The sequence below is a fragment of the Hymenobacter sp. FMD4 genome (assembly GCF_058932745.1).
In genome coordinates, this window is the sequence record NZ_JBZYWH010000001.1 from 288,358 (window position 1) to 402,496 (window position 114,139).

Here is a 114,139-nt window from a genome sequence, read left to right on the forward strand (position 1 = left end):
CCTTATGTCGCAGGCCCTGCGTAAGCTCACCGGCACCATCAACAAGACTGGCTGCTTGTGCATCTTCATCAACCAGCTGCGCGAAAAGATCGGTGTAATGTTCGGCTCGCCCGAAACCACTACCGGTGGTAACGCCCTGAAGTTCTACGCTTCCGTCCGCCTCGATATCCGCCGTATTGGCCAGATCAAGGAGGACAAAGACAACGTGACCGGTAACCGCACCAAGGTGAAGGTGGTGAAGAACAAAGTAGCGCCGCCCTTCAAGGTGGTTGAGTTCGACATCATCTACGGTGAAGGCATCTCCAAAGTGGGCGAAATCCTCGACCTCGCTACCGACATGGGCATCATCGCCAAATCGGGCTCGTGGTTCTCGTACAACGGCAACCGTCTCGGTCAGGGTCGCGAGGGTGTAAAAACCATCCTGCACGACAACCCCGAGCTGGCTGACGAAATCGAAGCCAAGGTACGGGCCATGGCTAAGGGTGAGCCTGAGGCTTTGGAAGCTGTTATTCCGGTGGACCTGAGCGGCCCTGAAGACGGCGAAGACACGCTCTAATTTCAGCTGTTGAAAAAGCCTGCCGCGGATGCGGCAGGCTTTTTTGTTGAATCAATTTTCTACTTCTTGCCTCGGTCTTCACTTGCTTCCCGGAACAATACCATAAATCGTTATCCACTGATATTCTTTACGTTGTAGCGGAACGACAACTTGAATTTCAGTCGTTACGCTACATACCTTCTCATTTGTAACCGTTCTTTTCTTCCGCTAAGAGGCTTTGTATATTTGCTTGGCACCCACTTTGCAAAGCCTCCTTCGTCCACCCTATGCACACCGCTTACTAGCTCCATGATACGTCGCCGCTGGCTTTTGCTTTCCTTGCCTGCATTGCTACTAAGCATTGGGCTTACGGCTTTTACCACTGTCGAGGCGCCGCGCACCGTGCGTAACGAAAGTTTCGGCCGCGGTGAAGTCATGCGTTACAAGGTTCACTACGGCATGATCAACGCGGCGGAAGCCGCCATCGAAGTAGACGAAGGCATTCACCGCATCAACGATCGGCCTTGTTACCGGGCCACGGTGACGGGGCGCACTACCGGCTCGTTCGACTTTTTCCTGAAGGTGCGTGACACCTGGCGCTCCTACATCGACACGACTAGTATTCTGCCGCAGCGCTTTTTCCGCAACATCGAGGAGAATAACTACCGCAAAAAGGAAACTATCGACTTCGACCATTACCGCAACATGGCCGAGGTAGAAACCCGCAGGAAGGAGAAGGACCAGCCCCGCCGCGGCAGCTACAAGGTGCCCGACAACGTGCAGGACCTCGTTAGTGGCTTCTACTTTCTGCGTACCATTGACTTCTCCAACCGTAAAATCGGGGAGCAGATAAAGGTGCAAGGCTTCTTCGACGACGAAGTTTTCGACATGACGGTAACCTTCAAAGGCCGGCAGAACGTGGAAACCAAAGCGGGCGTTATTCGGGCCCTTCGCCTCACGCCCAAAATGCCTAAAAACAAGCTTTTCACCGGTGAAGATGCTATTTCGGTGTACTTCTCCGATGATCAGAACAAGATTCCGGTCATGTTTGAGGCCGAGATGTTTGTGGGCTCGGTAAAGATTGACATGTACAAATACAGCGGCCTCAAGCACAAGCTGGCACTTGTGGTTAAGAAATAGCGGCGCTGGAAAGAGCTTCGGCGCCCAGAGCAAGCGCCCCGCTGCGGCTTTAAGCTGCAGCGGGGCGCTTCTGGTTTAGGTCAGGGCTTGTTAGGCGGTGAGTTTGGTCATAAGCTCAGACTTCTGGTCACAAAATGGTAACACGCTTGCTGCCGTGGGTGTTGGTATTTTTGTGGACGTATTGCGTTCATTGTTCACTTAGCTTTTTCTTCCGTGCAACAGCCCGCCGCCCCTGCCGCTACCATTCTGTACAAGATCTTGGTAGTGGACGATGACCCCGATATCGTGGAGCTGCTTGAGTACAACCTGCGTAAGGAAGGCTACGAAGTGGCCACGGCGCCCGATGGCCGCAAGGCCCTGGAAGTAGCTCAGCAATTCAGCCCCGACATTGTGTTGCTCGACGTGATGATGCCCCATCTTGATGGCATTGCCACCTGCCGGGAGTTGCGGGCGATGCCCAAGTTCAAGGACACTTACATTCTGTTCCTGACGGCTCGCTCCGAGGAGTTTTCGGAAATAGCTGCCTTCGACGCCGGCGCCGACGATTACCTGAGCAAGCCCATCAAGCCGCGCGCATTGATGAGCCGCTTGGCCGCTGTGGTACGCCGCGACCTGGAGCCCACTACCCCGCAGTCGGACGTTATCGACATCAACGGCCTGCGCATCGACCGCACGGGCTTTGCCGTGTACCAGGAAGGCCGTAAAATTTCGCTGCCGAAAAAAGAATTTGAACTGCTTGCCTTCTTAGCTGCCTCGCCCCACAAAGTATTTGGCCGCGACGAACTGCTACAGAACATCTGGGGCAACGATGTATTCGTGCTGGCCCGCACCGTGGATGTGCACGTGCGCAAAGTGCGCGAGAAAGTGGGAGAGCACCACATCCAAACCATCAAGGGTGTGGGCTATAAATTCAACGCCGATAACTAAGCTTATTGACTAGGGAGGTCCTGCCCAGCGCTGGTGTAGCTCCCGATGATCAATTCTAAAGACGGAATTGCGATACTTGTGGTGAAGAACAATGCTCGCGCTGCTGGTGCAGCGGTTATTGACGTGGTTGAACCATGCCCAGCGGAAGCGTTGTTTTCTGCCCGAGAATCACCTTTCCCGTTTGTGTTTCAGCTCAAGCTTTCTTCCCGGGCCATTGCTATCCTGCTGGCGTTGCTGGTGGGCAGTGTGCTGACGGGCTTTGCCTGGGTGGTACCCACGTTGCCCTTCCAACAAGCGGTGTTGGCCGGCGGCATTACCATTGCAGGTTGTTTTCTGCTGGTATACCTGTCGTTTGAGGCGCTGATGTTCCGCGAAATCAATAAGATTTACGCCGGCCTTGAACACATCAAGCGGAAGGAGTTCCGGCAGATGTCGAACAAGTTCCTGTTTCGGCCGGAACCACTGAAGCGCATGCGCGAGGAGATTTTGGACATGGCCACGCGCAAGCAGCACGAAATCGACGAGTTGCGGCGCCTGCAGCAATTGCGCTCCGACTTTCTGGCCGACGTGTCACACGAGCTTAAAACGCCCATTTTCGCGGCCCAGGGCTTTGTGCACACGGTGCTCGACGCGGGCGAGGACGAAGAGTTTATCCGTGAGAAGTTTCTGCTGAAGGCTGCTGCCTCGCTCGATGCGCTCGATGCGCTGGTGCAGGATCTGGTAACCATCTCGCAGCTTGAAAAAGGCGTGGTGCGCATGCGCAAGCAGAACTTTGATCTGGCCATGCTGGTGCGCGACATCTTCGATCAGCTGGAGATGAAAGCCAACAAACGGCAAATGACCCTGCACCTACAGCCCAATGATTTGCCCTTCGAAGGCGTTGCGGTGCAGGCCGACCGCAACCGCATCCGGCAGGTGCTCATCAACCTCGTGGACAACGCCATCAAGTACGGCCGTGAGCAGGGGCATATCACAGTAGCGCTGCAGGAAAGCGGCAAATCTGTACGCATTGCCGTGCACGACGACGGAGAGGGTATTCCGGAAGAGCACCAGCGGCGCATTTTTGAACGCTTTTACCGCATCGACAAAAGTCGCTCGCGCGATTGGGGAGGTTCTGGGCTGGGCTTGGCCATCAGCAAGCACATTGTGGAGGCGCACAAGTCCACCATTCGGGTGCGCAGCGCCGCGGGACAGGGCACTACATTGGAGTTCAAACTCCCGAAAGCCAAAAGCCCGGTCCGAAACGAACAAGCTTAAACGAAAAAGGCCACCGCGGTACCGGTGGCCTTTTGTTTGGTTTAGTTTGGAAGTGTAAAGAGGACTATTTGCTTGACTTGCGGCCCGAACCGCCGGGCTTTTTGCCGCCGCCGTCCTGCTTATTGACGGTAGCCCAGGCACGCCGCTCGGCTTCTTCCTCGGATAGTCCCTGCTGCTCGTAGCTCTGCTCGATGTGCTCGGCTTGGCGCTTCTGCTTGTCCGTGTACTTGGACTTATCTCCTTGTGGCATCGTGATGACAGGTTAAAGGTGATAGAAATGCGGCTCAGATTGTACGCACGCCCTTATTGGAGGTTATAAGCGGAATCCTTCATTTCGCCGTGGCAGTGGTATCTTCGTCCACCAATCCTCCGCTGCTATGCGCCACGTTGCCGATATTCCTCACCCTGAAATGAAGCTCACGCTGCTGGCGTGGAACGGCAAGTACCTGCTCAAGTGCGAGCAGGGCTCTTTCGAACAGACTTACAAGGTCGCTGAGCTGGACTTGCTCGGTAGCGACGCTGATTTGCCTAAGCTGCTGGACGAAGAATTTCTGGCTGGCGTCGCCAGCCGTTTTGCCGCCATGCGTTCCGATTTCGGCGCGACCTTGGAGCGCCACGACTTGGTATAGGGGTCATCGTTTCACTTTTCCATCCGCTTTTGCCATGACTTCTCCTCTCTCCCGCTGGCTGCTGGTGGTGCTAGCGGTTTTGCTTCCCACGGCCGCCGTTACGGCCCAGGTTTACGACGTACGCACCAGTACCGTCAATATCGATAAACGCGAACGGCCGGCACTCAAAGTGCAGGTGGAGGGCAGCGCTAAAGAAGCGCGTGACTTCTGGCAGCAGTTTTTGAAAGACAGCTACAATATCAAAATCAAATCGGGCGGCGTGCTAGGCCTCGGTGGCAACAAGGATGTGATGCTGGCCAAGCAGACGCCGGTATCAAGCGTTTCGGGCAAGCTGCTCGACCTCTATACCAACGTGGTAGCGCCGTCTGACTCCACCGCCGAAGTGCAAGTGTTTGCGGCCTTCGACAACGGCACCACCTGGCTCGACCCCGACCGTACGCCTTCGGAGTTTGCCGCTTTGCGCACCATCCTTAGCAGTTACGCTAAAGAGCACCGCACCCGCCACTATAAGCTGGCCGTGGAGGAAGCTGAAAAGCAGTTGCAGGAGGCCGAAAAGGAAAAGGTACGCCTGGAGAAAGAAATCAAGTCGTTGGCTGCTGACACGGTTAGCAATCTGGCGCGCATCAAACAGCTGCAGCAGCAAAACGAACAGCATACCACCCGCATCAAGGAAGATCAACAGAAGCTGGTGCAAAACGCTACGGAAGCCGAACGTCGCAAGATTATGGTGCAGCGTCGCCGCGACCGGCTTTCTGCGCTTGATCGTAGTAAGTAGCATTAATTTGTCGGCTACTGCTGTACCTGAATGGAACCCAAAGACTCTTCCCCCCTCGATACCCTGCGTCAGCTAAAAGAATGGCTTGATGCGGGCACCATCACGCCTCAGGAATTCGAGACGCTTAAGCGGAAGCTGCTGTTTACCGAAACCCCGCCAGCCGCGACAAACCTGACGCCGCCGACGACACCCGTGCCCGCTCCCCCGCTTGCACCTCCTACGCCAGACCCGCCCATAAGCTCGCCGCCGGTGGAGGATCCGCTGTTGCCGCCCATCGTGAATGCGCCGGCGGAGCTGCCCTTGGAGCCTGTAGTGTTTAAACCGGGTACCCTTCGACCTACCGAGGGGCCTATAGATACTCCTGACGATAATTTCGTGAGCAACGAGCCACCGCGTAAACAGCCGTTGGCAACTGTGCTTATCATTGGTGGTGCCTTGCTACTGCTGGCCTTAGTGGCTTATTTGCTGCTCGGCAACCGCGAGTCAGAGCGCCTTACCAGCAGTTCCCTTTCCGGTGCCGATACCACCGCCGTGCGGTATGAGGAAGGCCCACAGGCCGAGCAACTTGACTTACCGCCACCCGCAGCGCCCGAAACCATACGCGTGCAGCCTACGGTGCCAGTAGCCTCGGCGCCAGTTGATACAGCTCGTGCCACCTCCCCCACCACCGCTACGGCGCCTCCGGTTGCTGATCGGGCTATTACCGAAGCTGGAGTCCGCAGCCAGGTACAGCGCACCCTCACGGCGCTATACTCCGACATGACGGCGGCTCCCTTCAATGCCAGCCAGCACTTTGCCCCGCAGGTGGAACGGTTTTACACGCTGCAGAACACCACACCGGCGGCCATCGAAGAAGAACTGAACCGGAGTCACTTCCCCGAATTCACCGAAAGCGAAATCAGCTTCGACCCGGCTACGTTGCAGGTTAGCCCCGTCACCGAGGATGGCTCGGTAACCGTGACCTACCAAGAGCGCGGCCGCTCGTTCCGTAAATCGCGCAACCAGTACCAACAGACCGTAGCCCAGGTGCGGGCCCGCATCGACCGTACGGGCAAGGTTTCCTATTTCCGGCAGGAACGCCTACTGGAGAATACATTTACCGATCCGAAACCGGCCGCTACCCCCGCAGAAACTACGCCCCAGCAGAATTAGAGTCATGCCGCTTACACGGTTTCAGCTATGCCTTGTCGCGCTTTGGGTGCTGACTCTGGTTGCCGCTTCGGGCTGCATCAAAGTCATCAAGCCAACTGGCACTTACGAACGGCGCCCCCCGGCTGCCGTACCCGATTATAGCCGCGCTGAGAATTGGGCTGCCCTGCCTACCCGCCGCGACTCAGCCGATACCGTCCCCCGTGGCTCCGGCCTGCGCGATGAGCAAGCATCCGCTCCGGCCGACGTTTTCTTTATTCACCTCACTACGCTGATTCGGCCCAAAGCCTGGAACGCCAACTTAGCCGATGCCGAGCTAAACCGCTTCACTGAGCAATTCAGCATCCGTAAGCAGGCGTCGGTGTTCAACGCGGCCGGACGCATCTATGCGCCCCGTTACCGGCAAGCGGCGCTTTACGCCTTTTTTGATAGCACCAGCAACGGCAAGCAGGCTTTGGCCCTTGCTTATACCGATGTCAAAGCGGCTTTTGAGTACTACCTCGAGCACTACAACCAAGGCCGCCCGATCATTCTTGCCGGGCACAGCCAAGGTACTTACCACGCCCAACGACTGCTGCGTGAGTATTTCGACCGTGACCCGCAGTTGCGCAAGCGTTTGGTGGCCGCGTATCTAGTAGGGTTGAAGGTTGATCCGCAAGGGTACGAAGTAATGAAACCCTGCCAGGATTCTCTTCAAACGGGCTGCTACGTAAGCTGGAATACTGCTGAATGGGGCAATGACTATGCTCCTTATGCCGGCGCCGCCGTAGTTAATCCGCTCACCTGGACCAACGACACCGCAACCATAGCAGCGAGCCTCAACCGCGGCAGCGTCCCCTACAGCTTCGACCGCATCGACCCGCAGGCTGCCGACGCCAAGGTGCGCGACGGCCTTTTGTGGGTACATCCGCCCAAGCCATCGGGCTATGTTCGCTTTTACCTGCCGGGCCGGCCGGAGTTGCGGCATTCCTTTCACATCGTGGATTATGGCTTGTATTACCTGAGCGTCCGGCGCAATGCAGTAGCCCGGGTGGAGGCGTGGCAGCGCCAGCAGTTACACGATTAAGGTTGCCACCGCTGGTTGGCCGGAAACAGGCAAGCCCGCAACCATGTTACTCTAAATAACAAAAAGCCCGCTGGCGCAGCGCCAGCGGGCTTTTTGTTGCTACAAGCTAGCAGTGCTTAGGCACCGATAGCCACACGCTTGAAGTCCGATACGGTCAGGCCTTTCGACGTCTTATCGAGGAGCTGAGCGATGGTCAGTGAGCTGTCCTTCACGAACTCTTGGTTCAGCAGGGTGTTCTCTTTGTAGAACTTGTTCAGCTTGCCCTGAGCGATTTTCTCCAGCATAGCTTCTGGCTTGCCTTCGGCGCGAGCCTGCTCCTTGCCGATTTCGATTTCGCGCTCGATGGTAGCAGCGTCAACGCCGTCCTTGTCGAGGGCTACGGGGCGCATTGCTACGATTTGCATCGCTACGTCGCGGCCTACGGAAGCTACATCGGTGTCGCCTACGTTCTTCAGGCCTACCAGTACACCTTTCTTGCCATCCGAGTGGATGTATGAAGCCACGCGCTCAGCCTTCATGTTTTCGTAGGCTACTACGTCGATTTTCTCGCCGATTTTGCCCATCAGGTCGGTGATGTGCTCCTGCAGCGAGCGGCCATCTTCTTGGGGAGCAGCCAGCAGGTCTTCCTTGGTGCCAGCGTTGGTTTTTACCGCTGCGTTCAGCACCAGCTGAGCGAGGTTTTTGAAGTCGGCTACTTTGGCTACGGGCTCGGTTTCGCAAGCCAGGGCCACCAGGATGCCAGTGCTGCCGTCTTCGCTTACGTTAGCCAGCACAGCACCTTCCGAGGTGGCGTTGTCCGAACGCTTGTCAGCAATCTTCTGGCCCTGCTTGCGCAGGATATCCTTGGCTTGCTCGAAGTCGCCATTGGCTTCGGTCAGGGCCTTTTTGCAATCCATCATGCCAGCGCCAGTCATAGCGCGCAGCTTGTTCACGTCTTGGGCGGTAATAGCCATTGTCAGAGCTTAGAACTTAGAAATGAGAGGTTACGATGTAAGAGGAACGCACGTGCGGTGCAGAAGCAAGAAGAAGTCAGAAGCAAAACCCGATAAGTTGATACAACCCGCCGGATTCTAGCTTCTGACTTCTCACTCTAGCTTCTCAACAGACTATTCGTCGGCGTTCTGCTTTTCTTGGATGGCTTCTTCGTCAGCCTGCTTGCGGTCGGCGTCCTCTTTGTCCACCTTGCGCTCCGACAGACCTTCTTCGATAGCCTTGCCGATCGTGTTGATGATCAGCTGTACCGACTTCGAAGCGTCGTCGTTGGCCGGGATGGCGAAGTCAACGAGTTCGGGGTTAGAGTTCGTATCGCAGATAGCAAACACCGGGATGCCTAGCTTCTGAGCTTCTTTCACGGCGATGTGCTCGCGCTTCACGTCCACGATGAACAGAGCAGCGGGCAGACGGCTCAGGTCGGCGATGCCGCCCAGTACGCGCTCCAGCTTCTCCCGCTCACGCGACAGCATCAGACGCTCGCGCTTAGCAATAGCAGCATAAGCGGTGTTCTCCTTTACCATCTTGTCGATGGTGCTCATCTTCTTCAGCGACTTACGAACGGTCGCGAAGTTGGTGAGCATACCGCCGAGCCAACGGTCGGTCACGTAGGGCATTTTCAGGCGCTTCGCTTCGTCCGAAACGATTTCCTGAGCCTGCTTCTTCGTGGCTACGAACATGATTTTACGGCCCGACTTGGCGATGTTGCGGATGGCGTTTGAAGCCTGGTCCAGCGAAGCCAGCGTCTTGTTCAGGTCGATGATGTGGATGCCGTTCTTCTCCATGAAGATGTACGGCGCCATTTTGGGGTCCCACTTGCGGGTGAGGTGACCAAAGTGGGCACCAGCATCCAGCAGATCTTTATAGGTAGGCAATGCCATGACTTGAGTTCTTCTGGTAGATTAACGTTTCGAGAACTGGAACGAGCGACGAGCTTTGCGCTTGCCGTACTTCTTGCGCTCCACCATGCGGGGGTCGCGCGTCAGGAAGCCTTCCTTTTTCAGAGCAGGACGAACTTCGGCGTTTTCGGCAACCAAGGCCTTCGAAATGGCCAGGCGAATTGCTTCGGCCTGGGCGCTGATGCCTCCGCCGCGCACGTTTACGCGCACGTCGTACTTACCCACGGCATCAAGCGTGGTGAAGGGCTGGTTGACAATGGCTTCCAGGAGTTCGTTGCTGAAGTAAGACTTCGCGTCCCGGTCGTTGATAGTGATAATCCCTTGCCCGGCTTGCACATACACGCGAGCCACCGAGGTTTTTCTTCTACCAGAAGTGTTGGTGATTTCCATGAGTTGAACAATCAATCGATGAAAACGCGGCCCAAGAAAGGCCAGCGTCGTTTCTTACAGGTTGGTGAGCTTGTACTCGGTGGGCTGCTGTGCCTCGTGCGGATGCTCCGTGCCGGGGTACACAAACAGGTTGCGGTACTGCTCACGGCCGAGGCGGTTGCCCTGCAGCATGCCTTTCACGGCGTGCTCGATAACCGAAGCCGAGTTTTTGGCCTTCTTGTCGCGCAGGTTGATGCTACGCTGACCGCCGGGGTAGCCCGTGTGGCGCAGGTAGATCTTGTCCGTCATCTTCTTGCCAGTAACGCGCAGTTTATCGGCGTTGATGACGATGACGTTGTCGCCGCAGTCGGCGTTGGGCGTGAACGAGGGCTTGTGCTTGCCGCGCAGAATGTTGGCAATCTGGCTAGCCACTCGCCCGAGCGGGCCGGCGCTAGCGTCAACAATAACCCAGGCCTTATCGGCCGAGGCTTTGTTCACCGAGCGCGTTTTAAAGCTCAGATGATCCATGGATCAGTTTCTTGTTGGGTTGGGTAAGTATTTGCAAGTCAGTCTCGAATCGGCTACCAACGGCATACGGTCCGGGAAAAACGGACACAAAATTAGTGCTTTTTCCTTGATATGCAATGCGGTACCTAAAGGAAGGTGAGCAAAGCACCTAGAAAGCCGATTAAATCGACTGTGAGGCTAGCGGTACTGACGAAGCGTTTCTACCAGCACACGGAAATCCTTGGGGTATTCGGCCTCTACGCTAATGGGCTCTCCATCCAGGCCGGCAAAAGAGAGCTGCCGGGCGTGCAGGGCGAAACGCTTGATGAAGGGCTGCTCTTCATCGCCTTGCTTCATGTTGAACTTGCGCTTGAGCGAAGAGAGGTAGAAATCTTCGCCACCGTACATTTTGTCGCCAACAATAGGCGCGTCCAAGTACACCAAGTGCAAACGGATCTGGTGCATGCGGCCGGTGACGGGCAAGCATTCAAAAAGGGTGTGCTTGGCGTAGGTTTCGAGGGTACGCACCAGCGTTTCGGCGGGCTTGCCAGTGAAGGCGAGGCGGGCTTTGCCTTTGGTAGTGGTTTCGATGTTGCGCTCGACGCGCAGACCCTCGTACTCGTGCACTCCCCAACTCACGGCGTGGTACACTTTCTTCACCTCGCGGTTTTCGAACTGCATGGAGAGGTGCCGGTAAGCTTCTGGGTTCTTGGCCAGAGCCAGAGCACCGGAAGTTTCTTTGTCAAGGCGGTGGCAAGCCTGGATGTCGTCGTATTGCTCGCGGGCGAGGCGCAGGATGTTGGGCGCCGTGCCGATGCGCTCATCGAGCGTGGCGAGGAACGGCGGCTTGTTGATGACAAGGTAGTCTTCGTCCTCGTAAATAATAAGGTCTTTGAATGCGGGAAGCTTCATGAATTGCTGGTTAAACGAATGGCGCTGATCGGGCTACGCAGGCCGGGGCTATAACTGCTTTGGCAGCGCACACGGTGCCAAAGCAGCAAGCTGATGGCAGCCATCGGCAACTGATACTGCAAAAGTAACAGCGCTGGACGCTTAAGCCGGGCCCCTACCCTTTCGGATGGTTATCGGAACTCACTGAGGAGCTTAAAAGCTCTTACACTGCGGCGAACCAGAGCGCACCAATACCCTTGAAGCGCGAATCAGGCAATCAGCAAACGGACAATCAACCTTTCCCAATCGTTCCGCATCCGGCTACCCTACCGTGTGCAGAATCACCCAGAGCGAAGCCGCAGAAATAACCAGCCAGAGTAATGCGCCTTGCATAAAGGGCTTCGGACCGACGGCTTTCAGCACCTTCGTGGAAAGCCCGGCCCCGATCAGAAACAGCGTTACGGTCAAACCGACTTTGGCCAGGTTTACAATGTAAGGAGCCACCGCGCCGGTCATGGGCACAAAGGTGTAAAGCAGCATAGCTCCGATAAAGCCCAGGATAAAGTAGGGCAGCTTCACTTTGGTGCCGGTGGTTTTGAACAGAGCCGCAGTGCCCAGCGCTACGGGGATAATCCACAGCGCCCGGGCCAGCTTAACAGTGGTGGCAATGCGCAAGGCCTCTTCCCCGTAGTGGCTGGCTGCCCCTACGACGGAGCTGGTATCGTGGATGGCAATGGCAGCCCACAGGCCAAACTGGTTCTGGCTCATATCCAGTGCCTCGCCGACGAGCGGAAACAGGAACAGCGCTACTGCATTGAGCACGAACACTGTGCCCAAGGCTACCGACATCTCCTCATCGGAAGCTTTGACTACTGGGCCGACGGCAGCAATGGCACTGCCTCCACAAATGGCGGTGCCACTGGCAATCAGGTGCGAAGTATTGCGCGCAATGCCCAGCCAACGGCCTACGAAGTAGCCCAGCGTAAGCGTGGTAATGATAGAGGCAATGGTAAACAACAGTCCTTCACTGCTGGCTTGCAAAGCAGAGTGCGCGTTCATTCCAAAGCCCAAACCCACCACCGACCATTGCAGCAGCTTACTGGTGTACTTCTTGGTTTGAATCGGGAATGGGTTACCGACTAACAAAGCTACTCCCAAGCCCAGCGCCAAAGCCAGAGGCGGTGCTCCCCATGGTGACACGCACACGAGCAGCGCGAGGGCAAACAGCAGAATTTGGGGCGTCAGGTGGCCGTGGGTGAACGGCAGCGGCCGATGCCAGAAGGAAACGTGGCTATAACAATCTTCGTCGGCAGTAGCCGATGGGTACGCGGAAGCGGAGCGGGATTTCATGGGTGGGGCGCAATAGGTTAACAAAAGTACGCCCTCCCCTACCTGCAGGGTTATCAAAAATATTTATAGGCAATTACTTATGGTTATGCGCACCTGACTTAAACTGCTGGTGCGCATAAGTCAAAAACTGCTGGGCTGCTCTGATCAGTGGCTGCCCCTGAATGGAAACGGCCTCAAACTGCCGCTCAAGTCGGAAGTCTTCCACCGGCACTACTTCTAGCTGACCAGCAACCAGTTCCTTTTGCAAACCGCGAATAGACACAAAGCCAATGCAATCAGGTGCCGCTTCCAGGTAAGACTTAATACCCTCCGTATTGTCGAGGTAAATAGCCACTTGGCACTGCGAGAGTTTGATGTCATGGGCGCGCAGGGCAAACTCCAGCACTTCCAATGTGCCTGAGCCCCGTTCGCGCAACACCAGCGGGTGCCGCAGCACTTCAGCCAACGCCATGGGTGCGCCGGACGGCCCAGCAACAGCTGCCCGGCGCACGGCTACCAACTCATCATCAAGCAGTAGCTCGTAGTGCAGGTCGCGGTTTTTGACCTGGCCTTCCACAAATCCAAGGTCGATTTGGCCGCCTAGTAAGGCTTCCACGATTTGCTCGGAATTACCGTTGAGCACCGTAAGCTCTACCCGCGGATAACGAGCCTGAAACCCAGGCAAAATACCGGGAATGACGTACTGGGCCAGCGTAGAGCTGGCACCAAGCCGCAGCCGCCCGGCCGTGGTATCATGCAGGGTGTGGAGCTGTTCCGCCAGCTGGTGGTGCAGTTCGTACACCTGATCGGCGTAGCGGAGCAACAGCTGACCAGCTTCGGTGAGGCTGACGCGGTTGCCGCGGCGCTCAAACAAGCGCTGCTCGTAGCTGCGCTCCAGTTCCCGGATGTGCTTGGTGACGGCCGGCTGCGTGATACACAACTCCTGCGCCGCTTTGGTAAAGCTGAGGTGGTGGCCGACGGCCTGGAAGACGCGGAGGCGGAAATCGGTCATGTACGCAAGGTAATAACATGCCTGATGCAGTGCACAGCGGCGCGAAACGGCCCTGCTACCCGACCCTGAATTCAGGTCCTGACGGCCACCCTTTGCTGGGGCAGCGGCTGCCGCTTAACCATGCCGCCTTTTGTTACAAGCGCCTGATGATATATTACAATCATATCCAACGCTGCAAAGTTACCCATTGTGACGGGCCTAGGGGTGGCAATGACGCGCTTCGGTTACTTACCTTGCCAATCCCATTGCCATCTACTATGAAAAAACCGCTGCTGCTGGCCTTGCTGGCTGGTGCATCCCTTTCCGCTGCGGCGCAGTCTACCTACACGCCTGAGTTGCTATGGAAACTTGGCCGCTTGGGCGAAATGCAGGTTTCGCCCGACCGCAAGACCGTGGCCTTCACCGTTACGCGCTACGACCTGCAGGCCAACCGTGGCAACGCCGATATCTACACCGTACCCGTGGCCGGCGGTACCGTGAAGCAGCTTACCGCGACGCCCAACAGCGAAAACACCCTAAACTGGCGCCCCGACGGTAAGCTTACCTTCCTTTCCGACGAAAGCGGCATTCCGCAGCTGTACGCGGTAAATGCCGATGGCTCGGGCAAACAGCTGCTGAGTGAGTTTCAGGAGGAAAGCTTGTCGAACCTGAAATATGCGCCCAAGGGCAACTTCATCCTGTACACCCAGGATGTAAAGGTGCGCAAGAGCCTGCAGGACCTGTACCCCGACCTGCCGAAGGCCGATGCCAAGCTCTACGACGACCTGTTTTATCGCCACTGGACCTCGTGGGAGGACGATAAGGCCTCGCACGTGTTTTTCCAGCCCGTGGGTGCTGATGGCAAACCCACAGGCTACGGCAAGGACGTACTGGCCGGCGAAGCCTTCGATGCGCCCGTACGGCCCTTGGCAGGCTCCGAACAGCTGGCGTTTTCGCCCGATGGCTACCTGCTGGCCTACACCTCGCGCAAGCTGTCGGGCAAGGCCGAAGCCTTAAGTACGAACTCCGACATCTACCTCTACTCCGTCCGCGACAACACTACCAAGAACCTCTCGGAAGGCATGCCGGGCTACGATATCGAGCCGGTGTTTTCGCCTGATGGCGGCCGGGTGGCGTGGCTAAGTATGGCAACGCCGGGCTTCGAGGCCGACCGCAACGCCATTATCGTACACGACTTCAAAACTGGTAAGCACGAGGACATCACCAAGGGCTCGGAGCTAAGCGCCGGCAACGTGCGCTGGTCGGCCGATGGCAAAACCATCTACTTCAACGCTGTGGTGGAAGGCACCGATCAGCTGTTCTCGGTGCCGAGCAAAGGCGGCAGGATTCAGCAGCTGACCAAGGGCCTGCAGAACTACAATGCCTTCGAGCTGGCTGGTCCCGATGTGGCTATTTGCAGCCGCACCACCATGCAGAGCCCAGCCGAGGTAGTGCGCGTGAACTTGAAAAACGGTAAGGAAACACCGCTCACGCAGCTAAACCTGGATCAGCTGGCCGGGGTGAAGCTGGGCAAAGTTGAAAACCGCCGCGTGCAGACCACCGACGGCAAGCAGATGCAGGTGTACGTCATCTACCCGCCCAATTTCGATCCGAGCAAAAAGTACCCTACCCTGCTCTACTGCCAGGGCGGCCCGCAGAGCCCCATCACGCAGAGCTTCAGCTACCGCTGGAATTTCGCGCTGATGGCTGCCCAGGGTTACATTGTGGTGGCACCGAACCGCCGTGGCTTGCCCGGCTTCGGGCGCGAGTGGAACGACCAGATCAGCGGCGACTGGGGCGGCCAGCCCATTCGTGATTACCTCTCGGCCATCGACAAGATTTCGGAAGAGCCCTACGTAGATAAAGAGCGGCGCGGCTGCGTGGGCGCTTCGTACGGGGGCTTCTCGGTATACTACCTAGCCGGTCACCACCAAGGCCGCTTCAAGACGTTCATCGCCCACGCCGGCCTCTACGACCTGTCCAGCTGGTACCCCATGACCGAGGAGCTGTTCTTCGCTCACCACGATATGAAGGGCGCGCCGTGGGACTCTCCGGCCCCCAAAAGCTACCAGGAGTTCGACCCGCAGAAATTTGTGGGCAAGTGGGATACGCCCATTCTGGTTATTCACGGTGGTAAAGACTTCCGCGTACCCGAAAACCAGGGCATGCAGGCCTTTGGAGCGGCTCAGCTGCGAGGCATTCCCAGCCGCTTCCTGTATTTCCCCACCGAAGGCCACTGGATCGGTAAGCCCCAGAACTCCGTGCTTTGGAACCGCGTGTTCTTCGACTGGCTCGGGCGTACGCTCAAGCCGGAGGGGCAGGCAGTGAAGTAGCCTCTTTGCGGATCTAAAACACCAAGGCCGGCCCCAACAACGAAGTCGGGGCCGGCCTTGGTGTTTTAGATCCGCTTATGGAGCAGTGTTCAGCCAATCCAACGTGTCGGCTTACTGCTGGCTGTACTGCGTTATCAGCCGTACCAACAGGTTATTCAGGAATTCTACCTGGTACTGGCCCACGGAGGCTTCCAGGTGCGTATCGCCGATGCCGCTGTGATTGGTGATGAATACATAAGTGCCCGCCGTACCAATGGCCATACTGCGCATCAGGAATTCGGTACTGCGGCTGATGCCACTGGCCGTTACAGGAATGATGCGAATACCGCGCTGAGCAGCTTGTCGGGTAAGCTGTTGTATCCGGGCTTTGTCATGATCGTGCGGCGGCGCATCCAGCACGAGGAACAGCAGTCTACACCGGGCGCTGGCACTCCACTGCTGCTGCAGGGCCTCATGCAGGGCTTCCTCTACAGCTTCGGGAAAGTCGCCTCCACCGTCTGCTCGCTGGCGCTCCACGAAGCTCAGCAGCTGGTTAACGTTGTTGGTGAAAGGCTGCGTACGCGTCAGGTATTCATCGCCGTGGTCACGGTAGAACACGCTGGCCATGCGCAGATCAGCCGACGGCAGTTGAGCATCGGCCCGGTTTATTACGTCGCGCAGCTCTGCTTTGAGGTAATTAATTTCATCGCCCATCGAGCCGGTAGCATCCACCACAAACATGATATCTACCGGGTTGGTAACTGTGCGGAGTACGGGCAGCACCCGTGTAGCCTGATGCTCCAAGCTTGCTACCGGATCGGGCGAATACACCTGCCCCTGATAGCTCACACGCAGGTCAAGCCTGGCCGAATGCTGATTGGAGGAAAATAGAGCCGGAAACAATTCGGCACGCCCAAGGCGGTCGGTAACAGCAGCGGTAACACCGGTAGTAGCCGGCGCTGTACCGCCCACGCTCACTACTGCATCGGCCAGCGGCTGTCCGCCCTGATCCGTAATGGTAATGGTGTAGCGGCTGCCGGTATAATACTGCCAATGCGTCTCGTGGCCAGCCCACTCCTGCTTTTCCCTCAGGGTTTGCCAGAAGCCCCAGTTGTTTAAGTCACTCCACTCACCGGCGGTGAGCACGCCAGCTTGCGGATTAGTGCCGCCAGGAGCCGGTGCGCTACTGAATGAATCGGGGGCGCTGCTATCGTCCATGTGACTACAGCTTTGGAGCGAGGCGGCAGCCATAGCCAGTACCACCGAGGTGCGTAATAGTCTTTTCATAAGTGGCGTATTGATTCCTGTACCCATTGACGATTCCATTCATCAGCATCGGGTTGCAAGCTGCTGGCACCAGCGCAGCAAATAATGCGCGTAAGCCTGCCTGCCAGATTGTGGAGACGCCCGGAAAGTGCGCCACCTACAGTCAACTTAAACTAGGGTCAACTTCACTTAGCCCAAGGAAAGGCCCGGGTACTCTTGATAACAGTCATTACCGCTCCGGTACCTAACTAGGCTACGCCGTCACTACTTCCGTCACCTTTCGAATATCACTGCTCACTTTCTGCACAAATTCCAACTGCTCCAGTAGTAGCCGCTCCTCTCCGGCAGGAATTGGCGGGCGCGGCGTAGAGTCTGCTTCCGGTGAAGGCAGCGGAGCCAGTTCCGGCACTTCTTCCGAGCTGAGCTTTTTCAACGCTTCCGTCAGCAGGGCCAAAGACTGACGCACGGGTCGTAATATGTCGGCCGGCGGCGCAGGCAACTGGCCAGCGCGAGCAGCAGCGGCAATGGTGGCGATGTTGGAGGCCAGCAGGTAGTTCAGCACCACAAACTGGTGCACTTCAGCCTCGTGTCGCTGCTTGCTTTTGGGCTCCGACAGCATTCGTTGAAAGGCTGCCGAGAGATTGGCGGAGCTGACGAACACTTCCTTGCGGGCCAGTTTATACTCGGTGGCATCGGCAGGGCGCTCTACCAAGTAGCTGGCCATGGTGCGCAGGTAGGCCTGGTTGGCACGCAGCACGTCGCGCATGTACGTAGTCAGCTGCTCCGATTCCCAACGCGGTAGCAGCAAGTAGCCAATCGTAAGCGCAATGGCGCAGCCAATGAGCGTATCGACCATGCGTTCTTCGGCCACACTCACGTAACCAATGCCGAGAAAGTGGAATAGAATCAGCAAAAAGGGCGTCAGGAACAGCACGTTTACCACGTAGCTAATGCGGGTGAAACTGAAGGCCAGCACCATAAACACCAGCATCAGGGCAAACTGAGCGGTGGCGTTGGGAATAAAATACAGTACCGCTACGCCGATGATGGCGCCGACCAGTGTGCCCGTTATGCGCTGGATGTTGCGTTCCTTGGTAAGGCTGAAGCCCGGCTTGAGCATGTACATGGCCGTCATCACTATCCAGTAGCCGTGGTGGCCGAAGGTGAACAGCCGCGCCACCAGCAGGCCTACCAGCGCCGCCACGCTCACGCGCAATGCGTGTCGAAACGTCACCGAGTTGAAAGTCAGGTTGTCGCGCAGCACGGAGGGGCTCACCGATTGCTCCGATACGAAGCGCCGGTAGTCGGACTCGTGCTTGCCGGGCGCGGGCGCCCGAAACTCGGGGTCGGTGTAGCGGCTCATGTCGGCGAGACGCTGGTGCAGGTGGCGCAGACTCACCAATAGCTTGCGCAACACCAGATTGCTGCCCGGCTCACTTTCCCCAATACGGTCGATGCGAGCTTTAAGCATTTCCAGCTCAGGCACCAGGTCGAAGCGAGTGGGGTGCGGCCGGTTGGCCTGCACAGCCAGCCCGATATGGTCTAGCTCGGTAGACATGCGCCGGATCAGGCGGGCAATGTCGGCCAGCACTCCGGTGTGGTTGAAGCGCTGACGCAGGGCGGCGTAGTCGTAGTAAGCAGCCATGATCTGCTCGAACAAATCCACTGCATCGACAAACGTCAGCACCAGTCGGCGGCCGGTGCCGGTGCTTTCACGCACGATTATGCGGGTTTTAAAGAGCAGCTCGCGGGCGGCCACCTGCTTCTCGCTCACGGCCACTTGCTGGGCCACCAGCTGCCGGTAATCCTTGTCGAGGCTAGTCTCGGGGTCGTAGAACTCGGCTTTGAGGCGGAAATATTCCGCAATGGCGTGGATGCACTCACCCAAGGCGCGCTGGGCCGGGCGGTAAGGACGAATGCGCGAAAAGCCCAAACAAATGAGCGTGTACCATACCCCACCGGCCAACAGCAGCGCGGCGTACTGCCACAGCTCAGTCCAGTTTTGGTCACGGTCCATGGTCAGGATCATGATCAGCAGCGCCGCCGAGCCAATAGCCCCGGCCCGGGCACCGTACACCGACAGCATGGTAAGCAGAAAGCACAGCCCAAACACCGCCGCGCCCAGCACATAGTCATTAAGCCGGGCCACTCCCGTGAGTAGGGCCACTACCACGATCAGCAGATTACACAGCAGCAGCCCGTTGCGCTTGTGCGTGACGGGCCCCGGAATGTCGGTAAGGCTGGCGGCCACGGCGCCCAGCGAGACGGTGAAGCCCACGTCAGAATGGCCCAACTGGTACAGCGTCAGGCCCGGAATCAGGACGCCCAGCGTGACGCGCAAGCCATCGGCAAAGTCCTGACCAAAGAAAAAGTATTGAAGCGTGCGTTGGTGTCGGCGCATAACATGAGGGGCGGCATCCCCAGCTGGCACGGCTGGCCAGCCCTGTGATAAAGGTCCCGCAAGACCAACGTAGCCATACGGCCGCACAAAATCCCGGTTGAGCTGTTGCCGATACGTTATTTTGTATTGTGCTGCCGCTTTTCTGCCCATGAAACACGCCCCCGTTCCGGTGCTTTGCATCGAGGAATTTCCCGATACGGCTCCGCAAACGCCGTTTCGACTGCAACGGCTGGAGACGCTGCGCGCCAGCTTCAGCCGCGTCAATGCACCGCACGCCCACGACTTTTATGTGTTGCTGTATTTCACGCAGGGCAGCGGCACTCATGCTATTGACTTTATCACGTACGACGTGCGGCCCGGGGCTCTGTTTTTCCTTACCCCAGGTCAAGTGCATAGTTGGTCGCTGACCGATGACACCCAGGGCATCGATATATTCTTCACGCCGGAATTCTACCTGCTGCGCTACCCGGCCGAGCGGCTGTACACCTATCCTTTCTTCAGCCCATTTCGCCAACCGGTGCTTTACTTGCCGCCCGGCGAGGCACTGATCGGCCCGCTGCTAAGCCGTATGGAAACGGAGTACGCCACGGCGCCGGCCAACCACTTGGAAGTGTTGCGGTCTTATTTGCACCTGGTGTTGGAGCTGGCGGCCCGCGCGCACCACCCCGAGCCAGGCCCGGCGCAGCAAACCGGCCTGCACCAGCTGCGAGCTTTTGAACAGCTGCTCAACGAGCATTTTCGCACGCACAAATCGGTTCGTAATTATGCGGAGCGGCTGCACCTCACCCCCAACCACCTCAACGCCTTGTGCCGGCGCTACCTGAGCAAAACGGCCAGCGACCTGATTCATGAGCGCGTGGTAGTAGAGGCTAAGCGCCGACTGCATCACTCGCCCGAAACCGTGGCCGAGGTAGCCTACGCCCTCGGCTTTACTGACGCATCGTACTTTTCACGCTACTTCCGTAAGTACGCCGGGCTCACCCCGAAGCGTTTCGCGGCCGGCGTTGATTTGTCCGGTAAGTACCCGCAAATGGTCCTGTTGCCCCGTATAAGCCAATAGTACCTTTGCCACTGTTTAGTTGCTTTGCTTATGGCTACTTCCCCTGCATCGTCCTCCCTTTCTTTGCTTCAGCTGCGCTGCCCGCGCTGCCACGAGGGGGCGCTATTCAAATACTCCGCACTCAACATTGCCCACTTCGACGATATGCACGACCATTGTCCGGCGTGCGGTCAAGCCTACGAGCCGGAACCAGGCTTTTACTGGGGGGCTATGTACGTTAGCTACGGCTTCTCCGTCGCTATTGTGCTGGTGACGGGTTTATTAGTGTATTTGATCGACCGTGACGCCTCCGTATGGGCATATATCGGCGCATCCACCTCGGCCATGCTTTTGCTTACGCCGCTGTCGTTTCGTTACTCGCGCGCCATCATGCTGTACCTGTTTGGTGGGGTACGCTACCAGCCGGGGTCAGCCAAACAAACTTGATAAGGTTCCTCTCTTCCAAGCATATTTTCAGAAGCCATAGCTGTGCTTTATGCAGTTATGGCTTCTCTTTTTTAGGCCGGCCAGCATACTGTGGTCGAAATTCATCGGATACTTTCTCACCACATAATCATGTGATTGAGAAATACATCCAACACAAATCGATTTTGCGTTATTCCTGGTCAGCTACGCATTAAATCCAATTAATATGGACATCAAATATAATTTTTATAAGCGTCATATTTTCAAAATGGTCTGGCATATATTCAAACCTAGTTTATTTTGTTTCTATACTATTTTCAAAAGGGAAAATCTTTCAATAACGTTGCTGCCGCAAAAAGGTTTTAAAGACTTTTTCCCTTCCCCTCCTTCTTATCTTTTTTATGAAAAAGGCCCTACTCAGCCTTGCTGTGCTGGCTGGCAGCGCTACCATGGCTTCTGCACAAAGCAGCAACGCTGTGAAAGTGAACGTATTTAGCCCCCTCTTCAAAACCGGCTCGTTCTTCTTCGAGCGTAAGGTGAGCGACAATAACTCGGCCCAGCTAGGTTTTTCGTTTACAAGCTGGCAGCCCGGCGACACCAAAATCTCCGGTTTTAGCCTTACCCCCGAATACCGCTTTTATCTTTCTGGCGAGTCGATGAATGGCTTCTATGTAGGCCCATACCTGCGCTACCAGGGTTTCAAGCTGGAGACCGAATACGACAGCTACACCTTCGATAACAACGGCAACATGATTACCACGCGCCGCTCCGACGAAGGCACCCTGAACACTCTCGGTGCTGGTGTGCTGGTAGGTCGTCAGTGGATGTTCAAGGACCGCTTTACGCTGGACATGTTCATCGGTCCGAACTACAGCGGCGGTTCAGTAAAAGCCAAGAGCGGTAGCGAAGACAACTTCGAAGTAAACGGTAGCCTGAAAGGCTTCGGCATCCGTACCGGCCTCACGCTGGGCTTGGCTTTCTAAGCTACTGCCAGCTAATTAAACTATAAAAGCCCCGCCAACCGGCGGGGCTTTTTTGTGTCTGGGGGTTACGATTTCTAGGCTGATTTGCGCCGGCTCCGCAGTTCCTGATGGCAGTATCGCTCGGCATCGAGCAGGGTAGGCACGATTGGGATTGGCAATGCGCTTATGGCCTCCAACTCCACGCGCACGGGGTCGGCAAGGTGGCAGAGCACGAGGCTCATCCCGTGCTTGGACAGCTTGCGGTAATAAAAGGCCAGCAGGTCGGCAGCATCAGGCGGCAAGTGGTGCAGGTGGCTGCAGTCGACCCATACGCTGGACTTGCCGCTGCGGCTGGCCCGGCGCAACGCCCGATCCAAGGCGTCCTCATCCTCTCCGGCCGAGGGAATGTTATCGGCTAGGATAAGCAGGTAGCTTTCAGGTAGTATTTCGCGATAGACCTCCATGGGTGAAAGGAAGAGTAACAGGTGTGCAGGGGCAGTAATCGGGAGCGGAACGGTGGAACTAAGGCGAGGAAGAGCGGAATACTCTAGGCCAATGCAAACAAAAAATATGCTCTTACTGGCCGGGAAAGCATATTTGGGAATGAGTGCTAAAGAAAGTGAGACAAAGCAATGTTAAGGCAATATTATCCTAGTAGTTCTTTGTCCAATACTGTAAATATAAGATGATGGTTTAAGTTATCGATGCTTCTATGCTTGATTGACAGATAATTAAGTATTTGACGCTATAAACATTATATAGTACGTAGAAAGTGTCCTGTCCGGGCATCTTTGCACCGGTATCAAGGCCCATTATTCATCAAATCAGCAATGCAAGAGGCATGCTGATGGACACAAGCAAGGGGCAGGCGCTGCACCTGCTGAGCTACACATGCGCCGCTACTGCTTACGAATTTCGCACGCCAGTTGGGCCAGTAGCCACTCCGATGCCCATCAGTTCCATGAGCTTGCTGGCATTAAACTCGCGGCAAAGCCCCAGGGTGAGGCGGTAGTCAAAGCGTATCTCGTCGCCGATGATGTCGCTGTTGAAACTGAAATTGCTCACGAAGCCGGGCAGCTCTTCCGCCAGGTCGCCTAGCTCCAGGTCGTGGGTGCTGACGAGGCCGCTGGCCGGGCGGTGGTGCAGCTGCCGGATGAGGCCGCGGGCGCCGTCGTGCCGGTCGCGGGAGTTGGTGCCTTTCAGAATTTCATCGAGCAGGAAAAAGGTAGGCCGTCCTGCCTCGGTGAGGTCGAGGAGCTGGCGCAGACGCTTAAGCTCGGCGTAGAAGGACGAGGTGCTTTCGGCCAGATTATCCTGGGTGCGCATGGCGGTGAAAAGCTGCGCCGGGCCGCAGCGCAACGCCTGAGCGCAGACGGGCCCACCTGCCAGGGCAAGCACCATATTCACCCCAATAGTGCGCAGAAACGTGGTCTTGCCGGACATGTTGGAACCCGTGACCAAGGCCGTGCGGCCCGCGCCGACGCTTGCAAAATCATTGGCCACGCGGCCGCGGCTGAAAATCAGCGGGTGCGCCAGGGCAATGGCTTCGAAAGTAAGTGGAGCTTCCACCAGCTCGGGTATGGCCCAGTCGGGATTGGCGTATTGAGTGGCGGCCAAGCTGGTGAGGGCTTCCACTTCGGCCACCACATCCAGCCACGGCTCCAGGGCGCCGCCCAACTGGTGCTTCCAGGCTTCGAGCCGCCACATCCAGAAGAAGTCCCACATCAGCAGATTGTTGGCGAAGAAGCCGGCCAGGGTGCTCCAGCGCAGGGAAAAGTTCTGGGCAATGCGCGCCAGCCGCGCCACGTAGCCCGAAGCCGGCGTGCCGCGCTCCAGCAATTGTGCCCGTAGGCTGGCTAGGTAAGGTGTGGCGCATTGGCGGGCTTCGAGGTGCAGCAGTTGGTCGCGGTAGGCGCGCAGCACGTCGTACATGTCCATGCTGCGCTCAAACACGGCGTCGCGCTCCTGCCGGAAGCGGTAGTTCAGGCCGTACATCAGCAGGATGGGCACCCCAGCCAGCCAGCCCGACCAGCCCGTGAGCCACAGCGCCGAGCCAATGAGAGCCAGAGGCGGCAGCACCAGCAAGCAGGCCAGCAGCCAGCCGCGGCCGGTATAAAAGTCGGGCTGGTGCAGCCACTGCAGAAAAGGCCGCGGGTCGTCGGACTGCTTGGGGAAGTGCCGGGCGCGTGCCTGCCAGTCCTGTCGCCAGGCCACGTCGGGTGTAAGCTCGGCCACGGCCTGCTGCCGCTGCCACAATGCTGCCAATTCGCCCGGGCCCTGCAGCCAGCTGGCCAGCTTATCCTGCCCCAGCCGCGAAGTGGTACGGCTGACGAGCTGAAACAAGGAATGCGGGCCGAACACGTCGAGGTCGGCGGTGTAGGGATGGGCAGGATCAGCGTAGCGCTGACCGGCGTCGAAAGCGGAAAGCTTCCCGGCGAGGCGGTCTAGCTCTTCCTGGTTGATGAGGCGCAGCAGCTGGCGCTGGCGCAACTGGTAACCGATGCGGCTATGCCAGCGCATCACCAGCAGAAATACGATGTAGGAAACGACGAGCCACAGAACGGCCGGCAGATTACGGTCTTGCTCAAACAGCCACCACGCGCCCCCGGCCCCGGCCAGAAACACGCCAATGCGCAGCCAGCCGATGGCGCTGTGGCGGCTGGCGTAATGCCGCTCCTGGGCGGCGTAGGTTGATAGATTATCAGTGAATACCTCGACGGGTGCAATATGCAGCGGGCGGATAGCGGCGGAAACGGGCATGCTGCAAAGAAACCACTACCGGCGCGAAGCTGCAGCGGGCAGGCGCTGCAAAGGGCTGTCGGGCCGGAGGTAGGGCCTCAGCTCGGCAAAGGTGAATTCGGCGAAGAACTGGTGGTTGTAGCTCTTCCAGACGATATGGGACAGACCCTCGTATTCCACATTGTGGTACAGGCGCACCGTATTGCCGTTAATAAGCATGGAGGTGGGCGAAAACTCCTGCGACTTCAGGCCCTCCAGGTCCTGTGCGTACTCCGAATTGGAGGCCAGTTCGGGCCACTCAGTCTTGATGTACTCCTGAATCTGGCGCTGCAGCCGGCGGTTGCCTTCGGCCATGAATGCCTGGCGGCGCGCCGGAGCCAGCTCGTTCCAGATATTGAGCTCGAAGCCGGTAGCGAGGTCGATAGTCACATCCTCATACGCGGCGTTGACATTGGCCCCGATGGACTCGGAGCTGAAGGTCAGGCTAAGGAGGCAGTTTTGCTGGTAGCCGACTTCGTAGCCAAGGACGTGATACCCTTGTGGGTAATCAGAACCCAGGTTGCCGTGCTCTTTTAGCTCCGTCAGGCCCATTTCAGCAACATTTTCGATGGCAAAGCGCTGCTGCAGCCGCCGGGTCACGCCCGCGTCGGCTACGCGCACTACGGGTACCGAGTACTCGTCGTAGTACGTGCGGTCTTTCAGCTGCAGCTGACAATTGCGGGGCTGGCTGCCATCGTGGCGGCGCAGGCTCACGGCAAGCGGGGCGCGACCGGAGGCGTCCTGCCAAGTGCCGGTGAGGGAGCCATCGGCGGTCGAGGACAGCAAAAACTTACCGGTGAGAGGCGGCTTGGCCGAGCCGGTTTCGCGCAGGCTTAACGGCCCATTGCTGGCGCGGCGGCCGTGCAGCGAAATCAGCTTGCCCTGGGAGGTGTAGTAATACTGTCCTTGCCAGGTGGTATCGGAGGCTGACCACAACTCCAGCCGCACAGGGTACTTACCCTTCAGAGTGCCCTCGTACACGCCGTCCGGCTCCGCTTGGGGAGCTGGCGCGGGTGGGGTTGTGCTCGGGGCGGCAGCTTGGGCAGCTTCGGTTTCCTTGGTGCCGGCAGGCCCGCCGCAGCTGCTGAGCAGTGCTCCGGCTATCAGGTTGGCACACAGCAGCTGCTTCACTCCCACCCTGGCGGCTTGTTGGCGAGTAGTTAAAGAATCAGCAGAACGAATGAAGGCGGCTGGCAGCACGGCGGCATGGCTAAATGACCGCTCAAATTACAGTGCCGCACCTAAACAGCAACGGCCCCGAAGCCAGTTGCTCCGGGGCCATTGTCTTAGCCGCCTCTGCTTGCTGAGCACGCGTGCTTAAGTTCTACTATAAAGAGCTTCCAGCCCCTCATGTCGAGCATGTTGCGCCTGGAGCAAGGGCCGAGACATCGCGCGTGCTGACGTCCCCAACAATTGTCATGTCGAGCTTGCCGAGACATCTCGCGTGTTTAGCGGGATAGTAACTTTTAGATTAGAACATTACTCTCAGGAATCAGCACGCGAGATGTCTCGACAAGCTCGACATGACGGCCTGGATTGAATTGGTCTTACTATCACCTTCGCTACTCGACCTTACCCAGATTGGTAGCTGCCGGCCCGTTCAGCAACTCGCCGTACGGATCGAAGCGGGAACCGTGGCAGGGACAGTCCCAGCTTTTCTCCGTGTTGTTCCAATGCACCACGCAGTGCAGGTGCGGACAAATGGCGTTACACTCGTGGGTCCGGCCTTTCTCGTCGCGGTACACCGCCACTTTCAGCGGACCGCGGCCGATTACGGCTCCGGTACCGGGCTGGATTTCGGCTTCTTTCGACACGTCGCCGCCCGTGAGCAGGTCGGTGTACTCAGTCGCTACGTTCAGGTTTTCCTTTACATACTCCTTCAGCGTATCCAGCTTCACCGTTACGCGGCCGGGGTCGTAGAGCTTGGCCCAGGGGTTTTCGCGCCCCTGAATCAGGTCTGTCACGATCATGGCCCCCAGCGTGCTGTGCGTCATGCCGTGGCCCGAGTCGCCGGTGATGATGAACACGTTGTCGGAGTCGAGCGGATTGCGGCCGGCGTAGCCCAGCGCATCCACGGGCTCCATTACCTGGCCCGACCAGCGGTACTCCACCTGCTGGGCTGAAGGGTAGTTTTTCCGCGTCCACTCTTCCAGGCAGCGGAAAGGCTCCTCGTAGTCGTCGTTCTGGCCGGTTTTGTGGTCTTCGCCGCCCACGATGAGCAGGTCGTAATCGGCCCCGTCTACCTCTTGCAGACGGATGTAGTGGTAAGGATCAGCAGTGTCCCAGTACAAGGCTTTGGTGACCGAGCCCTTGGGCACGCGGGCCGTCACTACGTAGGTACGGTACGGGTGCTGCTTGGTGTGCATCACCACCCGGTCGTTGAAGGGCGTGTTGGTAGCCACTACCACGTGCTTGGTCGTTACTTCTATACCATCGGCTGTCACCACGCGGGCGTCGTCACCGCCGTGCACTTCCAGCACGCGGGTACGGGTAAAGATGCGGCTGCCGCGCTGGGTAATGGCTTTGGCCAGCCCGTTTACATACTCCAGAATGTGAAACTGCCCCTGGTTGGGGAAGCGCAGGCACTCGCCGGTTTTGAAGCCCGTTACGCGGGCATCTTTCAGGCGCTTCACGCCCGTAAGCCCGGCACGGTGGGCAGCTTCCAGCTCGTCGTCCAGCTCCTTCACGGTGCCTTCGGCGTGCAGAAACAGGTAGCCATCCAGGCGGCTGAACTGGCAGTCGATTTTCTCTTCCCGCACAATGCTCTCGATGCGGTCGATGGCGCCGCCGTGGCTTTCGGCCGCGAGGCGGGCGCCGTCTTTCCCAAACAGGCTTTCCAGGTGATAATACCGGTCGTCGAGCGCGTTGGAAAGGTGCGCGGTGGTACGGCCGGTTTCGCCGGAGGCAATTTCGCCGTCGTCGAGCACCACCACGGTCTTGCCTTCGCGCGAGAGCAGATAAGCCGTGGTGAGGCCGGCCAGGCCGGCGCCTACCACCACCACATCGGCGGTGGTGTTTTTCTTCAGCGGTTCAAACGACGGCCGCGGGGCCGTGGCCAGCCACGAGGTGGTGTTGGCTCCGGAAGTCTGTTCGGGTTTCAGCATTGGGCAGCGTGATTAGCAGTGATATCTGCTTTGTGCTTACGCCCTTGCTGGCGTCGGGGTTAGGCCCTCAGGCTCCGGGCTTGGGCGAAGTCGTTTTGGACTCGGGGGTGATGGGCAAGACCAGGCTGATGTTGGTCCCCAGCCCCGGCTGCGAGCGGATGTTAAGCTTGCCGCCCAGCAGGCTCACCCGGTTGCGAATGCCCGTCAATCCGATGCCGCTGCGGCGCGCGGCCACTTCCGCCATGTCGAAGCCCACCCCGTCGTCTTCCACGCTCACGTGCGCCATCCGGCCCTGCCGCTCCACGTACACGAACGCCTCGCGGGCCTGGGCGTGCTTGATGATGTTGTTGAGCAGCTCCTGCACGACGCGGTAAATGGCTATTTCGAGCAGGCGCGGCAAGGGCTTGCTCATCTCCCCCACTTCCAGGTGCACGTGCAGGCTACGGGGGGGAATACGCTTGCAAATCTCTTCCAGCGCCGTTTCCAGCCCGAAGTCTTCCAGCACGTTGGGCGTCAGCTCAAAGGAGATGCTGCGCGTGCTCTTGATGGCCTCGTTCAGCAGCCCCAGGGCCGCCTGCCGCTCCGCATCGGTCACGGGCTTGCGGTCCAGGTGCAGCTTGGTGGCGTAGAGCAGCTGCCCCACGCCGTTGTGCAGGGCTTCGGCAATGCGCTTTCGCTCGTCTTCCTGCGTGTGCATAATGGCGCTGAGCACCTCCTTTTCGCGCTGCAGGCGCAGCTGGGTGGCTTCCTCCATCAGGCGGTTGCGCTCGGTCACGTCGCGGATGATGCCCAGGATGTTGATGACGCTGCCGGCCGCGTCGCGCAGGGGCACAAACACGGCATCGAACTGGCCTTCGCGGCGGGTAAAAGCCACATTGTACTGCCGCACCGATTCGCCGGCCAGCACCTGCTCGGCTATCTGGCGGTAGGGCAGCTTATCGAAGGCCGGAATGGCGCCGAAGAACTTCTTGCCCAGCACATCTTCGCTGGCCACCTGCGTCAGCTCCGCGGCCTTGTGGTTCCACTCGGTCACGTACAGGCTGCGGTCGAACACCATCACGGCGTCGCCGCTGTGGTCGAGTACCGTCTGCACGAAGTCGCGCTCGGCCTGCAGCTGCACGTTGGCGCGCTGCGTATCGGTCACGTCGATGCCGATGATGACGCCGAACTTCTGCTCCTCATCGAAGAAGCCGTAGTTCTGAAAATATACCTGCTCCGCCCCTTCGCGGCGGGGCGCTATGCCCAAAAAGTTTATTTCTTCGCCGGCCACCAGCTTGCGCAGCTCGTCGGTCAGCATGGGATAAGTCTCGAACGCGTTGCGCCCGACTATCTGGTTATCCTCCACGCCGAGGCGGCGCAGCCCCGCCCCCACCACCTCCAGCAGGTCGCCGTTGGGCGCTACGCGGGTAAGCACCACGGGCATATTCTGCACGATGCGCTCCAGCAGGCGGTTCTTGAAGCCCAGCTGCTCCTGCGCCACGCGGCGCTCGGTGATGTCGCGCACCATACCCGTAAGCCGCTCGGGCCGGCCTTCGGGGGAGTAGCTCACGTGGGCCAGCGACACCAAGTGGCGCACCGAGCCATCGGGCCACACCACGCGGTGCTCCAGCCGGAATGGCTGGTGCTTGGCTATGGCTTCGTCCAGGGCCTGCTGCATGCGGGCCACATCGGCGCGGTGTACGGCGCGGCGCACCACGTCAAACGAGGTGGGCTGGCCCTCAAACGGGCGCCCGAAAATGCGCTGGGCGCGCTCGTCCCAGTACAGCTCATCGGTATCGAGCGTCCACTCCCACACGCCGCTGCGGCCGGCCCGAATGGCCAGCTGCAGGCGCTCCTCGCTTTCGCGCAGCCGCTCTTCCTGCTGGTAGCGCTCGGTCACGTCGCGCAGCAGCCCGATCAGGCGCATCCGCTGCCCCCGCTCGTCCAGCTGCACGTTGCCGCTGATTTCAAGGTGGCGCAAGGAGCCATCGGGCCAGTACACGCGGTGCTCCTCCCGGAAAGGTACCTGCGTTTCGATGGCGCGCTGCTGGGCAGCGTCCAGCCGCGCCAGGTCGTGAGGATGCACACACGGGCTCAGCTCTTCCCAGGTGGTAAGGCCGGCTTCGGCGGGGCGGCCGTACAGGCGGCTGGCTTGCTCGTCCATGTGCAGCACCCCGGTGGACAGCTCCACGTGGCAGAGGCCGGCCTGCGAGGCGGTAAGGGCCAACTGAAGACGTTCCTGGCTTTCGCGCAGGCGCAGCTCGCCGAGGTAGCGGTCGGTGATGTCGCGGATGACGCCGCTCATGCGCTCGGGCACGCCATCGGAGCTGCGCAGCACTTCCCCTAGGGCCAACACGTAACGCACGGCGCCGCTGGGGTGTACCACGCGCGCTTGGGCATTCAGCTGGCCGCTGAGGGCGGCGGTCTGCAGGGTCTCGGTGACCATGGCTACGTCGTCGGGGTGCACGGTGGTCAGCAGCTCGGCCAGGCTCAGGTCGGCACCTTCGGCGGGCAGCCCAAACACCTCGCGGCTGCGCTCATCCAGGAAAAACAGCTGCGTGCTGAAATCCCAGATGCCGATGCCCATGCGGGCGGCGCGCACGGCCGTTCGCAGGCGCATTTCGCTTTCGCGCAGGCGCTGCTCGTTGCGGCGGCGCTCGGTCACATCACGCCACACGATGTGGATCAGCGGCTCTTCGCCCCCCATGAGTACCGGGGTAAGTACGCCCTCCACCCAGATTTCCTCGCCCGAAAGCCTTGTCATCTGCGCTTCGCAGCGCAGCGAGCCTTCCTGCAAAGCCCGTTGCACGTTGCCGGCAAACCACTCGGCCGTGCGGCAGCCATCGGGCTGGAACTCGGGGGTAAAAACGGCGGCCGGCTGCCCCACGATCTGGTCGCGGTGGGTGGCCCCGATGATGGATAGCGCGGCCGCGTTGCAGTCGATGTAGCGGCTGCCTTGCAGCAGCAGCAGGCCGTCGGAGCTACGCTCGAAGAGCGTGCGGAAGCGGGCCTCGCTGGCGGCCAGGGCTTGCTCGGCGCGTTTGCGGTCGGTGATGTCGCGCCACACCACGTGGGTAAAGGTTTCGCCCTCCACGTCGATGCTGGTGAGCGATTCTTCCAGCCAGAGCTCCTCGCCGGTGAAGCGCTTCCGCAGCCATTCGCCGCGGTACGAGCCCTGCAGCCGCAGCAGCACTTGTGTCTCGTGCTGCACCTCGGCGGAGCGGCGGCCGTTGGGCTGGTACTCGGGCGCGAGCAGCAAAACGGGCTGGCCGATGATCTGGCTTTTTTCGGTGCCGCAAAGCAGCAGCACGGCAGCCGCGTTGCAGTCCACGTAGGTGCCGTCTTTTACCAGGCACACCGCATCCTGCGACTTCTCAAACAGGGTACGAAAGCGGGCTTCGCTGGCGGCCAGGCGCTGCACGGCCTTGTGGCGCTCGGTATCGTCCAGCAGGGCCAGGCGGCACACCATCTGCTGCCCCGGTGCCACTTGGCGCCGCCCTTCCAGGCGGGCGCGAAAGGAGGTTCCGTCGGGCCGGTTCAGCTTTACCTCGGCGTGCTGTGAGCCTTCGGAGGCCAGCACCCGCTGCAGAAAATTATAGAAAAGAGGCTGGTCGTCGGAGCTGATGAACTGCGGAAAGCGCCGGCCCACCAGGTTGGCGCGCTGCTGCTGCAGCAGCAAGCCGGCGCGCAGGTTTATCTGCAGCACTTCGCCGTGGGCGCTAAGGGTGCAGTAGCCTACCGGCGCAAAGTCGTACAGATCGGTGTACTCTTGGCGCAGGCGCTCGGATTCGGCCTGGGCCAGCAGCAGCTCCTCGTACTGCATTTCCAGCTCGATCTGGTGCGTCTGCAGCTCCTGCACCAGCCGTTTCACCTCGCCGGAGGACTCGTCGTGGACTACTGCCGATACCAGGCTGCGGTGCTTTTCGGCCCGGGCACGCAGCTCCTGCTGGCGCTGGTGCATCGCGGCCAGCTGATCTTGATTGTGCTCCATTGCTTACGCGTAGTAATCGGAGAAATCATGGACTGAGTGCGGCCTCGTGCCATGGCTGTATAAGGTAAGAAATTAAGCCTGGGCGGGGGTGTGGCCCGCGGCCGGGTGCAGTTCGCTGATGCCCAGCAGCAGCTGACCGGTGTCGGTGCCGTCGCTGGTGATGCGACGGCCGTAGAGCAGCATGCTCAGGCGGCCCACGCCGGGAAAGTGGCTGTCGAGCGGCAGCTCGTCAAAGCTCTCGCCCGTGGCGAGCAGGTGCGCCAGGGCCTGCTGCAGCTGGGGCAGGCGCCAGGCACCGCTCAGCAGCTCGGTGAGCAGCTGGCCCCGGCAGCGGGCGGCCTCCACGTGGAAGACCTCGGCAAAGCGGTGACTTACCATGTGCACCCGCAGTTCGGCATCGAGCACCAGCAGCGGGTCGCGCAGCGTTTCCACGATGCTGTTGGCGAAGGCGGCGCTGGCCTCCATTCGCTCCTCCAGCTGCTTCACGGGGGTGATGTCGGTGAAGGTGATGACGGCCCCGCTGATGTAGTTATCGAGGGTGCGGTACGGGATGATGCGCATGGCAAACCAGGCCCCGTCGTGGGTTTGGATGGTGGTATCGAGCGGGCTGAGGCGGTTGAGCACCTGCTGCACGTCGTGGGCCAGGGTTTCGCGGCGCAGGTTGTAGGCAAAATGCGTGATGGGGCGGCCCACATCGGAGGGCTGCAGCGGCACGATGCGCGCCACGGAGGGCGTAAAGCGCGTCACCACCAAATCATTGTTGAGGAAGATGGTGGCTATTTCCGTGGATTCGAGCAGGTTCTTCATGTCGTTGGCCGCCTGCGAAAGCTCCTCGGTTTTGCTGAGGTACTGCACGTTCAGCGTCATGAGCTCCTCGTTGAGGCTCTGCATCTCCTCCTTGTTGGTCATGGCCTCCTCGTTGGTGCTTTGCAGCTCCTCGTTGGCCGACTGCAGCTCTTCGTTGGTGCTTTTGAGCTCCTCCAGGGAGGATTCCATTTCCTCGATGGTGGTCCAGAGGCGCTGCTTGGTGTATTGCAGCTCCTTTTCGAGGGCGGCCACCACCGCGTCGCGGCTTAGGTCGTCGGCAGCGGCGGTACGGCGGCGTACGCGGCGGGGCGGGGCTGCCTCCTCAAACACCACCAGCAGCAGCCCGGCCAGGGCCTCGGGCTGCTCCAGGTACTTCACGGTGAGGCGCAGCACCTGGTAGCCGGTATCGGTTTTGAGCTTCACGCCTTCCACTACCACATCTTCCCGCTGGGTGCTGGCCCGGTGCACGGCCCCGCTGATTTCGTAGCTGAGGTCTTCGCGGGCCATCTCGAACACGTTCATGGCGCCCAGGCCGGGGGCGGGCTCCAGGTACTTGCCGGTGCGGCCGTTTACGAACAGGATTTCGCCTTTGGTATTGACCACCACGGCCGGCGGCGCAAACGTGCGGAGCAGCGCTTTTTGTACGAGCGTGGCAAAAGGACCTTCCTTTCGGATAGGAGCATTCATGGTAGCGGGGGTAACAGACGCAGAGGCCTGGCGGGTCAGCGTAAACGGGAAATTCACGATGCGGGCCAGCGAATACGGCACATCGATGCGGCGCGAGATTTTCCACTTCACCTCCAGGGGCGCAAACAGGTCCTGGAAACCCGTGAGGTTTTCCGACGGCCCCAAGAACAGCAGCCCCTGGGGATTGAGGGCGTAGTGGAATACCGGAAGCAGGTTTTTCTGCAGATCGGCCGAGAGGTAAATCAGCAGGTTGCGGCAGCAGAGCAGGTCCAGCTTGATGAAGGGCGCGTCCTTGTTCAGATCGTGCACGGCAAAGATCAGCGTGTCGCGCACCTCCTTGCGGATCTGGTAGCTGCTGTCGATTTTGTTAAAGAAGCGGGCCAGCCGCTCCTCGCTCACGTCGGCCAGGATGTTTTCGGGGTAGATGCCCAGGCGGGCGTACTCCACGGCTTCGGGGTTGATGTCGGTGGCAAATATCTGCAGCTTCAGGTACTTCTCGGGCAGCTCGTCCAGGCATTCCTGCAGCAGCATGGCCAGCGAGTAGGCCTCCTCGCCGGTGGAGCAGCCCGGCGCCCACAGGCGTACGTGGCTATCGGGGGCTTTCTGGCGCAGCAGGGCCATGAGGTGGCGGCGCAGGGCCTGAAAAGCCTCCTGGTCGCGGAAGAACTTGGTGACGCCGATGAGCAGTTCCTTGAACAGCAGGTCTACCTCGTGGGGAGTATCCTGCAGGTAGCGCACGTAGTGCGTAAACTCCCGGATCTGGTGGGCATTCATGCGCCGCTCGATGCGGCGGAAGATGGTGTTGCGCTTGTACTGCGAAAAATCGTGGCCGGTGCGGGCCCGAATCAGCACGAAGATTTTCTGCAGGGCGTGGCCGGGCTGCGTGGCCGTGGGCACGGGCTCGTCGTGGCGCGGGCGTTGCTTCACGGGCTGGCGCAGGTACTGCACCAGCTGCCCGGCCAGCTGGGCGGGCGGCAGCACATAATCCACAAACTCGGTGGCAATGGCCGAGCGCGGCATGGAGTTGTAGGTGGTGCTTTCGGGTGCCTGCACCATCACCACGCCGAAGTTTTCCATCACCATCTTCAGGCCCACGGTACCATCGGAGCCCATGCCGGAGAGAATGATGGCCACGGACCGCTCGCGGGCGTCCTTGGCCAGGCTTTGCAGAAAGTGGTCGATGGGCAGGCGCAGGCCCCGGGGCTGCGTGGGCGTCAGCAACAGTAAGGTGCCGTGCAGCAGGCTCAGGTCGCGGTCGGGCGGAATCACGTACACATGATTGGGCCGGATGCGCATGCCGTCCTCTACCTCTTGCACAGGCATGGAGGTATGGTGCTGCAGAATGCTGGGCAGGTGGCTTTGGGCATCGGGCACCAGGTGCACCACCACCACGTAGGCAGCGCCGGTGGTGGCGGGCAGGTGCTTGAAAAACTCCTCCAGCGCCTCCAGGGAGCCGGCCGAGCCGCCCAGGGCTACCACCGGAAAACGCTCAGCAAGGTTGGCAGACGAACGAATTTCTGTGACCATCGGCGCATCGACCGAATCGAGCATCTCGTCGTTTTCGTCCACCACGGGGGCCGCGGCGTCGGTTACCGGGAAGGCAGAGGAGGCGCCTCCGGCCTGGTAGTTGGTCGCGGGACGCGGGGTATTATCGGAAGAAGGAAGATTCATGGGCGCAGTGACCTAATCCGGCGGCCCTGCAGGCGCCAGCTAATAAAGAAAGAAGAAGCGCGGCGGGGATTCTGCCGGTGGGGGCAGTTGCCAAATGTACCGTTTTTTAGGGCGGCATCGCCTTGTCCTTTTACGGAGCGGTGCGTATACAGAAGTCGTTGCTGCCGCTAAATTTTCCCTTTCCCGCTCTTTCGCTTTGGCCCGGGGTGCTTCGGGCCGCTTTTAAGCTTTTCAGCTCGTGCACGAACAGCCCCGTCTTATTGTCATTGGAACTTCCGCCGGCGGCATGTCGGCGCTCAGCCGCCTGGTATCCCAGCTTCCTGCCGAGCTCGACGCAGCCGTGATGGTGGTACAACACCTGGCCCCTAACTCCATTGGTGAGTTTCTGGTAGAACGCCTTAGCCAAGAAACCGGCCTGGTGTGCCACCTCGGCCAGCACGGCCAGCACATCCATCCCGGCAACCTGTACCTGGCCCCGCCCGACCGCCACATGCTCATCAGAGATGGGCACATCATCATCACCAAAGGCCCGCGCGAAAACCACTACCGCCCGTCGGTGGATGCGCTGTTTCGCTCGGCGGCCGCCGGATACGGCGCCCGCACCATCGGGGTAATTCTCACCGGCATGCTGTACGACGGCACCGCCGGGCTGGAGTTTATCAAGCGCGCCGGCGGCCTCACCGTGGTGCAAGAACCGCGAGAGGCAGAGTTTTCGAGCATGCCCGAAAGCGCCCTCAGCAATGTACAAATCGACCACGTGGTGCCCCTGGACAACATGGGGCCGCTGCTGCAGCAGCTCACCCTTACCCCGCCGCCGCAGCAAATAACCATCCCGCCCGATATTATTCACGAAGCTCAAATAGCCGAACGCGTGGTAGGAACTACGGATGATGTCGATCAACTGGGCCACCAGGTACCCCTGACCTGCCCCGACTGCGGCGGCGGCCTCTGGGAAATGAAGCACGGCGAAGTGCTGCGCTACCGCTGTCATACCGGCCACTCCTTCACGAGCGAGGCCCTGATGCGCGTGACGCAGGAAAGCCTGGAAGAAAGCATGTGGGTGGCCGTGCGCATGCTGGAGGAGCGCAAAAATCTGCTCAGCAGCATGGCCCGCCGCGGCGAAGGCCTGGGCCCGCAGTACCAGGAAGAGCGCATTGACGAGCTCAAAACCCACATCGACCGCCTGCGGCAGTTTCTGCTCAATGGCGGGGCCGGCCGCCCCAGTGGCCGGGGTGATATGCAGGTATCGTCCTGAGCCGCACCTGCCCGCCGGAAAAGCACCACGCCCGCGGTCCTGAGCAGGGCCGCGGGCGTGGTGCGTGCTGTAACTGGACCCGCCACTACTAGGTGAGCAGGCTGTTTTCCATGGCGTACTTGATGAGGGCAGCGGTGTTTTTGGCGCCGGTTTTCTCGATGATGTTTTGGCGGTGCGTTTCGATGGTGCGCTTGCTCGTGAACAGCTTGTCGGCTATTTCGGCGTTGGTCATGCCTTCGGCAATGAGCTTCAGCACCTCGGTTTCGCGGTTGGAGAGGTCGGAGGGCTTTTTGCCGGCCGGCGCCGCTTGCACCGGCCCCGATACCAGCTTGTGCAGGGCGGCCAGGCCGACCTCGGTGCACAGAAACTGCCGGCCGGTAGACACGGTCCGGATGGCGTGCACGATTTCCTCCTTGCCCGCATTCTTGAGTACGTAGCCCATAGCACCGCCTTCCATCACCTGGTATACGTACTTCTCGTGGTCGAGCATCGAGAGGATGAGCACCCGCACCTGCGGAAACCGCTCGCGCAGCAGGGGCAGTGCCTCGAAGCCCGTCAGCACGGGCATGTTTAAGTCCATCAGCACTACATCGGCGGGCATTTCGGGCAGCTGATCAAGCAGCTCTTGCCCGTTGCTGACTTGACCTACCACCTCCAGATCAGGCACATCGGCAAGCAGGGCTTTGATGCCATCACGGATAATGGTGTGGTCGTCGGCAAGGATGAGACGAATCATAATCGGGCAGTAGGTTAACTATGGGAAGGACAGCTAGGACGCAACATTAACGCCATCGGGGCTAAAGTAACCGAGCTGATGTTCAGTTTCAGCACTAGTACGGACCTACGGGCGTCATTACGTAGAAGCTAATTTGGTTGTTTACACGCAGTATTATTGCATTTAGTCCAGATAATTTTGTTATAACCCCTTGCGCGTCCATTTCTTCGCCTGTTGGAGCTCGGGGAGCCTGCAATTGTCCTTGACACTTTATTCACCTGGTATTCACATGCTTGGTTCTTCTTCCCCGACTTACTCCCAGGCCCGAACGCTCGACATCGACTTCAATGCCGTGGATGCAGTGCAGCTGGCCCGCTCCCTGGCCCAGGACCGCGACATTCAGACGCTACCCGTCCGTGTACAGATCGATTGCCAGGACCTGCACTGCCTACGCACGCACGGCGTGGCGCACTTTGTCTCGCACCTGCTGCTCATTCGGCGGGCGGGCGTGGAGGTGCGGCTGCTCCGCGTGAGCCCGCGGCTACGCCACCTGATAGGCTTGCTGCAGCTGGATGCTTTTTTCTGCCCCGAACAGGCGCCGGCCGGGCGCGATTCGCAGCCTTTTTTTCGGCCCGCGGCCTGAAGCTAATGACGTCCCGCTGAGCTCTTAGTCGGGGTTTCTACGCAAAACCGTCCGTAGTAAGTGGTAAAAGCAAGACTGATTTGACTTTTTTTGGGCCCGAAAGTCGACCGTTACTGCTGCTCAGCCGTTTAAACGAACCGTACTTTTTCCTGACCCGCTTTCCTTACCCTTTCAAACCCAATAGCTATGGCAATGAACAACCAAAACATGCGCGGCGGCTCGTCGGATCAACACGCGAAAGCGGGCCGCATGGGCGCCGAAGCCCGCAACTCCCAAGGCAGCAGCAAAAGCAGCATCGGCGGCGCTAAGTCCGGCAGCAGCAACCGCGGCTTTGCCTCCATGGACCCCGAACAGCAGCGCCGCATTGCCTCGGAAGGCGGCAAAGCTTCGCACGCCAGTGGCCGCGGCCACGAGTGGACTTCGGAAGAAGCCCGCGCCGCAGGTCGCAAAGGCGGACAGGCCAGCGGCCTGAACCGTGCCAAAGGTCAGAGCTAACTCCACCTCGTTTCTATTTCAAGCTGCCCTTCTGAGCTATGAAAGCAAAGCGGCCCCCGGAGCTTCTCCGGGGGCCGCTTTGCTATGCCGGGTCTGGTGGGAAATAAGCCGGTGCGGCCGCCTTAGCCGTTGGCCCACTCCCCCATAATTCTATAAGTGCATTTGCTCCAGCACCGGAATGGTGTACTGCTCGCCGCGGGCCAGCAGGTGCAGGTGCAGGTCGCGGATGGAGAATACCTCGCCGGGCTTGATTTGGTGGATGGTATTGCCGCTGCACTGCAGCCCGTCTACCACCACCACCAAGCCGTTTCCGATGACTTCGATATCCTTGCCGTTGGTCACCACGATGGCGGTATCCTCTTCCAGTCCGATACCGATGCAACCCGGATTAGTGGCAATGATCTGGGCCATGCGCACGATGCGGCCGCGGGCCACGAAGTGCGTATCGATGGCCACGTCGTGCAGGAACTGCAAGCCGGTGGTGACGTGGATTTCGTCTTTCTGGTAGCCGGCGTCGTTGCGGCCCTGGTAAATCATGGGCGTCGACATGGCGGCGGCGCCGGCGCTGGTACCCGCAATAACAAAGTGGCTGGTGGTGTAGCGCACCTTCATGCGCTTCAGCAGTTCGGTGCCCCCGAAGATGGCCGTCAGGCGCAGCTGGTCGCCGCCGGTAAACATGATACCGGCCGCCGAATCGATCAGGCGCCGGTTTTCCTCGGTGTCCACCTCATCGCGGGAGCGAATGTCGAGCACCTCCACTTTCGGCATTCCGAGCTCCGTGAAGGCCTTTATGTAGTCGTTTCCCGATTCCACGGGTTCTTCGGAAGCTGTAGGAATGACCACTATGGGCCCATCGCCGCGCAGCTCGTCTACAAAGCGCTTCAAGATGCTGTCGGAAGCAAAGTCTTCCGCGCTGTCGCTGTCGCCTTCCTGCTTGTTAGCTGCTTTTTTTTGCTCGCTTCCGCCTATGGCAATAAGCTTACCCATGGGCGCAGGGCACTGATGAACCTCCGACTGGGGGGATGAATGATTGGATTGGCCGTTTTTCGACGGCGTATCGGCTTTCTTTTTCGTGGGCATACCAGTGTCTTTTGCATTAGGTAATGCGGCACGGGTTTTACGCCATTGAGCCGGCTACAGATGTCGGCAGTAAGCAATAGCTATACCGCACAGCCCGACTGTTGCCGCATCAACTTTATTGCATTCAGGCTTTTATAAGGTCCGTACAATTATTAAGGTGGCTAGTTGCTTTACCCGTCAGTATAAACTTTACGTGTTTTGCCGCCGGCATTTTCCGTATTTGTTCAGCTACTATCCAGGGCCCTGTCGTCGTTATAACACCGAGCCAGCTGCCCAACTGACGGACCGCAACGGGAACATGCACCTATTTCCTTCTGCTGGGCACTCGGCTAACTAACGTGCCATGGACTACCCGTGATTATTCTCCCGTTGCACTGCTTCCGGCGTCTGCTTTTCCTTGGCGTCGAATACGCGTGACGCAGGGCCACTGGATACGTTCCGGCGGCCCTGTTTCGCGCTTTAGCGGGTTGGTTATCGGCTTACCGCTCTCCTACCCACGCAATGCACTTCAGCTCAATGGCAATGGGCGTGGGCAGGCAGTTAATCTCGACGGTGGTGCGGCAGGGCTGGTTGGTGGCAAAGTACTGCGCGTACAGCCGGTTGTAGGTCTGAAAATCGTCTTTCATGTTGGTCAGAAACACGGTCACGTCCACCACGTCTTCCCAGCGGGCCCCGGCTTCCTCCACGATATAGCGCACGTTCTGAAACACGGCGTGGCACTGGCTTTCGAAGTCGTAGCTGAGGATGTTGCCATCTTCGTCCAGCTTCACGCCGGGCACGTGCTTCTGCCCGCGCTGCCGCGGCCCCACGCCCGACAGAAATAGCAGATTGCCCACGCGGCGGGCGTGCGGGTACAGGCCCACCGGCTCGGGGGCACGCGAAGAATTCAGGGCAGAAGGGTCGGCAGGGAGGGTCATGGGCCGAAAATAAAGGCTTTTTCCTAGCTTGGCCTGAACCCGACCAGACGCTGGTGCGGTTGTTGCCCCTGACGCGCCCTTATCTGTCTACCTCCCCAATACGACCTATGTTCCGACCGCTTCGCCTCGCTTTGCTGCTGGCCGCTTTGAGTACCGGCACCGCCACGGCCACCCTGGCACAGCAGAAACTCAAATACCCCAAAGCTTCTTCCGTCGACATTTACGACGCCGTGGAAAAGCCCGCTGAGCCCCTTGGCGGCGTGGAAGCCTACGGCAATTACCTGGGTGATAAGCTCAACTACCCCACCACCGCCTTGCAGAGCGGCACGCAGGGCGTGGTAGAAGTCACCTTCGTGGTAGAAAAAACCGGTTATACCTCTGGCTGGCAGGTAACCAAAAGCCTTTCGCCCGAAACCGATGCCGAAGCACTCCGCCTCATCAAGGCCGGCCCGCGCTGGAAACCGGCCGAACACCGCGGTGGCGTAGTGCGGCAGCGCATCACGGTGCCCATCACCTTCCAGATTCCGGCTGGCGCTGGCGGAGCCCCGGCCACTGCCGGCACACCACCGGCCGGAGCCGCTACGGCCGCCAACGGTTTTGAAACCATCACGCCCGACGAGCCCGCCCGCCCCGAAGGCGGCACCGAGGCTTGGTTTGAGTGGGTACAGAAAGAGCAGAAATACCCTGCTCAGGCCCGACAGCGCAAGATCGAGGGAAAAGTGATGATGGAATTCGTCATCGAAAAGGACGGTTCCCTTACCAACATCAAGCCTATCAAACGTTTAGGTTCGGGCCTTGATGAAGAGGCCATTCGCATTGTGAAGGCCAGCGCCAAGTGGCAGCCGGCCAAGTACAAAGGCCAGCCGATTCGCCAGAAAATGGTGCTGCCGATTCTGTTCCAACTCTAATTTCGCCGGGCCGCCGCGGCCAAAACATTTCGGCCCTTGGCGGGTACTAGTAGCTCCTATCTCCTACCCATGTTCAGTCCCCTTACCGTGGTGTCGCCGTCGGCTATTATTGTACCGCCGGCCCTCGAGTTTACCATCTGGCCGTACCAGCACCGCTTTCAGCAAGCCGCGCAGGTAATGGCCGACGGTATTTTTGACGACCTCGATGAGGACCTGCGGCCCAAGGTGATGCTGCTGGGCATACCAGTCGGGGGCGGTGGTGCCATCTGTCTGGAGCCCGACGACTGCGGTCTGCCCGCCGAAGAATTTGCGGATGTGATAAGCCGTGGGCAGCACCTGCGCCATACCAAAGTGGGTACGCTGCACCTGCGCGAGGATTACACCAACGAAATGATTTCGCGCCGCTACGAGGGCATCGGACTGCGCCTCGCGGTGCAGGAAGTGCTCGACGCGGTGGATGAGCGGAAGGCCCGGGGCCAGCGGCAGTCGTTTGCGGGCTGGCCCGTGCGCATCGATGGTTTCTTTGTGGTAACGGTGCTGCAGATTCAGCGCAAAGCCCTGCACGCTCACCCGGCCCTGCAGCCCCACCGCTTCTACACCGACGGCCGCCCGCTGGCACCTTCGCTCATCGAGGCCGCGGTGCTGCGATTCCACGAGGAATGCGTGAAGTCGCTGACCGAGCCCGAGCCCGGCTCCGGCCTACTTACCCGCCCCCGCGACACCGACGAGGTGGTGCGTGGCGCCGGTAAGCTGCTGATGGATACCCCGGCCCAGGCCTTGGGCATGGACCCCGCCGCCGCGAAGCTTTTCAATACCCTGAACACCATTTCGTCGCTGCGCTACGAGGGTACGGCTGGTATTGGCCAAGTGCTGCTGGCCCGCCGCGGCCACCCCAATGTGCAGGAGATTTTTGCCCTCACCTGCCCTACCCCGCTAACGGATTATCGGGCCGTACGCAAGCTGCTTCAAATGACGAGCAGCGACGTAAGCCTGCTCGCCGATGGGGAGAATGTGTACGCCATGGGCCGGCAAATCGGCCCGTACGACGAAAGCCGCGAAGACTTGTTCGTCATCAGCTTTCTGCACCATTACGTGTGGGAGTTCCGCCACGACTCGCAGGTACTCATGCGCTCCTCCTACGGCCAGCCCAGCCTGCCACAGACGCGCCTGAGCCGCTCCGAATTCCGCCGGGGCTTGCGCCATACGTTTCAGCTTACCGACGCGGCTAAAGTGGAACGCCTCTGGGACGTGCTGGTAGAAGCCAGCCGGCAGCCCAAAGGTACCTTGGTGGTCATCACCACCGAAGCGCTGGCCGAAGCCGACCGCCTGAAGCTGCAGTGTACCCTTATCGAGCCGGTGCCGCTCACGCCGCTCATCACCCGCCTGGTTACCGCCATCGACGGTGCCGTGCTCATCGATCCGGAAGCTTACTGCTACTCCATCGGCGTGATTCTGGACGGCAAGGCCTCGGGGCGGGGCTCCAGCACCCGCGGCGCCCGCTACAATTCGGCCCTGCGCTACGTTGAAAGTAGTCCTTACCCCTGCATGGCCATCGTGGTCAGCGAAGATGGACTAGTGGATATACTCACCAAAGAATAGGCTGCCAAGCAGTTACATTTCATTTTTATTATATAAACAAAAAAGGCCCGCTTTACGTAAAGCGGGCCTTTTTTGTTGGCCCAAAGAGGCTCTTTATTTCTTTTCAACGAAAAAGCATCTATTTAACCGAATACTATTTTGTGCCATTTACAAACTCTGTAATACCACCCCTTTGATAAATAGGGACTTCAGAAGCAGCGAGGGCAGTTTACAAGGCCGCGCCCCGCTTTGCTCTGAACGACCAAGTGATGCGAAACACGGCTACCACGTCGCCGGTAGCATCGCGACCGGTGCTGGTAGCTACCACGGTTCGGCCCTCGCCGGTGGCCCGGCTTTCGGCCACGGCCTGCGCAATAGCCCCGCCATCAGCCGACTCAAACACGATGCGCGTGGTGGCTTTCTTGTGAAATTCCGCCTCCATGCCCACCACCAGCATCGAAACGGGCGAGCCGCTGGTAGCGTGCATCATGGCCAGCACCCCCGAGGCCATTTCGGCGGCCATACTCAGGCAGGCGAAATAAATGCTTCGGAACGGATTTTTGGTCATGTACTTAAAAGGGACCGATACGGCGGCGTTTTCCAGCGTGATGTGCTCTACGCGTACTCCCGCTACTGCCGCCGCGGGCAGCTGCGTCAGCATAAACAGGCGCTGCTTCAGCGGGCTGAGCAGGTTGCGGCGGAAAGCCGCGAGTTGCGGTGTATCGGCGGGGGCATTGGTTGCGGGCAGGCTCATGGCTTCGGCAGAAATGGGTGCAGCCCAAGATACAGGAAGTAGTCGGCATGCCGACTACTTGGCGGCGCATTCGTTCCTGGTGGCACTGGCTGCCGACGCTCTCCGCCCCTTATCTTTCGCCGCCGAAACGCGCCAGTTCCGCAGCCTATGCTCCGTATGTTCCGTTCGCTATTCAAACCTACTCCGCACCCCGAGGCATCGGCGGAGTTAGTGGACCAGCTTATTGCCTTCGTACGCGAAGTGGGTCTGCAAGTGCGCGAGGCGCCCGTACCCGCCACTACTTTTCTGCCTGGCTTGCTGATCGAAGCCGGACAGCTAGTGGTAGACCGCCACCGCCTGCGCTTTCCCGGCGACATTTTGCACGAAGCCGGCCACCTTGCCGTGGTACCCGCGGCCGTACGCGCCGGCTTGGGTAGCAACATCGCCGATTACCGCTCCGCTACCGAAGCGCAGGGCGACGAAATAGCAGCGCAGCTTTGGAGCTACGCCGCTATCTGCGCCATGTCCCTGCCGCCAATAGTGGTTTTCCACGCTGGTGGCTACCACGGCCAAAGTCAATGGTTTACTGATACCTATCAGCGGGGCCAGTACCCTGGGTTGCCGCTGCTGGTTTGGATGGGACTGACTACTACCAAAGCCTTTCCAACCATGACCTGCTGGCTTCGGGAGTAAGCAGCTACCCCACGATTTGAGTACGTCGGCTGGTGCCTACTGCTGCTTTGTACAATTGCTTCTATATGAGCACATAAAACAGCTGCGCTGGGCGCTAACTGTCAAGCAGCCTTCAGCTCAAATTATCGAAATCGAAAACAGGAAGCGCCGTCCTACATCTGACAACAGCAGATCCAGGGCGGCGCTCAAATAGGTGTTGCAGTGCTTATGACTTCTTTTCCAGCACCAGCACTACTTTGTTGAAGTTGGCGGCAGCGTTAACCACTTGGCGGAACACTTCAAAATCCTGCTTGGGCCAGTAGATCTGGTTGTAGCTTTCCTCGATTAGGATGGTCACCGTCTGGCCCTGCTGCTGGTAGCTGGAGTGGAAAAAATAGGCGGGGTTGTCAGCCGGACCGGCATCGGCCTTGATGTTCAGGTCGGCGAGGTTGCGCACCGAGTAGCCGGCCGGAATATCGAAGGCGATGGTGCGGTTGTAGCGGCGGTTGAATTCGTTTTCGATGTCCAGCTTCCGCTCTTCCTGCTGGTACAGTTGGGACTGCGGCCCGATTAGCTCGCCTACTTTAAAGAGGTATTTGGGACCAGCCCGGTCTAGCACCGCTGCCGATTCCACGGTGGCATCCACGGTAAACGGGTGTTGCAGAGCATTGCGGCCCGTTTCGCCGTTGGTTACCTCCAAAGACTTAAACACGGCATCGGGTACAGCGCTTTTTATCAGGCCTTGTAGGGCCTCGGTACGCTTATCGGCCGGGATGAGCGGAAAGTAAGGCTGAATTGGCTGCGCATTGTAGCCCCCCAGAATCTGGCGCAGCGCCACGGTAGCCTTGTCCAGCGTGGGCGCGAAGGTTACTTTGATCTGCATGTCGTGCGGGCTCAGGCTGGCTGGCAGGGCCGGCACGTCGCGCACCGTACCCACCGCCGACTCAGCCTTCCCAAACTTCACCAGCTTCACGTAGAGCGCCTTACAGGCCGTCCATTCGGCCGGAATCATGCCGTAGCGGTAATCAGCCCGGCCGGGGGCGAGGTACTGCTTGGTAGCCGGGAAATACAGCACGTGATGGTCGAGCAGGTTCCAAGAATCGAAATCGGCGTCCAGCGGCGCTTCGCTGCGGTCGGCTACTACTACCAGTTCGTGCTCGATGTTGCGGGCGCGCAGCAGGCCTGCCATCAGGCGCGCCATGCCCAGCTCCGAGGCCGTGCGCGTGGCCAGCACCTGCGTGAGGCGGTAGCCGCCACCCGCCGAGTTGATGTAGGTCTTGATGCCTTGCTCCAGCCCCCGAATCTGCTCTTCCACGGGCAGAGAGGTGGCCACATTCAGTTGCTTGTCCAGCTTCTGTACGGCTTTTTGCTCGTCTTTATCCAACTCCCACACCTGCCCGTAGAATAGCTGGCTGGCATCGTTCCAGGTGAAAAGGCGGGCGCTGCCGCGCTGGGCCGTGTAGGCAATCTTGTACTCCACGCGCATGCGCTGGGCCTGCGTGTGGGCGAAGGCTTCGTCGCGCAGGGCAGGCACATCGGCTAGCTGCACGCGCAGGCGGCGCTTATCGCCGGCCAGCGAATCGGTCAGCAGCGCCGGGCCGTGGTAGTTGCGGGCCTCGAAGGTGATGGCGCGGGGCGAAATCAGCTCGAAGCTCACGTCGTGAGCCGGCACTTCGCTTTGCAGCCATTCGCGGCCGAAGTACTCGGCCGGTGTCACGCGGGCGTAGATGTATTCCACCTCGCTGCCTTTCTCCACGCCTTCCAGCGCGAAGATGCGATAGTTGCGCTGCCCACCGTTGCCGTCGCGCAGCTCCTTCATGTTCTTCTCATCCACTTCCACCACCTGCCCCTTGGGGCTGATGGTGCGGGCCCGCAGCTGCACCACCTGGCCGTTCTCGTTCAGGGGCAAGTAGATCTTGTTGTACCGCTCGATACCGTCGTCGGAATTCACGCGCACGATGCGGTGGTCGATGGAGTACAGCACTGCCTTCTGCTCTCTGTTGTAAGCAAACTCATGGGCCGAAAAGTCGCGCAGCACCACCGCAGGCTGGCTTTCATCGGCCTTGGGCACGGGCAGACGGCTGCGGCGGTCCTGCCACTTGTAATTGGAGTGGGTAAGGCCCATGGGCACGCCCAGCTTTTGCGCGGCCAGCGGCAAGGCGGTCAGCAGTGACGCCGTCAGCAAGGATAGGCGAAAGGAAATACGGGAAATCATGCGTAGCTAAAAAAGAAATCGGTAGTCTGCTGGGGCAGCGTAGTCACGCACTTGGCGCGGCACACCGGACAGTTACAGGGGTTTGCGCTTCAGGATCAGGGCGTCGCGGTAGGCTTCGCTGAGCTGCCCTACCACACGGTTGTAAGCTTCAAATTGCTTGGGCTCAAGCAGCAGGTAATTCACGTACACCTCCTTTTCCTGCACCACTTTGTTGCCTTGGCGGCGGTAGCTGATGCGGAAGCCTGCCACCTCGTCGTCGGCCTGCACATTGGCGGGCAGGTGCGTGAGGTCGTAACCAACGGGAATCTCAAACTCAGTCTGCTGGCGCGAACGGCGACGGTAGTCGTTGGCACGGGGCAAGCGCCGCCGGCTCAGGTCGATCTGGTCGTTCATCAGCTCCTTGTCGAGGTTTAGGTTTACGTACAGCTCGTCGTCGGCGCGCTGTACGTAGTCCTCCAGGTGGAAGCGGTAGTCCACGGCCAGCGGCTTTTCGGCCTCTCCCAAACCATCGACTTTGTAATCATCGACGAAAAACTTATTGCTGCCGCGCTCCAGAATGTGGCGCACGGTGCGCTGCTGAGCCTTCTCATCGGCGCCGCGCAGGGCGGCGGTAGCGCGGTTGCGGCTGTAGCCAGCCAGTTCCAGCCGGCCGCTACCGCGCAGGGCCGTACCGTCCAGCGTCAGCCGCGATACATCAGTGCTGGCGTTTTGCTCGCGCGTAACCACGGGCACCGTAGCCACCCGGCTGCGCTCCGCATCCAGCCCGATGAGCACTTCCTTGCCCTGTATCATCGACGTAGGTAAGCCGAAAGGATTGTAGGAGTCGGTGGCGTCGAGGTACACCAGTTCGCCGTTGGGACGCTCGTACACCGCTATCATGTGGTTGTCGACGCCGGGCGTGGCCAGCTCGGAGTAGCGGTACGGCAGGTCGCGGGTTCCGATCCAGGCCAGGTGGGCGTTCAGGCCGGCCAGCTTGAGCATGCCGCGGGTAAGGCTGGCCATGTCTTTACAGTCGCCGTAGCGGCGGGCGTACACGGCGCTGGCCGGCAGCGGCACAAAGCCGCGCATGCCCTGTTCGAAAGCGATGTAGCGCACGTGGTCCTGCACCCAGTGGTAGATGTTGCGGGCTTTCTCATCGGGCGTAGCGGCCTTGGCCGTGAGCGAATCCACGAGCTGGCGCAAGGCCGGTTCGGGCGCCTGCTTGTCGAGGTCTTTCACAAAGCTGCTGTAGAGCGTGTACAGCTCGGGTACGCCCGAGAGCAGCTTGCGCGCCTTGCCGCCGAGCGGTGCTTCCTCTACATAGTACACCACGTGCGGCAGGTACCAGGCTTCTTCCGGCGCGTCACTTTCGCGGGGCGGAGCAGGTAGGTTGTCGGCTGCCCAGCGGTACACCACGTTGTTGCCCTTCTCTTCGCGGGTAAACTTGATAGCCGTCTGATCGGCCCCAAACAGCTTGTAGCTGAGCCGTACGCTGCGCGGGGCCGTCACTGTAAGCTCGGCGTGGCGCACGGGTACGCCGCTAGCGAAGTAAAACGGCAGCAGAAAGCGCGCATCGGGGTAACGCACGCTGTAGTCGCTCACGGTGCGGGCGCCGGGTCCCACGGCCGGGTACGTGAAGCTCACGGAACGCACATCGTCGAAGAAGATGCCCGGGCGTACCTCAAACTTATCCTGAAAGTGCTGCACTTTCTGGGTGCGGTAGCTGGTACCGGCCGGCACCAGCGTTTTGGCTTCGATTTTCTGCAGGCGCGCAAAATGCGAGCTAAACACGCGGTCGGATGCAAAGGCGGCGGTGCCTTCCGTGACGTGCAGCAGGTCGCGGTGGTGGCGGGCTACCACGGCCAGCGAATCGCCGCGCAGCTCCAGCGTCACGTCCTGCCGGTAATCCATAAATACGGCCGGCTGCCCAGGAAATTGCTGCTGCACCTGCGCCAGCACCTGCGCAGGCTGTTGTTGGGCGTGCAGCGGCGCAGCACTTAGCAGTAGCGCCGCCACGGCCAGTGCCCGCAGCCATTGCTTATTTGGCATCATACACGTTGTTGTTCCAGTACTGTTCGGTGCGTTCGGGCTTGCCTTGGGCAGAGTAGTATACCGTGGGGCCCTGCCGCTCCCCGCAGCGCCAGCTTTCTTCCCGCTCCAGCGCGCCATCGGGGCGGAAATAGCGGCTGCGGCCGTGCTGCTCGTCGTGCAGGTAGTTTTCCTCGATTAGTAGCTTGCCCTCGGCCGAGTAGGTGCGCTGCAGCCCGGTAGTGAGGCCGTCGCGCACTTCGGTTTCGCGGTACAGCTGACCGTTGCTGTGGTAGAGGTGGCTCTTGCCATCGAGCAGACCGTTTTTGTAGGTTTCTTCCGCCGATGGCTTGCCATTGGCAAAGAAGCTGCGCACGGTGCCGTTCTGGCTGCTCAGGTCCTGCCACGGGCCGGGCTGGCCGTTGGGCTGCAAATGGCGCCAAGCCATGATGTCGCCGCTCACGTAATTTTTCTCATAGATGAGCTGACCGTTGTCGTCGAAGCGGCGGCTGGTGCCGTGCTGCCGGCCGTTGCGGTAGGTTTCCACGTGGGTCACCTGCCCGTTGGCGTTGTACCAGGTCCACTCCCCGTCCTGCTCACCCTGCACAAAGCTGCCCTTGCTGCGGAGCTTGCCATCGGCAGAGTAATATTTCCACTCGCCCACGGTCTTGTTGCCTTCGTACTGACCTTCGGTGGCCAGCTTGCCGTTGGCGTAGTAGGTTTTGGAAGCACCTTCCCGGCTACCCAGGCGCATGGCCGCCGTCGCCGAGGCCTTGCCCGAAGGCAGCAACCACTCGCCTCCCGCGTACAGGCCGCAGGTCAGGGCCATGCGCAGCCGGGGCTTGCCGGAGGCGTAGGGCAGCACGTAGCTGGTAGCGTCCGGCTTCAACTGCACATCAGCCAGCTTTTTGCCCACTGAGTCGTACTCCACGATGCGCGTGGGCAGGCTGGCCGCAGTCCACATTTCGCTCCACAGCTTGCCGCTGGTGGTATAGCTGCGCCGCAGGCCGTTCTGCTGCCCCAGGTGGTAGCCGTATTCTTCGTTCAGGTGGCCGTCGGCGTAATAGTCGCGCCAGGCACCGTGCTCCTGGCCGCGGTGGTACCAGCCCTCTTGCCGCAGCACGCCATCGGCTGCGTACTGCTCGTAGCGGCCGTGCTTTTCGCCGTTCTCGTAAGTAGTGCGGGTTTTGAGCTTGCCGTTCGGGTGAAATTCCTCCTGCACACCGTCGAGCTTGTCATCGCGCCAGCGCCGCTTCTCCGATACGGTGCCATGCCGGTACACGTAAGTCCATTCGCCGTGCGTCAGGCCGTTGCGGTAGCTGCCGGTGTACAGCGGCGAGCCGTCGGGGCGCAGGCCGCGCACTTCGGAAGTTTTGCTACCGACGCTATTCTGCTGCAACGGCTTGCCGGCCTTGTCCAGGTACACCGATTTGCGCAGCTGGTCGCGGTCGTAGGTCATTTCATTGTATACCACCCCGTCGAGGTCGTAGTCGCGGTAACTGCCGTGCAGACGACCTTCGTTGTCGAAGTTGCGCTCCTCAGAGAGCTTGCCATCGGCGTAATAAGTACGCCAGAGGCCCGTGCGCTTGCCACGGGTAAAGGTGCCCGTGGTGCGCACCTGCCCGTTGGGGAAGTAGTTCGTGTAAGTGCCGTGCACCAGCCCCTGCTCCGTGGTGCCACGGGTTTCTACGCGCTTGCCCGGTCCGGCCCAATACGAGGTGAACGGGCCGTGCTCCTTGCCGGCCACCATGACCAACTCGGTTTCTACCGTGCCATCGGCGTAGAAATTGGTAACGGGGCCATCCATCTCATCGCGGCGGTAAGTACCGCGCGCTTCCACTTGCCCGTTGGCGTAGTACTTGGTGAAAGCGCCCTCTGCGCTGCCGGTGTTGTCGTACGTGCGCTCTTCCTTGAGCGCCCCGCACGAATGGTAGATTTTGGCCACCCCCACGGGCTTATCGTCGCGGTACATGCCCTCGATGTAGCGTTGGCCATTCTCATGGTACTCGCGGTAGGCTCCGTTACGCTTGCCTTGGTCGTCGTAAGTGGTTTCGCGCAGCAGCGTGCCGTCGTCGTAGTAATAGCGCCAGGAACCGGCCGGCTCGTTGTTTTTGTAGCTGCCTTCGGCCGACAGATTGCCTTCGGCATCAAAATGCTCCCACGGGCCTTCGTAAAATATCTTGCCGGCGGCATCCCGCCGAGCGTCGCCGAGGCCGTTGATACCGCCCGAGTTGTTAAACCAGGCTTCCACGCGCGTCGGCTTGCCGTTGCGCACCACCGTCTGAAAGTCGCGCAAGGTCATCATCCTCGGGCTCAGCGCCTCCATCAGCTTTTTTACCTTGGCGGAGTTGCCATTCACCCACTTCAGCGCCGATTTATCATTGGCCGAGCTGAGGATGAAGTACGTGAACGTAGTCAGGTTGTCGCCCTGGCGCAGTACTTCCACCATGGGGCCGTAGGCGCGCTGCCAAAAGTCAGCCTGGGCGGCATCGGTGGCCAAGGGAAATTTCTCCACCAGCAGTTGCGTCTGCTTTACCACGGCGGCCTGAAACTTCACGGCACTGCGGTAGTCTTTGCGTAGAGCCACACGAGCATTGAGGAGTTGGTCTAGTTCCGCAAAGGCATCATTTGGCGACGTAGGCTTCCGCTTTTCCTTTTCTTCCACCGCGAGGCTGCCCACCGATAACTGCTCGGCCATCAGCAGTATTTCGTTGCTGTTGGGGCCATCTGGCTCGTACAGCAAATAACCCAACAAGCCGAGCAGGCCGTGCGTGGTATGTCCCTGCTGAATTTCGGTGCGCGCCAACTGCAGGTGGCTGCCGGGGTGCATGGGCTTCAGCTCCAGGCTGCGCTGGTACGAGGCCACAGCGGCGGCCGTCTGGTTGGGCTGGTTGGCCTGCGTTACGGCTTGATTGTACCACAGCATGCTATGCAGCGGGTAACGCTTCAGGCCGGTTCGAAAGGTTTCGAGCGACTTATCGATCTGCCCCAGGTCCTCTAGTGCATTGGCCAGCGACACATAGGGCATTGGGCTGTTCATGCCTAGGTCGATGGCGCGCTGCGCGGCTGCTGCCGCTTCGTCGTACTGCTTATTGGCCCAGTAGGAAAGCGACAGTTCACCCTGCGCAGTGGCGTACGACGAGTCGCTGGCGGGTACGCGCAGGTAGGTGGCAATGGCAGCGGCATAATCCTGCTTATCGTGCAGCTCAATGCCGGCTCTGATGGCCTCGCGCCCCAACAGTGGCGCGGCGGCAGGCGTGGTAGCGGGAATAGAAGAAGTCGGAGCAACAGGGGCCGACGGCTGAGCCTCCGCAGAGGCAGCCAATAAGCTCAGTGCCAGAGCGGCACCAGCGTAGCGGTGGGTCATAAAACGCGTAAAATAAAACTACATCATACCCGGCAGTAACAGGTTCTGCCGACCGGATATTGCTACAAGTATACAGAATTGCGAGGGGCAAACCGCGGCCCAAACGGCTATCTGCCGGCTAATTTTTCGGCTGCTTACGCCCACGGGTGGACGGTACCGGTTTGGCTGGCGCAGCCGGATACACCGTCAGTTCCTTGTAACCGAAGGTTGGATCTGCTTCGCGCCGAAACTCTACATCCTCTAACACGCCCAGCACTATTTCGGCAGTAGTGTATACCAGGTTGCCATCGAGTAGATGCCCGCCAATGGTACGCCCGGTGGAATCCGAAACCGATAGGTGGAGGTGGCTGCCGCTTTCGGCCAGTGTGCCCACCAAGGACACAATCTCAAAATGGCCGCGGTACACGCTTGGCCCTTCCTGATTAGCCAGCCGCAGCGTAACGTGCGTAAGGCTGCCCACGCACGTTACCACGGCCGCGGCACGCAGCTGCTGCGCTTGCACCACGGCCAGCAGTTGCTGCCGCAGATCCTGCCCCGGTCGCAGCCGTAACGTGAGCGTAGACATGCGCGACGGCACGGCAGAGACAGCGGCTGAGGAAGACATAAGGGTGGTGGTTTGGGCTTGGCTGCCAAAGCCGATCAAATTCAGCCCCAGCACGAGTAGCAGCTTGCGCATGCGTCAAAGGTAGGGCCCGCTACGGCCTTTCCTCAAAACAGAAAAAGCCGGTTGCAGCCGGCTTTTTCCTTCACTCCGTCCCCTCGGGCCTTCACATAATGGTAACTAAGCAGTTCAAGCGCCGCGGCGCCGAAGCCGTTTAGCGGTTAAAGCTCACGCTGCTATAGCGGGTTTTGATGTTGACGCTGCCACCGTTTCGGGCCTGGGCAGTTCCGTAGCGCCCCTGCATTTCCGTCGACGAGGCGCTGTTATCTTCGGCACGCACTTTCACCAAGCGCTTATCTATCAATACTTTCCCATTCTCAGCGTTTACATCGAACACGAAGCCAGCGTCGTCGGGAAAGTTTAGCAGAATGGTGCTGTACCCGCCGTCTACATTGATGCTCTTAAAGTTACGCCCGGTGGTACGCACTTCGAAGGAGGGGCAGTATTGCACCTTCATATCCAGCTGATCCGATACCTTATCGATGCTGAAGCGCGAGTAGCCAGTAGATCCTTGCAGCGAGCGAACGGTGCCCAGGTTCACGTCGCCGTAGCGGCTGTGCACCACCAGATCCTGCACCGTGCCGATATCGATATCGGAACCGTTGTTACGCAGGTCCACGGTCTGGCCTTCTACCAAGCGCAGGCGCGAGTGCGTAGCATCGACGGAGGCCTGCCGGGCATACTGCACCACTGCGGCGCCATTGCTTACCCGTATGCTGTTTTGGGGGCCTTCCAAGCGGCCAGTGCGCAGGCTGCCGTAGCACACTTTCAGATCGGCCGCGGCGGTCAGGTCGCCGGTGATGCTCACATCGCCAAAGCTGTTTTTGACCTTCAGCGGCGTGTTTTTGGGCATCCAAATGGTGAAATTGATTTCGTAGAGGCGCTGACGGCTGTAACATTCACGCGGCATTTCGCCGAGGCGTGTTTGCAGCGTAATACCACCCTCTGCACCAGAGTGCTCCTGTATCAGCACCTGGATCATATCCAGCAGCTGCTGCGCTTTCTCGTCTTCCTCGGCGCGGGCCACGATGTCGACTTCCGTCTTGATTTCGGCGCGGCTCCAGGTGTTGATCTGCACGCGGCCGTAGCGGGTGTCCAGCGTAAGCGAGCGGCCCGCAGGGGCTTTAAACGTGCGGCTGATCTTGCGGCTTTTTTCCACCGCCGGCACGGGCGCCGTGGGGTCGGGTTGTGGGCCGGTCTGCTGCACCTGCTGCCCGTCTTGGGAGGGCTGCTCCCAGTAGCGGTCGGCAAGGCCGGGCTGCTCAAAGCCACCCACTGGCACCGCCATGCGCCCTTGCGCGGCGGCTGGGCCAACTGCGGCAGCCAGCACGGCTGCCAGCGGCAGCATCCAGCGAAAGGAAAAACGGAACGAGGAATGCATGGTGTGTTGTGGGGAGGAAGCTTACTTGGCGGCCGAAGCGGAGTACGACTCGTCGTGGTACTGCCGGATCTGCTCGCGGGTGCGCAACTGCTGGTTCAGAATGTCTAACCGGATTTGCAGGTTGCGGTTCATGGCTTCGAGCACGGCATCCGGATCGGGGTTCTGGTACAGTTCGGTGCGCAGTTGGCGGTAGGTCGAGTCGAGCGCCGTCAGCTCCTGCTTCCAATCGGCCACTTTGGGCATGGTGCCAGAAGCTGCATCGGCATCAAACTGCTGCAACTCGTGCTGCTTTTCCAGGATTTGGGAGGCGTAATAAGCTTCCATGCGCCGTACAGCAGCATTTACCCGGCGGGCCGGGGCACTGGCCGATACGGTAATGGGCTCAGGGTTACCTACAGCTTCGGTTACTGCTGTGGGCTGGTCCTGCATAGAGGGCAGCGCGGCCGCAACGTCAGCCACCGGGGCAGCGGTCATTTCATCGGCGCGGCGCAGGCCGTAGCCACCGGCCATCAGCATGATGGCAACCGCAGCGGCGGCGGCGTAGCGCTGCCAGGCAAAGGCAGGCGCAGTAGAAGTTTTATTTGTATTGGCCGACGGCATGCTTGGGTTCAGCGGCAAGACGTGGGTGGGCGTCTCATCGGTGCCGGCCGGCTCATCCAGGCGCGCTTCGATGGCGTCCCACAGGTCGGGGCGCGGCTCGAACGCGTCGAGGTCGGCGCGGTGCCGCTCGACGAAGCCTTCTAATCCGGAGTTGGGTTTCATGACAGTCATAGTCTTTCGCACGTGGCTCCCCGCGGCCGGGGCGCTGTTTGGGTGGGGCGCTCTGGGTGGCCGCTGTTCTGTGAAACGATTATTACAATCCTTGTTGCCGTGCCAGTTCCAGCAATTTCTTGCGGGCCCGGCTGTATTGCGACTTGGAGGTGGATTCGGTGATGTCGAGGATGGTGGCTATTTCGCCGTGGTCGTAGCCTTCCAGCAGATACAGCGTCAGCACCAGGCGGTAGCCATCGGGCAGGTCCTGAATGCAGCGGCGCAGGATGTCGGCCCGCCACTGTACGTCATCCACCTCGCCCGGGGTTGCCGGCTCCTCAGCGCCGGCACCATCGTGCTGCTCAGCCAGCGACACCAGCTGCAGGCGGCGGTTGCGCAGGCAGTTGATGCTTTTGTTGATGACGATGCGCTTCAGCCAAGAGCCGAAAGACGAATCGCCTTTGTAAGTGTGTAGCTCGCGAAAAGCGCTCAGAAACGACTCCTGCAGCACATCTTCAGCCTCGGCGTAGTCGCCGGTGATGCGCAACGAGGCGTTGAACATGGCTTTGGCGTAGCGCTTGTAAATCTCCGCTTGGGCGCGCCGGTCGCCAAGACGGCAGCGTTCTACTAGCGGAGCATTGATATCAACGTAAGCAACAGCTTCCATAGGCGCAGCAGTTGGGGGCGTGGTTTCGCTAACAGCAGGGGGTGGAGGATAAAGTTCGGACATCGGCGGCATATTTTCCACTCTCTTGACCATCAGCACTCCAAAGACCACCGCGCAGGCACGAGGTTGCACCAGTTACAAAAACAGACGAAGCCGCCGCTTTTCACGAACTTTAAGCCCGATTCCTTTTGCTCCTGCCGTTCGGCCATGAAAGAAGTGCTCAAATCCATTCTGAAGCGGTTGCCCATCGCCTTTACCAAAAACCAGCAGTACGACGAGCAAAGCCTCGCCGTGATTCGCCGCGTGTGCCAGCCAGCTTCTACCTGTATCGACATCGGCTGCCACAAGGGCGAGGTGCTGGACCTGATGCTGGCCGCCGCGCCGCAGGGCAAGCACTTCGGTTTCGAGCCCCTCCCCGACCTCTACGCCGAGCTGAAGCGCCGCTACCACGATACCGGCCGGGCCACCATTTCCAACGTGGCGCTGAGCAACCAGCGCGGTACCGCCACTTTCAATTACGTTATCAGCAACCCCGCCTACAGCGGCCTGCAGAAGCGCAACTACGATAAGGCCGACGAGCAGGACACCACCATCGACGTGCAGACGGATTTGATGGACCACATCATCGCCGCCGATCAGCGCGTCGACCTGATCAAAATCGATGTGGAAGGTGCCGAGCTGCAGGTACTGCAGGGTGCCGTGCAGACGCTGCGCCGCACCCGGCCGGTCATCATCTTTGAGCACGGCCTTGGCGCCGCCGACTGCTACGGTACCCGCCCCGAGCAGGTGTACGACCTGCTCACGCAGGAAGCCGGTCTGCAAGTGTCGCTCATGAAGCGCTGGCTGAGCGGCGCCGCACCGCTTACGCGGGTGGAATTTGTGCAGCAGTTTGAGCAGAGCAAGAACTACTATTTCATTGCGTATCCGGCGTAAGCCGATGTTTCACGCCTTGCATTTCACACCCAGCTGTAGCACACGGCTGGGTGTTGTTTTTTGTGCAGCAGTTGACTTGCTGTGGGTGCCCGGGCATGTGGTAGACTGAGGTTCATATAGGATATTAGAAAACCCGTATGCAACGTAGCGGCGGTTGAAGGACTCTTCAGTATAGCTTCTCACTCACGCACTATTGAGCCCGCCAATGCGTCAATTATACCTCACTCTCGCCCTGTTATTGGGTTTAGCCCAAGCTTACGCCCAGACGGCGGCCCCGTTTACTTTCTCCAGCGCCCGGCAGCAGCCGTACGTGACGCTGCCTTCCATGCAAGTCGTAAACAACAACCAGACATGGAACCGTAGCGCATCCTTTCCGCTTGCCTTGGGGTTTACCTTCATGTTTCGCAATCAACCCGTCTCCACCATTAATGTGCTTGCCAGGGGCGTGCAGTTCGGCGGAGCGGGCTACCTGTTTGTTTACAACACTCCCTTCGGCGGCGGCCTGATTCAGGATGCAAACTTTAACGGCGGTGGCTCCAGCGCTTCGCCCATCTACTACCAACTAACAGGTCCCGTAGGCGACCGGATCGGCAAGATTGAGTGGAAAGACGCCGGCATTGCTCAAACTACTCCTACCCTACCCGACCCTTCGCACTACGTGCGGTTTCAGGTGTGGCTGTATGAGCGGACCGGGCAAATGGAGATTCGCTTTGGGCCCAACAATACCACGGCCACTACTTTCAACAACAATCACATCTTTATCAAAGCTGTGACCGACAACAACGTCGCGGTGACTCCAACCGGCTCGGCTGACAATCCCGGTTTGCAGGTGGAAAACTGCAGCTCGCCGTGCTACGGAGCCATTACGGGGGTTCCGTCATTGGGAGTGGTATACACATTTACTCCCGCCTTGGTAGCCACTGCTGCAGCGAAGCCTGCGCAGAACGAGTTCAGCGTTTACCCCAATCCGGCTTCCGAGCAGCTGTATCTACGCTTGCACCACCCGTCCGCCGAGCCGCTGACGGGGCGTCTGTTCGATGGCCATGGTCGGGTGGTACACCAATTCCCGCTTGAGCGCAGCCCTACATCAGAGCCCCAGCTCCTCTCCACGAAGCTACCAAAGCTACCGGGTGGGTTGTATCGTCTGCAGGTGCGCGGCACAAATGGAACAGCCTACACCCAGACACTGATGATTCAATAGGCGAGCAGCATGCACTTACAAAAAAGCCCGGCCAATTCATTGGCCGGGCTTTTTTAATGGTATTGGTTTAGATATCAAATTTGATACCCTGGGCCAGCGGTAGTTGCGTGCTGTAATTAATCGTGTTGGTCTGCCGGCGCATGTAGATTTTCCAGGCATCCGAGCCCGATTCGCGGCCGCCGCCGGTTTCCTTCTCGCCACCGAAGGCACCACCGATTTCGGCGCCCGAAGTACCGATGTTCACGTTGGCAATGCCGCAGTCGGAGCCGGTAGCGGCCAGGAAGGCTTCGGTTTCGCGCATGTTCAGCGAGAAAATCGAGGACGACAAACCTTGGCGCACGCCGTTCTGCAGCGCAATGGCGTTTTCTACGTCACCAGAGTACTTGATCAGGTACAGAATCGGGGCGAAGGTTTCTTCTTGCACGGTGTGGTACTCATTCTGAGCTTCCACCAGCGCAGGCTGCACGTAGGTACCGGTTTCGTAACCCGAGCCGCTGAGCACTTCGCCGCCGGTGAGCAGTTTGCCGCCTTCCTGCTGCACCGCCTCCAAGGCTTTGGTGAAGCCCTGCACGGCGTCGGTATCGATCAGCGGGCCGACGAGGTTGCCGTCCTGTAGCGGGTGGCCAATGGGCAGCTTCGGGTACGCGTTGAGCAGGCGCTGCTTCACGTCCTCGTAAATGCTGTCGTGGATGATGAGGCGGCGCGTGGTGGTGCAGCGCTGTCCCGCCGTGCCCACAGCCCCGAACAGTACCGCGCGAATGGCAATGTCGAGGTCGGCGTTAGCCGTGAGGATAATGGCATTGTTGCCGCCGAGTTCCAGCAGGGCCTTGCCGAGGCGGGCACCTACTACAGCACCTACCTTCTTGCCCATACGCGTCGAGCCTGTAGCCGACACCAGCGGTACGCGCTCATCGGCCGACATCAGCCCCCCGATTTCAGCATCCCCAATGATGACGTTGAAGATACCCTCCGGCAATTCGTTTTCGCGCAGTACATCTTTAATGATGTGCTGCACGGCCACGGCCACCAGCGGCGTCTTTTCCGAAGGCTTCCAGATATTCACATCGCCGCACACGGCGGCCAGCATGGCATTCCAGCTCCACACAGCCACCGGGAAGTTGAAGGCCGAAATAATGCCTACCACGCCCAACGGGTGGTACTGCTCGTACATGCGGTGCGCGGGGCGCTCCGAGTGCATGGTGAGGCCATGCAACTGACGCGACAGACCCACCGCAAAGTCGCAGATATCAATCATCTCCTGCACTTCGCCGAGGCCTTCCTGCAGGATCTTGCCCATTTCGTAGCTTACCAGCTTACCCAGCGGCTCCTTGTACTCGCGCAGCTTGTTGCCGATTTGCCGCACGATTTCACCACGCTTGGGCGCGGGCACCTGCCGCCAGCTTTTGAAAGCTTCCTGTGCCGTCTGTACCACTTGCTCATAATCGGCAGCGGTAGCCATGCGCACTTTGGCAATCAGCTTGCCATCGGTGGGCGAGCTGATGCTGCGCACCTGCTCGTTGGCTTCGCCGCCCCACTGCAGACCGGTGCTGAAGGCCGCGTTGGTTTCCTGAATGCCCAGCTCGCGCAGCACTTGGCGAATGCCGTGATGGTCGTGTTCCTGAACGTCGGCGCCGGTGGCGGTGGCTTCTTCAATGGCTAGTTTCATGGGTGGGTATGTAGGGTTTGTGTCGGTAAGATGGATTTGTCATCCGGATTAAGAAAGGGCTTTTTAACGCCTGAACGGAAGGACTCAACAAGCCACCGTCCAGCTTGAAAAGGCCCCTCCTTAATCCGGATGACGGACGCTTTCGTGTAGAAACAAAGCTAACAAAAAAGCCCCCGCCCGGAAGGCGGAGGCTCTTGTCAGGTTATTAACGCAGCAAGTGCAGTATTTATTCTGCCTGCCCGATGGGGTAATACGCTTTGCGGCCGTCGGGGTACACACCCTCTACCAAGGCGCCTTGGTTGTCCTTGGCGGCTTCCAGGAAGCGTTTCACGTCCTGAGGCTTGGTCACCTTGTTCTTGTCGATGCGGGTGATGATGAACCCGTCGCCGATACCCGTTTCGCGGAAGTTGGAGCCGCGCACGCCGCTGATCTTGGCACCGCCTTCAATGTCCAGCTTGTTCTGCTCTTGCCGGGTGAGGGGCGAGAACTTAGCGCCTTCATACTCAATGGCCGCCGTGGTTTCCTCGCGCACGATGTCGGTAGTACCCGAAGAGTTGCGCAGGGTGGCGGTGGCCGTCTTCCGGTCGTCGCCGCGCAGGTAAGTTACCTTAATCTTGTCGCCGGGGCGGAAGCGGGCCACCTGCTCCTGCAGCTGCGAAGAGGTATTCACCTTCACGCCGTTAATTTCGGTGATGATGTCGCCTTCTTTCAGGCCGGCATCGGCGGCAGCACTGCTCTTGCTCATGCCCACCACATACACCCCGTCCAGGGACTTCAGCTTTTTCTCCGAAGCCAGCGTAGCATCTACCTCACGGATGTTCACGCCCAGCAGCGCGCGTTGCACCACTTTGTATTTCAGCAGGTCGTCAATCACCTTGCTCACGATGGAGCTAGGCACGGCAAACGAATAGCCTTCAAACGAGCCGGTACGCGAGGCAATGGCCGAGTTGATACCGATCAGGTCGCCCTTCAGGTTGACGAGTGCGCCACCAGAGTTGCCGGGGTTTACCACCGCGTCGGTCTGCAGAAACGACTCGATACCCATGCGGTCTTCGCGGTTCAGGATATTGATGTTACGTCCTTTAGCCGAAATAATGCCAGCCGTGACGGTCGAGTTCAGGTTGAAGGGGTTGCCCACAGCCAACACCCATTCGCCCACTCTCACTTGGTCGGAGTTGGCGTAGCGCACGTAGGGCAGGTTGTCAGCCTCTACTTTGAGCAGGGCCAAGTCGGTAGTCGGGTCAGCACCTACCAGCGTCGCGCTGTACTTACGCTTATCGTCCAGTACTACCTCGATTTTGTCGGCTTTATCGATAACGTGATTGTTGGTCACGATGTAGCCGTTGGCGGCGATGATTACACCCGAACCCGAGCCAACCTGCGGTCCGCGCTGTGGTGAACGGTACCCGTTAAAGTCGTCGCCGAAAAACTGCCGCAGGAACGGATCCATCCGGATCTGGTCGTTCTGCGCCACTTTCGGGGCGTACTCCGTCATTACGTGCACTACGGCAGGCGTCACGGCAGCCGCAGCGGCCACGAAGTTCAGGCCTTCCGGCACGTTGTAAGTGGAGTTACGCAGTGCACTGGTGTAGCGCACGTTGGGGTCAGTTGCCACGGTCTGGGACTCTACCGAGCGCTCCGGCTCCAGCAACTTGTACCCACCAACGGCCACGCTCCCACCGAGCACAGCGGAGGCCATGAGGCCGAGCATCATTTGTTTGGCTTGCATGGGTAAGAGAAATATGGAAGTGTTGAGAGTCTGAAATTAAAGTACGAAATGTTTCGTGTCAAGGCAATGCCTTGCTCGTTCCATAACGTGAGATACCCGGCGCTTCGTGCGGGGTTGCATTGACATTACGAGTATTACAACAGTTGGACCAACAAAAAAGGCACCACAAAAGGGTGCCTTTTTTTCAGATTCAGCTGACAGTTAGCGCACTTCAATCAGGCGCTTGGTCGTTTTCTGCGTGTCAAAAGGCAGCAACAGGCGCAGCACACCATCGGTGAGTTCGGCCTGAATTCCATCTACGTTTACGGTCTCAGGCAGGCGGAACTTGCGGGTGAAGGCACCGTAGCTCGACTCCACGCGGCGCACCTTGGGAGCGTTTTCGCCTTCGGTGGCCGGGGCTTTACGCTCGCCGCTTACCGTAAGGGCGCCTTCGTGCACGTCAATAGTCAAGGCGTCTTTAGGAATACCCGGCAAGGTCAGCAGCAACTCGAAGCCCTCAGAGGTTTCGAGCACATCGGCTGCTGGCATGAAGCCCGTGCCGGCATTAGCAAAACCCGGCAGCGTGTCGTTCAACAACTGGTTCATCATCGCGTCGATGGAGCGTGTAGGACGCAGGGCAGGAAGCGAATTAAACATGGTTGCCATAGTTGTATGAAAGTGGTTTCGGTTTCTGATCAAGGCGTCTTGCACTGTGCGAGACACCTGTTCATTTATAAATTCCGTACCACTCAAATCAACCTGACTAAATGTCTTATTTCATGAATAAATATAACTAGCCTGCCAAAGCCTAAGGCAAAAAACAACGAATAGGCTTGCATGACCCAGATTACAAGTTGTCAATTTTGCTGACACATTGTCAACTACCCTAGTGCTGCGTTGGCAACTGAATCCTGTCGAATGTTTGCTTGCCTTGGAATAAGGTAAATCGAACATCCAAGCCAATGATGGGCGACACTAGGTTGGTACGCCCGCCCGACGTGATGTTGCCACTCGAATCAAACTGAAACTGCGTGACGATATAATTGGTCTGCCAGGCGAAATAAGGCGTCAAGTCAACGTGGTCGGAAAGCCGAACTCCTACTTCTGCCCGAAAACCGCCCTGATCCAGCGTACGCTCCTCGGGTTGGTCATCCTCAGGCTGCAGACGCACGTTCAGAGCACCTTCCCAGGCCACGCGCGGGCGAAGCATCAGTTTACCGACTGGTAGCAGGCGCTCCACATCAAGGCGCAGCCGGGTGGTACCCAGGTTACGCTCCCCGGCGGGCAAAAAGGCGTACTCCAGGCCCAGGCGCTGGCCCCAAGTCAGCCCGAGCCAGCTGCCGCGGTGACGCAGCAACAGCTCCGGCGCAAAAATATTGTTGCCCGACGATGCGGTAGCCGCGTAGCGGGCCATAATGCCGCCGCTCCATTGCGGGCTCCAGAACCTTTCGTAGGCAGCGCGCAGCAACACGTAATCAAACGTACCGCTGTTATAACGCGACTCTACCGACCGCCGATTCTGTGCGCTCAGCAGCACATACGAGTTGTCCTGCAAAGCCAGCTCGGTCTGTAGCTCCGGCCAGAGCTGGGTGGGGTTACTGATGCGTCGCTGGGCTACTGCCGCCAGCGGCAAGCCCAGCAGCAAGGCAAGCCATAGTCCTTTCTTCATGTTCAGTGCGGTGCGCTTCGTGCTGGCACGTGCCAGCTTAACCCTGCAACTCGTTTAACGCTAGCCAAGCCATGAGGCCGGGCCCCACCGTAAGGGCGTGCGCTTCGACGTCGAAGGTAGGCGTGTGTACGGAAGAAGCGTAGCGGCCGTCGAGGGCGCGGGTGCCGAGGCGGTAAAAGCACGACGGCGCGGCCTGCGAGAAGTAGGCGAAGTCTTCAGCCGCCATCCACTGATCCAGCTCAATTACGTTCTCCGCGCCGAGGTATGCCACGGCCGCGGCGCGGATGCGCTCGGTGGTAGCAGGATCGTTTTCGAGGCAGGGATACCCATTGCGAATTTCCAATTCGCAGGTAGTCCCCATCGATTCGGCCAAGCCTTCGCAAAGCTGGCGCAGGTGACGGTGCGCTTCCTGGCGCCACTGCTCGTTCATGGTGCGGAACGTGCCTTCGATGTAGACCTCATTTGGAATAACGTTGGTGGCGCCGTTGGCAATGACTTTACCAAACGACAGCACCGAGGGCAATTTGGGATTGGCCCGGCGGCTCACAATCTGCTGTGCCGCTACAATAATGTGCGCTGCTACCAGCACCGGATCAAGGTTGTGTTCGGGCATGGCACCGTGGCCACCTTTGCCGCGCACAGTCAGGTACAACTCATCGGTGCTGGCCATGTATCGCCCGGAGCGCACCCCGATCTGGCCGGCGGGCAGGTGCGGAAACACGTGCTGGCCGAGCACGCTTTGGGGCTGCGGGTTTTCCAGCACGCCTTCCTTGATCATAATAGAGGCGCCACCGGGTAGTCGCTCTTCGCCGGGCTGAAACATTAGCTTGATGGTGCCTTCAAACTCGTCGCGCAGTTGCGTGAGGATACGGGCAGCTCCCAGCAGCGAGGAAGTATGCACGTCGTGGCCGCAGGCGTGCATCACCCCGGGGTTCTGCGAGCGGTACGGAACGTCGTTTTGCTCCTGGATGGGTAGTGCGTCCATATCAGCCCGCAGCGCTACGGTACGGGCGCCGGGGTTGCGGCCCTCAATGAGGGCCACGAGACCCGTAGTAGCAATGGGTTGTGGGTCGAGACCAAGCTTGCGCAGCTCGGCGGCTACGAAAGCACACGTCTCGTATTCTTCAAACGAAAGCTCGGGATGAGCGTGCAAGTGGTGGCGCAGCCCAACCACGTCGGCGGCTTGAGCGGCGGCTAGTTCCTGAATCCGGGAAAGCAAATGCTGCATAGCCCGCAAGGTACAACCATTCGGAGCACCTCTCTACGGCGTTACTCGAACAGCACGCTCATGTGCGGGCGCACCGACACCAGCATGGAGCGCCCGATCAGATTGGGGCTGAACGCACTTTCTTCTTCCCCGAAACCCAGCCGGCTGATCAGCACGCAGTCTGGGAATTCCAGGTATTCACCACGTTTGTCGTTGTTGTAGCGCACCGGGCCTCGCACGGCCACGCGCAGGTCCAGCAAAATGGCATCGGAGGCCGGATGCGTCAGGGTGACGTCCACGATGCCGTTGGCCGGCCACAGCGACAGCAGCAGCACCAGACCATCCTTTCTGACGCGGTACTGCTGGCCAGAGCCGTCTTCGTATTCGATGGGGATAACCTCAAGACCTTGCAACAAATCCAGTTCATCCCATTGCAGCTGGCGGATTAGCGGCATGGTTAGAAGCGGGTTTTGTTGATAAGCACCTGGGTTACCTGCAGTTCAGCTTTGGGGGCCAACGGCCGAATACGTAATAGGGCCCGCTCAGCCTCTAGGCGCGAAACGTAGTCGCCGATGTACAGCCGGTAAATGGGCTGCTTGAAAGTCAAGTAATCGGTTTCTTCCGGGTAGCGGCTGATAACGGACCGACGAATGGCCATGGCCTGGTCACGCTCCAGCCCGATGTAGGCCTGAATGCGCCAGCCGTCAGTGTACTTTACGTTCTGGTTGGTGAAAGCCAGGTCGCGCAGGCGTTGGTCTACCTGAGCGTTGACGTGGTTGGTAGGCGCCACGTACGCCTTAGCGGCAGCAGCTTTCGGCGCCGCAGGCGGCGTGAATTTGGGGCGGTACTTGGCCAGGTCTTCGGCCACCGGCTGGCTGCCCTTGCCGGCTGAGGCGTTGCCGGGCCGCGTGGTATCGGGTTTGGAGGAAGCCGAAGGCGACCCAGGGCCTGAAGTAGCACAAGCCGCCAGCGCAAGCAGAGCAGTAATCGACAGCACGTTAGTAAGCGGACGTTTCATGGGTGGAGTCGTCATCGGGGGAGAGCAAAGCTAGGCCGGCGGAAGCGCCGAGGCGGTCGGCACCGGCCAGCACCAGCGCCAGGGCCTGTACGTGGGTGCGGATACCGCCAGCAGCTTTTATACGCACGTGGCTCGGCAGTTGGTCGCGCATCAGCCGCACATCTTCCACCGAAGCACCACGGCTAGCAAAGCCGGTGGAGGTCTTCACAAAATCCGCGCCGGCTGCGGCACACAGGTCGCAGGCACGGCGAATTTCATCAGGCGTGAGCAGGGCAGTCTCGATGATGACCTTCAGGATGGCCTCGTGGCTGTGGCAAAGCTCGGCCAGCTGCCGGATATCGTGCTGCACGGCCACATCCTCATTTGATTTGAAAGCCGCGACGTTCATCACCATGTCCAGCTCGGTAGCGCCCATGGCCAGTGCTTCCGTAGCCTCCGCCAGCTTTACAGCTGAGGTGCTATAGCCCAGCGGAAACCCAATGACGGTACACACCATCACCTCCGAGCCGCGCAAGGCCGCATCGGCCACCGGCACAAAGTGCGGCGGCACGCACACGCTGGCAAAACCCGCGTCGCGGGCCTCGGCACACAGCTCTTCGATTTGTTCGCGCGTGGCGTCGGGCTTCAGCAGTGTATGATCGATGCGGGCGGCGAGGTTTTCGGCAGTAGACATAGGCAGCAAAGGTAGAGCGTGTTGAAAATTTCGCGGCGCTCTTTATTTAAGCGTCATTGATGCAACGGCTTTCTGAACCATATTCAAAGTGCCGTCTTCATTGGGCTGGTCCGTGGTAAAGGTGCAAAACGCTTTGCATCTCTCGCCGCCCACTATCCAGCAGTGCATTGGATACCCTTCACGCCTTTGGATGTAGTACACCATTTGCCTGTTGGCTAACGTGACTATTCTAGCGTCAGGATGGGCACGAAGCTCTTTTTGTAGTTCAGCCTGCAAGCTGAAGTCTGAGATTGTATCAGCAACTGCCTTATAAGCCGAAATCTGAAAGGCCCAATCTGGATTAGTAGGGTCAGTGAACGTGTAAAGTTCTTTCTCAAAGCCGTGTTGCCAGGCAGTAGGCACCCTTAGTTGAAACCACCCGTTGGCAGCTGTGAAGTTTTCAGTAGTCGGAGAGTTATCATACGAACAACTAGTCATCATTGCTGCTAAGAGGAGCTTTACCAGGTAGCTGCTTAGACGCAACATCAATTCAGAATTTAAACGAAGAAACGAACTCAAGAAGTAACGCAGCTATGCAACTCTAAGCCGCCTACAGACGCTTGGTGACAATGTAAGCAACCATGGCTGCCATTACGCAAACGATGCTTAGGCCACTTGAAACAGCAATGCCACGGCGAAAGCCGTGGCATTGCTGTTTCAACCATTTGTTAAATCCGCTAGAATTCGCGCTAACTAGTATTTAATCGATCAGCACGGCGCGGTTGTTCATCACGTCTTCTTCCACGCTCTTGAACTTTACGTCACGTACGATGCGGCCGTCCATGTACTGCACGCTCACTTTATCGTTGCGGTTGGCGACCTTCTGCGAGCGTACCGGCACCTGCTTTTCCAGCGGTTCCAGGCCCAAGTCGTGCGCTTGTTCGAGGTCCTCGGGGCCAGCGCCCAGCGAAGTGGTCGAGACTTCCTTCTCAGCCTTCAGCTTGGGCTGCGGCATACGCGGCGCAGCAGCGGCCTCCTCGAAGAAAATTTCGGGTTCTTCGGTCGGACCGCCCTGCGTAGCGGGGATATCGGCGTGGAACAGGAAGGAAACGGTGTCTTCGTTTACCTTGCTGATCATGCGTTTGAACAGCTCAAACGACTCGAACTTGTACACCAGCAACGGGTCTTTCTGCTCGTACACGGCGTTCTGCACCACCTGCTTCAGGTCGTCCATGGCGCGCAGGTGCTGGGTCCAGGCCTCGTCGATAATCGACAGCGCCACCACTTTCTCCATGGCGCGGATCAGTTCTAAACCGTTGTTGGCTTGCGCCTTGCGCAGGCTGGCTACGGCCGTCACTTGCTTGCGCTGATCCGAGAAGGGCACGGCGATGTTCTCAAACGGGGCGTTCTGCTCGATCAGGTCGTTGATGAGCGGCAGCGCCGACTCGCCAATCACCTCGTTTTTCGAGTGGTAGTAGCCCAGCGCCTCGTCGTACAGGCGCTGCGTGAGCTGCGCCGGCTGCTGGCCAGCAAACTCAGCCGCCGTGATGTGTGTGTCGTAGCCGAATACGCGGATGATGGCCAGCTTGAAGTCTTCGTAGTCACCGCTGATCTTGTGACCGGCCACGGTGTCGTCGGCCACGTCGTAGATCATGTTCCACACGTCCAGTTCCAGACGCTCGCCGAAGAGAGCATTGCGGCGGCGGCGGTACACCACCTCGCGCTGGGCGTTCATCACGTCGTCGTACTCCAGCAGGCGCTTACGGATGCCGAAGTTGTTTTCCTCTACTTTCTTCTGCGCCCGCTCAATCGACGAAGTAATCATCGAGTGCTGAATCACCTCGCCTTCTTCCAGACCCATACGGTCCATGAGGCGGGCAATACGGTCCGAGCCGAACAGACGCATCAAGTTGTCTTCCAAGCTCACGAAGAACTGCGACGTACCCGGGTCACCCTGGCGGCCGGCACGACCCCGCAGCTGGCGGTCGACGCGGCGGGACTCGTGGCGCTCCGTACCAATGATGGCCAGACCGCCCGCCTCACGTGAGGTTTCGCGCAGCTTGATGTCGGTACCGCGACCAGCCATGTTCGTGGCGATGGTTACGGTGCCGGGGTAACCGGCGCCGGCCACAATTTCGGCTTCGCGCTGGTTTTGCTTTGCGTTCAGCACCTGGTGCGGAATCTTGCGCAGCTTCAGCATGCGGCTGATGATTTCCGAGTTTTCTACCGAAGTAGTACCCACCAGCACCGGGCGACCGGCTTGTACCAGCTCCTGGATTTCCTCGGCCACGGCGTTGTACTTCTCACGCGTGGTCTTGTACACCTTGTCGTGCTGGTCTTTGCGGGCAATGCCGCGGTTGGTCGGAATCACGACCACGTCTAGCTTGTAGATCTGCCAGAATTCGCCCGCTTCCGTTTCAGCTGTACCGGTCATGCCGCCCAGCTTGTGGTACATGCGGAAGTAGTTCTGCAGCGTCACGGTAGCGTAGGTCTGCGTGGCATCTTCAATGCGCACGTTTTCCTTGGCTTCGATGGCCTGGTGCAGACCATCAGAGTACCGGCGGCCTTCCATTACACGACCAGTCTGCTCGTCCACAATTTTCACCTTGTGGTCGTCGGTCACGATGTACTGGTCGTCGCGCTCAAACAGCGTGTACGCCTTCAGCAGCTGGTTTACCGTGTGAATGCGCTCCGACTTCTCCTGATACTCCTGCATCAGGTGCTCTTTCTGGTGCAGGCGCTCTTCGGCGGTCAGGGCCTTGTTGTTTTCAATGGCCGCGATGTCCATGCCGATGTCGGGCATGATGAAGAAACTGGCATCCTCACCCTGGCCGGTAATCAGGTCGATGCCCTTTTCGGTCAGCTCGATCTGGTTGTTCTTCTCATCGATGGTGAAGAGCAGCGGCTTGTCGGCCTGCGGCATCTGGCGCTGGTTGTCCTGCAGGTAGTGGTTTTCCACTTTCTGCAGAATGGCGCGGTTACCGGTTTCCGAGAGGAACTTGATCAGTGGCTTGCTCTTGGGCAAGCCACGGAACGCGCGGAACAGTGCCAAGCCGCCCTCCCCTTCCTTGGGGCCGTCGTTGCCTTCCTTGATGAGGCGCTTAGCGTCGAGCAAGTACTGCTGCACCATTTTACGCTGCTCCTCCACGAGGCGCTGAATGCGCGGCTTCAGAATCAGGAACTCATGCACGTCGCCTTTGGGCACCGGGCCTGAGATGATGAGCGGCGTCCGGGCGTCGTCAATCAGTACGGAGTCAACTTCGTCGACGATGGCGTAGTGGTGCTTGCGCTGCACCAGTTCCTCCGGGTCGCGCGCCATATTGTCGCGCAGGTAGTCGAAGCCGAATTCGTTGTTGGTACCGTAGGTGATGTCGGCAGCGTAAGCGCGGCGGCGGGCATCGGTGTTGGGCTGGTGCTTGTCGATGCAATCCACGGTGATGCCGTGGAACTCGAACAGCGGCGCATTCCACTCCGAGTCACGCTTGGCGAGGTAGTCGTTGACAGTTACCAAGTGTACCCCGCGTTTCGACAGCGCGTTGAGGAATGCCGGCAAGGTCGACACGAGCGTTTTACCCTCACCGGTGGCCATTTCGGCAATTTTGCCTTGGTGCAAGGTTACGCCACCGATCAGCTGCACGTCGTAGTGCACCATGTCCCACACGATTTCCGCCCCGGCAGCCATCCATTTGTTGGCCCAGATAGCTTTGCCATCAGGCGTAATGGTGACGTTGGGTGCCCGGCGGGCGTATTCCCGGTCGTGGTCGTTGGCGGTTACCACCAGCTGGCCATTCTCCTTGTAGCGGCGTGCCGTCTCCTTCACGATGGCAAAGGATTGCGGCAACACCTCCAGCAGTACTTCTTCCAGCTGCGTGTTGCGCTGTTTCTCCAGCGCATCGATTTGCTCGAATACGTTTTCTTTCTGCTGGATATCCAGGTTGGGCTCGTCGGCGATGCGCTGGTGCAGGGCCGCAATCTGGGAATCGATGTTCTGCAGATACTCGCTGATGCGGGCCCGCACCTGGTCGGTCTGACCGCGAAGCTCGTCGTCGGATAGACCTGCCAGTTTGGCGTATTCGGCGTTGATGGTCGCCACGTAAGGGATGATGCCTTTCAAGTCCCGTTCCGACTTGGTGCCGAAGACTTTGGTGACGGCCTTCCCGATAAAATCGAACATGCTGTGTAGGAGAATTTGCTGAAAACGCTGGGGCGCACCTCAAAAATACGTTGTTTGGCGGAAAAGCCCCAGACGCCTTATCGGTTGCCCTAAAAATGACAAACCCCGCAACCTCAAAAAGAGTGCGGGGTTTGTGCAGAAGGTTAAGTTGTCAGGTTCGCTGGTAAGGGCCAGCCGCTGCAGCAGGCTAGTTTTTGACCTTTGCTCCTTTCGTGGCGCAGCCCGCTGATAAGAGTCCAAAGTCCTGAACGGGAACTACCCCCACGTCAAGCAAATATTGTCGCAGCGATACTTCGAGCGGTGGCAATAGCACTCCTTGCTCACTGCTCAACACACTTTGTACCGGACGCGGCGCCCGTAAGCCTAAAGCTTCCATGGGTCGGCCAATCACAAAATCGGAGCTGAAGCCCGCGCCCTCGGCTGCCATCCGGGCCAGATCTGCCCAGGAGCAGGAGCCTTGGTTGGCCAAGTGCCATAGGCCCCGCTCCTCGTCAATGAGCAAGTCCAAGGAGGAATTGACCAGGTTGGGCACATACGTCGGGGCTATTTGCACATTGTCAGCAGCTTCGAAGGCAGTGCCTTCGCGAGCCGAGCGCAATACGAAATGCACGAAGTTAAACTCGTCCCATGGTCCAAAAAAGGCGCTGGTACGTACTACCAACGCGTTTTTCATGTGTTTGAGCACATCGCGCTCGGCACGCTTCTTACTCTCCCCGTACACGTTTAGCGGCCTGGTTTGGTCGCTTTCGACATACGGATGGCTTTTATACCCATCGAACACCAAGTCCGATGAGAAGGTGAGCAGTTGCACGCCGTGGGTTTTGCAAACCTCAGCCAGCAAAGCCGGCCCGAGGCTGTTTTCGCGGAAGCACCGTTCAGCATCGGTTTCGGCATCATCCACCCGTACGTAGCCGGCCGTATTCACCACTGCCCAGGGATTGTGGCGCTCCATGGCCCGCTCGATACTTTGCAGGTCCGTGATATCCAGCTCACTGCGGGTCAGTGCTACAGCCTCGAGGCCGCGGATCTGACAAATGCGAGCAAAGGCCTTGCCCAACGTGCCATTGGCACCAGTAATAAGCAAGGGCCGACGGGGTTGCGGCGCAGGAACAAATAGATTATTAGCCATAGCTTCAGACAATAGGTGAAGTGCGGTACACGAAACGATCCGAACGCTGCCACCAGCCTTCACCGGACAGCACAGGGTGCGTGTAGCGGCCCGAACGGGCTAGGCTTTGCACCATTTTGAACAAAGCAGTAGGCCGGGGCTGACCGTTGCGCACGTCGAACACGCCACTTTCATAGCTACCGCCGCGGCGAGTAAGCAGACTGTCCCAATCGAAGGCCCCGAGCAGAGACCAAACGGTCACAGCACGAATATTCACCCCTTCGTTGCGGAGCAAGTTGGCCGCGTCCCAGGCTTCCAGGATCCAGCGCATCTGCTCCTCGCGGGTGCAGCCCAAGTGTGACTCCGTTATGGCAATCGGCAGTTTGTACCGATCCCACACTTCACTCAGGATGCTTTTGATACCGGCCGACTCCAGTGACAGCACCCGCACGGCCTCTACATCTGCGTAGCGGTCCTTGTGGTTGCGACTGAAGCATCGCGGCGGGTACTGGCCGAAGTCGTGGTCGAGAAACCGCTCGCTCGTCACGTAGTAGTTGATACCCATCACGTCGGGCGGTAACGGGTCGTTCACCAGATCGAACAGCTCGGCCTTAGTAGCCCCATTAGCGCGCAAAAAGCGCCACAGGGGGTGTGACGCGTCTACCTGGCCGCAAAGCAAGTCGAAAGTCAGCCATCGTCGGTTATTCTCGAACTCGGCCTGGTAAGCCATTGGCGTGGTGCTGTGCACCTTGCCCATGTCCTCGGTCTGAACCAACTTAGCCTTCGGATTCACTTCCCGGATGGCTTTCATGGCCGCTTTGGTGCCGTGAATTTCGTTCAGCAACATCCGCACAAACGTACGGTCGTCGGTGGCGTGCGGGTACCAGAGGCCGTAGAGGCCGCTGAAGCGTGCGGTGGTCAGCGGTTCGTTTACCGGGGTGTAATAGTTGACCCACGGATAACGCTCGGCCACCATACGGGCAAAGCGAGCAAGGCCACTTACAAAGTTGTCGGCGTTCATGGCCGTGTAGCGCGGGCCGCTGCCGTGGTGTAATAGCCCCACGATAGGGTCGACACCCAGGTCGCGCAGGCGAGGCAGGCGTTCATCGGCCCAGTCCCAGTTGGGTTGGTCGAGGCTCTCGGGTGCTACCGACTCCCAGAGTACTGGGTAGCGCAATTTGCGTACGCCCAGCTCGGCAATCAGGTCCAGATCGGAGAGGCGGGTACGATGCCCGCTCAACTCCAGCTGGTCCATGTATTCATTATGGACGCGGTTGACTGTACACTCAACCCCGCCCCATAGCTCCACAGTTGCCATGCAGTAGGTGCAAAAGCGCGACGGGTAGCAGCACGGCAACTGTTGCTACCCGTCGCAGATGATCGGATCGGTTTATGCCTTTTTCTTGTCCGGGTCGCGCGGCAGCAGCTTCTCCATTAGGGAAGCCGAGCCCGTGATGGCCGGTTTGGCGGCCGCAGCCGTGCCCTTCTCTTCTTTCTCTTTTTCGGTGAGCTTCTTGTACGTGGTCAGGGCCTGCGCCACTACCTGGTCCATGTTGTAATACTTGTAGGTAGCCAAGCGGCCTACGAAGTGTACGTTGGGCGTTTCGTCGGCCAGCTTCTTGTACTTGTTGTACAGTTCGGCATTCTCAGGCTTCGGAATCGGGTAGTACGGGTCGCCTTCGGCACGCGGGAATTCGTACACGAGGCTTGTCTTGGGGTGCGTCTGGCCGGTGAGGGCCTTGAACTCCGTGATGCGCGTGTACAGGTGCTCGTTGGGGTAGTTTACCACCGGCGCCTCCAGGTGCTGCTCCTTATTCAAGGTTTCGTGCTTGAACTCGAGCGAACGGTAAGGCAGTTTGCCGAACTTGAAATCGAAATACTCGTCTACCGGACCCGTGAAGATCATTTCCTTATAGGGAATGACGTTGATGATGTCGTGGTAGTCGGTATTGAGCATGATTTTGATGTTCGGGTGGTCGAGCATCTTCTCGAACATCTTGGTGTAGCCGTGCAAAGGCATAGCTTGGTACGTATCGGTGAAGTACCGACGGTCCCGGTTGGTGCGGGTAGGCACGCGCGACGTCACCGACTTATCCAGCTCGGAGGGGTCGAGGCCCCACTGCTTGCGGGTGTAGTTGCGGAAGAACTTTTCGTACAGCTCGCGGCCTACTTTGCTTACCACTACGTCTTCCGACGTTTTGATAACAGCCACTTCCTCAGCCTGCGACTCAAAGAAGGCATCGACCTCGAAGGAAGTCATGTTGGTGCCGTAGAGCTTATTGATGGTGTCGAGGTTGATCGGAATCGGAACGTGCTGGCCGTCTACCGAGGCAAGAACCCAGTGCTCGTAGGGGCGCCAGTCGGTGAAGTTCGACAGGTATTCGAATACCTCCTTGGAGTTGGTATGGAAGATGTGCGGACCGTATTTGTGCACGAGGATGCCGTCCTCGTTGTAGTGGTCGTAGGCGTTGCCACCGATGTGGTTTCGCTTATCGATGATCAGAACTTTCTTATTAGACCGGGTAGCGAGACGCTCGGCCAATACGCTGCCGGCAAAACCGGCTCCTACGATCAGATAATCAAACATAGCTCAGAAGGGGCAGGTGGTGAATTGTTTAGAAAGATGTTGAGAGACTGGCTCTTGCGAACCGTGTACGGAGAAAAGCTACTGCGCGGCTACGCGGCGCAGTTCAGCTTGCATTAGGGTCACCATCTGCTGCCAGGTTTGGTCCCAAGAAATAGTGGCCAGATAGTTGTCTACGCGCTGCAGCCAGGCAGCGTCGTCCACTTCGTCAAGCGCCATTTCAATGGCCTTACCGAATTTCTCGGCGTTGGCGGCAATGTGTACGAGGCCCATTTCGCCGTAGGGGCGCACCACATCGCGGATGGGAGTGCTCACCACGGGCTTGCCAGCCGCCAGGTATTCCGGCGTCTTGGTGGGCGAGATAAACTTGGTGCTTTCGTTATCGGCAAAGAGCAACGTGGCCACGTCCCAGCCGTGCAGGTAAGTAGGCAACTCCTTGTAGTCCTTGCCACCGAGGTAGTGAATGTTGGCGCCTTGTGGCAAAACGCTCGGGTCGATCTTCACCACCGGACCGATAATGATGAACTGCCACTCCGGACGAGCCACAGCCAGTTCGCGCAGCAGCTCAATATCGAGGCGCTCATCCACCACCCCGAAGAAACCCACGCGCGGGTGCGGGATAGACTTCTGGTCTTCGGGTTCGGTCAGGCTTTGGCGTGCTTGCCCGAAGTGAGCTTTGTCGATGCTGCTCGGGAAGGCGTGGGCGCTGTGGTGCTGTTTCTGCTTGGCTTCGTACAGGCTCTGGCCACCGGTAAATACCAGCTGTGCTTTCTGGAACAGCTCCTGCTCGCGGCTGCGCAGCTCGGGGTGCGCGCCTTTGAAGTTGGCCAGCTCGTCCATGCAGTCGTAGATGGTCAGGGCGGGCTTAAGCTGCCGCGACTTGGCCAAGAACATGGGCGAGTAATACCAAGCGATGAAGTCCTTGATGTTCTCCTTCTCGAAGTATTCCGTCAGGATATCGGCTTGTACCTGGTCGGCGGCTTGTTCGGTCATGCCGCCGGGCAGGTGCACCACCACAATCTTTAGTCGGCCTTCTTCGCGGTCCTTGATTTCCAACCAAGGCTCCATCGTTGTTTCCTCGAAGTGCGTGCAGGGCTCCTCCACATAGAACACCCGCGTATGCTTGGCAAAGCGCGAGAGCAAATGCTGCGGACGCTGCCACACAAAGTCCCAGTGCAGGTGCGCAAAGCACACGAGGTCGGGCAGGCGTTGCACGGCAGTGGTATCAGGGGTATGGTTCAGCGAATCGGAGGTAGTGTTGGCGTTAAGAACAGAGGAGCTAGCGGCAGAATCAGCGTTCGACGCGAGGGTCGTGGCATCGAGTAGGGACATGCGGAAAGAGCGTCAAAAAGCGTTTTGGCGATTGGGCGTGGTGGTAAAAGCGGTTGGCTCAGTCGGGTGGGCCCTCCCAACCAAGCGCGGCATAGCTTCATACGAAGGCTCCCGGCAAAAGGATACCGCTGGCCGTATACTTGAGCTAGGGCAACTCCAAGAAAAACAAAAAATGGGCCTATTGGCCCATCAATAAACACTGCATTTCCACGGCATCCTGCCAGCCAAGTTCAGCTTTAAGCCACTGATAGCGAATCCCTACGCGCCGAAATCCCGCTGCCTTAAATAAGCGCAAGCTGGCCGTGTTGCTGGCTGCGATGGTGCAGTAAATTTGGTGCAGATGCAGCGTATCACGGGTGTACTGCTGCACCAACTGCAGCGCCGCAACAGCATAACCGCGCCGCCGCTCTTGGGCGGCTACCATGATGCCTACGGCAGCCCGCCGATGGTGCGGATCAAAATTGAATAAATCCACGGTGCCAACAGCTTGACCATCGGCTGAACTACAAATGACCAAGCGCATTTGGCGCACCTCGTAGATATCGGCGGCGGAATTATCTAAATACCGCTGCAGATTATAACGTGAAATCGGGGCAAGCGTGTCGGAAGCCAGGCCCCACACGCTCGCGTCGTTTTCCAGTTCGTAGAGAAATGCAAGGTCGCTGGCTTCGAGGGCCCGCAGGTAGACCGCATCGGAGCGCAGCATAGGCTAAAGTGCAATATCGCCTTCAAATACAAACTCTGCCGGGCCGTTCAGGTACACGTTGGTAAACGAGCCATCGGCTTGCTGCTCAAACGACACCGACAAATCCCCACCGATGGTGCGCAATGGGACTGGGCTTACCGCCCCGCGCCGGGCTGCTGCCAGAGCTACGGCCGTCACGCCGGTGCCACAGGAGTAAGTTTCGTCCTCCACACCCCGCTCATAGGTTCGTACTTGCCAGGGCTGCCCATTGGCGGCGGGTGCTTCCACGAAGTTGACGTTGGTGCCGCCCCGTTCGCGGAAAAGGTCGCCGTAGCGCACGGCGCGGCCTTCGTCGTACACGTTGTACCCGGCCAAGGTGCTGGCAGGCAGAAAGCGGACGATGTGCGGCGAACCAGTGTTCATAAAGACGTCGTCGGCCATTTGCTCGTGGCCGGCCACATCGATCATGCGCAGACGCACCAGCCCGTCGGCGTCGATACTGGCCTCGTGCGGGCCATCGGCGGCCAGGAAGTGGGCTTTATCCTGAATGACGCCCAGCTGCTTGGCAAAGGCTACGGTACAACGGCCACCGTTGCCGCACATGGAGCCCACGTAGCCATCGGCGTTGTAGTACACCATTTCGAAGTCGTAGCCGGGCAGGGTGCGCAGCAAGATCAGGCCATCGGCCCCGATGCCGCGTCGCCGGTCGCAGAGGCGCTCCACCAGGGCATTGTCGTCGGCGGGAAAGGTACGGGCGCGGTCGTCGATCATGACGAAGTCGTTGCCGGTGCCTTGGTATTTGAAGAAATGCATGAATCAGGAACGTTAGACCAGCTTGTGCAGCAGTGCCACCTGGCCGGCATGGTACAGGTAATGCTGCGCCGTACCATGCAACAATACATAAATCAATACGCCCGAACCATCGGCTCGGTCGCGCCCCTCCCCTAGCAGTTGGTAGAGGTCGGCGGCAGTCAAAAACTGCGTTACGGCCAGCAACTGCTCGTGGGCCCGGCAAAGTTCGTGGTTGGCGCGTTGCCAAGCTACTTCGTTGGCCACAGCGGGCACGGGAGGCCAGTCTTCGGCTACGGGCGGCAGGTTTTGGCGCTGCTCAATGCGCAGCCGTACGGTATCGGTCCAGGTGGTAAGGTGCAGCACCAGTTCCCAGATGCTGTGCGCTTCCGGGAGCGGCCGCGTGGTGGCCTGCGCGGCGGAGAGGCCACGCAGCGTATCCAGTAAGGCAGGGCCCGACCACGCGTTGCCGGCGAAGGCGCAGCGGAGTTGTTCAAGGATGCGAGTAGTTTCCGTCATACCGCCAAGGGGTTGTCGTGTTCTGCTGCCGTTTGTCGTCAACCCATCCGCTGCGCTGCCGTACCTTTGCCGGCCCGCCTGCGGGGTAGCTTAAAGGTAGCGTATGTACTCATTTCTGACCACCAGTCCCTGGCCCGATTACGAGCTGATCGACAGCGGCAATTTTCAAAAGCTGGAGCGCTTCGGGCGCTACGTCCTCAGCCGCCCCGAGCCGCAGGCCGTGTGGGACCCGCACCTGCCCCAGAGCGAGTGGGACCGGGCCCACGCCACCTTCACCCGCGAGGCCGGCAGCCAGGAACGCGGCAAGTGGAAACTGAAGCCCGGCATGGCTGAGCAATGGGTAATCAGCTACGAGCGCCCCGACGGGCTGAAGCTGCGCTTTCGCCTAGGCTTGTCGTCGTTTAAGCACGTAGGCCTGTTTCCGGAGCAAGACCCCAACTGGCAGTTTATCTACGAGCAAACCAAGAAGCGCCAGGCCGCCAAGCCACGCGTGCTGAATCTCTTCGCCTATACCGGCGGGGCTACGCTGGCTGCCCGCGCTGCCGGCGCCGATGTGACGCACCTCGACTCGGTAAAGCAGGTAAATTTCTGGGCCCGCGACAACATGGAAGCCTCCGGCCTCGACGGCGTGCGGTGGCTGGTGGAAGACGCATTCAAATACGTACAGCGCGAAGTAAAGCGCGGCAACAAGTACCAGGGCCTGATCTTGGACCCGCCCGCTTACGGCCGCGGACCCAACGGCGAAAAGTGGCAGCTGGAAGATCAGCTCAACGAAATGCTGAAACTCTGCCGCGAGCTGCTCGACCCGGAAGACCACTTTTACGTCATCAACCTCTACTCCATCGGTTTCTCGGCGCTGATTCTCGACAACCTGATGGAAAGCATTTACGCGCCGTACGGCAAGCAGCGCGAAATCGGGGAAATCTATCTGCAGGACAGCGGCCAGCGCAAGCTGCCGCTGGGCACGTTCTGCCGCTTCGCCACCTGAAGCAAGGTGGAGCGGTGGCCACCACTGCGCGGGAGCCACTATTGATTTCCGTCTTATCTTGACCGCGACGCCCTATCCTTCCCGCCCGTTACTGTCTCATCTGCCATTTGTTACCTGTAACGTGTCTACTCATCACCACCAGCGCCTTGCCCTGATCGACATGGGCACCAACACGTTTCACTTGCTCATTGTGGAACTCCCCCAGCACCGCGGCACCGAGCCAACGGTGCTGCTGCGCACTAAAGTGGGCGTAAAGCTCGGCGAAGGCGGCATCAGCCAGGGAGAAATAGCTCCGGCAGCTTTTGCTCGTGCCCTGCATACCCTGCAGGCTTTCCAGGAAGAAATTGAGCTGCACCAGGTCACGGAAGTGCGAGCTACGGCCACCAGTGCCGTGCGCGTGGCCCGCAACGGATCCGAGCTGGTCAAAGACATATTCGAGCAAACGGGCATTCGGGTAGAAGTCATCGATGGCGGACGCGAGGCAGAGCTGATCTGCCGGGGCATCCGGCAGGCCGTCCCGCTGGGCCCGGAGCCGCACCTGATGATGGACATCGGGGGCGGCTCCGTAGAGTTCATCATTGCCAATGCCGACACCATCTTCTGGAAGGAGAGCTTCGAGATAGGGGCGCAGCGGCTGTTGGACCGCTTTTTTCGCCACGACCCCATGCCTCCCGATGATGTTCTTGCCGAGCATGAGTTTCTGCAGACTGCGCTGGCACCGATGCTGATGGCAGCTGAAAAGTACCGGCCGGAAAGCCTGATTGGTGCTTCGGGCACGTTTGATACCCTGGGCGACATGCAGGCGGCCCGCCACGGGGAAGACTACACCCAGCAGCCCGCGGCCCGAGCCATTTCCCTCGACAGCTTCTACCACAGTTACGATCAGCTGCTGTCGATGACGCACGCCGAGCGCCTGCAACTGCCGGGCATGACGCCGCTGCGCGCCGACATGATCGTGGTGGCTTGTGTATTAATTGATTTTGTGCTGAAGGCTTGCCGCCTACCTCGAATCACCGCCTCAGCTCATGCGCTGAAAGAAGGCCTGCTAGCTGAAATGCTGGAGGCCTGATTGAGAACTTCGATGCCCTTCTGATCGCAGGCGGCCTTGCTGCATCTTTGCGGCATATCGGCCGCCGGCTTGTCTCCTGATTCCACCCTTCACTCCATGACGTTTGCTTACCCACACCTGTTCAGCTTTGCCGAAGGCGTATTTCATGCCATGGGCTGCACCGATGAGCACGCACGCCAAGCCACCGAAACCCTGCTATCGGCCGATCTGCGCGGCGTAGATTCGCACGGGGTGGCCCGCCTCAGTGGCTACGTACGCCTCTGGGAGGCTCAGCGCATCAATGCCAAGCCGCACATCGCCGTGGTGCACGAAACGCCCAGCACCGCTGTGGTAGATGGCGACGCCGGCCTGGGGCTGGTAGTGGCGCCGCATGCTATGCGGCTGGCCATTGAGAAGGCCCGGGTGGCCGGTACAGGCTGGGTGGCCGTGCGCAATTCCAACCACTTCGGAATTGCAGGCTACCACGCCATGCTGGCCCTGCCGCACGATATGATTGGCATTGCCCTCACCAACGCTTCGCCGCTGGTGGCGCCCACGTACTCGCTGGAGCGGCTGCTGGGCACCAATCCCATTTCAGTAGCTATTCCGGCGGGCGAGCAGCCGCCTTTCGTGCTGGATATGGCCACCACGACGGCGGCCAACGGCAAACTGGAAATTCTGGAACGCAAAAACCTGCCGGCCCCTGCTGGCTGGATTCAGGACCGCGACGGGCAACCAAGTACCAATCCGGTGGAAACCAAAAACGGCGGCGCCCTGATTCCGCTGGGTGGCGAAACCGGCAGCCACAAGGGCTATGGCCTGGGCGCGACGGTCGATATTCTGTCGGCTGTGCTATCCGGGGCCAATTACGGGCCGTGGGTGCCGCCTTTCGTGGCCTTCCTGCAGCCGCCGGCCGACCCGGTGGGCCAAGGAATCGGGCATTTCTTCGGAGTGATGCGCGTAGACGCCTTCCGGCCGGCAGCCGAGTTCAAGGCGCATATGGACAACTGGATTCAAACCTTCCGCCAAGCCCGTGCCGTGCCGGAGCAGCAAGTGCTGATTCCCGGTGACCCGGAACGCCGCATGACGGAAGAACGGCTACTCAATGGCATTCCGCTCCTGCAAAAAGTAGTCGACGACCTGCGCGGTGTAGGCGAAAAATTTGGAGTAGCGCTGTAAGCGCCAGCGACCAGCAACTTTACAGCCTATCGGACATCGGGCAAGCGAAAAGGCGCTTGCGGCAGTGCCGCAAGCGCCTTTTCTTCTCCCCTCCTAACCTACTGCAAATTGCTAGCAGCGCTTATACAGATTCGCCGGTTTCGGCGGCTACGTACGCCTCAGCTGCCGCGTCGGGGTCCAGAAACTGGGATTGATACTCGGGGTCGTTGCCGTTCAGGAACATGCAGCTGCCGTTCCCCAAAGCATCGATGATGGGGGCATAAATGTCCATGGGCAGGGCAGGGCAACCGAGGCTACGGCCCAGTCGGCCGTGCTGACGGATAAAGTCTTCGCTGACGTACTCAGCGCCGTGCATTACCACTGCCCGGTCGCGGGCGTTGTCGTTGAATCCTTCGTCCAGTCCTTCCAGCTTTAGCGAGCGGCCGTGCTTGCCTACATACTCCGTATCGGTTACGTAAAAGCCCACACTGCTCATGTTGGACTCAATCACGTTGGAGAAATTGGTGGCAACGTTTTCACCGGAGTTGTGACCGTGCGCCACCAAGGTGTGAAACAACACTTTCTTCTGGTTTAGATCCAGCACCCAGAGGCGCTTTTTCGTCGAAGGCAGTGTATAATCGGCTACCGTCAGCACCCCTCGGCTGGCATTGACCTTGCCCGAAGCGCGCAGGTTTAGGTAGCCCGTGTAAGCCTTCTCGAACACCTCGTAGCGTAAGCCTTGCTCGGCCACACTCAGCTGGTTATAGAGCTGGCGCGTGCCCTGCTCATACAAATCAGCCACCAATACGGGCCGTACGGGAATTTTCCACGTCGATCCATGGGCGCGGGCTTGGGTAGAGCTAACGGGTGCTGCCAGGGGCGTCGCCAAAAACAGCGAAGCCACGAACGGTAAGGCCCGCCTCATGACTCGCCGGGCGCGGACCTTCAAACGCAAACGATGAACAACACTGTGCTTTTCCATGCTAGTTAGGCTTATAGGGCGGCGGCGGAGCTGCCGGCCTTACTCTTTATACGCGAACGAGACGGAGTCGGGCACGGCAGTTGGCAAAACGTCACTGGGCCTCTGAGGGTTCCTTAGCTTTCAGTCAGGCTATGCAATCGTTTTCTGCAATCGTTTGAATAACCTAAAATAATTACGCAACTTATCCGCCCAAATCTGGTACGCCAGCACCGGGTTTGGCTACCATTCTTTCCCCTTTCCCAACCCAAACACCGTTACTCACAATGAGAAAAATGTGGCGCGCAGCCTCCCGATTGGGGGCGCTGCTCACAATTGGTATTGCCCTATTCGGCGGGCAACCAGCGCAGGCTCAAAAGGTAGTTCTGCAAGGCTTCTGGTGGGACTACTGGAACTCCAACTACCCCAATGGCTGGGCTAATTACTTGGCCGAACTCGCCCCCCGCCTCAAGGCCATGGGCGTAGACGCCGTCTGGATTCCGCCGACCATCAAGAACGGCAACCAAGGCAACGGCTACTCGCCCTTCGACCACTACGACTTGGGCGACAAGTACCAGAAAGGCTTCACCGCCACGCGCATGGGCACCAAGGACGAGCTGCTGCGCATGGTGGCCGTGCTGCACGCCAACGGCATTGAAGTAATTCAGGACGTAGTGCCAAACCACGTCGACAACGCCGGCTCGGCCAACGGCTCGGGCGGCCAGGATCCGGCTGCCTGGGAGGATAACACCACCAGCAAATACAAGAACTTCCGCTACGTATCGTACAACTCGCCAGCAACGAGTGAAGACGCCGCCAATTACCTCGCCCGTTCGGGCCGCTGGCCCAAAAACTGGCAAAACTTTAATCCCAACCCTGGCAACAACTCTACTTCCGGCGACCTGAACTCCATCTTGTTCGGCCCCGACGTGAGCTATTACAACGGCTCCTACGGCCAAAGCTCCAACGCCACTTTCAATCCTGCCCAAAGCGCCGACTACATGCGCAATCAGGGGCGCAACTGGATTATTTGGTACAAGAAACAGGTGGGTTTCGATGGCGTCCGGCTAGATGCCGTGAAGCACTTCCCGGCTTTTGTGACGGAAGACTTCCTGTACAATCTGCAGAGCAACGCCGGCTGGGCCAATGGTGGCGCTACCATGTACGCCGTAGGCGAATGGGTAGGCGGTGCATCGCAGCTCGACCAGTGGTGCACCGATGTGCAAAACCGCGCCGGCACGTTCGATTTTTCGCTGCGCAACGGCTTGTACAACATCGTGAGCGGCGGCGGCAACTTTGACATCGGCTCCTTGCCCGGCTACCAGCAAGGCCGCCGCGTGGTGCTTACCAATGGCGTGTACGTGCACCGCACGGTACCCTTTGTAAACAACCACGACACGTTCCGTCCGCAAGTGGGCTCCACCGGCAACTACACCGGCTGGAATACCGGCTCGGAGCTGGCCCCGCACATCGATCCGTTCGATCCGCGTCTGTCGGCCACCTATGCCGCTGCGCTGGCGCTGGACGGCTCGCCGCAGATTTTCTTCGAAGACCTGTTTAACGTGGGCAACACCGGCAAGCGCTACTCGCACCGCCCCACGTCCACGGCCGATCTGCCCGTGCGTTCCGATCTGGAAAACCTGATCTGGTGCCACCAGAACCTGCGCTTCAAGGATGGCGCTTACAAAGTGCGCTGGCAGGCTGCCGACCACTTGGTCATCGAGCGTAGCACCAAGGCCATCATCGGTATCAACGACAACTTCTCGGCCTGGCAGAACCACACCGTTTCGTGTGACTTTCCGGCGGGCACAGTGCTGAAGGACTACTCCGGCGCCAACGGTACGGCGACCGTGACGGTTAGTGCCTCGCAGACGGTGGCCATCAACACGCCGCCCTGCAACGGCACCGCTGCCGGCGGCCGCCGCGGCTACTCCGTGTGGGCACCCGTGAATGCGACGACCAATTACTCGCGCCCGGTCATGGCGACCACGCAGGAATGGGAACTAGCTGACGACCTCGGCGACCGGGACAGCCGCTCCCTGGGACAAGGCGGTCAGCTACCCGCCGGCTCCACGGCTTGGCGCACGGCCGGCCGCATCTACGTAGGCGCCAACAAGACCGTGACTTACACCCTTTACCCCGCCAATGGCGCTTACTCGCTGGTAGCCGGCCTCTACAACTCGGCCGGCACCCTCGTGAGCAGCCGCAGCGGCACTGGCACGCTCACTGGCACCTATACCCCTACTGCCGACGGCTGGCTTACCATCCGGGCCCGGCAGAACGCCACCACCAATCCCGGGCAAAAGGCCTGGGTTAAGGTGACGTACACGGCTCCGGCTACTATCAATACTGCCACCGCGGGCCGTACCGCTACCGTCACGGCTACCGAGCCCAGCAGCAAGCTCGATCTGGCCGCTGACCTGCAGCTCTACCCGAACCCAACGGCTTCGGACCGCATTGAGCTTACCTTGGTAACGCCGAGCGAACAGCCCGTTACCTTGCAATTGCACGATCTGACGGGCCGCCTAGTGCACAAAGAGGCAATTAAGCTCTACCCTGGCTCTAACCCGATGCGCATGCAGCCCGCTGGCACGCTGCCCGCCGGCATTTACACCGTGAGCGTGCCCGAACTGCACCTCACCCGTAAGCTGGTGATTAAGTAGTCACTAAGCAGGCACTGGCAGCTAAAACGTGGGCAGCCGGTGTCTTTGCTGAAGGTTTACTTATTCGTACTAAAACGCCCCGGCCGCCTAGCAGCCGGGGCGTTTTGATTTTCAGTTCGTCATACTTAATTCTCTGTTCCCGAACGCAGCAGTGGCAATTGCTTTCCTAGAAAAACAGGCTAGCGTTCAGCTTGGCGAAGAATGGCGTACCCGGCGTAAAGTGCAGCTCCGATACCGGGTCGGCTTCGCCGGGAAGCCGGCTTTCGGTATCAAACTGCGCCTCGTTCCAGGTAGTATTCAGCAGGTTTTCGATACTGAAGCCGACTTGGTAGCGGCTGCGGGTGTAACTGGCTACGGCATCGAGCACGGTATAGCCGCGGGCGCGCACGGAGTTGTCCTCATTGGCTGGCCGGCTATCTACGTGCCGGTAGCGCAGGCTGGCGCTCAAGCCGCTGGGGCTTTTGTACGTGAGGCCGCCGATGCTCGTCAGGCGCGGGGCCAGTGGAATGTAGTCTTCGCCCTTAGGTTCGCCCACAGCCCGACCACGGTTGACGTTGAAGTCTACATCGGCAAAGACAGCCGCACTGATCTGGTAACGCAGCGCCAGATCCAGGCCAAAGCGGCGCGTGGGGCCGGCACTTTCCACAATGCCTTCGTCGCCTACGTACACCAGCTCATCCTGCAGGTGCAAGGCCCAAACGGCCGCGTTGATAACCAGATCCGGCACGGGCTTGAAGTTGCTTCCTACCTCGTAGCCAATGGCGCGCGGCAAGGCTTTAACGGCACCGTTCACTACGGAGCGGGCATCGTTGGAGTGAAAGCCGAAACCGGAGCGCGCAAACAGCTGCACGGCTGGGCTCAGTTGGTAATACACATTCAGCTTGGGACTGACGCGCGGTTTGGTGGCCCGGCCCGAAAGCGAATCGTAGCGGTCTTCGAGGAACCGGAATCGGAAATAATCGATGCGTACGGCAGCGTTCAGGCTGAGGCGGTCAGTCAGACTCAGGGTTTCGTCGAGCCAGGCGTACAAGTTTTGCTGCTGCACGCGGCCGCTCACCACGGTATCCGTCACCTGCCGAAGCACGGCGCGGCGCAGCGCCAACTCCGCGTCATCGGCGCGGGTGCCGACGCCAGCGGTGGAGCGCAACGTACGGCTGCCCAGGGCGTAGCTGCGCTCGTAAGTGGCGCGGTAGCCGGCAAGGTGGCGTTGCTCGTGTTGCCGAATCTGGTCGCCCACGGCGGGGTTCTCCTTGAAAAAGGTGAAGTTGGAGTACAGGTTGAAGCGGTAGCGGGTATAATACAGCTGCTGGGTCAGCACCGCGTCGTTGGGCAGGTCCAACGTCAGCAGCAGGTTGGCATTGGTGCGGTCGGTATTGCCACCTTCGGTGTTATCAATAGCGCCGAAGCGGGAAATCAGACCTTCCCGCACCGCGCGCTCCGGCACCTGCCCGGAAGCATTCCAGCGGGAATTAAAGTGCCAGCCGCTGGCCGTGAGCGTGGCGCGGTCGGAGAGTTGACCGGTGTACTTCAGCAGGCCGTTGAAGCGGTTCAAGTGCTGCGGACTGTCGAAGTAAGCATTGGTGAAGTAGTACTCCGTGGCGAGGTAAGCGCTTTCGCGGCGCTTCTGACTGAACAGCCGGCCGCGGTTGCCGAGCAAGTCGAGCATCAGCAGGCCGCGGCGAGTATCAAACTGACCCACTTCCACCTTGGCTTGATTTTGCTCCAAGCTGGTTTTGGTGGTGAACTCACCCGCGCCGGCCGTGGCAAAATCGCCAAAGCGCGCCGTGTAGGGCCCCTTGTACACGCGCAGCTGCTCCACCGTTTCGGGTATCACAAAGTGAAAATCGGCGTAGCCCTGCCCGTGGGCATGCGACACCATGTTTACCGGCAGTCCATCGATGCTCACGGCGAAATCGGTGCCGTGGTCCACATCGAAACCGCGCAGAAAAATCTGCTCAGCCTTGCCGCCGCCCGCGTGCTGAGCGATAAACAGCCCCGGCACCAGCCGCAGCAGGTCCTGGGCCGAGTTGACGGGCCGCAACTGCCGGTCGATGTTGGCAATGGCTGCCACGCTCTGGTTCAGGTCGCGCGGCTGAGCCACGGTCACCTCCGCCAACTGCAGCGCCGTAGCAGTCATGGCAACCGAAACATCGCCCGGCACCCCATCGGCAACGGCTACGCGCACCTCCTCGGAGCGGTAGCCCAGCGCCGACAGGCGCAGTTGGTAAATGCCCGCAGGCAAGCTGCTGATGCGGAAGCGGCCTAGCTCATCGGTGGTAGCACCGTTTGGGAGGTCCAGCACCTGCACCCCTACCCCGCCGAGCGGGCGGCTACTCAGCGAATCGAACACGAAGCCGCGAATGATGCCCGTGGTCTGAGCCGGCGCCGCGAGGCCTAGCAAGCAACACAAAAGCGTAAGCAGTGCCCGGCCCGTGCCATAGCGCGGGCTACTCATGCGTAGCAGTGCGGTCATAAAAAAAGTCGGAGAATGATGCCCCGTGCGGCAAACCCAGCCGGCGGGCATCCAAACAATGGATAAGTAAAGCGTGGTGGCAGCCAGCAACGGCTACCCGGAAAGCGCGGCCCTAGGCCGCACGACTCACTACTTATCCGCGTCGTGGCGGCGATTCAAGCACTTTCATTTCTCCCGCCGTGAGAGCCGGCACCCACCGCGCATAGGCGGGCCGGGGGTGGCGTAGGGTGAAACGGGGCCACAGCACTGCTGTTTCCGCCAGACAGTGCAGGTCGAGCCCTTTCACCTGCGCCAGTACGTGCTGCCACGCGTCGTCGCCCGGCAACTGCTGCTCCACGCGCTGCTGATTGCCGTTGCAGCGGTCGAAGCAGTCGAGGCGCATGTAATTATCGCGCTGGCAGCTGGCACTGTGCTCGTAGGCCCGCAGGGGCTTGTGCCGTTCCCAAGCATCGTCGCGGCCAATGCAGCCGGTGCCTACTACCGACAGGTAGTTGAGCAAGAGCAGCAATATGGCGAGCTGACGAATCATGGGGAGAAGTGAGTATTGAAAAATGTGAGGTGTAATGGTTGTCGGCGGCTAGGCGAAAAACACGCGCTCCACCGTCCAGTAAACCGCAACGCCGGCAATGAGCAGTGACATGGGTACGAGCACGCGCTGCCGGTACCAGGGCTTCTGCCCAAACCAACGCCCTACCAGCAGCCAGGCCAGTAGAATGATGGCCAGTTGCCCGAGCTCCACGCCGATGTTGAAGCTCAACAAGGCCTCGAAAAACAGGTGTCGCGGCAAGCCGATATCAGCCAGTACCCCGGCAAAACCCAGCCCGTGCAGCAGCCCAAAGCCGAACACAATGGCGATGCGCCCCGGGTACAGCCGGCCGGCAATGAGGTTTTCGAGCGCTACAAAAAGAATTGTCAGCGCAATGAGTGGCTCCACGATGGCCGGCGCCGCCGTAACTACGCCCGCCGCTGCTAATCCCAATGTAATTGAGTGCGCAACGGTAAAAGCCGTGGCTTGCAGCAACACAGGCTTCAGCTTCGGCTCCAGCACAAATAGGCTCAACACGAACAGAATATGATCGAGGCCCAAGGGCAGAATGTGCTGAAAGCCCAGCCGAAGGTAACCCCACATGGCCTGCGGCCGCGACAGGCGGTCGATGTCCACGTTGTCGAAGGGATGCGCGGCGGCAGCCAAGGGCAGCAACAGCAGCACCAGCGGCAGCAGCCAGCGGCCCAGACGGGAAGCAGATGAGGCGGTAGCGACGGGAAGCATGCGGAGCAAAGCTTGGAGGCTAGAATAAATTGGAACTTACTGCGCCGCTGCTACCAGCGTAGGTTGGGGTTCGGCCGGGTCGGTTTGCAGGTGTGGGTTTAGCGCGCGGGCCTGGCGTAGCAGGGCCTGCCCGCCGGCCACGTCCCCGTTGCGCACGGCAATGCAGCCGGCGCGGTAGAGCAGCTGCGGATTTTGACAACCGGTGCGGCGGGCTTGCTGCACGTAGCGCTGGGCTTCGCGATACTCGCCACGGCGGTAGTGCACCCAGGCCATGGTTTCGCACACGTCAATGTTGTCGGGGCGGCGCTCGTATTCGGTCCGGGCGTGCTGCAGAGCTAGCTTTAGCTCACCGGCTTTCAGGTAAGCATAGGCCAGCTCGCGGTCGGTGTAGTGGCCTTCGGAGTCGTCTTCGTCCTCTGTGTTGGCGTGGGCTTTGAGGCTTTTGATGACTTCCTGAGCCGCCGCAGCTGCTTTTTGCGGCTCGCGGTTCAGGCGGTAAAGATCGGTAAGCTCGTCGGTGAAGGCGTAGTCCTGAACTTGGGCGCGGGCCAGCTGCAGGTGCTTAATGGCGGTGGCATAGTCACGGCGGGCGCGGGCTACGCGAGCTAGGCCGGCCAGGGCATACGCGTAGCCGGGCCGCATTTGCAAGGACTCTTTATACAGCGCCTCGGCACTAGCTAGGTCACCGGTATTCTCAAGCAAGTGGCCGAGCATCACGCGGCACCATTCCGTTTGTTCGAAGCCCGGTACGCCGGCTTTCACAGCCATCAACATGGCTTCCTTCGCACCGTTCAGGTCGCCGTGGATTTCGCGCAGGTAAGCCACGCGGGCGTAAGCGCGTAAGTCGGGCCGGAGCTGATTCATGCGGTCGGCAGCCTGCACGGCTTCTTTGTAGCGGCCCAGTTCCACGTGTGCGTCGCAGAGTAGGCCTTGCACGAAACCGTTGTAGGGGTTCAATTCGGCAGCCTGTTCGGCCAGTCGCAGCCCCTGGGCAAAATGGTGCTGCGAAAGGCTGATGACGGCCTTGGTGCAGAGAGCTTCGAAGTTGTTGGGCTGCTCGCGCAGCACGTCGTTGATGAGCCGCAGTGCGGCGGCATCGTAGTACGGATGGTCGCCGGTGATGCGGCCTTCCTGCACGTAGAGCTGCGCCAGTTGCAGGCGCGCTTCCTGGTCTTCGGGTTTTTGCCGCAGCCTGGCTTGCAGGCCATCCACCGCTTGGCGGGTGTTCAACCACTCTCCGCTCAGGGCAGCGGTGCCCTGCCGGGCTTTTAAAGCGGGTACTGCCGTGGGCTGGCGGTTCAGCAGCACTACCGCTACCGATACCCCAAAACCAATCAGCAGGAAAAAGTAGAGTATGCGTCGGCCAATAGACATGAGAACAGCGGAGGTAAAACCTACAATGGGCGCCGGGCAGAGCACCGGCGCGCTCGGCATCACCAGCAAACCACGGAGCCGCCCTTGTTAAGCGACTCCGTGGCTATTACTGATGCATTAGAAGCTGCCGACGACTAGTCTTTGTGCAGCACGTGAATGGATTGTAGCGTGGTCTTGCCCGATTTGATGCTCACCACATACTGGCCAGCGGCCAGTCTGCCGGGCTTCCAGCTAAACTCGTGCAGGCCGGCGCTTACCATCTTGCCGCGTACGGGGGTATCCACCAGCCGGCCCATCATGTCGACCACCGTGATGGTAATGGGCATGCGCATGGCCACTTCGTAGCGAATAGTTGCCGATTCGATGAACGGGTTCGGATACACCTGCGCTTGCAGCACCTGCGGCTGCAGCCCCAGGCCCGGTCCCCGTTGCGAAGTCACCGTCGTTTGGGCGGTGGTGCCGCGCCACGGCGTCTGCAGGTAGGGGAAGGCGGCGCGCAGCGTCGTGTCGTTGGCGCTGATGCCGTCGTTGTAGCCCAGTACACTTTGCAGGCGCGGCGTCACGGGGTTGGTCCCACCAGGCGTGTAGTCGTCGTACCAGAGGCCGATGGCAGCCAGCACCACACCACTCACTGCCTGTAGCTCGATGCGCTCCACGTCATCTTCCAAGCGACGGCCATTTGGGAAGCCATCCATGTTCGGTATGTTTTCCAAGTTGGCGTTGCCGTTAAAGCGCGCATCCGTCAGGCCGAGCACCGCGGCTTGCAGCAGGCCCATGCTGCTGAAGTCAGCCGAGTTGCGCGGCGTAACCGGCACGGCCATGTTCAAGCGCAGCATATCGCCCTGCACCGGCAGGAAGTTGTTGATAAAGGGCTTGCCGGCGGCCAGGGGGTTACCGTTTTTACCGGTGGCCAGCTGGTATGGACGTAGGTTGGGTACGCCGGTATGGAAGATTGGCAGCAAGTCTACCGAGCGCGGTTTGCCGGGGCGCAGCAGGTACGGGCCAAACGTAGGATCGGCAAACACGGTACCGGCTACCGCTGCCGAGCCTGCCAGACCGGATAAGCCGGCGGCCCCGTTGCGGAAGTCAAATCCGTTGGCCGGCAGGCCGGGCGCCCCCGCCAAAGAGCGGCTCTGGATGCGCAGCGCCGAGAAACCGGGCACGGCCTGCCCGAAATAAGTCTGGCCGTTGGCCATGCCTTCGGCCATGTAAAGGCCTAGCTCCGGGTTCATGAAGTACTCGTCGAAAGCCCGGTTCTCGGTGTAGGGCGTGCGCGAGTTCCACTCGTCTTTGCTACCGATGGGGTTTACGGCCTCGTTGGTGAGCGGCATGCCCAGGCGCGACACCTGCACAAAGTTGCCGGAATGCGTCTGGGTACCGTTGGTGTTCAGCGTACGCAGAGCCGGGCGGCTGGCCGAAGCCCACACGCCAATGACGAAGTCCGGATCAAGAATGTTGACGGCCTGCGAAGGCGTTTTGCCGTCTTTTTGCAGCATGCTGATGGGTATCTGCAGCGCAATAGCGTGCACGTTCTTGCGCGCCAAGCCGTCGCGGGCGCGGCCAGCAGCTCGGATGTTGCCCAAGTCAGCAATGCCGCCAATATCCACAAAGAACGGATCATCCACCGAGCCGCAGAATACCTTCATGCCGTTGCCCAGGTCGCGGATGGCACTGGTCATGAGGGTGTTGTACGAGCCGGCGTTTAGGCCTACCGGGCTTTCGATCAGGCGCGGGCCACCGTTGTATGGCGGCACTACGCCGTTGGTCACCAGGGTGGTAGTTTGCCCGCCCTGTACCCGCTCCATGGTGTAGGTGGTTTTGAGGTTCTGCTGCCCCAGGCGCGCGTAGAAGAACGTGGTCGGGTCTTCGTTGGTGCGCGTGAAGGTGAAGCGGTACACAATGTCGTCACCGGTCGTGGTGGCGCTGTTCTTGACGTGTATCTCGTAGCGCACGTTTTCCCCAAAGGTGTAGTAGTTGGGGCCGGCCTGCGGCAACTGCATCGGGATGTAGTTGGCGATGATGGTTACCTTATCCGGGTCGTCAGGCGAGCGGAAGGCGTACACATCGGTGTTGTCGGCTACAGGGTCGTCGGCAATCAGTGGCGCTTCGCGGTGGCTTGAGGCTTCTAGCGGCGCATGCAGCGCGCTGTAGCTCACAACGCCTAGCGCCGTGGCTGCCGACAAGCCCAAGAAGAGTAACGGGCGGAAACCGTTCTTCATAGGATTTGGGGTGAATGGTTGGGGAATAAAAAACAGCTACTCGCCGTAGGCAAGCAGCGAAAGCGCATGCAACGATTAGGCGGCTTGCCGCCCATGCCTGCCTCTTAGGAAAGTAGCCTAGCCATTTCCCCACCGACAGCGAACTGCATCTGAATAACGCTTGCTGGCCAAGCGCCTACCCCAAAGCAATTCCATGTTCACCCTCCACCGACGGAACAGCGCATGCTATTCCGCGGCGTCTTGTACGTAGTCGGATGTAACTACCCTAGCACTTACGATATGAATTGTATATATGGATTTACAAAGTTTAGTTTTCCACGAAAAACTTTCAACTACCTATAAATTAGCTTATCAATAACGATGATTACTTTCCAGCTTCTCTGCTACCACTGCTTACTTCGTTCCCAAAAACCACTGGCCGCCAAGGGCTGCAGATAAGCTGAAGTGTATTGTTCATCGTGGCCGTGAATAAACAGGCAGCTGCCAGCTGGGAGGTCTTTGATGATTCCACGGTATTGATCCGGCGGCAAGGCGGGGCAGCCGCGGCTGTTGCCAAGCTGACCATACTGCTTTAAGTAATCCGCGGCCGCGTATGAGGCCGCGTGCAGCACTACGTAGCGGTCGATGGCGCGCCCGTTGTGGCCCTTGTCCAGCCCGTGTAGCCGCTGCGAAAGACCGTGCTTGCCCTGGTATGTCTCGCCGGTGCGGTAAAAGCCCAGCGCAGTGCACGCCGACTTCAGCCGATCAGAAAAGCGGCGGGCTCGCAGCCCGCCCGAACCGCGCCCGTGCGCCACGTGGCTGTGGTGCAACAAGCGCGCCCGGCGCAAATCAATTACCCACAGCCGCTGCTCAGAGGAAGGCAGCTCCATATCGGCCACCGCCAGCACGGCCAGGCCCGTCACGCGTCGTTGCCGCCGCAGGTTCAGGTAGCCCACGCAGGCGCGCTCCAGCACTTCCGGCCGCAGCATTTGCGCTTCGGGCCCTAGTTGGGCATGCAGCGTTTGAATAGCCACGCGCAAAGAATCCGATAGATCGGCCAGCGGCGCTAGCGGCTGCGGCTGCAGCGAATCGGCCAACCCCGGCCATAGCTTTAGTGGTGCAGTCTTCGTAGTAGCCAGGTGAGCTGGCAGAGCGTTGCTTACCAGGCTGGCGGCTGGCTGGCCGGTGCTGGCTTCTGGCTGCTGACACGCGCCGGCGCCCCAACTTAGGGTCACCCACAACCCCAAACGAGTAATCGTTGTTACTTTATTCATGAGCGCTGCTACCCTGCGGCTACTTGACTGCCCCGGCGGCAGTTTCCGTTGTACTTTTGCGCCCCGGCGCACCAGCCCCAATTCCGGCTGGGTTCTGAGCACAAATTATGGCCAAAGTTTCCATCAACCTATCGACCGGCGCCCTCCAGCAGGAGGAAATTATCGTCGGCATCGACTTGGGTACGACCAATAGCCTCGTCGCCTATATCCACCCCGAGTCGCGCCAGCCACTGGCTATCAACGACCAGGGCCGCGGCACCATCGTGCCGTCGGTGGTGCACTTCCCTGCCGATGGCACGGCCCCCATCGTGGGCAACGACGCCAAGCAATACCTTGAAACCGAGCCGCAGAACACGATTTACTCGGTGAAGCGCCTGCTCGGCAAATCGTACCGCGACTTGGGCGGACACGCCGGCGACCTGGGCTATAAGGTAATCGACGACGACACCGAGGGCTTGGTAAAGATTCGCGTGGCCGACCGCTTTTACTCGCCCATCGAGTTGTCAGCCGAAATCCTGAAAGAATTGCGCGCCCGCGCCGAGCACGCCCTCAAAACGCCCGTCAACAAGGCCGTTATTACCGTGCCGGCGTACTTCAACGACTCGCAGCGCCAAGCCACCCGCGACGCCGGCCGCCTCGCTGGGCTGGAAGTGCTGCGCATCGTGAACGAGCCCACGGCCGCCGCCCTGGCTTACGGCATCGGCCTGAACCCCGAGGAGGAGAAAACTGTGGCCGTGTACGACCTCGGCGGTGGCACTTTTGATATCAGCATCCTGAGCCTGCACCAAGGCATTTTTGAGGTGCTCAGCACTAATGGCGATACTTACCTCGGCGGCGACGATTTCGACCGCGTGGTGGTAAACCATTGGGTACACCGCCACGAGCTGCAGAGTGCCGTGGCGGCTGATGCGCTGCTGAAGCAGCGCCTGCGCCTCATGGCCGAGCAAGCCAAGCGGCACCTGAGCCAAAACGACCATTTCGGCGCGGCCCTGAACGCCGACGTGAACCTGACGCTCACCCGCGCCGAGTTTGACCAGCTGATTCAGCCGCTGGTGGCCCGCACCATCGATTCCTGCCGCCGGGCCCTGGCCGATGCCAAACTCATGGCGGACAAACTCGACGCGGTGCTATTGGTGGGCGGCTCTACCCGCGTGCCGCTGGTGTTCGACAGTGTATCGGAATTCTTTGGCCAAACGGCCAATAATTCACTTAATCCCGACGAGGTAGTGGCCCTCGGCGCCGCCATTCAGGCCGACATCCTGGCCGGCAACCGCCGCGACATCCTGCTCCTCGACGTGACGCCGCTCACGTTGGGCATCGAAACCCTGGGCGGGCTGATGGACCCCATCATTCCGCGTAATTCCAAGATTCCGACCAAAGCCGGCCGCCAGTACACTACTTCCGTCGACGGGCAGGTGAACATGAAGATTTCGGTGTTTCAGGGCGAGCGGGACCTAGTGCGCGAAAACCGCAAGCTGGCCGAGTTTGATTTGCGCGGCATCCCAGCTATGCCCGCCGGCCTGCCCAAAATCGACGTCAATTTTATTCTCAATGCCGACGGCATTCTGAAAGTCGAAGCCATTGAGCTACGCTCGGGCACGCAGCAGAGCATCGAGGTAAAGCCCCAATACGGCCTTACCGACGAGCAAGTCGAGCAGATGCTCATGGACTCGCTCACCCACGCCAAGGACGACGTGGCGGCGCGCATGGTTATCGAGGCCCGTACCGCCGCCGAGCAGATGCTGTACCAGGTGGACCGCTTCGTGCACAACAACGGCCAGCACCTGACGGAAGAGGAAATCACGCAAACGCGCCAGAAAGCCGACAACCTGCGCGGCGTGCTCGGCTCCAACGATAAAGACGCCATTTACCGCGCCGTGGACGAGCTGGAGGAACTGACGCGGCCCTTCGCCGAGCGCATCATGCAAATCAGCATTAAGCAGGCCATGGCGGGCAAGAAGATTCTGTAGAATCACTTAACTGAGCACAGCGACCCTACAGTTCTCAACTGTGGGGCCGCTGTGTTTTTATCTAGCTGCCGACTGTCAGTTCTTCCGCGCCGGTGGGTAAAGCGCGCGATTCTGCTCGGCCAATTCCACCGCTTGTGCCACCCGTTTCTGCCGCGTTTCGGGCCGCTTGGCGCTGAGAAGCCATTGCAGAATCTGTTTTTTAGTCGATGGCGCGAAGGCCTTAAAGTTGCGCCGGGCGGTGTCGTTAGCCGCCAAGGCTTGTTGCAGGTCCGCTGGCACTTCCAGGTTCTCGGCAGAATCGATGGAGGACCACGAGCCATTGGCGCGGGCAATTTCAATGGAACGCAACCCCGCGGGCATCAGTAAGCCTTGAGCCTGCAACTCCTCTATGCGCTGCTTATTAACCTTCGACCATACGCTTTTGGGCTTGCGGGGCGTAAACACCTGCTTGTAGCGCGCTTCATCTACCACGTTTACCTTCGAGTCGATCCAGCCAAAGCACAACGCTTCTTCCACGGCCTCGGCATAGGATACGCTGGGCTGCCCGCTGCCTTTCTTGTAGTACACCAGCCAGATGCCTGCCGAAGTGGCGTGGTTGTCGGCCAGCCACTGCCGCCACTGCTGGCGGTCAGCAGCGTACACTTCTGGTAGGTCTGCAAGGGTAACTTTTGGCATAGCTAGGCACGTTTTGTTCGGCGCCAACTTACAACTCATCCTGCCACTTGCTGTTGTCCGGCGTCTTACTTTCGTAGCATGAACGCGCACCTCGCCCACCTCTGCCAAGTAGCCCAGCAGCCCAGCCGCCGCATTATCGGCCTTATGTCCGGCACTTCTTTGGATGGGCTTGATGTGGCTTTGTGCCGCATCGAAGGCAGTGGCCCGGGCACGCGGCTACAGTTGGAGCAGTTTGCTACCGTACCTTACGCCGATGAGGTGCGCACGCGCATCCGGCGAGTGTTTGCCCGGGAGCAGGTTTCCTTGGAAGAGCTGACTTTGCTCAACGCCTGGCTTGGAACGCTACACGGCCAATTGGTGCTGGAATGCCTGCAGAGCTGGGGCATCGAGCCCGTCAACATCGATGCCGTAGCCAGCCACGGTCAGACAATCTACCACGCTCCGCAGCACCAGCATCAGCGTCCCGAATACCCACATAATGCCACCCTTCAGCTCGGCGACGGCGACCATCTGGCCGTGCGCACGGGCATCGTCACGCTTAGCGACTTTCGCCAGAAGCACGTAGCAGCCGGCGGCGAAGGCGCCCCGCTGGCCGTGTATGGCGACTATCTGCTGTTCTCAAGCGCCGAAGAAAACCGCCTGCTGCTCAACCTCGGCGGCATTGCCAATTTCACTTACCTACCTGCGTCGCTGGACGCTGCAGCCGTCTTCAGCACTGATGTCGGCCCCGGCAACACGCTGCTTGATGCTTTTGTGCGCGAGTTTTATCCCGAGCACAGCTACGACCCCGATGGCCGGTTGGCAGCAGCTGGCACGCCCGATTCGGCCTTGCTGCAAGCTTTGCTAGACCACCCGTTCTTTGCTGCGCCGCTGCCCAAAACCACCGGCCCCGAGCTGTTCAACCCCGCGTACGTTCGCGTGGCCCAGCAGCGAAGCTCTACCACCAGCCTCTCCCCTGCCGATCTGCTGGCCACGCTCACTGAGTTGAGCGCCGAAGGCATCCTGCAGGCAGTGCGCCTGGCGTTTGGCCCCGAACCGCGGGCCGCGGTATACGCCAGCGGCGGCGGCATGCACAATCCCACGCTCATGCAGGCCATTCGGCAACGCTTGCCCCACTGCCGCTTCGCCGATACGCAGGCTCTGGGAGTAGCTCCCGATGCGAAGGAAGCCGTGCTGTTTGCGGTACTAGCCAACGAGGCGCTGGCCGGTTCGGCGGTAGCCATGGGCACTGGCCGGCAACGCGTACCGGCCGTGCACATGGGGAAGATCAGCCTGCCCGGTTAGGGTTTGGCAGCCGATTTAGGCAACGGTAGCACCATTACGTTGAGCACTTGCCGCGCGGCTTCGTTTTTAAATGATACATCGAGCTGTACACTGGGTACGCGCTGGAGTGTGTCGCTGCGAAACATGAAGGTGTAGAATAGGTGTGAGTCGTCGGCATCGCCGATGCGCACGCCCAGCTTGTATAGGTCGATGACAGCACCGCGGGCCTTGCCCTGCTTGTACACCGGTTCCACCTTGGCCCGGAACTGCTGCGGGGTCATTTGCTGCCGGGCCTCGGGGCTCAGGTGCTTGTAAGCATCATTATACTGCCCCGCCAATACTGACAGCCAGAATTGCCGAGCCACCTGCACCTGCGTAGGAGCATCGGCGGCCAAAGCAATGGTGCTCAGCAGCAGCAGTCCTACCACACTTATGCGGCAACCCACGGCGCCCAGGCGCTTGAAAAAGGATAGATGCATAACGTGCTTAACGCAAAACCAAGCCAAACTACTCCCCGCCTTCAATAAGAAGCGGCACCAGTTGCGGAAGTTTTCCGCAACTGGTGCCGCTCATAACCTTTGGCCTGTAGGACCGATCAGGCTTACTCTACTACGATGCGCCGCGTTACGTTCACACCCTTGCCTACAGCCCGCAGGGTGTAGACGCCGGTGCTCAACGTGCCCGTGTTGAACGTGGCCGTGGCCGAGGTGCTGCGCAGGCTCAGGCCCTGCTGGCTTACCTTCTGTCCCAGGCTGTTGTAGAGGGTCAGCTCCACCGCGCTGTTTACACCGGCACCGTCAAACTGTACGGCCACTGTGCCGGAGCTGGTGGGGTTGGGGAACACGCTGATGGCGTAGCCACCAGCTTGCTCGCGCACCGGCAGCAGACGGTCTACTACCAGTACTGTGCTAGCCACGTTGTTCATTTCATTGGTTTCGCTCACCTGGTTCAGGCGGTCCGCCACAAAGATGACGTAGTAAGTGCCCAGCGGCGTGCTGGCCGGAATGGTTAGGTTGCTCATCATCCGCGTGGCGGCGAAGCCGCTAGGCATGATGCTGACGTTGCTGCTACCCAGCAACACATCGTTTGCGCTCCAGGTATTGTCCGTCGACAAGTACACGCCGAGGCTGTGGGCAGCGGCTGCACCGTTGCCGATATTCTGCTGGAAGCAGCTGGCGCTGATGGTCCCACCAGCGGCGGCTGGCGAGGTGAACACCGCCGGCTGCGATACCGTCAAGTCGGCGCTGGCCGCGTTAATGGTCAGCGGAGTGGCATAGACGCTTACGTTGTTGTTCTCGTTGGTTTCGCTAACCGCGTTTAACGGGTCAGCCACTACCAGCAGATAGTAAGTACCTGCCGGCACCGTAGTGGGCACGATATACGAACCACCGCGGGTGGCTTGCTGATTGGCCGACAAGGCACCGCCAGCGCTGTTAGCCAGCAGAATATCGTTGGCGTCGAGCGTATTGTTCGTGGAGAGGTAGAACCCAACGGCGCTGCTGCTGGCGTCGCTGGTTCCTTGGTTGCGGATCGTAGCTCCCAGCGTCACGTTGCCACCGGCGTTCAGCGTAGTGGCCGATACGGTCGCTTGCGTGATTATTAGGTCGGCATTACTGCTGCCCGTCACGCAGGTAACAGTGCCTTCGAAACCGGGCGCCGCAATGATGTTGTCACTGGTAAATACCAGTGTGAGGGCACCAGCAGTGTTGGTAGCGGTCAGAACCATGCCATTGCCCATGGTACCGGTGTAGGTACCTAGCAGGTTGGAGTTGGAAGTGGTACCGTCGTACACGCGCAGGTAATCGTACCCCGACTCAGTGACAAAGGAAGTAAGCGTCAAACGGACTCTGCCTCCTGCGGTGCCCGGCAGAATGGTCAGGCTACCGTTCGATGAGTTGGAGTAATCGTCCGTGCCGCCGTTGTCGTACACGGTGGTGCCACACGTAGTGATTGTAGCGTTGCCCGAGAAGGGAACTACTGTGCCGTTGAACGGGGCCGTAACCGTCAGCGGCAACGACATTACGTTGTTGTTTTCGTTGGTTTCCGCCACCACGTTTTGCGGGTCGGCCACGAAGAGCACGTGGTAGCTGCCGGGCGTTGTGCTAGCCGGGATGGTCAGGCTGGCCGTGCGGCCCTGGTAGTCACCCGCCGATAGAAATCCGCCCGCAGAAGTGGTCAGCAGCACGTCGCTGCTATTCCACACGTTGTCGGCCGAGAGATAGTACCCAACGGTGCTGCTGCTGGCGCTGGTGGTACCACTGTTCATTATGGTAGCCCCGGCGCTCAGCATTCCGCCAGCGGCCGACGTGGTCCGGTTCAGGTACGGCTGTTGCGTCTGCAAGTCTATACCAGGAGCCAGCACGCTAAAGGCCAATGCTGTTACGTTGTTGTTTTCGTTGGTTTCGCTCACCACATTCAAGTGGTCAGCCACAAACAGCATATAGTAAGCACCCGGAGCAGTGTTGGCCGGAATGGTCACATAACCCGAACGCGTCGACCATTGCCCGCTGCTGAGCATGCCGCCGGTTGATTGCCCCAGCAATTGGTCGTTTGCATCCAGCGTTTGGTTGGCAGAGAGGTAGTACCCCACCGACGAAGAAGTTGCCGGCGTGTTACCCTGATTGTAGATGTAGCTGTACGTAGAAACAGCGGCCCCCGGCACGGGGTTGTAAGGACTCATGCTCGGCTGTTGCACCATCAGGTCCACGCTTGGGTTCAGGACCTGCAAGGTTTGGTAGCTGATGTTGTTCTGCTCGTTTGACTCGTTTACCGCGTTTTGGTAGTCGGCTACGAACAGAATGTAGTAAGTGCCCGGCGTTATGCTGGTCGGAAGCACCAGGTTCGCGTAACCCGACGCGTAGTACCCGGCTGATATGCTCCCGTTGGCGTACTGGCTCAGCAACACGTCCGAAGCGTCCAGGGTAATATTAGTAGAGAGGTAATAACCCGTGCTCGACGCGGCCGCAGGGGCGTTGCCTTGGTTGTACACGTAGTTGGAAGCTGCCACTGTTCCCCCGGCTACGGTGCTGCCAGGGCTGAGATAAGCCTGCTGAATCACCAGGTCCACTGTGGGTGGTACCACAGTCAGTGTGCGGCTGGCCACGTTGTTGTTTTCATTGATTTCCGTTACCTGGTTTTGCGGGTCGGCCACAAACAGCAAGTAGTAGGAACCGGCTGCCACGCTAGCCGGCAGCACCACGGTGGTGCTGCGGTAGCTGCTCGTATTTGCCGCCAGAGCGCCACCCGGTACGCCTCCCAGCACCTGATCATTGGCATCGAACGTAGCGTCGGCCGACAGATAGATACCCAGCGTGCTGCTGTTGGCCATGGTGTTGCCTTGGTTAAAGACATAGGCATTCACCGACATCGAAGTGCCAGGCGAGGCCGTCGTTGGGCTGAAAGCCTGCTGTATTACCAGATCCACGCTGGGCGCCGATACCGTAATGGCTACGCTCGCCACGTTGTTGTTTTCGTTGGTTTCGCTGACCACGTTCTGGTAGTCGGCCACGAACAGCACGTAGTAGGTGCCCGGCGTCACGTTGGCTGGGATGTTGGTTGTAGCGTAGCGGCTCGACCCGTAAGGAGGCGACAAAGCGCTGCCAAAGGTCGAGGTCAGCAGCTGATCGTTCGTGTCCAGCGTCTGATTCGACGATAAGTAGTAGCCCACGCTGCTGCTGCTGGCCATTGTGGTACCTTGGTTCACAATGTTGCACGAGAAGTTTACCACGTTGCCAGGGGCCGTGTTGATCGGCTGAGCTACGGCTCCTTGGATAACCAGGTCAACACCAGGCGGTATCACTGTCAGGGCTGCTGCGGCCACGTTGTTCTGCTCGTTCGACTCGCTGACCACGTTCTGGTGGTCGGCCACAAACAACACAAAGTAGTTGCCTGCTGCAGTGCTGGCGGGAATGTTCAGGTTTGCGTAGCGAGTGCTGCTGCTCGGGCCAAACATCGACCCGCCTGATGTGCTCGTCAGCAGCAAATCATTAGTGTCCAACGTGTTGTCGGCCGAGAGGTAGTAGCCGATGGAGCTACTGCTGGCCGTAGTCGTGGAAGTATTAACGATGGTGCTGTTGACTGATAGGCTCCCACCCGCTACCGTCGCCTGTGGCGACAAGAACGGTGACTGAATGAGCAGATCGGGCAGGGGCGCGCCCGCTACGCAGCTGATAGTAGCCGCGAAGCCAGCGTAGTTGTCCACACCGTCGCTGGTGAGCTTCAGCGTGAGGCTCCCGCTAGCATTGGTAGCTGTTACGGTCCCCGGTAAGGTGGTGCCGTCGTAGACTCCTAGCACCGGCGACGATGTGCTGGCCCCGTCGTAGATGGTAAGCCGGTCGTAATACGACTCCGTAGCAAACGATGTGAATTGCAGCCGTACGCGGCTCCCCGTGGTGGCCGGCGTGATGGTGGTAGCTCCACTCGCGTTGAAAGAGTAATTGCCGGTTGGTCCGCCGTCGTCGTATACCGTGCCGGCGCAGGTAGTTACCGTGTTGGAACCAGTAACGGGCAATTGATAAGTCTGAGCTCCCGCGCTTCCAATGGTCAGCAGCAGCAGACTGATACACTGCCACCACGGTGACAGCAACCGAACGTATCGGTTTTTCATACGGTAAGGTGAAATATGAAGAGTAGTTTCGGAGGCAAGCTAATTTGCCTTGAAAAAGGCATAAAAAAAGCGCAGGCTTATTTGCGCGCTCTAAATTACATCCAAGTGGATGCCACTAAATGCAAACATCTGATTTTATTCCTCTTCTTCAGGAACTAAGACGAATACATCTTCGCCGGGCCGTTTCATAACGTACTTCTCCCGAGCAAACTTCTCAAGCATTTCTGGGCTGCTGAGCAGTTCGGCGCGGTCTTTCTTTACTTCCGCAATCTTGCCGGTGTAGTAATCCTTCTGCACCTGCAGCTCGCGCCACTTGTCGTACATCTCGTACTGCTTTACCAAGTCATTGGCATCAAAAAGCAGCATCCACATCAGGAAGGCAAACCCTGTTAGGAAGTAAAAACTCCGCAGGAAGCGTGGAACGCGAGCAAGTAGGTCCGGGAAACGCATATTCCAAAGTTAGTCGCAGATCAGGCTGGTTCCATCGGCATTGCGCATAATTTACTACTGGCTTATCTCTGCTCGTCGTTTAAAAGCAAAAGCGCTGCGGCTCTTGTGAGCCGCAGCGCCTCGCCTCCAAATGCCCGGAGGTCAAATGTATTACATGTTGCGCCCCGGGTAGTAAGCTACTTCGCCCAGTTCCTCCTCAATGCGGAGCAGCTGGTTGTACTTAGCCATCCGGTCCGAACGCGACATCGAGCCCGTCTTGATTTGGCCCGTGTTCAGCGCCACAGCCAGGTCGGCGATGGTGTTGTCTTCCGTCTCCCCTGAGCGGTGCGACATTACGCTCTTGTACTGGTGACGGCGACCCAGGTTGATGGCATCGATGGTTTCAGTAAGCGAGCCAATCTGGTTTACCTTAATCAGGATGGCATTGGCCACGCCTTTCTCGATGCCTTCCTGCAAGCGCTTCACGTTGGTCACAAACAGGTCGTCGCCAACCAACTGCACTTTGCTGCCGACTTCGTCGGTCAGCTGCTTCCAGCCGCTCCAGTCATCTTCGTCCAAGCCATCTTCGATGCTGATTATGGGGTACTTCCGGGTCCAATCGGCCCAGTAGCTCGCCATTTCGCTTGATGTCAGCTTGTCGCCGCTGCTCTTCTTGAAGTGATAATGACCATCGGAGTAAAACTCCGATGCCGCCGCATCCAACGCAATCATTACGTCGTCGCCGGGCTTGTAGCCAGCAGCCTCAATGGCCTGCAGCACTACTTCGATAGCCGCTTCGTTTGACTCAATGTTCGGCGCGAAACCGCCTTCATCGCCCACGTTTGTGCTTAGGCCTTTTTTCTTCAGCACCGCCTTCAAGTGGTGGAAGATTTCCGAACCCCAGCGCATGGCTTCTGAAAATGACTCTGCCCCTACCGGCATGATCATGAATTCCTGGAAGTCGATGCTGTTGTCGGCGTGCGAACCGCCGTTCAGGATGTTCATCATTGGCACCGGCAGCGTAGAGGCGTTTACACCACCAACGTAGCGGTACAGCGGCATGCCAGCTTCTTGTGCGGCTGCGCGCGCAATGGCCAAGGAAACGCCTAGAATAGCGTTGGCCCCGAGATTAGCTTTGTTGTGCGTGCCATCCAGTTCAAGCATGATTTTATCGAGCAGGCTCTGCTCAAATACCGAGAAGCCTACCAGCTCTTCGGCAATCTTGCTGTTTACATTCTCCACGGCTCTGAGCACACCTTTGCCCATGTAACGGCCCTTATCGTCGTCGCGCAATTCCACGGCTTCGTGTTTGCCCGTCGAAGCGCCCGAAGGCACGGCGGCGCGGCCTACTACTCCGTTATCGGTGGTTACGTCTACTTCCACAGTGGGATTGCCACGCGAGTCAAAGATTTGTCGGGCGTTGATGGCGGCGATTATGCTCATAGCTGAATGAGTGAGAAAGGTGAAACAGGCGCTTCCGCCCGTCAATGGTTGTCGTCAATACCGGTTAATCAGACCGGCCTCGGCCGCAAAGAAACACAAGTGCTACTTAACCGCCTAAAAAGACAAAAGGACGAACCCAGTTTGGATTCGTCCTTTTGCGTTATCGTAGCAGGCTACGTTGCACTTACGAAGCAGTTTCTTCCGTCGAAGCAGCATCAGCGGACGGAGCTTCAGGAGCTTCCGTAGCCGGTGCGGCGGCCTCAGCAGCCGGAGCGGCAGCAGCACCTTCAGCCTTCTTACCACCGCGGCGCGAACGACGGGTCGTCGTCTTAGCAGCGCCAGCATTTTTGGCTTCTAGCAGTACCTCGTTGTAATCTACCAGTTCGATTACGCACATATCAGCGTTGTCACCGGCACGGCCGGCGCTCAGCTTGATGATGCGGGTGTAACCACCAGGGCGGTTGGCAATTTTGCCAGCTACTTCGCCGTACAGCTCCTTGATAGCCTCTTTGTTTTGCAACTCCGAAAATACCAAGCGACGCGAGTGCGTCGTGTCGTCCTTCGAACGGGTCAGGATTGGCTCTACGTACTTACGCAGTTCCTTAGCCTTAGCCGTTGTCGTCGTCAGACGCTTGTGCATGATCAGCGAAATGGCCATGTTCGACAGCATTGCGCTGCGGTGGGCGGTAGTCCGGCCCAGGTGATTGTCTTTTTTACCGTGTCTCATCGGACAAGAAAGAAATGAATGTGATGTGCTTGCGGGCGGCGACCACGGCGGGCCAAGGCCTCATTTGAACCGCCGCCCCTAGGGCACACTAGAAAGGAAAAGTGAAAAAGGAGATGGCCAAACCACCCGCGCCTGTAGTTGAGTTCAACCGTCGGGCAGGTAGTTTGACCATTTAATATTAGTCTTCTTCGAGGCGGAACTTCGCCACGTCCATGCCGAAGTGAAGACCTTTTTCTTCTACCAGGTTCTCCAGCTCCGTCAACGACTTCTTACCGAAGTTGCGGAACTTCATCATGTCGGCCAAGTCCAGCTGCACCAGGTCGCCGAGTGTTTTGATGTCGGCAGCCTTGAGGCAGTTGTAAGCACGTACCGACAGATCCATGTCCTGCAGCGGGGTCTTGAGGACCTTACGCATGTGCAACGTCTCTTCGTCCACGCTGGTTTCCTCTTCGGCTTTTGCCGTCTCGAAGGTCATCGTGTTGTCAGAGAACAACATGAAGTGTTGGATCAGGATATTGGCGGCACCTTTCAGCGCATCTTCCGGATGAATCGAGCCGTCCGTGTGGATTTCCAGCAACAACCGCTCGTAGTCGGTCTTCTGCTCCACGCGGGTGTTTTCGATGCTGTACTTCACGTTCTTAATGGGCGTGAAGATGGCGTCGATGGCAATCTGACCGAAGATTTGGTCAGTGGGCTTGTTCTCTTCGGCGGGTACGTAGCCGCGGCCCTTCTGAACCGTAAATTCGAACTCCAGCGAGGTGCTCGGGTCAATGTTGCAAATCACCAAGTCCGGGTTCAGCACTTCAAAGCCGTTAGTGAACTTGTTGATTTCACCGGCTGTGAAGGCTTCTTGGCCGCTGATGCGAACCGTGATTTTGTCTTCGATAACATCGTTGATCTTCTTGAACCGAACTTGCTTCAGGTTCAAGATGATTTCCGACATGTCCTCGATAACGCCTTCGATGGTCTGGAACTCGTGCAGCACGTTGCTCGTGCGGACCGAGGTAATCGCGTACCCCTCGAGCGACGACAGCAGGATACGCCGCAGCGCGTTACCAATCGTCACGCCGTAACCCTTCTCCAGCGGTTTAAACTCAAACGTTCCGTAGAAATCGTCGGATTTCTCCATTACGACCTTCTCCGGCATTTGAAAAGCGAGAATTGACATAGATGCGGATGTAAGGGATGTTGTAGGAAGGAAGAAACCAATGCAGGAGCCGGCCCTGCCCAAGAAAGCTCTCGGGCAGCAACCGGCTCACTGTCAGGATTACTTCGAATACAGTTCGACGATCAGCTGCTCCTCGATTTTCTCGGGGATCTGGTCGCGCTGCGGCGTAGAGATAACCTTACCGGCCAACTCCTTGCCGTCCCACTCGAGCCAGCCGAACTGACGTGCGTTGCGCACGGCCAGGCTGTTCACGATGGCTTCCAGCGACTTCGACTTTTCACGCACGGCTACGATAGCACCGGGCTTCACGTGGAACGAAGGAATGTTTACTACTTCGCCATCTACCGTGATGTGCTTGTGCGATACCAGCTGACGGGCAGCGCGGCGCGTCGGAGCAATGCCCAGACGATATACCACGTTGTCCAGACGCGTCTCGAGGAAAGCCAGCAGGTTTTCACCGGTAATACCCGGTACGCGGGCGGCTTTGTCGAAGAGGTTAGCGAACTGCTTTTCCAGTACCCCGTAGAGGTACTTCACTTTTTGCTTCTCCATCAGCTGCACAGCGTATTCCGACTGCTTCTTGCGGCGGCCGCGGCCGTGCTGGCCCGGAGGATATGCTTTTTTGGTAAGTGCCTTGCTCGGGCCGAAAATGGCTTCCCCGAAGCGACGGGCAACTTTGGTTTTAGGGCCGGTATAACGTGCCATTCTAAAGAGGTGATTTTTCTGAAAAGAAAAGGAAACTGCCTGGCTTCGGTAGCTCCCTCACGGGGCGGTAGAAGCCACGCGTCTGCCGTTACTCAGACGCGGCGACGTTTGGGCGGACGGCAGCCGTTGTGCGGCAGCGGCGTCACGTCGCGGATGGTCGTCACCTCAATGCCCATGTTCTGGAACGCCCGGATAGCCGACTCACGGCCAGCGCCCGGACCTTTCACGAACACCTCGCACTTACGCATGCCGAGGTCATAGGCTACTTTGCCACAGTCTTGTGCTGCGGTTTGGGCGGCGTAGGGCGTGTTCTTCTTAGAACCACGGAAACCCATTTTGCCGGCCGAAGCCCACGAAATCACCTGGCCGTTGTTGTTCGTTACCGAGATGATGATGTTGTTGAACGAAGCCTTGATGTGCACCTGACCGGTTGCTTCAACCTGGACGACGCGCTTCTTAGCTTTGTCTTTTCTCTTTTGTGCCATTTGGTTATCGCAAAAAAGGCGAGAGGTGTTGGCGGCAGTTGGAAAGTCATGAAGGCCCGCCGCCGATTCCCGCTATGATTTATTTCGTAGCCTTCTTTTTGCCGGCAACGGTCTTCCGTTTGCCTTTGCGGGTGCGCGAGTTGTTCTTGGTGCGCTGACCCCGAACCGGCAGCCCTTTGCGGTGACGGAGGCCACGGTACGAACCGATGTCCATCAGACGCTTAATGTTGAGCTGAACTTCCGAGCGCAACACACCCTCAGTTTTGTACCCCGCTGCAATAACGCTACGGATTTCACCCGACTCGGCATCCGTCCACTCGCTCACCTTTTTATTCAGGTCTACACCTGCTTTAGTGAGGATGGCTTGAGCCGACGAGCGGCCAATACCGAAGATATAGGTGAGGGCGATTTCGCCGCGCTTTTTGTCCGGGATGTCTACCCCTGCAATACGTGCCATGTTCTTCCTATTGCTTGTGTTGCTTAACCCTGACGCTGCTTGTAGCGGGGGTTCTTCTTGTTGATCACGTAAAGCTTCCCTTTACGGCGGATCACTTTGCAGTCGGCGCTGCGCTTTTTAACCGATGCTTTGACTTTCATGTCCGGGGTTATTTGTAACGGTAAACGATTCGGCCCTTCGACAAATCGTAGGGAGACATTTCGAGCTTCACCTTATCGCCGGGCAGAATCTTGATGTAGTGCATGCGCATCTTACCAGAGATGTGCGCAATTACCTGGTGCCCGTTTTCCAGTTCCACCCGGAACATGGCGTTCGACAAGGCTTCCAGGATGGTACCGTCCTGCTCAATCGATGACTGTTTGGCCATAAGGCTGCGAGGTCTGCTGTAACGCTTTTTCTATGTAGGCGAAAGAAGTTAAAATCTCCGCTTTGTTCTGGCGAACCACCACGGTATGCTCGAAGTGCGCCGAGGGTTGCCGATCTTTGGTCCGGATCGTCCAGCCGTCCTTCTCCTGCACCACAAACTTGGTTCCTAGATTCACCATCGGTTCGATGGCCATAACCAAGCCGCTCTGCAGTTTCAGACCAGATCCACGCTTGCCGTAGTTTGGCACTTCGGGCTTTTCGTGCAGGCTCTTACCGATGCCGTGCCCAACAAGTTCCCGAACCACTGAATATCCACGCTTTTCCACGTAGCTCTGGATGGCGTAGCCAACGTCACCCATACGGTTGCCAGCTACTGCCTGCTCAATACCCTCATACAAGGATTGCTTGGTGGCTTCGAGCAAGGCCGTTACTTCCGGTTTCACCTCCCCTACCGGGTAGGTGTAGGCGCTGTCACTGTGGTAGCCGTTCAGCTTAACGCCGCAGTCTACCGAAATGACGTCGCCACTTTTCAATACATGGTTGCCGGGAAACCCGTGCACCACCACCGAATTAGGCGAGATGCACAGGCTATACTGGAACCCGTTGTAACCTTTGAAAGAAGGTACTCCGCCGTGGTCCCGAATGAATTCCTCAGCGCGCTTATCCAGTTCGCCAGTAGTTATTCCTTCGCGGATCATGGCCGCAACTTCCCCATGGGCACGAGCCAGCACCTCGGCGCTGGCTCGAATCAATTCAATTTCTTCTTCGGTCTTGTATAGGATCATGGCTTAGGAGGCCAGCGCAACGTTTTGCGTCCGACCTTTCAGCTTACCCGTTTTCATCATCCCATCGTAATGACGCATGAGCAGATAGCTTTCGATCTGGTTCATGGTGTCTAGCACCACACCCACCATAATGATGAGCGAGGTACCTCCATAAAATGCTGAAAACGGACGGGTAATCCCAAACAACAACGCAATGGCAGGAAAGATTGCAATCAGTGCCAAAGCTATTGCGCCAGGCAGAGTGATGTGAGTCAGTACTTCGTCAATGTATTCCGAAGTAGCATCCCCAGGTTTCACTCCTGGAACAAAACCACCACTGCGTTTCAAATCGTCCGCAATCTGCTTTGGATTGACGCTAATGGCTGTGTAGAAGTACGTGAACAAAATGATCAGTACTGCAAACATCAGGTTATACTGCCAAGACGTGTAGTCCGAAAACTTCTGCCCGATGTAATTTGCAGTGTCACTGTCTTGCCATGCTGAAGCTGCAATAGCCGGCACGAACATCAGAGACTGAGCAAAGATGATCGGCATAACCCCAGCAGCATTAACCTTCAACGGAATGAACTGCCGTTGAGAATTGAGCTGGCTCACACCTCCGACCTGCTTAGCGTACTGTACCGGAATCCGGCGAACAGCTTGGGTCAGGATGATTACTCCCATTACGACAAAGAACAGTACCGCAATTTCAATCAAGAAGATCAATGAACCACGCATGCCTTTGGCAGCGGCTTCACCGATAATAGCTCCAGGGAAACGTGATACAATCCCAATCATAATGAGCATGGAAATACCATTGCCAATGCCCTTATCAGTAATCTTCTCCCCTAGCCACATGCAAAATAGCGTGCCAGCTGTGAGGATAATCATCGTTGAAATCGTGAAGAACATGCCCGGATTAATGAGCGCGTCCTGGTTGATTGTCGCGATAAATCCCACCGATTGAGCCATCACAATTGGGATGGTCAGGAAGCGGGTATACTGATTGATCTTCTTACGTCCCGATTCGCCTTCCTTCTGCAGCTTCTGAAAATACGGCACTGCGATAGTGAGCAGTTGCAGTACGATAGAAGCGGAGATGTAGGGCATGATGCCCAAAGCGAATATGGAGGCGTTGCTGAACGCACCGCCCAGCAACGTATCCAGGATACCGAAGATGCCGCCGGCCTTGTCGTCGAGACGATTTGGATCGACGCCCGGCAGCACAACGAAAGAACCTAGCCGGTAAATGGCGATGAAAAAAAGCGTATTGAGAATCCGCGTACGCAGATCCTCAATCGCAAAAATGTTCTTAATCGTCGTGATAAACTTGTTCATCGCCGGCGTGCTTTGACTTACAGGGTCACTGCTTTGCCACCTGCCTTCTCAATGGCTTCGATAGCCGACTGAGAGAAAGCGTGGGCGTGTACTTCCAGCGCAGCGGTCAGTTCGCCACGGCCGAGAACTTTGATCTTGGCATTTTTAGATACCAGACCGTTCGTGATGAAGTAGGCAGCATCCATCGTGGTAGCCTGAGACTTTTCGTTCAGGCCCTGGAGTACATCAAGGTTAATAGCCTTGTACTCCACACGGTTGATGTTTTTGAAGCCGAACTTCGGCACGCGGCGCTGCAGGGGCATCTGGCCACCTTCAAAGCCAATTTTCTTGGAGAAGCCCGAACGCGACTTGGCACCCTTGTGGCCACGGGTTGACGTGCCGCCACGAGTAGAGCCTTCACCACGGCCCAGACGCTTGTTGTTGCGTACCGAGCCTTCAGCGGGCTTAAGATTGCTGAGATTCATGATCGAGGTGATTCTACAGTTCGGTTACTTCTATCAGGTGGCCAACTTTGGCTACCATGCCGGCAATGCCTGCGGTGTTTTCCACCTCGCGCACTGCACCGATTTTGGTCAGGCCGAGGGCCTTCATCGTGCGCTTCTGCCGCTCGGGGCGGTCGATTACGCTGCGCACCTGTTTGATTTGGATCCGTGCCATCGTCGCTTAGCCGTTAAATACTTTGGCGAGAGAGATGCCGCGTTGCTGAGCAACTTGCATCGGGTCGCGCATCTTGTTCAAGGCGTCGAAGGTAGCCTTCACCACGTTGTGGGGGTTCGACGAACCTTTCGACTTAGCCAGTACGTCCTTAATGCCGGCGCTTTCAAACACAGCACGCATGGCACCACCAGCAATTACGCCGGTACCGGCAGCAGCTGGCTGTACCAGCACAAAGCCACCAGAGTATTTGCCTTCCATTACGTGAGGAACGGTGTGCTTGTACAGCGGCACCTTCACCAGGTTCTTTTTAGCATCATCAATGGCTTTAGCAATTGCATCGGTTACTTCGTTGGCTTTGCCAAGACCATAACCAACGGTGCCGTTGCCGTCACCTACTACCACAATGGCCGAGAAGCTGAAGCGACGACCACCTTTTACCACCTTCGCTACGCGGTTGATGGCAACTACTTTTTCCTTCAGGTCAGACTCTGCGGTCTTAGCCGTGGGTTTATTTTGCTCGCGCATAGCTGCTTAGAAATTGAGGCCGCCTTCGCGGGCACCTTCTGCCAATGATTTTACACGACCGTGGTAGAGGTAACCCGAGCGGTCAAACACCACTTGCGTGATGCCAGCAGCCGTCGCACGCGAGGCCAGCTCTTTACCCACAGCAGCAGCCGTGGCTACCGGCGAATCACCGGCCGTTACGTTCTTCGACGAAGCCGAAACCAGCGTGCGGCCAGCCGTGTCGTCGATAATCTGGGCGTAAATGCCCTTGTTGCTGCGGAACACCGACAGGCGGGGGCGCTCAGTAGTACCCGATACTTTCGTACGGATGTGGCGCTTGATCCGGAGTCTTCTCTCTGTTTTATTGAAAGCCATGATGCTCGGTTATTTCGAGGCAGTCTTACCAGCCTTACGACGAATCTGCTCACCAACGAAGCGTACACCTTTGCCTTTGTAAGGCTCGACTTTGCGCAACGAACGAATCTTAGCAGCCACTTGGCCGATCAGTTCCTTATCGATGCTAGTCAAGGTGATGATCGGGTTCTTACCTTTTTCCGTAACGGCCGTAGCGGTTACTTCTTTCGGCAGCGCCAGGAAGATGTTGTGCGAGTAGCCCAAAGCAAGCTCCAGCGTTGAGCCGGTAGCGGTAGCTTTGAAACCTACACCCACCAGCTCCAACTGATGCGAGTACCCGGTGCTTACGCCCGTTACCATGTTGTTGAGCAGCGAACGGTAGAGGCCGTGCATGGCCTTGTGGCGCTTTTGCTCGGTAGGACGTTCTACGACTACGGTGTTGTCTTCGGTGCGTACCGTAATGTCGCGGTCGACAGCGGTTTTCAGCTCCCCTTTCGGGCCCTTAACCGTGATTGTGTTGTCGTTATCAACCGATACCTGCACGCCCGAGGGCAGGCTGATCGGGAGTTTACCAATGCGGGACATATTGTCGGGGTTTTCTGCTTATTGCTCGCTTAGTACACGTAGCACAGCACCTCGCCGCCTACGTTCTGGGTGCGGGCTTCCTTCTCCGTCATTACCCCTTTCGAAGTCGACAGGATAGCAATACCCAGACCGCTCAACACGCGCGGCAGGTTTTCTACGTGGGCGTACGTACGCAAGCCCGGGGTGCTGATCCGCTCGAGTTTCACGATGGCGGGCTTCTTCGTTACCGGGTGGTACTTCAGCGCGATTTTGATCGTGCCTTGTACTGCCGAGTCATCAAAACGGTAGCTCTGAATGTACCCTTTCTCGTAGAGCACTTTCGTGATTTCCTTTTTGATTTTGTTGGCCGGAATCTCAACTACCCGGTGGTTGGCCTTGATGGCGTTGCGTACCCGGGTCAGGTAGTCGGCAATCGGATCTGTGTTCATTTGGATGTTTAGAAGGGCATCCCGTTTTAGGGGAACCGCAAAGGTAGGAAAATTTCGCAGCCATAGTCTATACCTATGACGGCGAAATCCTCGGTTAAGACTACTTGGCATCCACAGCGTTTCCGCCGCAGCCAATGGTTTCTTGTGGCAACCTGCCAAATGGTGTGGAGCGTCCTCCACGGCCCTAGAGCATTATGGGGTGCAAAGATACGTAAAGGCTTAACACAAAAGCAATAGACGTAAGTGCTTAATTGGTAAAAAGTTCGATGTACATTCTTACGTTGTTATCCCTTCAATCACCATACAACACGATGATTCCATCTGGTTGATCTGAGGGTATTCGGACCTTAATGTCGATTAGCCGTTGCGCCGGATAACCTAGCGTCCACGCAAGTTTTATCAGATTTTCCCACTGATTTATATAAAGCCGGGCTTTACCATAAGGATCAATAGGAACACCACATTGTTGGCCGAATTGGAATCGCAAGGCATCAAGTGCGTTATCTATTTCCAAACTACCGATCCAAGTCTCCACTTGAGCTGCACTCCAATATATATCCAGTGACATAACGGCTTACACATTAGTAGGAGTGCAAGTTGCAGACTACTTGACAACCTATGATAGCTCGTGCGTAAAAGAAAACAGCTCAGCCAAAACCCCCGAGAGAGTTTCAGCTGAGCTGTTTTGCTGAGCATCGCTTGCGGTAGCGGACTACCAGCTAGCTTTCGTTACGCCGGGGATTTTACCAGCCGAAGCCATTTCTCGGAACGTTACGCGGCTGATGCCAAACTTGCGCATGTAACCACGCGGACGGCCGGTCAGTTTGCAACGGTTGTGCAGACGTACGGGCGAAGCGTTACGGGGCAGCTTGTCGAGACCTTCGTAGTCACCGGCAGCTTTCAGCGCCTTACGCTTTTCAGCGAAACGAGCCACCATTGCCTCGCGCTTCCGCTCTCTTGCTTTGATTGATTCCTTTGCCATGGGTCAAATTACTTCTTAGCGTTGGCAAACGGCATCCCGAAGGCGCGGAGCAATTCATAGCTCTGCTCATCGTTCTCGGCCGTCGTCACGAAGGTGATATCCATGCCGGAGATTTCCTTGATTTTGTCAATGGAGATTTCCGGGAAGATGATTTGTTCTTTGATGCCGAGCGTGTAGTTGCCACGGCCGTCGAAGCCCTTGTCGCTGATGCCCTTGAAGTCGCGTACGCGGGGCAGAGCAACGGTCAGGAGGCGGTCGAGGAATTCGTACATCTGCTCACCGCGCAGGGTAACGCGGGCGCCGATCGGCATGCCTTCGCGCAGCTTGAAGTTCGAAACCGAACGCTTGGCGATGGTTGGAACAGCTTTCTGACCGGTGATGGTCGTCAGCTCATCCACACCGTTGTCAACAAGCTTCTTGTCGGCTACAGCCTTACCAATACCGCGGTTAATGCAGATTTTGGTAATGCGCGGCACCTGCATGGTGCTCTTGAACTGGAACTTCTCCTGCAGCTGCTGGCGAATCTCCTTGTTGTAAATTTCTTTCAGTCGAGCCATTGTCGGGGACTTGATTAAGCGTTAGCCGAGCTAACAAGCTTGACATTGCTGACGTGAATCGGCGACTCGATCTTGGTGATGCCACCCTGCGGGTTTTTCGCGCTGGGCTTGTTGTGCTTGGTCACCAGGTTCAGGCCTTCGATGATGACGCGCTGCGTCTGGCGGTTCACCGATTTGATGACGCCAGTCTTGCCGCGCTCGTCACCGGCGATTACCTGGACGGTATCACCGGTTTTCACGTGCAGCTTCGCGGGCTTTGCTTCTTTGGTTTTCAGTGCCATTAGCTTAGAGAACTTCAGGAGCCAGCGAAACGATCTTCATGAACTGCTTTTCGCGCAGTTCACGGGCCACCGGGCCGAAGATACGCGTGCCGCGAGGCTCGTCGTTGTTATTGAGCAACACGGCGGCGTTGTCGTCGAAGCGGATGTACGAGCCGTCTTTGCGACGTATCTCCTTCTTCGTGCGAACCACCACAGCTTTTGATACGGCACCCTTCTTGGCATTGCCCGAAGGGATGGCCGACTTGATAGCTACGACAATTTTGTCGCCTACCGAAGCGTACTTTTTGCCAGTGCCACCGAGGACACGGATGCAGAGCACTTCTTTGGCGCCGCTGTTGTCGGCTACCGTCAGACGGGATTCTTGCTGGATCATCTTACTTGGCTCGCTCTACGATTTCTACCAAACGCCACCGCTTGCGCTTGCTCAGCGGGCGGGTTTCCATGATGCGCACCGTATCGCCTTCGCCGCACTCGTTGTTCTCGTCGTGAGCAACAAACTTAGTGGACTTGGTTACGAACTTGCCGTAAATCGGGTGCTTCATTTTGCTCTCGACCACAACGGTGATGGTTTTATCCATCTTGTTGCTCGTTACGCGGCCGATACGCTCTTTGCGCAGGTTACGCTCTACTGTAGCGCCGCCCTGCTGTTCTGCGTTGTTTTCCATTACTGTTCAGCGGGTGGACTACGAGTTTTGCTCCTGCTCGCGACGCTTCAGCTCGGTGAGCAGGCGGGCGATGTTCCGACGACCGGTTTTGATGCGGGTCGGGTTTTCGAGCGGGGAAATAGCATGAGCGAAACGCAGGGTTTGCGCGTTCGACTGCTCCTTGTTGATTTGCTCTTTCAGATCCTCGATCGAAAGGGCGCGGATTTCAGCGTTTTTCATGTTGCTTATGCCTCAACGAAGTCACGACGAACAACAAACTTGGTGCGCACCGGCAGCTTCTGGGCGGCCAAACGCAGCGACTCCTGCGCAAGTTCCAGCGAAACCCCATCCGATTCAAACAGGATGGTGCCGGGCTTCACGATGGCTACCCAATATTCGGGCGAGCCTTTGCCTTTACCCATACGTACCTCAGCAGGCTTTTTCGTAATGGGCTTGTCTGGGAAGATGCGGATCCACACTTGACCTTCACGCTTCATAGCGCGGGTCATGGCGATACGAGCGGCTTCGATCTGACGCGCGGTGATCCAAGCGGCCTCCAACGACTTGATGCCAAATGAACCGAAGTCCAGCGAGCTGCCACGGTAGGCCAGGCCGTTTACGCGGCCCTTCTGCATCTTCCGATACTTGGTTCTTTTCGGTTGTAACATGTTCTAGTTCTCGAAAAAGAATGGAAGGAAGAAGGACTAGCGACGCGGGCCACGGTTTGCACCGCCGCCTTGACCGCCACGATTGCCGCCACCCTGGCCGCCGCGATTACCGCCGCCTTGGCCACCGCCAAAGCCACCACGGTTGTCGCCGCCACCACGCGGGCCACGGTCGTTACCACCACGGCCACCACGGTCACCGCCACGACCACCACGGTCGCCACGCTCACCACGGTCACCACGCGGACCACGGTCACCGCGGTCGTTGCCACCTTGGCCTTGCTGCTGGCTCAGCAGTTGGTTGGGCGACAGGTCGGGCTTGCCGAACACTTCACCGCGCATGATCCACACCTTGATGCCGATTTTGCCATACACCGTCTGAGCCTCAGACAAAGCGTAGTCGATATCAGCGCGGAGGGTGTGCAGCGGGGTGCGGCCTTCCTTATACTGTTCTGAACGGGCAATTTCAGCACCACCGAGGCGGCCGCCGCACTGCACCTTGATGCCTTCAGCGCC

At 58.8% G+C, this 114,139-nt stretch carries 105 protein-coding genes (2 of these 105 running past the window's edge); 26 read left to right on the forward strand and 79 right to left on the reverse strand.

The genetic code is table 11. The features are described from left to right. From recA to AC5FXY_RS01245, 4 genes are all read left to right on the forward strand, one after another. A protein-coding gene (gene recA, locus AC5FXY_RS01230) for a recombinase RecA (protein WP_493554809.1) crosses the window boundary here: on the forward strand, positions 1–556 show its 3' portion. The gene continues 533 nt to the left of window position 1, outside the view; only the last 556 of its 1,089 coding nucleotides appear in the window; the start codon falls outside the window, past its left edge; it ends in the stop codon at positions 554–556. A gap of 288 nt (positions 557–844) precedes the next feature. Further along, positions 845–1,675 carry a DUF3108 domain-containing protein gene (locus tag AC5FXY_RS01235; protein ID WP_493554810.1) on the forward strand — a complete coding sequence of 277 codons (831 nt, stop codon included), beginning with the start codon at positions 845–847 and terminating at the stop codon, positions 1,673–1,675. A gap of 213 nt (positions 1,676–1,888) precedes the next feature. After that, complete coding sequence (locus AC5FXY_RS01240; protein ID WP_493554811.1) at positions 1,889–2,602, forward strand: response regulator transcription factor; 714 nt, start codon at positions 1,889–1,891, stop codon at positions 2,600–2,602. 183 nt (positions 2,603–2,785) lie between these two features. Further along, on the forward strand, positions 2,786–3,859 hold the full coding sequence (locus AC5FXY_RS01245; RefSeq protein WP_493554812.1) for a sensor histidine kinase: 1,074 nt from the start codon (positions 2,786–2,788) through the stop codon (positions 3,857–3,859). A gap of 64 nt (positions 3,860–3,923) precedes the next feature. On the opposite strand, the gene AC5FXY_RS01250 is transcribed toward AC5FXY_RS01245, so the two are convergent. Further along, positions 3,924–4,109, reverse strand: coding sequence for a hypothetical protein (locus AC5FXY_RS01250; RefSeq protein ID WP_493554813.1), 186 nt, complete (start codon positions 4,107–4,109; stop codon positions 3,924–3,926). A gap of 127 nt (positions 4,110–4,236) precedes the next feature. Here AC5FXY_RS01250 and AC5FXY_RS01255 point away from each other — a divergent pair, with 127 nt between their 5' ends. The 4 genes from AC5FXY_RS01255 to AC5FXY_RS01270 are packed head-to-tail and all read left to right on the forward strand — an operon-like array spanning position 4,237 to position 7,478. Continuing rightward, positions 4,237–4,488, forward strand: coding sequence for a hypothetical protein (locus AC5FXY_RS01255; protein ID WP_493554814.1), 252 nt, complete (start codon positions 4,237–4,239; stop codon positions 4,486–4,488). A gap of 34 nt (positions 4,489–4,522) precedes the next feature. Continuing rightward, positions 4,523–5,263 carry a hypothetical protein gene (locus AC5FXY_RS01260; protein ID WP_493554815.1) on the forward strand — a complete coding sequence of 247 codons (741 nt, stop codon included), beginning with the start codon at positions 4,523–4,525 and terminating at the stop codon, positions 5,261–5,263. A 30-nt stretch (positions 5,264–5,293) separates the two neighbouring features. After that, positions 5,294–6,415, forward strand: a complete 1,122-nt coding sequence (locus tag AC5FXY_RS01265; RefSeq protein ID WP_493554816.1) for an SHOCT domain-containing protein — start codon at positions 5,294–5,296, stop codon at positions 6,413–6,415. Positions 6,416–6,461: 46 nt separating this feature from the next. Beyond that, positions 6,462–7,478 (forward strand): DUF3089 domain-containing protein, encoded by a 1,017-nt coding sequence (locus AC5FXY_RS01270; RefSeq protein ID WP_493554817.1) that lies wholly within the window; start codon positions 6,462–6,464, stop codon positions 7,476–7,478. Between the two features lie 116 nt (positions 7,479–7,594). On the opposite strand, the gene tsf is transcribed toward AC5FXY_RS01270, so the two are convergent. From tsf to AC5FXY_RS01305, 7 genes are all read right to left on the reverse strand, one after another. Continuing rightward, complete coding sequence (gene tsf, locus AC5FXY_RS01275) at positions 7,595–8,431, reverse strand: translation elongation factor Ts (RefSeq protein ID WP_493554818.1); 837 nt, start codon at positions 8,429–8,431, stop codon at positions 7,595–7,597. A 153-nt stretch (positions 8,432–8,584) separates the two neighbouring features. Continuing rightward, positions 8,585–9,349: a 30S ribosomal protein S2 gene (rpsB, locus tag AC5FXY_RS01280; protein ID WP_493554819.1), complete on the reverse strand. Its 765-nt coding sequence runs from the start codon at positions 9,347–9,349 to the stop codon at positions 8,585–8,587. A gap of 21 nt (positions 9,350–9,370) precedes the next feature. Then, on the reverse strand, positions 9,371–9,757 hold the full coding sequence (gene rpsI, locus AC5FXY_RS01285) for a 30S ribosomal protein S9 (protein WP_493554820.1): 387 nt from the start codon (positions 9,755–9,757) through the stop codon (positions 9,371–9,373). Positions 9,758–9,811: 54 nt separating this feature from the next. Continuing rightward, on the reverse strand, positions 9,812–10,264 hold the full coding sequence (gene rplM / locus AC5FXY_RS01290) for a 50S ribosomal protein L13 (RefSeq protein WP_493554821.1): 453 nt from the start codon (positions 10,262–10,264) through the stop codon (positions 9,812–9,814). A gap of 177 nt (positions 10,265–10,441) precedes the next feature. Beyond that, positions 10,442–11,155 (reverse strand): RluA family pseudouridine synthase, encoded by a 714-nt coding sequence (locus AC5FXY_RS01295; RefSeq protein WP_493554822.1) that lies wholly within the window; start codon positions 11,153–11,155, stop codon positions 10,442–10,444. Between the two features lie 300 nt (positions 11,156–11,455). Then, positions 11,456–12,484 (reverse strand): YeiH family protein, encoded by a 1,029-nt coding sequence (locus AC5FXY_RS01300; protein WP_493554823.1) that lies wholly within the window; start codon positions 12,482–12,484, stop codon positions 11,456–11,458. A gap of 73 nt (positions 12,485–12,557) precedes the next feature. After that, entirely contained in the window at positions 12,558–13,475 is a 918-nt protein-coding gene (locus AC5FXY_RS01305) for a LysR substrate-binding domain-containing protein (RefSeq protein ID WP_493554824.1), read from the reverse strand. 257 nt (positions 13,476–13,732) lie between these two features. Between AC5FXY_RS01305 and AC5FXY_RS01310 the strand changes: the two genes are divergently transcribed. Next, positions 13,733–15,787, forward strand: a complete 2,055-nt coding sequence (locus AC5FXY_RS01310; RefSeq protein ID WP_493554825.1) for an alpha/beta hydrolase family protein — start codon at positions 13,733–13,735, stop codon at positions 15,785–15,787. A gap of 111 nt (positions 15,788–15,898) precedes the next feature. Here the strand turns inward: AC5FXY_RS01310 and AC5FXY_RS01315 are convergent, their stop codons facing one another. Both AC5FXY_RS01315 and AC5FXY_RS01320 read right to left on the reverse strand, forming a co-directional pair. Then, a complete protein-coding gene (locus tag AC5FXY_RS01315; RefSeq protein ID WP_493554826.1) occupies positions 15,899–17,053 on the reverse strand; it encodes a VWA domain-containing protein in 1,155 nt (384 codons plus the stop codon). Between the two features lie 232 nt (positions 17,054–17,285). Continuing rightward, on the reverse strand, positions 17,286–19,433 hold the full coding sequence (locus AC5FXY_RS01320; RefSeq protein ID WP_493554827.1) for an FUSC family membrane protein: 2,148 nt from the start codon (positions 19,431–19,433) through the stop codon (positions 17,286–17,288). 148 nt (positions 19,434–19,581) lie between these two features. On the opposite strand from AC5FXY_RS01320, the gene AC5FXY_RS01325 reads away from it, so the two are divergent. The 3 genes from AC5FXY_RS01325 to AC5FXY_RS01335 all read left to right on the forward strand — a co-directional run bounded on the left by AC5FXY_RS01325 (position 19,582) and on the right by AC5FXY_RS01335 (position 21,881). Continuing rightward, positions 19,582–20,493: an AraC family transcriptional regulator gene (locus AC5FXY_RS01325; protein ID WP_493554828.1), complete on the forward strand. Its 912-nt coding sequence runs from the start codon at positions 19,582–19,584 to the stop codon at positions 20,491–20,493. Between the two features lie 30 nt (positions 20,494–20,523). Then, positions 20,524–20,919 (forward strand): DUF983 domain-containing protein, encoded by a 396-nt coding sequence (locus tag AC5FXY_RS01330; RefSeq protein WP_493554829.1) that lies wholly within the window; start codon positions 20,524–20,526, stop codon positions 20,917–20,919. A gap of 380 nt (positions 20,920–21,299) precedes the next feature. Next, complete coding sequence (locus AC5FXY_RS01335; RefSeq protein ID WP_493554830.1) at positions 21,300–21,881, forward strand: DUF3575 domain-containing protein; 582 nt, start codon at positions 21,300–21,302, stop codon at positions 21,879–21,881. 74 nt (positions 21,882–21,955) lie between these two features. On the opposite strand, the gene AC5FXY_RS01340 is transcribed toward AC5FXY_RS01335, so the two are convergent. The 6 genes from AC5FXY_RS01340 to AC5FXY_RS01365 form a co-directional block, all read right to left on the reverse strand. Beyond that, positions 21,956–22,324, reverse strand: coding sequence for an STAS domain-containing protein (locus AC5FXY_RS01340; protein WP_493554831.1), 369 nt, complete (start codon positions 22,322–22,324; stop codon positions 21,956–21,958). A 442-nt stretch (positions 22,325–22,766) separates the two neighbouring features. Further along, on the reverse strand, positions 22,767–24,620 hold the full coding sequence (locus AC5FXY_RS01345) for a MutS-related protein (protein WP_493554832.1): 1,854 nt from the start codon (positions 24,618–24,620) through the stop codon (positions 22,767–22,769). Positions 24,621–24,635: 15 nt separating this feature from the next. Next, positions 24,636–25,838 carry a hypothetical protein gene (locus AC5FXY_RS01350; protein ID WP_493554833.1) on the reverse strand — a complete coding sequence of 401 codons (1,203 nt, stop codon included), beginning with the start codon at positions 25,836–25,838 and terminating at the stop codon, positions 24,636–24,638. 362 nt (positions 25,839–26,200) lie between these two features. Then, on the reverse strand, positions 26,201–27,742 hold the full coding sequence (locus tag AC5FXY_RS01355) for an FAD-dependent oxidoreductase (protein ID WP_493554834.1): 1,542 nt from the start codon (positions 27,740–27,742) through the stop codon (positions 26,201–26,203). A gap of 67 nt (positions 27,743–27,809) precedes the next feature. Continuing rightward, on the reverse strand, positions 27,810–31,712 hold the full coding sequence (locus AC5FXY_RS01360; protein ID WP_493554835.1) for a PAS domain S-box protein: 3,903 nt from the start codon (positions 31,710–31,712) through the stop codon (positions 27,810–27,812). Positions 31,713–31,784: 72 nt separating this feature from the next. Beyond that, a complete protein-coding gene (locus tag AC5FXY_RS01365; protein ID WP_493554836.1) occupies positions 31,785–34,877 on the reverse strand; it encodes a chemotaxis protein CheB in 3,093 nt (1,030 codons plus the stop codon). 238 nt (positions 34,878–35,115) lie between these two features. Here AC5FXY_RS01365 and AC5FXY_RS01370 point away from each other — a divergent pair, with 238 nt between their 5' ends. Next, positions 35,116–36,132, forward strand: coding sequence for a chemotaxis protein CheB (locus AC5FXY_RS01370; protein WP_493554837.1), 1,017 nt, complete (start codon positions 35,116–35,118; stop codon positions 36,130–36,132). Positions 36,133–36,220: 88 nt separating this feature from the next. On the opposite strand, the gene AC5FXY_RS01375 is transcribed toward AC5FXY_RS01370, so the two are convergent. Further along, positions 36,221–36,868, reverse strand: coding sequence for a response regulator (locus AC5FXY_RS01375; protein WP_493554838.1), 648 nt, complete (start codon positions 36,866–36,868; stop codon positions 36,221–36,223). A 268-nt stretch (positions 36,869–37,136) separates the two neighbouring features. Here AC5FXY_RS01375 and AC5FXY_RS01380 point away from each other — a divergent pair, with 268 nt between their 5' ends. Beyond that, positions 37,137–37,490: an STAS domain-containing protein gene (locus tag AC5FXY_RS01380; RefSeq protein ID WP_493554839.1), complete on the forward strand. Its 354-nt coding sequence runs from the start codon at positions 37,137–37,139 to the stop codon at positions 37,488–37,490. A 186-nt stretch (positions 37,491–37,676) separates the two neighbouring features. Further along, positions 37,677–37,985, forward strand: a complete 309-nt coding sequence (locus AC5FXY_RS01385; RefSeq protein WP_493554840.1) for a KGG domain-containing protein — start codon at positions 37,677–37,679, stop codon at positions 37,983–37,985. Positions 37,986–38,135: 150 nt separating this feature from the next. Here AC5FXY_RS01385 and AC5FXY_RS01390 read toward each other — a convergent pair whose 3' ends face one another. Next, positions 38,136–38,972, reverse strand: a complete 837-nt coding sequence (locus tag AC5FXY_RS01390) for a cyanophycinase (RefSeq protein ID WP_493554841.1) — start codon at positions 38,970–38,972, stop codon at positions 38,136–38,138. 572 nt (positions 38,973–39,544) lie between these two features. Beyond that, entirely contained in the window at positions 39,545–39,982 is a 438-nt protein-coding gene (locus AC5FXY_RS01395; protein WP_493554842.1) for a RidA family protein, read from the reverse strand. A 107-nt stretch (positions 39,983–40,089) separates the two neighbouring features. Between AC5FXY_RS01395 and AC5FXY_RS01400 the strand changes: the two genes are divergently transcribed. Together AC5FXY_RS01400 and AC5FXY_RS01405 are read left to right on the forward strand one after the other, a co-directional pair. Continuing rightward, on the forward strand, positions 40,090–40,890 hold the full coding sequence (locus AC5FXY_RS01400; RefSeq protein WP_493554843.1) for an energy transducer TonB: 801 nt from the start codon (positions 40,090–40,092) through the stop codon (positions 40,888–40,890). A gap of 69 nt (positions 40,891–40,959) precedes the next feature. Continuing rightward, positions 40,960–42,489 carry a diadenylate cyclase gene (locus AC5FXY_RS01405; RefSeq protein ID WP_493554844.1) on the forward strand — a complete coding sequence of 510 codons (1,530 nt, stop codon included), beginning with the start codon at positions 40,960–40,962 and terminating at the stop codon, positions 42,487–42,489. 208 nt (positions 42,490–42,697) lie between these two features. Here the strand turns inward: AC5FXY_RS01405 and AC5FXY_RS01410 are convergent, their stop codons facing one another. Continuing rightward, positions 42,698–43,222, reverse strand: a complete 525-nt coding sequence (locus AC5FXY_RS01410; protein WP_493554845.1) for a DUF4442 domain-containing protein — start codon at positions 43,220–43,222, stop codon at positions 42,698–42,700. A 156-nt stretch (positions 43,223–43,378) separates the two neighbouring features. Here AC5FXY_RS01410 and AC5FXY_RS01415 point away from each other — a divergent pair, with 156 nt between their 5' ends. Beyond that, positions 43,379–43,894 (forward strand): hypothetical protein, encoded by a 516-nt coding sequence (locus tag AC5FXY_RS01415; protein WP_493554846.1) that lies wholly within the window; start codon positions 43,379–43,381, stop codon positions 43,892–43,894. Between the two features lie 205 nt (positions 43,895–44,099). Here AC5FXY_RS01415 and AC5FXY_RS01420 read toward each other — a convergent pair whose 3' ends face one another. The 7 genes from AC5FXY_RS01420 to AC5FXY_RS01450 all read right to left on the reverse strand — a co-directional run bounded on the left by AC5FXY_RS01420 (position 44,100) and on the right by AC5FXY_RS01450 (position 54,921). Beyond that, a complete protein-coding gene (locus tag AC5FXY_RS01420; protein ID WP_493554847.1) occupies positions 44,100–46,088 on the reverse strand; it encodes a DUF3857 domain-containing protein in 1,989 nt (662 codons plus the stop codon). A 72-nt stretch (positions 46,089–46,160) separates the two neighbouring features. Beyond that, positions 46,161–48,119 (reverse strand): DUF3857 domain-containing protein, encoded by a 1,959-nt coding sequence (locus AC5FXY_RS01425; RefSeq protein ID WP_493554848.1) that lies wholly within the window; start codon positions 48,117–48,119, stop codon positions 46,161–46,163. Then, complete coding sequence (locus AC5FXY_RS01430) at positions 48,106–51,462, reverse strand: tetratricopeptide repeat protein (RefSeq protein WP_493554849.1); 3,357 nt, start codon at positions 51,460–51,462, stop codon at positions 48,106–48,108. Before AC5FXY_RS01430 ends, AC5FXY_RS01425 begins: the two co-directional genes overlap by 14 nt. A gap of 118 nt (positions 51,463–51,580) precedes the next feature. After that, on the reverse strand, positions 51,581–52,138 hold the full coding sequence (locus AC5FXY_RS01435; RefSeq protein WP_493554850.1) for a PPC domain-containing DNA-binding protein: 558 nt from the start codon (positions 52,136–52,138) through the stop codon (positions 51,581–51,583). Between the two features lie 139 nt (positions 52,139–52,277). After that, positions 52,278–53,504, reverse strand: a complete 1,227-nt coding sequence (locus tag AC5FXY_RS01440; RefSeq protein WP_493554851.1) for a DUF4097 family beta strand repeat-containing protein — start codon at positions 53,502–53,504, stop codon at positions 52,278–52,280. Between the two features lie 21 nt (positions 53,505–53,525). Further along, the gene (locus tag AC5FXY_RS01445) at positions 53,526–54,266 is read right to left on the reverse strand and encodes a hypothetical protein (protein WP_493554852.1); all 741 of its coding nucleotides are present in this window, start codon (positions 54,264–54,266) and stop codon (positions 53,526–53,528) included. A gap of 91 nt (positions 54,267–54,357) precedes the next feature. Beyond that, a complete protein-coding gene (locus AC5FXY_RS01450; protein WP_493554853.1) occupies positions 54,358–54,921 on the reverse strand; it encodes an RNA polymerase sigma factor in 564 nt (187 codons plus the stop codon). A 207-nt stretch (positions 54,922–55,128) separates the two neighbouring features. Between AC5FXY_RS01450 and AC5FXY_RS01455 the strand changes: the two genes are divergently transcribed. Further along, positions 55,129–55,854, forward strand: a complete 726-nt coding sequence (locus AC5FXY_RS01455) for an FkbM family methyltransferase (protein ID WP_493554854.1) — start codon at positions 55,129–55,131, stop codon at positions 55,852–55,854. A 205-nt stretch (positions 55,855–56,059) separates the two neighbouring features. After that, positions 56,060–57,055: a T9SS type A sorting domain-containing protein gene (locus tag AC5FXY_RS01460; RefSeq protein WP_493554855.1), complete on the forward strand. Its 996-nt coding sequence runs from the start codon at positions 56,060–56,062 to the stop codon at positions 57,053–57,055. Positions 57,056–57,122: 67 nt separating this feature from the next. On the opposite strand, the gene amaB is transcribed toward AC5FXY_RS01460, so the two are convergent. The 17 genes from amaB to AC5FXY_RS01545 form a co-directional block, all read right to left on the reverse strand. Next, positions 57,123–58,721 carry an L-piperidine-6-carboxylate dehydrogenase gene (gene amaB, locus AC5FXY_RS01465; protein WP_493554856.1) on the reverse strand — a complete coding sequence of 533 codons (1,599 nt, stop codon included), beginning with the start codon at positions 58,719–58,721 and terminating at the stop codon, positions 57,123–57,125. 226 nt (positions 58,722–58,947) lie between these two features. Then, positions 58,948–60,450 carry a Do family serine endopeptidase gene (locus AC5FXY_RS01470; protein ID WP_493554857.1) on the reverse strand — a complete coding sequence of 501 codons (1,503 nt, stop codon included), beginning with the start codon at positions 60,448–60,450 and terminating at the stop codon, positions 58,948–58,950. A gap of 201 nt (positions 60,451–60,651) precedes the next feature. Further along, on the reverse strand, positions 60,652–61,095 hold the full coding sequence (locus tag AC5FXY_RS01475) for an Hsp20/alpha crystallin family protein (RefSeq protein ID WP_493554858.1): 444 nt from the start codon (positions 61,093–61,095) through the stop codon (positions 60,652–60,654). Positions 61,096–61,315: 220 nt separating this feature from the next. After that, a complete protein-coding gene (locus tag AC5FXY_RS01480) occupies positions 61,316–62,098 on the reverse strand; it encodes a hypothetical protein (RefSeq protein ID WP_493554859.1) in 783 nt (260 codons plus the stop codon). A 37-nt stretch (positions 62,099–62,135) separates the two neighbouring features. Further along, the gene (locus AC5FXY_RS01485; protein ID WP_493554860.1) at positions 62,136–63,326 is read right to left on the reverse strand and encodes a M20 metallopeptidase family protein; all 1,191 of its coding nucleotides are present in this window, start codon (positions 63,324–63,326) and stop codon (positions 62,136–62,138) included. A 41-nt stretch (positions 63,327–63,367) separates the two neighbouring features. After that, positions 63,368–63,760: a hypothetical protein gene (locus AC5FXY_RS01490; RefSeq protein WP_493554861.1), complete on the reverse strand. Its 393-nt coding sequence runs from the start codon at positions 63,758–63,760 to the stop codon at positions 63,368–63,370. 2 nt (positions 63,761–63,762) lie between these two features. Continuing rightward, positions 63,763–64,323 (reverse strand): sporulation protein, encoded by a 561-nt coding sequence (locus AC5FXY_RS01495; RefSeq protein ID WP_493554862.1) that lies wholly within the window; start codon positions 64,321–64,323, stop codon positions 63,763–63,765. Next, positions 64,304–64,996, reverse strand: a complete 693-nt coding sequence (deoC, locus tag AC5FXY_RS01500) for a deoxyribose-phosphate aldolase (RefSeq protein ID WP_493554863.1) — start codon at positions 64,994–64,996, stop codon at positions 64,304–64,306. Before deoC ends, AC5FXY_RS01495 begins: the two co-directional genes overlap by 20 nt. Positions 64,997–65,038: 42 nt before the next feature. After that, the gene (locus tag AC5FXY_RS01505; protein ID WP_493554864.1) at positions 65,039–65,554 is read right to left on the reverse strand and encodes a DUF3805 domain-containing protein; all 516 of its coding nucleotides are present in this window, start codon (positions 65,552–65,554) and stop codon (positions 65,039–65,041) included. Positions 65,555–65,735: 181 nt separating this feature from the next. Then, a complete protein-coding gene (gene secA, locus AC5FXY_RS01510; protein ID WP_493554865.1) occupies positions 65,736–69,149 on the reverse strand; it encodes a preprotein translocase subunit SecA in 3,414 nt (1,137 codons plus the stop codon). Positions 69,150–69,336: 187 nt separating this feature from the next. Continuing rightward, positions 69,337–70,278: an SDR family oxidoreductase gene (locus AC5FXY_RS01515; RefSeq protein ID WP_493554866.1), complete on the reverse strand. Its 942-nt coding sequence runs from the start codon at positions 70,276–70,278 to the stop codon at positions 69,337–69,339. A 4-nt stretch (positions 70,279–70,282) separates the two neighbouring features. Next, entirely contained in the window at positions 70,283–71,575 is a 1,293-nt protein-coding gene (locus tag AC5FXY_RS01520; RefSeq protein WP_493554867.1) for a family 1 glycosylhydrolase, read from the reverse strand. A gap of 72 nt (positions 71,576–71,647) precedes the next feature. Continuing rightward, positions 71,648–72,844: a UDP-galactopyranose mutase gene (gene glf / locus AC5FXY_RS01525; RefSeq protein ID WP_493554868.1), complete on the reverse strand. Its 1,197-nt coding sequence runs from the start codon at positions 72,842–72,844 to the stop codon at positions 71,648–71,650. A gap of 78 nt (positions 72,845–72,922) precedes the next feature. Next, positions 72,923–74,173, reverse strand: a complete 1,251-nt coding sequence (locus AC5FXY_RS01530) for a glycosyltransferase family 1 protein (protein WP_493554869.1) — start codon at positions 74,171–74,173, stop codon at positions 72,923–72,925. Positions 74,174–74,351: 178 nt separating this feature from the next. Beyond that, positions 74,352–74,879: a GNAT family N-acetyltransferase gene (locus tag AC5FXY_RS01535; protein WP_493554870.1), complete on the reverse strand. Its 528-nt coding sequence runs from the start codon at positions 74,877–74,879 to the stop codon at positions 74,352–74,354. Between the two features lie 3 nt (positions 74,880–74,882). Beyond that, positions 74,883–75,671: a diaminopimelate epimerase gene (dapF, locus tag AC5FXY_RS01540; RefSeq protein WP_493554871.1), complete on the reverse strand. Its 789-nt coding sequence runs from the start codon at positions 75,669–75,671 to the stop codon at positions 74,883–74,885. A 12-nt stretch (positions 75,672–75,683) separates the two neighbouring features. Next, positions 75,684–76,166 (reverse strand): DinB family protein, encoded by a 483-nt coding sequence (locus tag AC5FXY_RS01545; protein WP_493554872.1) that lies wholly within the window; start codon positions 76,164–76,166, stop codon positions 75,684–75,686. Between the two features lie 103 nt (positions 76,167–76,269). Here AC5FXY_RS01545 and AC5FXY_RS01550 point away from each other — a divergent pair, with 103 nt between their 5' ends. From AC5FXY_RS01550 to AC5FXY_RS01560, 3 genes are all read left to right on the forward strand, one after another. Beyond that, positions 76,270–77,154, forward strand: coding sequence for a class I SAM-dependent methyltransferase (locus AC5FXY_RS01550; RefSeq protein ID WP_493554873.1), 885 nt, complete (start codon positions 76,270–76,272; stop codon positions 77,152–77,154). A gap of 121 nt (positions 77,155–77,275) precedes the next feature. Then, a complete protein-coding gene (locus AC5FXY_RS01555) occupies positions 77,276–78,223 on the forward strand; it encodes a Ppx/GppA phosphatase family protein (RefSeq protein ID WP_493554874.1) in 948 nt (315 codons plus the stop codon). A 96-nt stretch (positions 78,224–78,319) separates the two neighbouring features. Next, positions 78,320–79,381: an Ldh family oxidoreductase gene (locus AC5FXY_RS01560; protein ID WP_493554875.1), complete on the forward strand. Its 1,062-nt coding sequence runs from the start codon at positions 78,320–78,322 to the stop codon at positions 79,379–79,381. Between the two features lie 121 nt (positions 79,382–79,502). Here the strand turns inward: AC5FXY_RS01560 and AC5FXY_RS01565 are convergent, their stop codons facing one another. Next, positions 79,503–80,264 carry a murein L,D-transpeptidase catalytic domain family protein gene (locus AC5FXY_RS01565; RefSeq protein ID WP_493554876.1) on the reverse strand — a complete coding sequence of 254 codons (762 nt, stop codon included), beginning with the start codon at positions 80,262–80,264 and terminating at the stop codon, positions 79,503–79,505. Positions 80,265–80,605: 341 nt separating this feature from the next. Here AC5FXY_RS01565 and AC5FXY_RS01570 point away from each other — a divergent pair, with 341 nt between their 5' ends. Further along, on the forward strand, positions 80,606–82,981 hold the full coding sequence (locus tag AC5FXY_RS01570; protein ID WP_493554877.1) for an alpha-amylase family glycosyl hydrolase: 2,376 nt from the start codon (positions 80,606–80,608) through the stop codon (positions 82,979–82,981). A 166-nt stretch (positions 82,982–83,147) separates the two neighbouring features. On the opposite strand, the gene AC5FXY_RS01575 is transcribed toward AC5FXY_RS01570, so the two are convergent. From AC5FXY_RS01575 to AC5FXY_RS01600, 6 genes are all read right to left on the reverse strand, one after another. Then, positions 83,148–85,454 (reverse strand): TonB-dependent receptor, encoded by a 2,307-nt coding sequence (locus AC5FXY_RS01575; RefSeq protein ID WP_493554878.1) that lies wholly within the window; start codon positions 85,452–85,454, stop codon positions 83,148–83,150. Between the two features lie 133 nt (positions 85,455–85,587). Further along, on the reverse strand, positions 85,588–85,983 hold the full coding sequence (locus tag AC5FXY_RS01580) for a hypothetical protein (protein ID WP_493554879.1): 396 nt from the start codon (positions 85,981–85,983) through the stop codon (positions 85,588–85,590). Positions 85,984–86,031: 48 nt separating this feature from the next. Continuing rightward, the gene (locus AC5FXY_RS01585) at positions 86,032–86,724 is read right to left on the reverse strand and encodes a HupE/UreJ family protein (RefSeq protein ID WP_493554880.1); all 693 of its coding nucleotides are present in this window, start codon (positions 86,722–86,724) and stop codon (positions 86,032–86,034) included. Positions 86,725–86,760: 36 nt separating this feature from the next. Further along, a complete protein-coding gene (locus tag AC5FXY_RS01590; protein WP_493554881.1) occupies positions 86,761–88,098 on the reverse strand; it encodes a tetratricopeptide repeat protein in 1,338 nt (445 codons plus the stop codon). A 134-nt stretch (positions 88,099–88,232) separates the two neighbouring features. Next, positions 88,233–90,317, reverse strand: coding sequence for a DUF4331 family protein (locus AC5FXY_RS01595; protein WP_493554882.1), 2,085 nt, complete (start codon positions 90,315–90,317; stop codon positions 88,233–88,235). A 383-nt stretch (positions 90,318–90,700) separates the two neighbouring features. Then, complete coding sequence (locus AC5FXY_RS01600) at positions 90,701–91,570, reverse strand: murein L,D-transpeptidase catalytic domain family protein (protein WP_493554883.1); 870 nt, start codon at positions 91,568–91,570, stop codon at positions 90,701–90,703. A 107-nt stretch (positions 91,571–91,677) separates the two neighbouring features. Between AC5FXY_RS01600 and hscA the strand changes: the two genes are divergently transcribed. Further along, positions 91,678–93,540: a Fe-S protein assembly chaperone HscA gene (hscA, locus tag AC5FXY_RS01605; RefSeq protein ID WP_493554884.1), complete on the forward strand. Its 1,863-nt coding sequence runs from the start codon at positions 91,678–91,680 to the stop codon at positions 93,538–93,540. A 75-nt stretch (positions 93,541–93,615) separates the two neighbouring features. On the opposite strand, the gene AC5FXY_RS01610 is transcribed toward hscA, so the two are convergent. Continuing rightward, positions 93,616–94,215: a YdeI/OmpD-associated family protein gene (locus AC5FXY_RS01610; RefSeq protein ID WP_493554885.1), complete on the reverse strand. Its 600-nt coding sequence runs from the start codon at positions 94,213–94,215 to the stop codon at positions 93,616–93,618. Positions 94,216–94,293: 78 nt separating this feature from the next. Between AC5FXY_RS01610 and AC5FXY_RS01615 the strand changes: the two genes are divergently transcribed. Further along, positions 94,294–95,499, forward strand: a complete 1,206-nt coding sequence (locus tag AC5FXY_RS01615) for an anhydro-N-acetylmuramic acid kinase (protein ID WP_493554886.1) — start codon at positions 94,294–94,296, stop codon at positions 95,497–95,499. Here the strand turns inward: AC5FXY_RS01615 and AC5FXY_RS01620 are convergent. The 27 genes from AC5FXY_RS01620 to rpsC form a co-directional block, all read right to left on the reverse strand. Further along, positions 95,496–95,957, reverse strand: coding sequence for a hypothetical protein (locus AC5FXY_RS01620; RefSeq protein WP_493554887.1), 462 nt, complete (start codon positions 95,955–95,957; stop codon positions 95,496–95,498). The two genes, AC5FXY_RS01615 and AC5FXY_RS01620, sit on opposite strands and share 4 nt — an antisense overlap. A gap of 122 nt (positions 95,958–96,079) precedes the next feature. Then, positions 96,080–100,084 carry a CARDB domain-containing protein gene (locus AC5FXY_RS01625; protein WP_493554888.1) on the reverse strand — a complete coding sequence of 1,335 codons (4,005 nt, stop codon included), beginning with the start codon at positions 100,082–100,084 and terminating at the stop codon, positions 96,080–96,082. A 135-nt stretch (positions 100,085–100,219) separates the two neighbouring features. Further along, positions 100,220–100,534: an FtsB family cell division protein gene (locus AC5FXY_RS01630; protein ID WP_493554889.1), complete on the reverse strand. Its 315-nt coding sequence runs from the start codon at positions 100,532–100,534 to the stop codon at positions 100,220–100,222. A 150-nt stretch (positions 100,535–100,684) separates the two neighbouring features. Then, positions 100,685–101,956 carry a phosphopyruvate hydratase gene (gene eno, locus AC5FXY_RS01635; RefSeq protein ID WP_493554890.1) on the reverse strand — a complete coding sequence of 424 codons (1,272 nt, stop codon included), beginning with the start codon at positions 101,954–101,956 and terminating at the stop codon, positions 100,685–100,687. Positions 101,957–102,140: 184 nt separating this feature from the next. Next, entirely contained in the window at positions 102,141–102,683 is a 543-nt protein-coding gene (rplQ, locus tag AC5FXY_RS01640) for a 50S ribosomal protein L17 (protein WP_493554891.1), read from the reverse strand. Positions 102,684–102,861: 178 nt separating this feature from the next. Beyond that, complete coding sequence (locus tag AC5FXY_RS01645) at positions 102,862–103,851, reverse strand: DNA-directed RNA polymerase subunit alpha (RefSeq protein WP_493554892.1); 990 nt, start codon at positions 103,849–103,851, stop codon at positions 102,862–102,864. A 99-nt stretch (positions 103,852–103,950) separates the two neighbouring features. Further along, positions 103,951–104,556, reverse strand: a complete 606-nt coding sequence (rpsD, locus tag AC5FXY_RS01650) for a 30S ribosomal protein S4 (protein WP_493554893.1) — start codon at positions 104,554–104,556, stop codon at positions 103,951–103,953. Between the two features lie 92 nt (positions 104,557–104,648). Next, on the reverse strand, positions 104,649–105,041 hold the full coding sequence (rpsK, locus tag AC5FXY_RS01655) for a 30S ribosomal protein S11 (RefSeq protein ID WP_493554894.1): 393 nt from the start codon (positions 105,039–105,041) through the stop codon (positions 104,649–104,651). Between the two features lie 79 nt (positions 105,042–105,120). Then, the gene (gene rpsM / locus AC5FXY_RS01660; RefSeq protein WP_493554895.1) at positions 105,121–105,498 is read right to left on the reverse strand and encodes a 30S ribosomal protein S13; all 378 of its coding nucleotides are present in this window, start codon (positions 105,496–105,498) and stop codon (positions 105,121–105,123) included. Between the two features lie 23 nt (positions 105,499–105,521). Continuing rightward, a complete protein-coding gene (gene ykgO, locus AC5FXY_RS01665) occupies positions 105,522–105,638 on the reverse strand; it encodes a type B 50S ribosomal protein L36 (RefSeq protein ID WP_034256541.1) in 117 nt (38 codons plus the stop codon). 8 nt (positions 105,639–105,646) lie between these two features. After that, positions 105,647–105,865 carry a translation initiation factor IF-1 gene (infA, locus tag AC5FXY_RS01670; protein WP_059072189.1) on the reverse strand — a complete coding sequence of 73 codons (219 nt, stop codon included), beginning with the start codon at positions 105,863–105,865 and terminating at the stop codon, positions 105,647–105,649. Further along, positions 105,843–106,649: a type I methionyl aminopeptidase gene (map, locus tag AC5FXY_RS01675; RefSeq protein ID WP_493554896.1), complete on the reverse strand. Its 807-nt coding sequence runs from the start codon at positions 106,647–106,649 to the stop codon at positions 105,843–105,845. The genes infA and map overlap by 23 nt, the downstream gene beginning before the upstream one ends. Positions 106,650–106,652: 3 nt before the next feature. Further along, positions 106,653–107,966: a preprotein translocase subunit SecY gene (gene secY, locus AC5FXY_RS01680; protein WP_493554897.1), complete on the reverse strand. Its 1,314-nt coding sequence runs from the start codon at positions 107,964–107,966 to the stop codon at positions 106,653–106,655. 17 nt (positions 107,967–107,983) lie between these two features. After that, a complete protein-coding gene (gene rplO, locus AC5FXY_RS01685; RefSeq protein WP_493554898.1) occupies positions 107,984–108,430 on the reverse strand; it encodes a 50S ribosomal protein L15 in 447 nt (148 codons plus the stop codon). Positions 108,431–108,443: 13 nt separating this feature from the next. Next, the gene (gene rpmD, locus AC5FXY_RS01690; RefSeq protein ID WP_493554899.1) at positions 108,444–108,623 is read right to left on the reverse strand and encodes a 50S ribosomal protein L30; all 180 of its coding nucleotides are present in this window, start codon (positions 108,621–108,623) and stop codon (positions 108,444–108,446) included. Positions 108,624–108,629: 6 nt separating this feature from the next. After that, complete coding sequence (gene rpsE / locus AC5FXY_RS01695) at positions 108,630–109,148, reverse strand: 30S ribosomal protein S5 (RefSeq protein WP_493554900.1); 519 nt, start codon at positions 109,146–109,148, stop codon at positions 108,630–108,632. A gap of 6 nt (positions 109,149–109,154) precedes the next feature. Further along, the gene (gene rplR, locus AC5FXY_RS01700) at positions 109,155–109,502 is read right to left on the reverse strand and encodes a 50S ribosomal protein L18 (RefSeq protein ID WP_493554901.1); all 348 of its coding nucleotides are present in this window, start codon (positions 109,500–109,502) and stop codon (positions 109,155–109,157) included. Between the two features lie 9 nt (positions 109,503–109,511). Beyond that, positions 109,512–110,066, reverse strand: coding sequence for a 50S ribosomal protein L6 (gene rplF, locus AC5FXY_RS01705; protein ID WP_493554902.1), 555 nt, complete (start codon positions 110,064–110,066; stop codon positions 109,512–109,514). 29 nt (positions 110,067–110,095) lie between these two features. Beyond that, a complete protein-coding gene (gene rpsH, locus AC5FXY_RS01710; RefSeq protein ID WP_460577166.1) occupies positions 110,096–110,494 on the reverse strand; it encodes a 30S ribosomal protein S8 in 399 nt (132 codons plus the stop codon). 712 nt (positions 110,495–111,206) lie between these two features. Then, positions 111,207–111,476, reverse strand: a complete 270-nt coding sequence (gene rpsN, locus AC5FXY_RS01715) for a 30S ribosomal protein S14 (protein ID WP_119445994.1) — start codon at positions 111,474–111,476, stop codon at positions 111,207–111,209. 8 nt (positions 111,477–111,484) lie between these two features. Next, entirely contained in the window at positions 111,485–112,033 is a 549-nt protein-coding gene (gene rplE / locus AC5FXY_RS01720) for a 50S ribosomal protein L5 (RefSeq protein ID WP_493554903.1), read from the reverse strand. A 14-nt stretch (positions 112,034–112,047) separates the two neighbouring features. Further along, positions 112,048–112,314, reverse strand: coding sequence for a 50S ribosomal protein L24 (gene rplX, locus AC5FXY_RS01725; RefSeq protein WP_119445992.1), 267 nt, complete (start codon positions 112,312–112,314; stop codon positions 112,048–112,050). 4 nt (positions 112,315–112,318) lie between these two features. Then, the gene (gene rplN / locus AC5FXY_RS01730) at positions 112,319–112,687 is read right to left on the reverse strand and encodes a 50S ribosomal protein L14 (RefSeq protein WP_045688459.1); all 369 of its coding nucleotides are present in this window, start codon (positions 112,685–112,687) and stop codon (positions 112,319–112,321) included. Between the two features lies 1 nt (position 112,688). Further along, on the reverse strand, positions 112,689–112,979 hold the full coding sequence (gene rpsQ / locus AC5FXY_RS01735; RefSeq protein WP_493554904.1) for a 30S ribosomal protein S17: 291 nt from the start codon (positions 112,977–112,979) through the stop codon (positions 112,689–112,691). An 18-nt stretch (positions 112,980–112,997) separates the two neighbouring features. Continuing rightward, entirely contained in the window at positions 112,998–113,198 is a 201-nt protein-coding gene (gene rpmC / locus AC5FXY_RS01740) for a 50S ribosomal protein L29 (protein ID WP_493554905.1), read from the reverse strand. Positions 113,199–113,203: 5 nt separating this feature from the next. Beyond that, on the reverse strand, positions 113,204–113,626 hold the full coding sequence (gene rplP, locus AC5FXY_RS01745; RefSeq protein WP_078013190.1) for a 50S ribosomal protein L16: 423 nt from the start codon (positions 113,624–113,626) through the stop codon (positions 113,204–113,206). 36 nt (positions 113,627–113,662) lie between these two features. Beyond that, positions 113,663–114,139 carry the 3' portion of a 30S ribosomal protein S3 gene (gene rpsC / locus AC5FXY_RS01750; protein ID WP_493554906.1) on the reverse strand. It continues 429 nt past the right edge of the window, so 477 of the gene's 906 nt are visible here — the last part of the coding sequence; its start codon lies off the right edge, out of view; it ends in the stop codon at positions 113,663–113,665.

Bases quoted from the DNA above. Each gene is read 5' to 3' on its own strand.
- AC5FXY_RS01235 (WP_493554810.1), top strand. From the start codon at position 845: ATGATACGTCGCCGCTGGCTTTTGCTTTCCTTGCCTGCATTGCTACTA.
- AC5FXY_RS01250 (WP_493554813.1), bottom strand. From the start codon at position 4,109: ATGCCACAAGGAGATAAGTCCAAGTACACGGACAAGCAGAAGCGCCAA.
- AC5FXY_RS01255 (WP_493554814.1), top strand. From the start codon at position 4,237: ATGCGCCACGTTGCCGATATTCCTCACCCTGAAATGAAGCTCACGCTG.
- AC5FXY_RS01260 (WP_493554815.1), top strand. From the start codon at position 4,523: ATGACTTCTCCTCTCTCCCGCTGGCTGCTGGTGGTGCTAGCGGTTTTG.
- AC5FXY_RS01265 (WP_493554816.1), top strand. From the start codon at position 5,294: ATGGAACCCAAAGACTCTTCCCCCCTCGATACCCTGCGTCAGCTAAAA.
- tsf (WP_493554818.1), bottom strand. From the start codon at position 8,431: ATGGCTATTACCGCCCAAGACGTGAACAAGCTGCGCGCTATGACTGGC.
- rpsB (WP_493554819.1), bottom strand. From the start codon at position 9,349: ATGGCATTGCCTACCTATAAAGATCTGCTGGATGCTGGTGCCCACTTT.
- rpsI (WP_493554820.1), bottom strand. From the start codon at position 9,757: ATGGAAATCACCAACACTTCTGGTAGAAGAAAAACCTCGGTGGCTCGC.
- rplM (WP_493554821.1), bottom strand. From the start codon at position 10,264: ATGGATCATCTGAGCTTTAAAACGCGCTCGGTGAACAAAGCCTCGGCC.
- AC5FXY_RS01295 (WP_493554822.1), bottom strand. From the start codon at position 11,155: ATGAAGCTTCCCGCATTCAAAGACCTTATTATTTACGAGGACGAAGAC.
- AC5FXY_RS01300 (WP_493554823.1), bottom strand. From the start codon at position 12,484: ATGAAATCCCGCTCCGCTTCCGCGTACCCATCGGCTACTGCCGACGAA.
- AC5FXY_RS01305 (WP_493554824.1), bottom strand. From the start codon at position 13,475: ATGACCGATTTCCGCCTCCGCGTCTTCCAGGCCGTCGGCCACCACCTC.
- AC5FXY_RS01310 (WP_493554825.1), top strand. From the start codon at position 13,733: ATGAAAAAACCGCTGCTGCTGGCCTTGCTGGCTGGTGCATCCCTTTCC.
- AC5FXY_RS01315 (WP_493554826.1), bottom strand. From the start codon at position 17,053: ATGAAAAGACTATTACGCACCTCGGTGGTACTGGCTATGGCTGCCGCC.
- AC5FXY_RS01320 (WP_493554827.1), bottom strand. From the start codon at position 19,433: ATGCGCCGACACCAACGCACGCTTCAATACTTTTTCTTTGGTCAGGAC.
- AC5FXY_RS01325 (WP_493554828.1), top strand. From the start codon at position 19,582: ATGAAACACGCCCCCGTTCCGGTGCTTTGCATCGAGGAATTTCCCGAT.
- AC5FXY_RS01330 (WP_493554829.1), top strand. From the start codon at position 20,524: ATGGCTACTTCCCCTGCATCGTCCTCCCTTTCTTTGCTTCAGCTGCGC.
- AC5FXY_RS01335 (WP_493554830.1), top strand. From the start codon at position 21,300: ATGAAAAAGGCCCTACTCAGCCTTGCTGTGCTGGCTGGCAGCGCTACC.
- AC5FXY_RS01340 (WP_493554831.1), bottom strand. From the start codon at position 22,324: ATGGAGGTCTATCGCGAAATACTACCTGAAAGCTACCTGCTTATCCTA.
- AC5FXY_RS01345 (WP_493554832.1), bottom strand. From the start codon at position 24,620: ATGCCCGTTTCCGCCGCTATCCGCCCGCTGCATATTGCACCCGTCGAG.
- AC5FXY_RS01355 (WP_493554834.1), bottom strand. From the start codon at position 27,742: ATGCTGAAACCCGAACAGACTTCCGGAGCCAACACCACCTCGTGGCTG.
- AC5FXY_RS01360 (WP_493554835.1), bottom strand. From the start codon at position 31,712: ATGGAGCACAATCAAGATCAGCTGGCCGCGATGCACCAGCGCCAGCAG.
- AC5FXY_RS01365 (WP_493554836.1), bottom strand. From the start codon at position 34,877: ATGAATCTTCCTTCTTCCGATAATACCCCGCGTCCCGCGACCAACTAC.
- AC5FXY_RS01375 (WP_493554838.1), bottom strand. From the start codon at position 36,868: ATGATTCGTCTCATCCTTGCCGACGACCACACCATTATCCGTGATGGC.
- AC5FXY_RS01380 (WP_493554839.1), top strand. From the start codon at position 37,137: ATGCTTGGTTCTTCTTCCCCGACTTACTCCCAGGCCCGAACGCTCGAC.
- AC5FXY_RS01385 (WP_493554840.1), top strand. From the start codon at position 37,677: ATGGCAATGAACAACCAAAACATGCGCGGCGGCTCGTCGGATCAACAC.
- AC5FXY_RS01390 (WP_493554841.1), bottom strand. From the start codon at position 38,972: ATGGGTAAGCTTATTGCCATAGGCGGAAGCGAGCAAAAAAAAGCAGCT.
- AC5FXY_RS01395 (WP_493554842.1), bottom strand. From the start codon at position 39,982: ATGACCCTCCCTGCCGACCCTTCTGCCCTGAATTCTTCGCGTGCCCCC.
- AC5FXY_RS01400 (WP_493554843.1), top strand. From the start codon at position 40,090: ATGTTCCGACCGCTTCGCCTCGCTTTGCTGCTGGCCGCTTTGAGTACC.
- AC5FXY_RS01405 (WP_493554844.1), top strand. From the start codon at position 40,960: ATGTTCAGTCCCCTTACCGTGGTGTCGCCGTCGGCTATTATTGTACCG.
- AC5FXY_RS01410 (WP_493554845.1), bottom strand. From the start codon at position 43,222: ATGAGCCTGCCCGCAACCAATGCCCCCGCCGATACACCGCAACTCGCG.
- AC5FXY_RS01415 (WP_493554846.1), top strand. From the start codon at position 43,379: ATGTTCCGTTCGCTATTCAAACCTACTCCGCACCCCGAGGCATCGGCG.
- AC5FXY_RS01420 (WP_493554847.1), bottom strand. From the start codon at position 46,088: ATGATTTCCCGTATTTCCTTTCGCCTATCCTTGCTGACGGCGTCACTG.
- AC5FXY_RS01425 (WP_493554848.1), bottom strand. From the start codon at position 48,119: ATGATGCCAAATAAGCAATGGCTGCGGGCACTGGCCGTGGCGGCGCTA.
- AC5FXY_RS01430 (WP_493554849.1), bottom strand. From the start codon at position 51,462: ATGACCCACCGCTACGCTGGTGCCGCTCTGGCACTGAGCTTATTGGCT.
- AC5FXY_RS01435 (WP_493554850.1), bottom strand. From the start codon at position 52,138: ATGCGCAAGCTGCTACTCGTGCTGGGGCTGAATTTGATCGGCTTTGGC.
- AC5FXY_RS01440 (WP_493554851.1), bottom strand. From the start codon at position 53,504: ATGCATTCCTCGTTCCGTTTTTCCTTTCGCTGGATGCTGCCGCTGGCA.
- AC5FXY_RS01445 (WP_493554852.1), bottom strand. From the start codon at position 54,266: ATGAAACCCAACTCCGGATTAGAAGGCTTCGTCGAGCGGCACCGCGCC.
- AC5FXY_RS01450 (WP_493554853.1), bottom strand. From the start codon at position 54,921: ATGGAAGCTGTTGCTTACGTTGATATCAATGCTCCGCTAGTAGAACGC.
- AC5FXY_RS01455 (WP_493554854.1), top strand. From the start codon at position 55,129: ATGAAAGAAGTGCTCAAATCCATTCTGAAGCGGTTGCCCATCGCCTTT.
- AC5FXY_RS01460 (WP_493554855.1), top strand. From the start codon at position 56,060: ATGCGTCAATTATACCTCACTCTCGCCCTGTTATTGGGTTTAGCCCAA.
- amaB (WP_493554856.1), bottom strand. From the start codon at position 58,721: ATGAAACTAGCCATTGAAGAAGCCACCGCCACCGGCGCCGACGTTCAG.
- AC5FXY_RS01470 (WP_493554857.1), bottom strand. From the start codon at position 60,450: ATGCAAGCCAAACAAATGATGCTCGGCCTCATGGCCTCCGCTGTGCTC.
- AC5FXY_RS01475 (WP_493554858.1), bottom strand. From the start codon at position 61,095: ATGGCAACCATGTTTAATTCGCTTCCTGCCCTGCGTCCTACACGCTCC.
- AC5FXY_RS01480 (WP_493554859.1), bottom strand. From the start codon at position 62,098: ATGAAGAAAGGACTATGGCTTGCCTTGCTGCTGGGCTTGCCGCTGGCG.
- AC5FXY_RS01485 (WP_493554860.1), bottom strand. From the start codon at position 63,326: ATGCAGCATTTGCTTTCCCGGATTCAGGAACTAGCCGCCGCTCAAGCC.
- AC5FXY_RS01490 (WP_493554861.1), bottom strand. From the start codon at position 63,760: ATGCCGCTAATCCGCCAGCTGCAATGGGATGAACTGGATTTGTTGCAA.
- AC5FXY_RS01495 (WP_493554862.1), bottom strand. From the start codon at position 64,323: ATGAAACGTCCGCTTACTAACGTGCTGTCGATTACTGCTCTGCTTGCG.
- deoC (WP_493554863.1), bottom strand. From the start codon at position 64,996: ATGTCTACTGCCGAAAACCTCGCCGCCCGCATCGATCATACACTGCTG.
- secA (WP_493554865.1), bottom strand. From the start codon at position 69,149: ATGTTCGATTTTATCGGGAAGGCCGTCACCAAAGTCTTCGGCACCAAG.
- AC5FXY_RS01515 (WP_493554866.1), bottom strand. From the start codon at position 70,278: ATGGCTAATAATCTATTTGTTCCTGCGCCGCAACCCCGTCGGCCCTTG.
- AC5FXY_RS01520 (WP_493554867.1), bottom strand. From the start codon at position 71,575: ATGGCAACTGTGGAGCTATGGGGCGGGGTTGAGTGTACAGTCAACCGC.
- glf (WP_493554868.1), bottom strand. From the start codon at position 72,844: ATGTTTGATTATCTGATCGTAGGAGCCGGTTTTGCCGGCAGCGTATTG.
- AC5FXY_RS01530 (WP_493554869.1), bottom strand. From the start codon at position 74,173: ATGTCCCTACTCGATGCCACGACCCTCGCGTCGAACGCTGATTCTGCC.
- AC5FXY_RS01535 (WP_493554870.1), bottom strand. From the start codon at position 74,879: ATGCTGCGCTCCGATGCGGTCTACCTGCGGGCCCTCGAAGCCAGCGAC.
- dapF (WP_493554871.1), bottom strand. From the start codon at position 75,671: ATGCATTTCTTCAAATACCAAGGCACCGGCAACGACTTCGTCATGATC.
- AC5FXY_RS01545 (WP_493554872.1), bottom strand. From the start codon at position 76,166: ATGACGGAAACTACTCGCATCCTTGAACAACTCCGCTGCGCCTTCGCC.
- AC5FXY_RS01550 (WP_493554873.1), top strand. From the start codon at position 76,270: ATGTACTCATTTCTGACCACCAGTCCCTGGCCCGATTACGAGCTGATC.
- AC5FXY_RS01560 (WP_493554875.1), top strand. From the start codon at position 78,320: ATGACGTTTGCTTACCCACACCTGTTCAGCTTTGCCGAAGGCGTATTT.
- AC5FXY_RS01570 (WP_493554877.1), top strand. From the start codon at position 80,606: ATGAGAAAAATGTGGCGCGCAGCCTCCCGATTGGGGGCGCTGCTCACA.
- AC5FXY_RS01575 (WP_493554878.1), bottom strand. From the start codon at position 85,454: ATGACCGCACTGCTACGCATGAGTAGCCCGCGCTATGGCACGGGCCGG.
- AC5FXY_RS01580 (WP_493554879.1), bottom strand. From the start codon at position 85,983: ATGATTCGTCAGCTCGCCATATTGCTGCTCTTGCTCAACTACCTGTCG.
- AC5FXY_RS01585 (WP_493554880.1), bottom strand. From the start codon at position 86,724: ATGCTTCCCGTCGCTACCGCCTCATCTGCTTCCCGTCTGGGCCGCTGG.
- AC5FXY_RS01590 (WP_493554881.1), bottom strand. From the start codon at position 88,098: ATGTCTATTGGCCGACGCATACTCTACTTTTTCCTGCTGATTGGTTTT.
- AC5FXY_RS01595 (WP_493554882.1), bottom strand. From the start codon at position 90,317: ATGAAGAACGGTTTCCGCCCGTTACTCTTCTTGGGCTTGTCGGCAGCC.
- AC5FXY_RS01600 (WP_493554883.1), bottom strand. From the start codon at position 91,570: ATGAATAAAGTAACAACGATTACTCGTTTGGGGTTGTGGGTGACCCTA.
- hscA (WP_493554884.1), top strand. From the start codon at position 91,678: ATGGCCAAAGTTTCCATCAACCTATCGACCGGCGCCCTCCAGCAGGAG.
- AC5FXY_RS01610 (WP_493554885.1), bottom strand. From the start codon at position 94,215: ATGCCAAAAGTTACCCTTGCAGACCTACCAGAAGTGTACGCTGCTGAC.
- AC5FXY_RS01615 (WP_493554886.1), top strand. From the start codon at position 94,294: ATGAACGCGCACCTCGCCCACCTCTGCCAAGTAGCCCAGCAGCCCAGC.
- AC5FXY_RS01620 (WP_493554887.1), bottom strand. From the start codon at position 95,957: ATGCATCTATCCTTTTTCAAGCGCCTGGGCGCCGTGGGTTGCCGCATA.
- AC5FXY_RS01625 (WP_493554888.1), bottom strand. From the start codon at position 100,084: ATGAAAAACCGATACGTTCGGTTGCTGTCACCGTGGTGGCAGTGTATC.
- AC5FXY_RS01630 (WP_493554889.1), bottom strand. From the start codon at position 100,534: ATGCGTTTCCCGGACCTACTTGCTCGCGTTCCACGCTTCCTGCGGAGT.
- eno (WP_493554890.1), bottom strand. From the start codon at position 101,956: ATGAGCATAATCGCCGCCATCAACGCCCGACAAATCTTTGACTCGCGT.
- rplQ (WP_493554891.1), bottom strand. From the start codon at position 102,683: ATGAGACACGGTAAAAAAGACAATCACCTGGGCCGGACTACCGCCCAC.
- AC5FXY_RS01645 (WP_493554892.1), bottom strand. From the start codon at position 103,851: ATGTCAATTCTCGCTTTTCAAATGCCGGAGAAGGTCGTAATGGAGAAA.
- rpsD (WP_493554893.1), bottom strand. From the start codon at position 104,556: ATGGCACGTTATACCGGCCCTAAAACCAAAGTTGCCCGTCGCTTCGGG.
- rpsK (WP_493554894.1), bottom strand. From the start codon at position 105,041: ATGGCACAAAAGAGAAAAGACAAAGCTAAGAAGCGCGTCGTCCAGGTT.
- rpsM (WP_493554895.1), bottom strand. From the start codon at position 105,498: ATGGCACGTATTGCAGGGGTAGACATCCCGGACAAAAAGCGCGGCGAA.
- ykgO (WP_034256541.1), bottom strand. From the start codon at position 105,638: ATGAAAGTCAAAGCATCGGTTAAAAAGCGCAGCGCCGACTGCAAAGTG.
- infA (WP_059072189.1), bottom strand. From the start codon at position 105,865: ATGGCCAAACAGTCATCGATTGAGCAGGACGGTACCATCCTGGAAGCC.
- map (WP_493554896.1), bottom strand. From the start codon at position 106,649: ATGATCCTATACAAGACCGAAGAAGAAATTGAATTGATTCGAGCCAGC.
- secY (WP_493554897.1), bottom strand. From the start codon at position 107,966: ATGAACAAGTTTATCACGACGATTAAGAACATTTTTGCGATTGAGGAT.
- rplO (WP_493554898.1), bottom strand. From the start codon at position 108,430: ATGAATCTCAGCAATCTTAAGCCCGCTGAAGGCTCGGTACGCAACAAC.
- rpmD (WP_493554899.1), bottom strand. From the start codon at position 108,623: ATGGCACGGATCCAAATCAAACAGGTGCGCAGCGTAATCGACCGCCCC.
- rpsE (WP_493554900.1), bottom strand. From the start codon at position 109,148: ATGCGCGAGCAAAATAAACCCACGGCTAAGACCGCAGAGTCTGACCTG.
- rplR (WP_493554901.1), bottom strand. From the start codon at position 109,502: ATGGCTTTCAATAAAACAGAGAGAAGACTCCGGATCAAGCGCCACATC.
- rplF (WP_493554902.1), bottom strand. From the start codon at position 110,066: ATGTCCCGCATTGGTAAACTCCCGATCAGCCTGCCCTCGGGCGTGCAG.
- rpsH (WP_460577166.1), bottom strand. From the start codon at position 110,494: ATGAACACAGATCCGATTGCCGACTACCTGACCCGGGTACGCAACGCC.
- rpsN (WP_119445994.1), bottom strand. From the start codon at position 111,476: ATGGCAAAGGAATCAATCAAAGCAAGAGAGCGGAAGCGCGAGGCAATG.
- rplE (WP_493554903.1), bottom strand. From the start codon at position 112,033: ATGGCTCGACTGAAAGAAATTTACAACAAGGAGATTCGCCAGCAGCTG.
- rplX (WP_119445992.1), bottom strand. From the start codon at position 112,314: ATGGCACTGAAAACCAAAGAAGCAAAGCCCGCGAAGCTGCACGTGAAA.
- rplN (WP_045688459.1), bottom strand. From the start codon at position 112,687: ATGATCCAGCAAGAATCCCGTCTGACGGTAGCCGACAACAGCGGCGCC.
- rpsQ (WP_493554904.1), bottom strand. From the start codon at position 112,979: ATGGAAAACAACGCAGAACAGCAGGGCGGCGCTACAGTAGAGCGTAAC.
- rpmC (WP_493554905.1), bottom strand. From the start codon at position 113,198: ATGAAAAACGCTGAAATCCGCGCCCTTTCGATCGAGGATCTGAAAGAG.
- rplP (WP_078013190.1), bottom strand. From the start codon at position 113,626: ATGTTACAACCGAAAAGAACCAAGTATCGGAAGATGCAGAAGGGCCGC.